Raw genomic sequence first — 115,343 nt, 5'->3', positions numbered from 1 at the left:
CCGAGGAGTTTTTACAGCTTTGCTATAAATATTGGGAAGGTTCCTGGGAAAATGATGCCTTAAAGAAAGATAAGCAGCAGCGCGTTTTTACTGACCCCAATAAAGTCCACACCATTCATCATCAAGGGCAATATTACCAAAGCCAAGGTGTGTTTCAGGTTGCGCCTTCGGTCCAACGTACGCCAACACTCTTCCAAGCTGGTGCTTCACCGAAAGGACTACAGTTTGCCACGCGTCATGCGGAATGTATTTTTATTGGTGGTGATCAGCCAGAAAAGATTCGTCAACAGGTCAATAAAATACGACTACAAGCACAGCAACAGGGTCGTGATGAAAATGCGATTAAAATCTTTGTCGGCATTACCGTGGTTGTGGCTGAAACACATGAACTTGCCCAGCAAAAACTGGCTGAATATCGTCAATATGCCAGTCCTGAAGCAGGTTTAGCGCATTATGCCAGTTCAGTCGGAATTGATCTTGCCAGGTTTGCAGATGATGAAGCGATTCCATATCAAAAGAGCAACAGCATTGCCTCAGTCAATGAGAAATTTAAAGAACAGCGCATCAGCAAAAATGATCTAAAAGCCCAACATGTGTTGGGTGGACGCTATCCGCTTATTGTTGGCAGTGGCGCGGAGGTTGCAGAATACCTGATTGATCTGCTTGATCAGACTGGTATTGATGGTTTTAACCTGACGCGTACGGTTGCACCTGAATCACACCATGACTTCATTCGACTGGTCATCCCTGAGTTACAGCAACGTGGACGTTATAAAACTAAATATGCCACAGGTTCACTACGTAACAAACTGTTTGCCCAAGGGGACCATTTGGCCGCAAGCCATCCTGCTGATCAGTTTCGATGTAGAACGCATAACAACACACATGACCTAAAAACAATCGAAGAAATTAGTGCTTAGCATTTAAACATTTAAGAATAGAATTGGAGAAATATATGGCTCAAACAGCCTCTAAAAAATGGTTGGGTATTGGCCTTGTCGTCGTCGTTGCAATTATTGCCTTATTGATTTGGAATAAACAAAGACAGCACCATAGCAGTGAACTGGTGATTGGGATTAGTCCTTCTTTTGCCCATCCACTGCAAGTTGCAGTGGATGAAGCCAAACAGCAAGGTTTGAATGTCAAACTGGTCGAGTTTTCCGACTGGAATACCCCGAATATCACCTTAAGTCATGGCGATATCGATGCCAACTTTTTCCAGCATCAGCCCTTTTTGGATAATGCCATTAAAGAAACCGGCTTTAAGTTAAAGTCATTTGCTGCGGGTGCGGCGTCGCATGTTGGACTGTATTCAAAAAGATATAAAAGCTTTGATGAACTGCCGAATGGTGCAACTGTTGCGATTCCGAATGATCCTGTCAATCAAGGACGTGCACTATTACTGTTACAACAAGCCAAGTTGATTGAACTGAAAGACAGCAATAATCACCTTTCTGCATTGAAAGACATTACCGCAAATCCGAAGAACTTGAAATTTACCGAAGTTGAAGGTCCTCAAACTGCGCGTGCCATTGATGATGTTGATCTGGCGTTTGGCTATCCGCATTACTTACGTTTGGCCAAAACGGCTGATCCTGAAAGTGCCTTACTGTTTGATGACAATACCAATAAGCGCTATGCGATTTTATTTGTGGTGCGTGATGACTATCAGGACAAGGACAACAAACTACAGAAGTTTGTCGAGATTTATCAAAACTCGCCAAAAGTGAAAGCGGCCTTAGATAGCGATTTCGGCCCGACACTCTGGTTCCCAGGTTGGAAATAAGGAGAACAATCATGGTGAGTTTTGGTTCACAGGTCAATTTTTCAGTCCCGCATCTGAAAATACGCGGTTTAAATAAGTTTTATGATGTACAGGGCCAACGCTTACATGCCTTAAAAGAGATTAATATCGATATTCCCAAAGCACAGATTGTTGGGATTATCGGAAAAAGCGGTGCAGGTAAATCCTCCCTACTGCGTACCTTAAATGGCTTAGAGTCGATTGATACAGGCAGTATTTTGATTCACCAACAAAATATTGCTGAACTCAGCCACGCCGAGTTGATCAAAACTCGGCAGAAAATTGGCATGATTTTTCAGCATTTTAATCTAATGTCAGCAAAAACCGTATGGGAAAATGTGGCGCTACCGCTACGTATTGCCGGTTATGACAAGGCTGAGATTGAGCAACGGGTCAGTGAGGTACTAACACTAGTTGGATTAGCAGCAAAGCGAAATGATTACCCTGCTCAATTGTCTGGTGGACAAAAACAACGTGTCGGTATCGCTCGGGCCTTGGTTTCTCAGCCTGAAATCCTGCTCTGTGATGAGGCGACCTCAGCTCTCGACCCAGAAAGCACGGCCAATATTTTGGCCTTATTAAAACAGATCAACCAAGACCTAGGTTTAACCATTGTCTTGATCACCCATGAAATGCAAGTCATTCAAGAGATTTGTGATCAGGTGATCGTGATTGATCATGGTGAGATTATCGAGTCTGGGCAAGTCTGGTCAGTATTTTCCAATCCACAACAGCAGATCACGCAGGAATTACTCAATTCTGAGCAGGTAAATTTACCTTTTGAACTGAGCCCAACTATTCTGCCTGAGAGTACGCATCAGATTTTAAAACTGAAATATGTCAGTGAATCGAAAACGGTGCCTGATTTATATGAACTATTGGATGGTTTTAATAGCCCCGTTCAGGTCTATCACAGTCAGATAGATAGCATTCAGCAGCGTACCATCGGCTCACTGATCATCGGGATTCGCAATCTCGACTTTGATCTCAACCACTCACAATTTGAAAAACATCCTGCAATAACACAACTTGAGGTGATCGGTTATGTACAATCAACTCATTGATCTATTACTGACAGGAACCACCGATACTTTAATCATGGTCGGTGTTTCTGCGATTCTCGCCTTTTTGATTGGTCTGCCAATTGCTTTAATTTTGGTGAGTACTGCTGATTTTGGGATTTATCCTTCTAAGAAAATCAATCAGTCATTGGGCTGGGTGATTAATATTACCCGTTCTGTACCCTTTCTGATTTTAATGGTGGCTTTGATTCCATTTACCCGCTGGATTGTCGGAACTAGCTATGGGGTCTTGGCTGCAATTGTGCCCTTAACCATTGCAGCTATTCCATTCTTTGCCCGTATTGCCGAAGTCAGTCTACGTGAGGTCGATCAAGGGTTAATTGAAGCAGCCCAAGCAATGGGTTGTAACCGCAAGCAAATTCTTTGGCATGTATTGCTTCCTGAAGCTTTGCCGGGGATTGTTGCAGGTTTTACCGTGACTATTGTCACCATGATCAGTTCCTCTGCCATTGCAGGTGCGATTGGCGCAGGTGGTTTGGGTGACATCGCCTATCGTTACGGCTATCAACGTTTTGATATGCAAATCATGCTGGCGGTGATTTTAGTCCTGATTGTTTTGGTCATGTTGGTACAAACCACAGGCGATAATATTGCCAAACAGCTCGATAAACGCAAAGTTTAAGCTCGAAATAAAAATCCACACTCGCCATGACCTGACTTTGTCATGGCTTTCATGTAAAATCAGCAGCAATTTTTAAATAACACATTTGTGAGTGGTTTCATGGGTTTTAATTGCGGTATTGTTGGTCTGCCAAACGTAGGTAAATCTACATTGTTCAATGCATTAACAAAGGCAGCGATTGCAGCTGAAAACTTTCCGTTCTGTACCATTGAGCCGAATACAGGTATTGTCCCTGTTCCAGATCCACGCCTAGACAAACTTACAGCGATTGTTAAACCGCAACGTGTTATCCCGACCACGATGGAATTTGTTGATATCGCAGGTTTGGTTGCCGGTGCATCAAAAGGTGAAGGCTTGGGTAACCAATTCCTTGCCAATATCCGTGAAACAGATGCAATTGCACACGTGGTTCGTTGTTTTGAAGATGAAAACGTGATTCACGTAAATGGTAAAATTGATCCATTAGATGACATCGCAACCATCAATACTGAACTTGCACTTGCTGACCTTGATACCGTTGCAAAAGCTTTATTACGTTTAACTAAAGCAGCAAAAGGTGGTGATAAAGAAGCCCTTGCAACTAAAGCTGTATTAGAAAAAATCCAGCCTTTGCTTGATGAAGGTAAACCAGCACGTGCGGCTGACCTTTCGGATGATGAACGTAAAGCTGTTCGCGGTTTCGGTTTAATGACGCTTAAACCAACCATGTACATTGCCAACGTGGCAGAAGACGGTTTTGAAAATAATCCGCACCTTGAAGCAGTAAAAAAACTTGCGGCTGAAGAAAATGCAATCGTTGTACCGCTTTGCAACCAGATCGAAGCTGAAATTTCATTATTAGAAGATGAAGATCGTGCTGAATTCTTGGAAGCGATGGGCATGGAAGAACCAGGCTTAAATGTCGTGATTCGCGCAGGTTATAGCTTACTTGGCTTACAGACTTACTTCACTGCGGGCGTACAAGAAGTTCGCGCGTGGACGGTTAAAGTCGGTGCGACTGCGCCACAAGCGGCTGGTGTGATTCATACTGACTTCGAAAAAGGCTTTATCCGTGCTGAATGTGTCGCATATGATGACTTCATTCAATATAACGGCGAAAGCGGTGCCAAAGAAGCAGGTAAATGGCGTTTAGAAGGTAAAACCTATGTTGTTCAAGATGGCGACGTATTGCACTTCCGTTTTAATGTATAAATCAGTGTTTTGATTTCCAAACCGCCAATGAGGACCTTATTGGCGGTTTTTTTTATTTGCACAATAATAACTAAAATTTTAATAGCCCATTAATTCAATAATTTTTGCAATTGCTGAGTCACATGCTGCCGTGCTTTTTTCTGCTTGAAGATTGTCGGAATATGCAATAAAAAGAATGAATAACGATATTTTTTATGGTCACGCAAAGCTTCACTCAAATAATGATAGAGCTCAATTGCGGCTTCACGGTGAAACGCCCATAAGGCCTGTTGCCGATACATCACCACATAATAGGCATCATTCGGCCAGTTCAATTCATGTTTCTGCCGATAACTACAAGATTCACATATTACCCCACCCTGACTTTGAATTGAGTAGCGTGTATTCCAAGCCTTTGAATCATAGCCTTCTGGCAAGTCTTGAATCTGCTCAATTCCGCTAGAAAGATTTGGATAATAAAATGCAGCATGCCAATAACTACCGCAATAGTCCTGAAAACGTGCGTATTCAAAATCGGGATGAGATTGAAAGTAGCCAACATCCTTTTTTCAGATGTATCTTTGCCAATCGTGCAAATTCAAAATTCGCCTTGGCCTGACATGCGGGACATTTAATGCTTAATTTGGAAGGTAATGACCAATATTCATAAATTGCTGTCATTGGCTTTTAAGATGCTCTATTCCAGAATCAACACAGCTCAGCATATCAAATACAGATTTATTTTTATATATTAGAAATGCTGATAATAAAAAAAGCCGAATCATCACGATATCGGCTTTTACATCAAACTGACGACTTAAGACACAGTCTGTGGCTTCATATCCATTTCAGCACGTTTCATTTGTGCCTCTTTTAAAATGCGCTGATGTAAGGGCTTCCGGAAACCAAGTAAGAAGATAAACTCTGCTAATACAAATAATGGCCCAATGGCGAGACCAATCACATCATCAACAAAGGCTGGTTTTTTCTTTTCAAAATAATGACCCACGAATTGAAATACCCAACCCACCACAAAAATACCGATACTCGCACCTAGCCAGCTCCACGTTGCTAAAGATGCAATTTTCACAGCCAATGGATATACCAAGACAAATAAAATCAGCATCAAAAGACCAAATAACTTATCCAATGAAATATAGTAAATACTGCTTAGAACGATGAGCAACATGGCTAAAGTGATTGAAAAGCCCGAAATTTCTACGCCAGCACGTGCAGTTAAACATAGAATAGAAAAAACAATTAAGGGAATTCCCACAAAATGGGTCACCACATTATTTCGATCTAAGTGATAAGCTGCGTACTGGCTGAGTAGACGTTCCAAATTTGTCATTTCTCATTCCTCATATAATTCGTTTATGCTGTTAATCTATAAGAAATATTGCAGCGAAGTTGTCATATAGCTGACAAATGGATTTATTTTTAAACAAGGAACGACCGTGTTAGACCGCATTTATATTCAACATTTGCAGCAAAATTCATGGTTTAGTCATCTGGCAGAACCTTTTCAGAATTTTATTATTGAACATGGCAAGAAGCATATCGTCGAAAAAAATGCAGCCGTTTTTAGTGCACAAGATCGTTTTGATGGGGTTTATGGGGTACTTGAAGGTTCAATTAGCTTGGGTTATATCGATGTCAATGGCAATGAAGCGATTGCTGCAATTGCGGAACCAATCATGTGGTTTGGTGAAATTTCCCTCATCGACCAGCAACCCCGCTCACATGATGCGATTGCATTGAAGAAAAGTGTGGTGCTGCAAATACCCGCACAACCACTTAATGATTTCTTGCTCCAAAATCCGTATTACTGGTACTACTTTGCCCTGCTGACCAGTCAAAAACTACGCTATGTGTTTTTAGAGCAAATTGCGATTCAAACCCAAAGCATTACTCAGCGCCTGGCTCAACGCTTACTGTTTATTTTAGAAGGTTATGGCAATCGTTCATTTATTCAGGATTTTAGTATTCAAATTTCACAAGACCAATTGGCCAATATGTTGACGGTATCTAGACAGACGGTAAATCAAGAGCTCAACCAGTTTGAGAAACAAGGCGTCATTCAATTAGGCTTTAAAAAAATCGAAGTGCTGGATTTAGAGCGACTCAGAAAATTGGCAACGGTGGGCTATTTGAAAGAGTGACCATCATTCTTGTATTTTAACTGCATAAGCACAGCATTTTTTGCAATATGCTTTTAAGCTTAAACATAAATTAAAAGACAAACTCTCACTATAAAATACTACGTATGCCCTAAAATATTTCACAAAATCAGTCTGCTTTCCTGTATTCAACAGGCCTACATTAAATCTAAGCACTATCGCTTAACCGATGCAGATGACAATCATGAGAAAAATTGCAACGATTCTAACAGCAGGCCTATTTACCGTACTCAGTGCTAGCGCATTTGCCTGCCCGAAAGGAACTCAAATTCAGGGTGGTACAGGACCAAATCACAAAGGCGGTAAATGTGTTGCAACAAGTGTGGTAAAAACCAAGAAAGAAGCAACCAAGACAACCGATACTGCAAAACATGACATGGCGAAAATGAAAGATACAGCGAAACACGACACAATGAAAGCCGCAACAGATACTAAAAAAGTAGCCAGCACCACAGCAAGCAAAGCCAAACAGGAAGCAGCAAAGACGGTAAAAACCTCATAGCCGTTTGATGACTTTAACCATAAAAAAGCGAGATCATTGATCTCGCTTTTTTATTTGCATCGCTTATTTAGGTGAAGTATTGCCTAACGCAGGATTATCAATTGCATCCTTGCATTGCGCTTTATCACGTTCATAATCTGCCTGTTTCTGAGTCGATGCATTCGCATTATCCTTTACATCACGTGCCCATGTATCCAAACTGGTGAGGGCTTTACGGCACAAGGCATATTTCCCTTCCGTCACTGAATCAGTCATTTTGACATTGATACGCCAATCGGTACTGAGCTGACGCAATGGTTTTCTGACTTTTTCTTCAATCTCAGTCACTTGTTTATGATAAACAATCGGATCGATGTCATTGATCAGCTTCCATGCCGCTTTGGCATAGGTGGTGGCATCATTATTGAGTTTCGGCGCAGGTTTGATTTCGACCTTTTCTTTTGGTTCATTGCCTGAATTTCCACAAGCAGCCAATAAAAAAGCACTGCATAACAGGATTGCAGCTACACGAGGGTTTAGATTAGACATAGCAAATCGCCGATGAAACATGTGGACATTATGCTAGTCAATTTGGGAATAATTCTCAATGCTTGTTACTTATTTACCCAGCAGAATACCTTTTATTCTAAGTAGTTGATTTTATGCTTTTGTTCAGCATAATCTCAGACTTGTCCATCTATAAGAAACTAAAACTTCAAGAAGGAAGACATCCACAATGTCACAAATCAAGATTTATGCCTTACAAACCACCATCGAGCAGTTTAGGAATCAACTTTCTCATGCCATCCATCAAGCGCTAGTTGAAAGTTTGAACTATCCTATCGAAAAGAAATTTCAGCGTTTTATTGCGCTAACGGAAGAAGACTTTATCTATCCCAATGATCGTAGCCAGCATTATCTAATTATCGAAATTTCGATGTTTGAAGGCAGAAGCAATGAAGCAAAAAAACGTTTGATTCAAAGTATTTTCACTTATATTCAGCAACAATGTGGGATTTCAACACAAGATATTGAAATCACAATTTTTGAAACACCGAAATGCAATTGGGGTATCCGTGGTCAACATGCAGATGAATTACAACTGAATTATCAAGTCAATGTCTAAGCAGGCAAATGAGCTTTCAAGTGCTACTTTCTGTCTAACAAAAACCATGTTTTTTGTGTCTGATAAGCTTAATTCAGTAAAAAGTTCTGCTATGCTTAAACGCAAACTACTCAGGATAGGATTATTCACATGAGCGTCACTCTAGGAACTCCACTTCAATCTTCTGCATTTAAGGTTTTACTGTTAGGTTCTGGGGAGCTAGGTAAAGAAGTTGTGATTTCTTTACAACGCTTAGGTGTCGAAGTTCATGCTGCAGATCGTTATAATCATGCGCCTGCCATGCAAGTGGCTCATTATGCCTATACCCTGAATATGGCTGATCCAGCCGAATTAAAACAACTGATTGAAAAGATCAAACCAAATTTAATTGTTCCTGAAATTGAAGCCATTGCCACAGAAGTTTTGGTTGAAATTGAACAAAGCCAAACTGCAACGGTGATTCCATCTGCAAAAGCAGTCAACCTCACCATGAACCGTGAAGGCATTCGTCGTTTAGCTGCTGAAGAACTCGGCCTACCAACCTCTGCTTATCGCTTTGCCAATACCTTAGACAGCTTCCGCGCTGCCTGTGATGACATTGGTTATCCAAACTTTGTAAAACCTGTGATGTCTTCTTCAGGTAAAGGTCAATCTCGTGTGAAGAGTTTTGATGAAGTGGATGCCGCTTGGGATTATGCAATGCAAGGCGGCCGAGTCAATCAAGGCACCGTGATTATTGAATCACAAATCGACTTTGATTTTGAAATCACCCTTCTTACTGTTCGTGCAAAAAATCCAGAAACAGGCGAAATCGAAACCCATTTCTGTGATCCGATTGGTCACCGTCAAGATGCAGGTGACTATGTGGAAAGCTGGCAGCCACAACCAATGACACCTGCTGCACTGGAAGAAGCAAAACGCATTGCCAATAAAGTCACTGTTGCTTTAGGCGGTTGTGGTATCTTCGGTGTAGAGCTGTTTATTAAAGGCGATAAAGTTTGGTTTAGTGAAGTTTCACCTCGCCCTCATGATACAGGTCTAGTCACTTTAGCTTCGCAATTCCAGAGTGAATTTGAATTACATGCCCGTGCAATTCTCGGTCTACCTGTCAATACAGCACGTCATAGTGTGGCTGCAAGTGCAGTGATTTATGCGGGTGTTGATGCTAAAAACTTGAGTTTCACTGGCTTGAATCTTGCTTTAGCAAATCCAAACACAGACTTACGTCTATTTGGCAAACCTGAGGGCTTTAAACGTCGCCGTATGGGCGTTGCGACTGCCCGTGCTGAAACAACTGATCTTGCACGTGAATTGGCACAGCAAGCCGCAGACCAAGTGAGTGTACAAACCAACGCTTAAGATGACCTTAGGTTATTATCATCACAACTTCCCCTCTTTTTAGAGGGGCTTTGATAGAAGATCCAGCTTTATGATCAAGACCTCTCCTTTGTTGAACTACGTCACCAGTCTTCATGATATTCAAGCCATCAACCAATGGCGTACGGATGTAGAAAAGCAATTACAGGAGAGCTATGAAAATGGTCAACCTATTCGTGAAGTGATTGGAGCGCGTTCAGACTCGATTGATGAAGCCCTGATCTTTCTTTGGAATCATGCAGGTTTAGATCAAACAGAATTGGGCTTATTTGCAGTAGGTGGTTATGGTCGCCATGAAATGCTGCCCTATTCAGATACTGATATCATGATTTTGTCTGAGGATGAAATCAGTGAAGAACAAGAAAAATTGATCTCGACCTTTATTTCATCTTTATGGGATGTCGGTAATTTCAAACCCGGGATCAGCGTCCGCACCATTCAAAACTGTGTCGAACAAGCCATTAATGACTTAACTGTTGCGACTACCTTGATTGAAGCGCGTCTCATAACAGGCAATCAGCAGCTGGCAAAATGGCCACGCCGTATCGTTGCGCAAACATGGACAGATCAAACCTTCTATGATGCTAAAATGGCAGAACAAGCCAAACGCTATGCACAACACAACAATACCGAGAGCAATTTAGAACCCGATATTAAAAATGCCCCAGGGGGTATTCGGGATATCAATCAGATCGGCTGGATTGCCAAACGTCACTTCCGTGTCAATCGTATTTATGATCTGGTGCATTTGGGTTTTATCACTGAATTTGAACTGGGTGTACTGGAAGAAGCCGAAAGCTTTTTATGGGAAATCCGCACCCATTTACACCGTTTAGCCAAACGCGATGAAAACCGTTTATTATTTGAATATCAACGTGATATCGCAGCAAAATTTGGCTATGTGCGTGAAGAAGGTCAGCCTGTTAATTTTGCTGTTGAACAGTTTATGAAGCGCTACTATCGTACCGCACAGCAAGTTTCAACGCTGAATGAAATGCTACTCGCCTATTTCAATGAATCAGTGATTACCCCACGTCTACCTGATTATGAACGCCACATTATTGAGATTAATGAACGTTTTAAAATTGTCGATGGGAAATTGGCTGTTCAACATCACAAAGTATTTTCAGAAGAACCGATTGCCATCTTAGAGTTATTCTACTTATTGGCAAATCGTCCTGAAATTACAGGTATTCGTGCCCGTACCTTGCGCCTGCTGGTGCTTGCTGCAAAACGGATTGATCAGCGTTTCCGCGACAATCCAGAACATCAAGCACTATTTATGTCGATCATTCGCTCACCGCATTTATATGACACGATGGTAGCGATGAAGCGTTATGGCGTATTGGGCAATTACATTCCTGCTTTTGGACAGATTACAGGCTTGATGCAATATGACCTATTCCATATTTATACCGTCGATGCACACACCCTATTATTACTGCGTAATTTAAGTCGCTTTAAAGAACCTGAATTTGCTAAAGAATTCCCTGTGGTCAGCTCTGTATTCCAACGTATTGCCCGTCATGACATCGTGTATATGGCTGCAATTTTCCATGATATTGCCAAAGGTCGTGGCGGTGATCATAGTGAGCTTGGCGCACTGGATGCGATTGAATTCTGCCGCACGCATGGTTTTACCGAGCGTGAATGTAAGTTGGTGGCATGGCTGATTAACAATCACTTATTGATGTCCCTTACTGCACAGAAAAAAGATATTTCTGACCCCGATGAAGTTAAAGACTTTGCTGAAAAAGTCGGTGATATGGAGCATCTCGATTATCTCTATACCCTGACAGTCGCAGATATTAACGCAACCAATCCTAAGCTGTGGAATACATGGCGTGCGTCCTTGATGCGTCAGCTATATACCTATGCACGTGATGTGATTCGCTCAGGCTTAGGCCGTCCAGTTGACTATCAAATGCTGATTGAAGATACCAAATTTGCTGCCAGCGAACTGTTGGTCAATGACTTCTCTCTGGCTGAAGTAGAAAAAGTCTGGCAAGAGCTGGGCGATGAATACTTTGTAAAAGAATCAGCCAATGAAATTGCTTGGCATACCCAAGCAATTTTACAACACGGCGATAATCCAGAACCGTTGGTTTTATTACGGGCGCATCGTAATGCCGCCGATGATGCAGTTCAGATCTTTATCTATACCCGTGATCAACCAAACTTGTTTGCCACCACGGTTGCGGTACTAGATCGTATGAATCTGGATGTTCAAGACGCGCGTATTATCACCGCCTCAACTTCATTCAGCTTAGACACTTATCTGGTTCTTGATCGTTTTGGTACATTGTTGACTGATCCAGATCGCGAGCGCAAAGTGAAAGCCGCTTTGGTTGATGCATTGAGCCATTCGGATCAATATCCGGGTATCATGCAACGCCGTATCCCACGCCATTTACGTCATTTTGATGTGCAAAATACTGTAGATATTGTCTTAAACCCGACGTTACAGCAACACATGGTTGAAATCTCAACTCTTGATCATCCAGGTCTATTGGCGCGGATTGGTGGTTTATTCATGTTGCAAGGTTTAGATATCCATTCTGCAAGAATTGCCACGCTGGGCGAACGTGCTGAAGATATTTTCTTCGTCACCAAGAAAAATGGTGTCTTGCTCACCGATGAAGAAGTGAAAACTTTTGCGGAAAGTTTAAAGTCCGCTTTAGATGAAGCATCGAATCAAATTTGTAATCCATCTTAAATTTTATTGTTTGGTAACTGTTTAAATGAACTCTAGCTTGTCGTTATTGCATCCCTATCCTTTTGAAAAGTTAAATCAACTTTTTAAAGATGTGCAACCTGCCAATTTACCGTTGATTCCTTTATCAATTGGTGAACCTAAACATCCTGCACCAGAGTTCGTTAAACAAGCGATTATTGATAATTTTGCCCATCTATCGACCTACCCGAACAGTAAAGGCCTGCCTGAATTGCGCCAAAGTATTGCACAATGGCTCAGCAATCGCTTCAAGTTGAATCATATTAGTGCAGAAGATCATATTCTGCCTGTTTCTGGTACGCGTGAAGGTATTTTCTCTTTTGTACAAGCTTTGATTAAGCGTGAAGATGCACCGTATGTGGTGATGCCAAATCCGTTTTATCAGATTTATGAAGGTGCAGCCCTACTTGCAGGCGCAAAACCCTATTTCATTAACTGTACCGAAGAAAATGGTTACCTAGGTGACTTTGATGCAGTCCCTGCGGAAGTCTGGGAAAAAACAGCATTACTGTTTGTGTGCACGCCAGGTAATCCAACAGGAACGGTTCTATCTAAAGAACAATTTAAAAAGCTGATCGCATTGTCTGATCAATATGGTTTCGTGATTGCATCGGATGAATGTTATTCGGAACTTTGGTTTGATCAAGCGCCAATCGGTCTGTTAGAAGTTTGTGCCGAAATGGGACGTGATGATTATAAAAATTGTATCGTGTTCCATTCACTTTCTAAACGCTCAAACTTACCGGGCATGCGTTCTGGTTTTGTTGCGGGTGATGCCGCTTTATTAAAACCTTATTTGCAATACCGTACCTATCACGGCGCTGCAATGCCAGTACAAAATCAATTGGCATCTATTGCAGCGTGGAATGATGAAGCACATGTTGAAGAAAACCGTCAGCAGTATCGTGCTAAGTTTGATTTATTCCAGTCTGAACTCGGTCATTTATTGCCTTTACAAAAACCAGATGCGGGCTTTTATTACTGGTTAAAAGTCGACAATGATGAGACTTTTGCCAAGATGTTGATGGAAAAAGCGCATATCAAGGTTTTACCAGGTCGATATCTGTCTCGTGACACTGCCCAAGGTAATCCAGGTGAAGGCCATGTCAGAATGGCTTTGGTTGCAGATTTGGCGCAATGTGAAGAAGTGGTCAAACGCCTGAAAGCCGTCTTATAAACACAAAAATCCTCGAATATTCGGGGATTTTTTATTTATGAAAAGACTTAAATTTTAAATTTGCCCAATAAATAAGATTGCTGCGATCAACATCATCAATCCGCCCGAAATACGACTGACTGCTTTTACGGCACGTGGTCTGCTTCTAAGCAATTTCTTGGCTGCAAGTCCCACAAACATATACACCACAGCACAACTGATCAAGTGAATTAATCCCAGCAAAATTATCTGTACGGTTGGCGAAAATGCCATTTGCGGATGAATAAACGGTGGCAATAAGGCAAAAAATAACAGCAAGACTTTGGGGTTTAAACCACTAATCCCCACCCCTTTAATCCACCACGAACCTGCTGAATCAAGCGATTGCATGGTATCTGTCTCAGTTGAAATCGTTGCTGGATGTATAAATAGATTGATCCCCATCCATAACAAATAACAGGCACCTATGATCGTCATCGCAGTGAGCAAAATTGGATAATGCTGAACCAATGCCCCCACACCTGCCGCGACACATAAAATCGCCATGAGGTGTCCAAACACCAAACCAGTGACGGCATTCAGTATAAATTTACCTTTGATGCCCGCAAGAATGACATAAGCCCAGTCCGCACCTGGCGTTAATACGAATAAAATCGAAACGCACCAAAATGCAAAAATCACACTAAGTTCCATAAGCAAAGCCCTTCTCACATCAACAAGGCTATCTTTGATAGCATTTTTCACCATTTGGTGAAGATTGTTGTGAAAGGATATGCTTTAATGGTGAAAATGTTATTCCAAATACTTCTATATCTTCAAAGCCTGAAGGGAGATTCTTCTAAATGGATCGTATTGATAAGAAAATTATTGCTGAACTTCAGGCAAATGGGCGATTATCTATCACAGAACTGGCAGAAAGAATTGGTTTGAGTCTGTCACCTTGTCACCGTCGTGTTAAGGCATTAGAAGAAAGTGGCGTCATCAAGGGCTACCATGCAGATCTAGAAGCCTCAAAAATTGGCCTTAATTTCTCGGCGATTATCTTTGTCACCTTAAAAGATGGAGATAAAAAAGCGCTTTCTAGCTTTGAAGAAAAAGTCATTGAAATTGGTAATGTCATTCAGGCACAACGCTTATTTGGAAATCCAGATTATTTACTGCATGTTGTTGCGAAAGACTTGGCCAGTTTCCAAAAACTCTATGATGACAGCCTCTCAGCTTTACCCAATGTCCAGCGTTTGACCTCAACTATTGTCATGAAAAATGTGGTCTCCAATCGCTTACTGCCACTCTAAAGCCGTAGTTCACCGTTTGGGCAAAAATAAAATGTGCGGAATTGAAGCAATTCACACTTTTATTAAGCTAAAAAGTAATAAACATAAGCGACTTTATTAATTTTTTTATCTGTCTGTGGGCTATTGACCAACTGTTGAAATCTTCGTCTATACTTAGCCATCAAAACTTGATGACTATGGAAAGATGACTTCTCAAACTCCCAAGAAAATAAAGAAAAAGGGTTGGCTCATTTTAGCAATCATTGCTGTGCTTTTAATTGCTGCAATCGGAATCTGGCGGACTGGAACTGCTCAAAAAACAACAGAGACTAAAAAGCAAAAAAGTACCGATGCAACTGCACAAAAAACAGCGCTGACCGTGACTGTGGTTTCGCCGCAACAGCAAAACTGGAAACAAACCTTTACTGCCAATGGCAACATTGCGGCATGGCAAGAAGTGGTGATTGGCAGCGAACTCTCAGGCCAACGTCTCACCCGTGTCAATGTCAATGTCGGTGATGAAGTACGTCGTGGTCAGGTCTTGGCTGAAATTAATAGCGAAACCATCCGTGCAGATCTCGCAGCAGCCAAAGCCAGTTATGCAGAAGCTCAAGCAGTACTGGCAGATGCGATTACCAACAATAAACGTATCCAGCAACTGAAAAATACAGGTGCAATTTCAGCACAAGAGTCTACTCAGTATCAAACCTCACAAGCGACAGCTCAAGCTCGTCTAGATGCAGCGAAAGCACAAATCGAAAGCAACCAATTACGCTTGGCGCAGACTCAAGTGGTTTCGCCTGACAATGGCGTGATTTCAGCTCGTACAGCAACAGTTGGTTCTCTTGCACAAACAGGACAAGAGCTGTTCCGCCTGATTCGAGACCATCGTCTAGAATGGCGTGCTGAAGTCACCACATCAGATTTGTACAAGCTTAAACAAGGGATGACAGCACATATCGTTTCACCAGACCCTGCGCAACCTGCTGTGACAGGTAAAGTTAGAATGATCGCACCTGTGATTGATCCACAAACCCGTTATGGCTTGGTCTATGTCGATATTCCAACCACACAAGCTGTACGGATGGGCATGTTCGTCAAAGGTGAATTTGATTTAGGCGAGAAACTTGCACTCACTGTTCCACAAACAGCACTTTTGTTACGTGACGGTTTCTCCTATGTCTTTATTGTGGGTGAAAACAATCGTGTTTCTCAGCAAAAAGTAACGCTTGGACGTCGTCTTGGAGATCGTGTTGAACTTTTAGATTTAGCTGCAAACGTGAAAGTAGTTTCCTCAGGTACGGGTTTCTTAGCAGATGGTGATCTGGTCACAATTGCCAAAGAAATTCCTGAAACACCACTGAGCAAACAGCTCGTGACCACACAGGAGAAATGATATGAATTTCTCCGCTTGGTCGATCCGTAATCCAATTCCCGGCATTCTGTTATTTATTATGCTGGGTTTGGCAGGATTGCTCTGTTTTAAATGGATGAAAATCCAGCAGTTCCCTGATATTGAACTACCCATGGTCACTGTCACAGCGGCACTACCAGGTGCTGCACCACCACAGCTTGAAACCGAAGTCGCACGTAAGATTGAAAACTCGATTGCAACTCTGCAAGGTTTGAGGAATCAGTACACCAACATTCAAGATGGTGTGGTGACCGTAACTGCGGAATTTCAACTGGAAAAACCATTACAAGAAGCAGTCGATGATGTGCGCAATGCGGTATCACAGGTTCGTTCTGATCTCCCTGCCGATCTGAGAGACCCGATTGTCAGTAAGATCAATCTTTCAGGTTCTCCAATCCTGACTTATACCATCCAATCGCCAAAAATGGATGAAGAAGCACTGTCATGGTTCGTGGACTATGATATTGCCCGCGCGATGTTACAGGTCAAAGGTGTTGGTGCGGTTGCTCGTGTTGGTGGTGTCACTCGCCAAGTTGAAGTCGAACTCGATCCCGAGAAACTGTTGGCGCTGAATGCAACTGCAACTGATATTACCCGTCAACTGCGATTGATTCAGCAAGACGCCTCAGGCGGTCAAACCAAAATCGGTGGCAGCGAACAATCCATCCGTACCATTGCGACAGTAAAAACGGCTGCTGAGATTGGTGCAATGGATATTGCGCTGAGTGATGGTCGACATATTCGTCTTGATCAAGTCGCCACCATTCGTGATGGTATGGCTGAACGGCGCTCTGCGGCCTTATTGAATGGTCAGCCTGTGATTGGCTTTGAAATCACGAGAAGTAAAGGCGCTAGTGAGGTTGATGTAGAAAAAGGGGTTGTGGTTGCATTAGATAAACTCAAGGCTGCACATCCCGATATCAAAATTACTGAAGCCTTTAACTTTGTAAAACCTGTTCAGGATAACTATGAAGGCTCGATGTCACTATTGTATGAAGGTGCAATATTAGCCATCTTGGTGGTGTGGTTGTTCTTACGTGACTGGCGTGCCACCATCATTGCTGCAACTGCCCTGCCATTATCGATTTTGCCTGCTTTAATTGGCATGTATTTTTTTGGTTTTACCCTCAATACGGTCACGCTATTGGCCATGTCCCTAGTGGTCGGTATTTTGGTCGATGATGCGATTGTCGAGATTGAAAATATCATCCGGCATTTGCGCATGGGTAAAACGCCCTATGAGGCGGCCATGGAAGCAGCCGATGAAATTGGTCTAGCCGTGATTGCCACCACGTTTACATTGATTGCCGTATTCTTACCTACTGCTTTTATGAGCGGTATTGCAGGTAAATTTTTCGTTCAGTTTGGTTGGACGGCGGCTCTTGCGATCTTTGCCTCACTGCTTGTTGCGCGTTTACTCACCCCAATGATGTCCGCCTATATCCTAAAACCGTGGATAGGCAAGGTCGAACCACAGGATGAATCTACAACCGCCCAAGCATTAAATGATCAAGGTAGTAGCAGTCTTGCCAAAGACCGCGCCAAAGATGGCAAAGTCATGCGTGGCTATATGCGTTTGGTGACATGGTGTCTCAATCATCGCTGGATCACTTTAGCTGGTGCAATTGCCTTCTTTATCTGTTCAGTCATGCTAATTCCATTGCTCCCTACAGGTTTTGTCCCACCACCCGATACAGGACAAACTCAGGTTCGTTTGGAACTCACTCCTGGTTCACAGTTTGCAGATACGCTTAAGACTGCCGAATATGCACGTACACTGATTAAAGATCACCCCGAGATTAAAAGCATCTATACCACCATTGGTGGTGGTGCTGCGGGAACAGATCCTTTTGCAGGTGGCGCATCAAGTGAACCGCGTAAAGCCACGCTCACGATTCAAACTACGGAACGTTCTGATCGCAGTGCTAGCCTACAAGATATTGAAGATCAACTACGCCAACGCCTTGCCCCACTTCCAGGTGCACGTATTCAAGTCGGTTTGGCTGGTAATAATAGCCAGTACCAACTGGCCTTATCAGGTGATGATCCAGAGGCCTTAATGGCAACTGCACGCAGCCTTGAACGCGAATTACGTACTATTCCAAATGTCGGTAGTATCACCTCCAGTGCGGCTTTGATTCGTCCAGAGTTGGTGATTCGTCCAGACTTTGCCAAAGCAGCGGATTTAGGCGTGACCACCTATGATATTGCAGAAACCTTACGCATCGCGACTGCGGGTGACTTCGATCAAAACTTGGCAAAACTCAATCTGTCTCAACGCCAAGTGCCTGTTGTGATTAAACTACCACTGGCTGCCCGTCAAGATCAGGAGCTCATGAAACGCTTGATGGTGAAAGGGAGTCGAGGTCCGGTGATGCTCGGTACTATTGCTGATGTCAATATCGAAAGTGGTCCTTCACAAATTGACCGCTTCAACCGTTTGCGTAATATCAACTTTAATATTGAATTGAATAATCAACCGTTGGGAGATATTGCTGCCAAAGTTGATCAACTACCAACCATGAAGAATTTACCACCTACGGTGAAACGCACCAATATTGGTGATGCTGAGGTGATGCAGGAACTGTTTGCTAGTTTTGGCCTAGCGATGTTGACGGGAGTACTGTGTATCTATGTGGTGCTAGTCTTGCTATTTAAAGATTTCTTACAGCCAATTACCATTCTGGTGGCTTTACCTTTATCTCTAGGCGGTGCATTTGTGATGCTGCTGTTAGCGAAAAGTAGTTTCTCAATGCCAAGTTTGATTGGTCTGATTATGCTGATGGGGATTGCCAGTAAGAACTCGATTCTATTGGTCGATTACGCCATCATTGCAAGGAATGAAAAACATTATTCTCGTTTCAATGCCCTCCTCGATGCCTGTCATAAGCGTGCACGTCCAATTATCATGACCACACTGGCCATGGGCGCTGGGATGTTACCAATTGCACTTGGGATTGGTACCGATCCAAGCTTCCGTGCACCAATGGCAATTTCAGTCATTGGTGGCTTGATTACCAGTACCTTCTTATCGTTATTGGTGATTCCTGTGGTATATACCTTTATCGATGATATCAATCGCAAGATACACAGCTTTAGAAAAACCGAAGTCCAAACGGTTAAACCCACTCAATAAGCTTGAATAAAAAGACGGTCAAATGACCGTCTTTTTATTCAATATATGATCAGTACCAGCATAAATAGCAGAAAACTGAATCCAGCTAAATAATATAAATGCCGCAGATGCCGATTTAACCATGACAGATAAATACTCGAACCGATCAATTGAACAATGGCGAGGTTCCAGATCAACACCAAACCCACCATCCAAAAACACAATAATGCATTTTGAACAAAGCTATATTGAGGATAAATCAAGATCACCAATACGCTATAAAACATCAGATTCTTCGGGTTGAATAAACTGGAAAACAGCCCGGATAGAAAAGCCTTCAAATAAGCATGTTTTTGCGGTTGATCAATGCGTTGTTCAGCAAGTTGATTAACTCTTTGTGCTGATTGAGCCAAACGGAAACATTGAAATGCCAGATAAGCGAAATAAACAACACCCAACCACTTCATGAGAATGAATAATTCGGTGTTCACCTGACCGATGATAAACAAACTCAAATAAATGCTGATCAATATGATGGCATTACCCAATGCAATACCTGCACAGGTAAATCTTGCAGCCCTTTTCTGACTCTGCATCAAGGTTTTTAAAATTAAAAAGAAATCTGCGCCGGGTGTCAGTAACGCAATAAAATGCGTGATCGCAATGCTCAGAAACAGCTCCATACCTACTCTCCAGATGAATCGGAGTCAGCTTAAAAAGCTATAGGGCTTAATTCTTGTATAAAATTGCGTGGGCTAAGATTTTTTATAATATTGCTTAGGCGTTATGCCGGTATGTTGCTTAAAAACGCGATGAAAATGGCTTTGATCAGTAAAATCCAGTTCGTATGCCAATTGCGCTAAATCACATCTTTTTCTCAGACGTTGACGGGCTTGATTCACCTTATCATTCAATTGATAGGCATGTGGGGTTAATCCAAAGCAATGTTTAAACAACCGAATTAATGCATAACGGCTAAGTTGCATCTTTTCGGAAAGATGCTGCAGTGACAATCCCTCAATATTACCCTCGAGACATTCAAGTAAATCAGGCAAATACTGCTGAAAATAACGAGAGGGTTCGATTTTTTCCCAGTTAAAATTGGGTAGTAAAATATGAGTCAAAACCTGAATTAAATCATGTTCTTTTTGCAAGAGTGAAATTTTCGGATCAAACAAAACGGCATTTAAGCCTGAAAATGCCTGATAAACACTCCACTGATTTATAATTTGGGGTTTTAATTTAGGTAAGTATGGCGTATCAAAATCAACTTTTAGATCAGTATAATGTTGAAGTTCCTCAATCAATACCGTCATCCATGCCGCGTCAAGATGCATCATCTGGTAACTCCACGCCTGATTTGGCAGCGGATTACAGGAATGTTCTACATACGCAGGAATAACTACTAGACAGCCCGCTTCAATCAATTGAATTGGAGCAAAAAAACTGGAAAAATGACTTTGTCCCGCATCGACTGCACCAATCGAAAATGTGGGGTGACTATGCGATTTATAGCAGATCCGACTTTGACATGCCCTACGCGTTTCGACATAGGGCATGTCTGGATCACTCCAGAATTCAACAGTTGAGTCCAAAAGAATTCAAACCTCAACCAAAAACGTTGTTCATTTATTTCTTCGCCAATGCTTTTTCGATATCAGCTTCCAAAGCTTCAGGCTTGGTGGTCGGCGCATAACGCTCCAAAACCTCACCATTACGGCCGACTAAGAACTTAGTGAAATTCCATTTGATATTACGGCTACCCAAAAGCCCCTTCGCTTCACGCGTTAAATAACGAAAAATCACATGTGCTTCTGGCCCTTTTACATCCACCTTGGCAAACATGGGAAAACTGACCCCATAATTGCGCTGGCAATATGCACCAATTTCTTTATTGGTTCCTGGATCTTGCCCTCCAAATTGATTGCAAGGAAAACCTAATACCTCAAGTCCCTGAGCGTTATATTTTTCATAAAGTTTTTCTAATCCAGCAAACTGGGGAGTAAAGCCACACTTGCTTGCAGTATTTACAATTAGCATGACCTTGCCTTTATAATCAGCGAGCGCTTTTGTTTCTCCCTCTAACAATTCAGCTTCAAACTGATAAATGTTACTCATGGATACGTTTCCTCGTCGTTCTTTTCTTCTGTTTTAAGTTGTAATGATGCCGAATTCACGCAATAACGCAGTCCTGTCGGCTGTGGACCATCCTCAAACACATGGCCCAAATGTGCATCGCAATCATGGCAGACAATTTCTGTTCTGACCATACCATGCGACAAATCTTCATGTTCTTCGATTGCAACACTGTCAATTGGTCGAAAAAAGCTCGGCCAACCGCAACCACTGTCATATTTTGTTTCTGAAGAAAATAATTCTGCACCACAACACCGACAGACATAAGTCCCGTGTTGTTTATTATTCCAATATTGTCCGGTGAATGCTGGTTCTGTGCCCTTTTGACGAGTGATGCGATATTCTTCAGGTGATAATTCTCTTTGCCATTCTCGGTCTGTTTTATTCACTTTTCCCATAACCTGCACCTTTTATTCTGATGTTAGAACTATCTTAATGATCAGGTTTTATATTTACGCCATTCAAAAAAAAAACTCTAGTCTCAGATCGTATAATTTAGTGAAATTTAAACACTTTAATTTTAAATAGCAAAAAGAAAGCAAATTAAAAATTCAAAGTAAGCAATTTTTAACAATATTGTCTTCTTCGTGAGCAAATTTAGTGTTATGCTGATTTCGCACGGTTGTATAGGACAAACAATGTCTCAGAAAAAAAGTGTGGTTTTTCAAAATCTATTACCAACCATCAGACAATACCAACAATCAGGTTTTACCCATGAAAAAATTGTTGAATTGCTGAGAGATCAACACGATCTGAATTTGGTAAGCGTTGAAACCTTTAAAAGTTATTTATACCGATATGCAAAAGTGAATCCAGCTATGTCAAAAAATACTGTTGTTCCTCAGTCTACCCCTTCAAGCCGAGAAATTAAAAAATCATCTAAGCTTGAGCATGTTTGTTACGACATCCGTGGACCAGTATTACGCGCCGCCAATGAAATGGAGGAGCAAGGACATAAGATCATCAAGCTGAATATCGGCAACCCTGCACCTTTTGGCTTTGAAGCACCTCAAGAAATTATTAATGATGTTGCATTAAACCTTCCGAATGCAATTGGCTATACCGATTCAAAAGGGATTTTCCCTGCACGTAAGGCCATCTGCCAGTATTACCAGCAGAAAGGTATCTTTGATATGCATGTCAATGATGTGTATGTCGGTAATGGTGTTTCTGAACTGATCGTGATGGCGATGCAAGGTCTGCTTGATGACGGCGATGAAATGCTAGTGCCTATGCCTGACTATCCACTATGGACAGCGGCAGTGAATCTTTCAGGGGGTACTGCAGTTCACTATAAATGTGATTCTGAAAACTATTGGTATCCCGACATTGCGGATATGGAAAGCAAAATCACACCAAATACCCGTGGTATTGTGATTATCAATCCGAACAACCCGACGGGTTCAGTCTATCCACGCCATGTGTTGGAGCAAATTGTTGCACTAGCGAAGAAACATGACTTGATTTTATTTGCCGATGAAATCTACGACAAAATCGTTTATGACGGGATTGAGCATGTGGCAGTTGCAGCTTTGGCTGGCGATCAACTGTGTATTTCATTCAATGGTTTGTCAAAAGCGTATCGCATTGCAGGTTATCGCGCGGGTTGGATGGCAATTACAGGCAACAAAGCACGTGCGGCAGATTATATTGAAGGTTTGGATATGTTGGCTTCAATGCGTCTATGTGCCAATCATCAAGCGCAATATGCGATTCAAACCGCTTTAGGCGGTTATCAGTCGATTAATGACTTGATTCGTCCAGGTGGGCGTTTATACGAACAGCGCAATATTGCGTGGGAAATGCTGAATGAAATCCCAGGTCTAAGTTGCGTAAAACCAGATGGCGCAATGTACTGCTTCCCTAAACTTGATCCAACAGTTTACCCAATTGAAGATGATGAAAAACTGATGTTGGATTTGCTAAAAGCAGAGAAAGTACTGTTGGTCCAAGGGACAGGTTTTAACTGGCCAACGCCAGATCATTTCCGCGTGGTGTTCTTGCCTGCTGAAAATGAACTTCGTGAAGCCATTAACCGTTTAGGCCGTTTCTTGGCAAAAATGCGTTAATTCATATTAGATATTAAAAATATCAAAATATGAGGTTTACCAACTTTATAGCTGTTAAACCTCATTTATTAATATCTATAATTTTCAAAAAACTAAAATCATATAGATTTCACACCACTTTTTATAATCCTTTGATTTTTTAAAATACATATAAATATTATCCAAGTTAATATCTTATTTGGACTCAATAAATTTCGGTTTTGTACAATTTGAATAATAAATTCTACAATCGGTAGCTCCTGCCTTACATTTATTCAGTGCTGTATTGAATGCAAAATCAATATCGCTGGCGCTCTCCATAATATTCTTTTGATTATTACCTGCTACAACCACTGCACATTCATCAAGGTAAGCAAACATCATACTGCCACAACTTCCTCCTTTTTGCCTACAATCTTCCCGAGCAATTTTTTTAGCATGTCTTAGTGAAGTAATTCCAGTAGAGTAGCCCAATATCCCTTTCTTGCGATCTTCTGCAATAGCTCCCCAAGTTTTCTTCCAATAACCTCTCGGCTGAGTCGTTAATGAATTTTGTTTCATTATTTCTTTACCCAATCGATAAGATTCTTCATCAATAGGCATACGAGGTTCATCCATATTACCTGTTGCTCCATTTACCCAATAGCAAAGAGGTGTTGGTGCAACACCTGCTCCTCCCGGATGCATGCCAGCCTGTACCTCATTAGGCCCAGGCCCTGCACCACAGACATGTGGAGTTTGAGCATAAATGATACCAGTACACCCAAATGAAAGAGATACTATAAAAAGATTAAAAACTTTACCTATCATCTGAATCTCCCCATCAACACACAGAGCTAAATTCCATTTATATTGTGCAAATTAAATCTTGATAGCATGCTTTAAATTAAGATTTAAAACTAATGTTCAACATTATAACAATATTAATTACCATTTTTTAAAATCAATATTAAATAAAAAGATTTCTTATTTCCAAAAATATTAGTAATCAACAATTTATCACACAAAAAATATTAACCACACTAAATCTCAAACTACAATTGACATAAAAAGAATAAAATAATGTCCTATTCAGATAAATGGTAAGATAAGAACTTTTACCGAAAAAATAAAAAACCATTCTAATTTTTAAATTAAAATGGTTTTATAAAAAATATTTATGATTTAGATTATTTTCAATCTTCAGTTGATTGATAAGTATCCCATAAATCTTCGTACTCTTTTGCTTTCTTTAAGTTTTTAGTCAAACCAAATCCACCTTTTTCATATAAACGAGATAAATCCAGCAACGCATCTATCTCATCTTGTGAAAAAGCCAACTCATAAAATTCTGCCGCTTTTTTATAATTCTTCGCGACGCCTTTGCCTTCTTCATACATATAAGCAATATTATTTGAACCTAAAGCTTCATCCGCTTTGGAAGCCAAAGTAAATAGACGCATCGCTTCTTTATAATCCTGCTTAATCACACTATTTCCTTCCAGATAGAAAATACCGAGATTATTCATCGCTCCAGGCTCATCTTGCTTAACAGCCAATTGATAATAATGCACTGCCTTATTCAGATCCTGGGCAACGCCTTTTTCTTCATCCCCCTCTTTGTAAAGATGACCAAGCTCAACTTGTGCCAGATCAAGACCAGCATCAGCTGATTTAGTCAACCATTCCAAGCCTTTCTTGGTATTGGCTTTAACACCGTCATCTCCATTCAGGTACATATAACCAAGATAATACTGCGCTCTTAACTGCCCTTTCTGCGCTGCTTGGGTATACCATTTTAAAGCGGTTGGGTTATCTTCCTCAGTGCCTTCACCATAGTTATACATATAGCCGACAGAGAAAATTGCATCTGCATTGCCCTTCGCCGCAGACTTCTTAAACCACTCCAATGCCTTACCAAAATCCTGTTCAACTTCAAGGCCATAATAATAAGCATCACCTAAATTATTCTGAGCAATCGCATCACCATTTTTAGCTTGTTGTACCAATTCTGGGCTATACGGCACATCGTCTGCATGGCTAATGCTAAATAAACTACTGGTTAATAATATTGAAAGTACGATATTTTTTAATTTCATTATTTGGCTCACATTGCTACATTTTTATGCGATTACATTCTAACGGGAAAACACTTTATGTAAACTAATTTTTATATTCACATTAAAATCAAAAACTAATTTTTAATATTTTATAAAAATAACAAAGCAAAAACACGGTTTGCCAAAATATTAGGCATGTCATTTTCCGTTTGCATGCTAAACTATGCGTTGCTTTGAAAAAGGATAGTCCTTCTATGCGGTTTGTTCATCTCGGTATCCACACAGAATTTTCGATCACAGAATCGATTGTTCGCATACCTGATTTGGTCAAGGCTGCCATAAAAGATGAGATGCCTGCATTAGCACTCACTGACTTATCCAACCTGCATGCTGCAGTCAAATTTTATGAGGCATGCTTAAAAAAAGGCATTAAACCTATATTAGGTAGCGTGATTCGACTCAACGATGCAGAACACCGTGCAACCTTATTGGCAATGAGTAGCAAAGGTTGGTTAAATCTGACTGAAATCGTGTCACGTGGCTTTATCGAGGGACAACAACTCAGTATCCCCTGTGTACAAAAAGAATGGGTACTTGAGCAATCGGATGATCTGATTGTTTTGCTTGGACAGCATAGCGATGTCGGTAAAATGCTCTGCTCTTCCAATCCACAAAAAGCTGAGCCCTTATTGGAAGCATGGATTGAGAAGTTTGGAAACCGTATCTATTTGGCCTTAACACGCACCGAGCGTACGGGCGAAGAGGATTTTATCCAACAAGCAGTAAAACTTGCTGCCAAATATCAAATTGGTGTAGTCGCACATAACGATGTCCACTTTGTTGAACAAGACGATTTTGAAGCCCATGAAGCACGAGTATGTATTGCTGATGGTTATGTCTTAGGTGATGATAAACGCCCCAAAAATTACAGTAATGAACAATATTTTAAAACGGGTAAGCAAATGTCTGAGCTGTTCTCAGACATTCCAAGCGCGATTGAAAATACTTATCAAATTGCAAAACGCTGTAATGTTGCCTTAAAACTCGGCACCTATTTCTTACCTGACTTCCCGATTCCTGATGGCTATACCATCGACACTTATTTCGAGCATTTATCTCGTACAGGCTTAGAAGAACGTTTAAACCATCTTTATCCGATTGAAGAACGTGATGAGGATTGGGCCGAAATTCGTAAACCTTATGATGAGCGGATTAAATACGAAGTCGATATTATCCTCAAGATGGGATTCCCCGGTTACTTCCTGATCGTCATGGACTTTATTCAATGGGCAAAAAACAATGGGGTGCCTGTCGGTCCAGGACGTGGTTCAGGTGCAGGTTCACTGGTCGCTTATAGTTTAAAAATTACCGACCTTGACCCTCTACGTTATGATCTACTATTTGAACGTTTCTTAAACCCAGAACGTGTTTCGATGCCCGACTTCGACGTCGATTTCTGTATTGCTGGTCGTGACCGTGTGATTGAATATGTGGCACAGAACTATGGCCGCCAAGCGGTATCACAGATCGCCACCTTCGGTACCATGGCGGCAAAAGGTGCGATTCGAGATGTGGCACGGGTCTTAGGTAAGTCTTATGGTCTTGCTGATCGTATTTCCAAAATGATTCCAACTAAACCGCTGGGTGTCGATTTGGTCACAGCGATTGACATGGAGCCTCAGCTTAAAGATATCGTCACCAACCCGTCGAACCCTGACAATGATGACGCGGCTGAAATCTGGGAAATGGCACTCAAACTCGAGGGAATTACCCGTAATACAGGGAAACATGCGGGTGGTGTGGTCATTGCACCAGGGAAAATTACGGATTATTCCGCAGTACTCTGTGATGCCGATGGTACCAACCGCGTTGCGCAATACGATAAAGATGATGTTGAAGCCGCTGGTCTGGTCAAGTTCGACTTCTTGGGCTTACGCAACTTAACCGTCATTGAAGATGCGATTCAAAATATTAACAAACGGATCAAATCTGAAATTCCACTGAATATCTCCAACGTCCCACTTGACGATAAAGATGCCTATTTAGTCTTTGCGGAAGCAAACACCACAGCGGTGTTTCAGTTTGAATCCGTCGGCATGAAAAAGATGTTGAAGGAAGCGAGACCAAGCAAGTTCGAAGAAATTATTGCCTTCGTTTCCTTGTATCGTCCCGGCCCGATGGATCTAATTCCAGACTTTATTCACCGTATGCATGGTGGTGAATTTGAATATCTGCATCCATTGCTTGAAGGCGTATTAGAACCAACATACGGAATTATGGTTTATCAGGAACAGGTGATGCAGGCTGCTCAATTCTGTGCCGGTTATACCCTTGGTGGTGCGGATTTACTTCGTCGTGCCATGGGTAAAAAGAAACCTGAAGAAATGGTCAAACAGCGCCAAATCTTTATTGAAGGTGCTGCTAAAAAAGATATTGATGAAGCAACTGCCAACCATATCTTCGACTATATGGAAAAGTTCGCTGGCTATGGTTTTAACAAATCCCATGCTGCTGCCTATGCCCTAGTTGCCTACCATACCGCTTGGTTAAAAGCACATTATCCTGCTGAGTTTATGGCGGCTGTTTTATCCTCGGAAATGCAGAATACCGACAGCATCGTCTTCTTGATTGATGACTGTCGTAATAACAAACTCGAAGTATTGCCACCTTCCGTGAATATGTCTTTGTATCATTTCCATGCCAGCGATGAAGCAACTATTGTGTATGGTCTAGGCGCAATCAAAGGTGTCGGTGAACAAGCGATGCAATCGGTGATCGATTCGCGTATCAATGAAGGCCCATATAAAGATTTATTTGACTTCTGCCATCGGATTGATCTGAAAAAAATCAATAAACGAACTTTAGAAGCCCTGATCCGTGCAGGTGCATTGGATTGTCTGGGGATTGAACGCTCTAGCCTGATGGCACAGTTACCTGAAGCAGTACAGGCGGCTGAACAAGCACGCAGTAACCGTGAAACAGGGATTATGGATTTGTTTGGTGAAGTTGAAGAAGTTCAGCGTAAACCCGCCAAGCCTGTCAAACCGTGGTCAGATGAAGTTCGCTTAAAAGGTGAAAAAGATACGCTTGGCTTGTACCTCACAGGCCATCCAATTGATGTATATCGTCCTGAATTAAAGTCGTTTATTCCTGCAAAACTGAATGAACTCACCCCAACCCGTCGAGGTGTCACTACTGTTTTTGCAGGTTTGGTTGTGGATATTGCAAACTTCCCGAATCGCATCATGATTACATTGGATGATGGTACGGCCCGTGTTGAGATCAGCTGCAATCATGAACGTTTCCAGCGCTATAAGGATATTGTTCGTCTAGAACAAGTTGTGGTGATTGAGGGTGAAATTTATGAGCGTGAAGGCTTTGACCGCCCAATGGCGCGTCTCAGCAAAGCGTTTAACTTAAATGAAATTCGCCAGAAGCGCGCACAAAGTATTCAGGTCCGCCTGCAGCAAGACCTCATGACCAAATCCCTAGCCAAAGATTTGCAAAACATTCTCTTGCCTTATTGTAATGTCGATATGTGCCAACATATTGGCTTACAAATCCTGCTTGAACAAAGCTTTGCCAATGCGGAACTCCATCTCGGCCCACAATGGAAAGTGGCTCCGATGGATGAACTGCTTGGTAAGCTCCGTGATTATTTTGGTAAAGAATCGATCTTCATCGAATACCAAGTGAAATCAAAAGCAGCCAAAGTCGCTGAAGCACCGAAAGTCGCGACAATTGCACCGCCACCGGACAATATGTCTATGGATGAAGCGCTTGATCTTTACCAAGCCGATGTCTCTCAATATTCTTAATTTTGGATAATATATGAACCTGTTTGACTCAAATAGCGTGTCCAAACATTTGGATCATGTGCGTATTGTTATGGTCAATACCACCCTGCCAGCTAATATTGGTAGCGCCTTACGCGCAATGAAAACCATGGGTTTATCAAAATTGGTCTTGGTTGCACCGAAAACCTATCCGCATCCGGATATTGATGCTTTGGCAGCAGGCGCACAAGATTTAATTGATCAGATTGAGATTGTTGAGACCTTAGAACAAGCCATTCAAGACTGCCATCTCGTTTTTGGAACCAGTGCCCGTAGCCGCACCATCCCATGGCCATTACTGGATGTTCGTCCAGCTGCACAGGAAGCACTGCAAGCTGCAACCAAAGCGCAGCATATTGCAATTGTATTTGGTCGTGAAGATCGTGGCCTCACCAATGAAGAATTGGCTTTAGCCAATTACCACTTAACCATTCCAGTGAATCCTGAATATGGTGTTTTGAACGTTGCCCAAGCCATTCAAGTGGTCTGTTATGAGCTCAGAATGGCTGCATTGGAACAAAATACTTCAGTGACAGAAATACCAAACGATCACATGCAACTCAAACAACAACAAAGCATGGAGTGGGATGAGCCTTTAGTCACGCAACAGCAAATGGAAGAGTTCTATCCGCATCTGGAGAAAATGCTGACAGAAATCGAGTTTCTCGATCCAAATAATCCCCGTTTACTGCCATTACGCTTGCGTCGTCTGTTTGGAAGGATACAATTAGATCGTATGGAGTACCATTTATTGCGTGGCATTTTCAGTCGCGTACAGGCACTTGCCAAAGGTTCATGGAAAAAAACAAATCCGGAGGATCATAGTCATGATTAAACAGCTGAAAGAAGATATCGAAGCTGTATTTGCGCGTGATCCCGCGGCCCGAAATACGCTCGAAGTCCTCACCACTTATCCTGGGATTCATGCCCTGATCATGCATCGTATGGCGCATGAACTCTGGAAAAAAGAATATAAAGGCAGTGCACGTCTGCTCTCTTCATTTAGCCGTTTTGTCACTGGAATCGAAATCCATCCTGGTGCAAAAATTGGCAAACGCTTTTTTATCGACCACGGCATGGGTGTGGTAATTGGTGAAACTGCTGAAATCGGTGATGATGTCACGTTGTATCATGGCGTGACCTTAGGTGGAACGACATGGAATAAAGGCAAACGCCACCCAACTCTCGAGGATGGTGTCGTCGTGGGTGCTGGTGCAAAAATCTTAGGCCCTTTTACAGTCCATAAAGGCGCTAAGGTTGGTTCAAATGCCGTCGTCACCAAAGAGGTTCCAGAAGGTGTAACCGCTGTCGGCAACCCTGCCCGTTATATTTTCAAAGACAAGAATCAAATTGAACAAGATGAAGCCAGCCGCCGTGACTATGCCGAAAGCATTGGTTTCCAACCTTATGCGACGACCCAAGACCAGTCCGATCCAATTTTGGAAGGTATGCGTGTTTTGTTAGATCGCATGCAGAAAAATGAAAAGCAAATGAATGTTCTATGCCAGCGATTGTCTGAACTTGATCCAAGTTTTAAACCGCAGAGCTCAAAAAATCAACCTTTGAGTAAAGAAGAACTTAAAATTATTGAAGAAGTTAGACGTGAGTGCGAAGCACAGAACAAAACTTCAGCAACATAGTCAAATATATAAGAAATGTAACAAGCTTCTCATTGCAAGTTGGTTTTGCTTTTCCTAGACTGGTAAAACCAACGATCTACTTCTCATTTAACTAAAATTAATGGATGTAAAGCATGAATTTTAAGCCTTTGGCATTACTTGTACTTTCAACTTCTTTTTTGACGGCCTGTGGCGTTGCCCCAGTTAAAAAAGAAAAGGTTGCTGAACCGTTTGTGTTTAAAGAGCCAGATCCAACTCCTCCATTCTATGCTTTAAATCCAACCAAGTATGATGCGCCACCAAGTTTTGAAGTCGCAATCAAAGATGCCGCTGCTCAACCCGTAACCAAAATGGTAGTATCTTTACAAAACGATCCAACCAAATCAACCACACTAGATATCAATAAGCTGATCGTCCCGACCATTGACAGCAAACAGCGCAGCATGAAATATGCGGTTCTTGCCGGTGACAATGAAGTTGATGTGACTGAAATTGATGACTTCTTACAACTGGTTGAAGGTAAAGCCCGTCACTACCCACCTCGTTTCACTGAACGTCAAGAACGTAAAGGTTATGAAGTCAAGTTAAAAGAAACTACACAAAAATTGGATGCTTTAGCTGAAAAGCCAAATGCTTCGCTAGACATATTGACTCGCGCATTCAAAGCAAGTGTGATGGCACGGAACCTAGACTTAGGTACCGCTTATACATCGAAGTCGCTCACCTATGCGCAACGCATTCTTGCCATCAACCCAAATGATCCTGAAACCAACTTCTGGTTCGGTTTCGGCTTATCTGAAGGTGGTGGTCAGCGTGAAGCAATTCCATATTTAGACAAAGCCATGAAAGGTGGTGTTCAAGAAGCTTATCTTTCTGCTGCGAACAACTATCTTTGGTTAGAGCAAAAGAAAAATGCGATTCAAACTTTGAAAAACTATAAAGTTAGCTATCCAGATGAAGCAGAAGTGACTGATCGCTTGATCAAAGAAGTGGAAACTGGCAAACGCTGGAATGTATGGCAAGTTCTTAACTAATTCGAACTGCCTAGGTTTGTAAAAATAGACTGTCGTGTACAGTCTATTTTTTTATCTATCATTGAAAAAACATTCGATTTTCGTATTATAGCAGGAATCTCCCAACGAACTTGCTGACATATCATGCTAGCATTTACTCCGAATAAACGTTTATTTTTTATCTCTCTATTCAGTACCATGCTGATCAGTGGTTGCCAAGTTGTCAGTCTTAAACAGCAGGCGGTTAATGTAACAATTGCCAATGAACGTAATAGTATTCTGACGCAAAAAAAACTCAGCGAAGCCAGCCTCAATGTCTTATCGATGTCTGGTAAAGAAGCTAAAATCTGTATGCAAACACCCAATGAATGCATTGCAGACCTACACAAAATTCCGCAAATTCAGGATGAGCAATTACTATCGACTGCCAGTGAATTATATCTTTCCAAGGCACTCACCCTTTCAGATTCGTCTGAATGCAAGATTAGCAAACTGACAAAACACAAACCTGAAGAAGAACAGAAAGCCACTCAAAAGACCTATGAGCAATGCTTGGATCAAGAATTGGAAGCTTTAGATCAAAGCATTCGCTATAGCTATGCCTATTTATTCAAAACGGCACGACAGCCGCAAGAACGTATTTTTGATAACCGTCAGGTCCAGATTCGAGACTTTTACAATCAAGCGTTAACTAAATTGGTCAATGTGCATAGTTTAAGAAATCCTTCTAAAACGATTAGCCCTACCATTAAGATTGGCAAAAGTACCTACACTATAGACATTCAATCCTATCAGCGCTTACAAAATATGAAGCTGGAGAAATTTATTTCCAGCTATAACATGAACTTTTCAGGATTAAGAGCGATTAACCGCCGTGATGGTTTTGGTTCAGATTTCGTGGCAGTGTTTCCTTCAACAGATGCAGCCCATGGCGAAAATAAATATATTCTTGACCCTTTAACTTTCAACTATCCTAATGGTATTAATCCCAATATCCATAAAGCGCGTTATCTAGCCGCAACTATTATTGCGCAACCCAAGAATGCAGCGGCAACCATTAAAGATGTATTAAACAATCCAAACTTTGAAGTTAAGGTTTATGACCCTTATAGTGTAGAAAAAGTCAGTATTGCGGGTAAAGAATATTCACTTGCAGCCAATTTTTCGGCACCTTATGGACTCTGGTTAGCTGAGAATAATTTAGGTGCAGCGGCTTATTTAACCTTAATTGATCGTGATCAGCATCTGACCATGCCACATCTCTATATGCTGGAACCCTATAATCCGAACAAGAAAGTGATTGTGTTGGTACATGGTCTTGCCAGCAGCCCAGAAGCATGGATTGCGGTGACCAACGACATCATGGGTGATCCAATACTGCGCGAACATTACCAAGTATGGCAAGTGTTTTACTCAACCAATATGCCGATTATAGAAAGTCGCTTCCAGATTTATGCACTTTTAAAACAAGCCTTTGGCTCTTTGAATAATAAGGATGCAGCAGCCCAAGATGCGGTTTTAATTGGTCATAGTATGGGAGGTATTATCAGCCGACTCTTGGTGAGCAATGCCGATATTTCCAAACAAGCCCTGACCATGATGAGTAGCCGCCAACAAACCCGTTTACGTAAACATCCTGTCATTGGTGAACGGCTTAAAATGGAACCAATCACTAATTTTGATCGTGCCATTTTCTTAGCTGCACCACATAAAGGAACTGACTTTGCCGATCGTTGGTTTACTTTGGCTGCACGTAAAATCATCAAACTCCCTGCAACCTTCTTGACCACTTTGGCAGATACACTCACCAGTGATGATATGGATTTAAAAGAATTCGTTAAAACACTGACCAATGATGTGATTCAAAATGGCCCAAGTGATCTCAGTAAAAAATCCAAGTTTATGGAATTAACTGCATCTATTCCGCCAGAAAATGGACTGGTTTTTCACTCGATTATGGGTAATATCACCAAAAGTGATGATCCAAATGTCATTACAGATGGGATTGTTCCTTATAAAAGTGCACATTTAGATGGCGCTGTTTCCGAGAAGATTTTCACGGGTGGCCATTCAATCCAAGAAACACCTGAAGCGGTACTAGAACTTCGTCGTATCTTACGCCAGCATTTAGTGGATCATGGTTTATATAAACCGAAGAACTAAACACAATAAAAAGCCCCAAATAATTGGGGCTTTTTTTAAGCGATTACTTACACACCAGAACGGATCATGTAATCAAAGGCAGACAGTGATGCTTTCGCGCCTTCACCTGTGGCAATGATAATTTGCTTGTATGGCACTGTAGTACAGTCACCTGCGGCAAAAACACCTTTGACATTGGTTTCGTTGCGATCATTAATTACAATCTCTCCACGGTTACTCAACTCAACCGCACTGTTCTTTAAGAAATCCGTGTTTGGCAATAAACCAATCTGTACAAAGATCCCTGCAAGTTCAACGGTGTGTTCAACCTCCGTGCCACGATCTTTATATTTCAATGCTGTCACTTGAGCACCATCACCGACCACTTCAGTACTTAAGGCATTCAAGATCACCGTCGTGTTCGGCAAGCTATTTAATTTGTCTTGCAACACTTGGTCAGCACGGAGTTTGGTATCAAATTCAACCAAAGTCACATGCTCAACAATGCCCGCAAGGTCAATCGCTGCTTCGACACCAGAGTTACCACCACCAATCACCGCAACACGTTTGCCTTTGAATAATGGACCATCACAGTGTGGGCAATATGCGACACCACGGGTACGGTATTCAGCTTCCCCCGGTACATTCATTTCTCTCCAACGTGCACCTGTAGACAGGATGATGGTTTTCGATTCAAGTTTGGCACCATTCTCCAGTTCAACCTCAACCAGACCATTGGCCGTTTGATCTGCACCAGTGATCTTGCTGACACGTTGCAAGTTCATGATATCGACACCGTATTCACGAACATGGGCTTCCATGTCTTGAGCGAACTGAGGACCTACAGTTTTTTGTACAGTGGTGAAGTTCTCAATGTCCATGGTATCCATCACTTGACCGCCAAAACGTTCAGCCACGATACCCGTTTTGATGCCTTTACGTGCCGCGTAAATCGCTGCTGTACCACCCGCAGGGCCACCACCAATCACCAACACATCAAATGCATCTTTGGCATTGATTGCGGCTGCATCTTTCTCAGCTGAATTGCTATCCAACTTGGCAACGATTTCTTCCAAAGTCATACGACCTTGACCAATGTGCTGATTGTCTTGGAACACCATTGGCACCGCCAAGATTTTGCGTTCTTCAACTTCATCTTGGAAGAAAGCACCATCAATCATGGTTGCTGTGGTATTTGGATTGTTGATCGCAATCAAGTTTAAAGCTTGAACCACATCTGGACAGTTATGACAGCTTAACGATACAAACACATCAAAATTTGCAGTTAAATTGAGGCCTTTGATCTGAGTGAGTACGTCATCAGACACTTTAGGCGCATAACCTGATACTTGTAATAATGCCAAGATCAAAGAAGTAAACTCATGTCCCATTGGTAAACCTGCAAAGAATACACGTGGTTGTTCACCTGCTTTGGCTACACCGAAACTAGGACGGCGAGCGTTTGAACCGTCAAAACGCGCCGTAACTTGGTCAGAAAGTTCAGCAATTTCAGTCACGAGTTCTTTGATTTTTGCAGCTTTGTCCGAGTCATCTAAAGCAGCAACCAACTCGATTGGACTTTCTAAACGTTCTAAGTAAGCTTTTAATTGAGTTTTAATATTTTGATCTAACATATATTTCTCCAAAGGCTAAGGCTTTTAAATCAGCTAAATTCATTCAATGAGGCTATAGTACGCAAAAGTACTGAATAGGTAAAACAGTATGTTTTTATGAGTTTGATCGGATAAACCGAACATTGATTTACAAGACATCAAGCTTTTGGGTAATTCGAACACGGCGATTTTTCAAATTTTTGGCAAGTACATATAAAATTGTGCTTAAAGCAACGGCCAATACAATCAGCCCCCATAAAATTACGTTCACAATCTGAGAAACACGCTCTGCTTGCTGAGCACGTTGATCTAAAGGTTGGGTGACTGAGGTAATACTTTTGCCATACAACTGCTGCTGCATGACCCATAATTGCTCAGGTTTGAAATCATAGCGCTTAAACAGATCAGGGTCAGTCTTCTCGGCACTAATTAACTGATTCACATAAACATTAGCAGTCTTTCGATCAATGGGTTGATGTAACAATGCAACCTGAGCTAAAACATAGGCTTTTTCAGTTGGGGCAATATCTGCTTGCTGTAAATCTTGCGCAATTTGGCTTTCTACAATATTGCTTTTATAACTCATCCATTGCTGATAAGCCTGTTCAGTCTCATCTTTCCAATCATATTGGAGATAACTGAGACCCGACCAAAGCAAAATAAATGCAATGACCCAAGCCAAAATCCGTTGTGACCACGCCTGAAAACGCTGCTGAAAAAACTTAAATTTCTTCACCCAACTGACCAATAAAAAGGCACCAATGAATGCAACAAAAATTTTTAGGAACAACCAACCAAACCATGACAACAAGCTAAAGAAGTAATCCACTGGTTGTTTAAATGGTACTAATTCTTGAACATGATACGGTAAATCTAAAGCCTGAACATGCGTGGAAAGATCAAAGAAACGATAGATAAATTCTTTTTGCAAAAATAACGATGCAACCGTAACTACGACTAAGCTACTGGCGATAACAAACCAGATCATTAAATGACGCTGACGCTTTTTTAAAAGCTGTAAACGCTGGTCAATCGGTTGTACGCTAAAATCTTCTATGGGTGACAATGATCTTTCCTTTAAAAAATTAGCAACATCAAGATTTAGGTGGTTGGCTATTCTCTAGCACCAAATGATTCAAACTCTCCTGCAAAGCACGCAAACGCGTAGTCGCTTCAGCACGCTTTTGCATCCCTTCTTTTTGGATTTGAATCACATCATTCACTGTTTTAATGAGGGTGTTTTGCACATGTTCAAGGGTTTCAACATCGATCACTGAACGTTGATTGGCTTTTGCGGTATCAACAGAATTCTGATGCAACAACTCAGCGTTACGACGCAATAATTCATTGGTGGTGTCATCAATCGCTTTTGCCAACTGCACGCTGTTCTTCTGCTCTTGTAATGAAATCGCCAGACTAATCTGATTTTTCCATGCAGGTAGCGTAATGTTCTTAATGGCATAGAACTTATCCACCAACATTAAATTATTCGACTGAATAATCCGAATCATCGGCAAAGTCTGCATCGCAGATTGTTGTAGAACCTGCAAATCACTCACTCGTTTTTCAAGGTTATTGGTCAAGTGATTAAGATCATAGATCTGTTGAGTGGTTTGCTGATCTTGCTCCTGTGTCGTGAGCGTCGAAATCTGCTGTTGAATATCTTGCTGTTTCAATTGCCCTGCAGCGATGTATACACCAAGTTGTTTATATTCATCCTGTACTGCATCGAACATTTTATCTAACGTTCCAACACGTGCTTTTAAACCTGACTGTGAACTTTCAATCTCTTTAACCAACACATCGATCTGTTCTTTGGTGGTATTAAAGTGCTGATCAAAACTTTGCTTGGCCCCCTTAAACTTGCTGATTAAACCACCGAAAAAACCCGAACTTTTAGACTTATTCAAAATACTGGAGGTATTGAGTTGCTGCGCAACCTGAACCACCTCATTCAACTTTTGTCCTGTGGCATCTAAGTCCTTATTTTGAACCAAACTCAGTAATTCATCGGTATAAGTCGATGTCTTATTGGCAATATTTTTGCCGTATTCTGCAACTGCTGTGGTACTGATATCGGCGAGTTCTTTATGCGCATCCATCACTTCAGCAAAATCTTGAGGTTGTAGACCTAAGTCTTTTAAGTTCAACTGCTCAAAACGCTGCTCTGGCTTAATTTCAAGCTCATGAGATGCTTTGCTAAGTTCTGAATCTGACATCCTATTTCCCTCTTATTTCTGTAATGATTTTTTCAAATTTTGAATGAGATCTTCTCGACTCTTATCAAGTTGATCCAATATTGCCGCCGAGTGAGATTCTCGACTTTGCTTTAAGTAATATTGCCATGCAGGAATCAAGACCTGTTGTGCCTCTTTGAAACGGTCCAGAAGGCTAAAAGACAAATGCTGTGACAATTGCATCTGCTTCATGGCAATATCATTACTGCTTTGCAATGTTTGTAAAGTATTGATCTTTTTAGATAGACGTTCGACAAAATGATCGAGTACTTGTTGTTTGGTAAATTGAGGATATTCTATTAAAAACTCATCTGCAGCCTGAATATAGGCAGCCATCTGTTCCCTTAAACCCAATGCCTGTTGCAAACGAGACTGTGATTTTTGAATTTCGATCTGTAAGCGTTGGCTTAAATGATTGGCCTCATGAATTAAACGGTCAAGATCTTTGACATACTTCACCTGCCCGGCATCGTACTCAATATCAATCCCGAGCCATTTTTGTAGTGCATTGAAACGTCGTGTGCCCAAATGTTTTTTGGATAAAGACAGCTGCTGAATAATCTGGGTAATCACTTCACTCAACTGTTGATTCAGCTTAGGATCAACCCCATTCAATAAGACACTTTGTGCTTGTACTAAATGATCCGCATAATGATTGAGGCGATGCGGGTCGTTGAGTAAAGGTAATAAGTCATTACGCTTAATCGCTAAAATATGTTCTTGATTTGACTCAATTTGCGATAAAGGTGTTAAGTCGTGCGGTAGTGTCATATCAGTCAAAAATCGTAAGAACAAATAAATTTGAACATTTTAGTTGTAGCATGTTCTTAAGCTTTCGCATACCTAAATGTTGTTATGATTTTTAACAATTTCTACTGATTTATCAATAAAAAACCCTCTCAATTACAATCAATAAAGAGGGTTCTTGAATCAAATCATGCGTTACTCATCATTGAGGGCACATTCAAAGTTGTTTGGATTTTGTTTGCAGCGCACTTTTTTCAAGAAGTTCATCATTTTGGGATCATAAATTCCTGCTTTAGTGAGTGAAATACGTGCTTCACGCATCATCTTCATATAGTTGACTTGTTCTTCAGGTGGGATAACCATCCAGTACTTGGTCGGAATTTCTTTTTCGTATTTTGAAATAATATTAAACGTTCGACCGAGTTGACCCGCCACCCATTCACGTGACTTCTGCCCAAACCCATCAGGAAATTTATCCTTTCGAATAATGAAATTTGCCGAAATTTGCGTCAGTGGAAATTTGACAATGCCGCCTTTATCGCCGAGTCCCTTATAAAGCTCAAAAGGTTTATAGGCAACGATTGGTGCAGGCACAATATCAATCTGATGATTATTAAATTTTGCCCCGGCATTGGTTACATCGACTGAAACAGCTTGTGCACCAATTTGAGCGACCAGTTTAGGTTGTGCTTCGTCATAGGCAAATACCCCCACCTTCTTACCTGCTGCTTTTGCCAGTGTATTGATACTTCGATCTGCAACAAATAGATAAGCTGGGCCAATGGTTCCCAGACCCGCAATTTCATAAGGGCCATTGATCATACTTTTTGCCGCTTGCGGTTTAGAAAGCAATTGATAAGCAAGAATTGCTGTTTTCAAATCAGTTAAAGCGCCAACTGCATCAAGTGAACCAACATATTTATTGAACTGACGTCCACGCAAGCCACTAATAATTGCGCCATCACATTGTCCAACTTTCAAATCTTCTGCGGCGACACGTTCATCAACATAGGCTCTTAAATCGATATCCGCGCCCCATTTTTTAGCTTCGAGTGCATAATCTTTTGCCAATGCGAATGCATCACCGGATTTACCGACTGGATCAAATACACAAACCGTTTGCTTCGCCTGCGTTGCTGCAGCGAATCCGAATAATGCTAAAGCGATTAAACCTTTTTTAATCATCATCTCGTTCTTCCCAGATAAGATTTGTTTTATCTCTTTTTCTCAACTGATTCGTTGACACGATACTATGACGAGATTTCTATTTTTAATGAATTTACAGTCAATACCTACCGAATCTAAAGCTCTATCGGTTCAGTAGACATTATTATTATACATGGCTAGGTAATGCTTGATTGGGTGGTAATGCATAAGTCCCGATCACATGTGCAACAGGTTCCTCATCATCGAGTGAATATAACCAGACTTCCCCTGTAACCAAGGTTTTACCCACCTTAATTAACTTACAAACTGCCCGTATATCCCGATTACCATTGGGTTTACGAAAGAAGTTAATGGTCATATTGGTGGTAACAGCCATGGCAACCAGTCCCAAATGCCCCAAGATAGCAATATAAAGCACATAATCTGCAATCAACATAAGCGTTGGACCAGAAACGGTTTGTCCTGGACGCAGGTCCCCTGCATCGACACGATAAAGTAACTGTGCCCCCTTAGCAGGAATCTCTTCGATGGTGCTTTTTTGCAGTGCCTGCGGAAATTCTTGTGCTAAAAATCCAATAATTTCTTGTTTATCCATTGCCATATGTTTTCCAAATGATGTGTCATGTTATGTAGAAAAAATCTAAAAACTCCAGCTTAATCTGCTTTATCTGAAAGCTCATTCAATACCTGCCAATAACTCGGCGGTGCAGATACATGCCCACGTTCACGTAACATCTGATGCATTCTTGGCAATTTAAAATAAGGTACAGCTGCCATTAAATGATGCTCTTTATGGTAGTTCACATTAATTGGTGCGACCAAAGCTCGGGCCAGATAGCCCGCCTTGGTGGTACGGGTATTGGTTAAAGCACTATTACTGGTCTCCATTCCAGCATGTTCTGCCATTGAACGAACACGTAAGAATAATGGAAATGGCGTTAAATAGGCCAATACCCATAATGCATAGAGTTTAGGATGACCCGTTGCCCATAATGCTGAAAATAAAGCCGCATTGGTTGCAATTGCACCGCCACTATTCTTTAAGAATGCTTTGGGATAATCGGTCCAATGTCGCCCTTCTTGAGAAATCCAACGACGATCATTTGATACCGTCCACTCCATTTTTTCAATATCCATCAACACTCGACCGACCGCAAACTTAAATCCAGTCACGCCAGATAAATCCCGCATGAATTTACGCATGAGTGATTTCTTAGTGGTTGGAAAGCCAGTAACAAGGGATAGATCGGGATCATCGACCGTTGAAGTTTTACTATGATGACGCATATGATGCGCACGATACTTATGTAGATCATTCCAAATCGGACGCGCGCATAACCAATCTGTAAAAGTGTCATTCAGCCATTTGGTTTTAAATAAACTTTGATGTGAGGCATCGTGCATGATAATTGCCAACGCCAATTGTCGACCAGCCAAAATAACCAAGGCAGCAATACACATCAGCAATTTACCCCATGTAGGTAAATATTCCCAAGAGCTTGCAACCGCAGCAAATGTGCCACCAATCACGGCCCATGTCGAGAAAACCGCCCAACCGCCATGTAAGTCTGATTTTGCTGTTAGCTCGGTAATTTCTTCCCTGCTAAATAAATCACTAATCGCCACACGTGTATTCATCATCCTTTCCTCTATGTGTTGTATTCTTATAAAACTACACAATTTATATTTTTATTTTAAATTAAGTAATATTTCTGTCAATCTATTAAAATTAAATTAGATGTAATATTTGTAATCAATATTTACTCTATTTGTCCCTCGTAAAATTTTCGCCAAGATGCCAAACCTGTTTGGTCTAGCTGCCGTACACTCTCCGCAAATTGTTCACGCAACTCAACATCAACAAAGTCTTTCGGCAATAATGGATCATTCATCAGTAAAGAAATCGTTTGACGCCCCAATAACAATGACTCTCTAGCGGCATCTTCCAAGCTTAATTGATGGACTGTAGCTAACCAGTTTTGGATCATTTGATTATATTTCTGATAGTTCTGATTTAAGGTCTGCACGGACCATAGTGCTGGAATTAGAGCTAAGGTTTTAGCATCAAAATGGCTGATTTGGCAGATTTTTGCACTACTTTCTAAACCTGAGGTTTTTAACTCCAACTCCAGTTGATCAAAGCTGATTGCTAAATTATCTGGACGGATAAAAATACCTTGTTCTAATTCTTTAAAACCCAAATGCTTAAGTGCCCTTTCTCGACGGTTCAAAGCAGTACGATCAACACGACCTAGCTCACCTGTGAAAACAGCCAAATATTGTTGATTCCACACTTTTGTTTGCTTAAGACCATGCTTACGATTGAGCATGACATTGGCCCATTCATGCGACTGAAGCGTAAATTGATATATCCCGCGTTCAAGGGCTTCAATAACCCCATCACTGGATAGACGCGTCACAGCAACCCGAATACTGTTTTCACTGATTTCAAAAAGCCGCGCTGCAATAATAATTTGCTTAATTGAAATCGCATTTCCCTGCAGCCCTAACAGTAAATCAATAATTAAGTCTCGAGCATTCATTTTCACTATTGTCATTGTGCTATTGAACCGAATCAGGAATTAAAAATAAAGAAAAGGAATCTTAACGGAGAATCTCCCTTTTTGCAGTTGCCAAAAGGGAGATGTTTTACTTTTTATAAGAACACAAACAATAAGATAATACCAAGAACAATACGGTACCATGCAAATACACGTAAGGTATGTCGTTCAACAAACTTAACCAATGCACTCACCACTAAAAGTGCTGAAATAAAAGCTGCCACAAAACCAACAGCAATATTCAACATATTGTCTTGCGTCAATACATCGGCATTACGTGCTAAATCGAAGACTGCCGCACCCAACATGGTTGGCATGGCCAAGAAGAACGAAAACTCTGTTGCCGCCTTACGAGATAAGCCAGCAAACATTCCCCCAACAATGGTTGCCCCTGAACGAGAGGTTCCTGGAATCATTGCAACACACTGTGCACAGCCCACCAAGAAAGCTTGTTTATAGGTAATCTTGGTTGCCTCTGTGGTTTTATGGTCAAAGTTCTTAGACTCAACCCAGAAAATGATGAAACCACCAATAATCAAAGCGAATGCCACTACAAGTGGACTAAACAAAACACTCTTAATAAAATCAACCGCAAAAATACCAATCACGACGGCTGGAATAAAAGCGAGTAAGACACTAAAAGCAAAATGCCGTGCTTCAGCATCACCACTAAAGAAGCCTTTAACCAAGTCAAAAATCTTTTGACGATATAACCAACATACAGCCAAAATTGCACCGAGTTGGATAACAACTTCAAATACACGACCATCATCAGAATGAAAGTCGATCATATGACCAAATAAAATCAAATGACCTGTGCTTGAAATGGGCAAGAATTCGGTAAGACCCTCAATAAAGCCTAAAAACAAGGCTTTTAAAATTTCAATATGTTCCATAACTTACTCAAAAGAACGTCATACAAGTATAAAATAAATGGCAAGCTTAACCTGAAAGCTAAGCACTTTATGTGATTGTCACGTAACGGTTTAGAAAAAAGATTTCAATAAATACATTGGTTTCTATTAAATAATCATCAGACTATTTTTCTTTTGCATTTGCTCAACCACTTCATGGGTATCAAAACCCAAACGCCAGTATAAAAGCTCTAAAACATCGAGTTCATCCTGAGTTATGATTCGGTCATTCCAAAGGCATCGTTCTGCAATCGACAAGATATTCAGGCGGTCTCGCAGCAATAAACCAGAAACATCATTTAAAATTTCTGCCAAGTCCAATGGTTCATCTGAAATGTCGGCATAAGTTTGCATTTCATCATCAGTGAGCAGCATTTGTAAAATGCGCTCACGAACTTCGAGCTGATTTGGGCTGTTAATCTGTTGGACATGTAACAGTGCATCAATCAAATGCACAATTTGGGATTTCACATCTTCAAATGCAGCAGGCAAATGTGCAGGCATTAAATTCAGTTCTTGCTTCACCCGTTCCAATAATAAGGCATCTAGCAAACCCACTTCGCCGTCTTCTTGAATAATACAAGCCAGCTTGGTCAGGAACTGACGCGCAATGCTGGTTGGCATGTGCCCAATATTTTTACAGGCATCATGAAAGATTTGCACATGAATACGGCCATCCAGATTTAATAATGCATCGACAATGGCATGGCTCACTGGCGCTTCTTGCGGAATAAATTCACGGTACTGACGAATCATCAAAATCGCGACCATTACTTCACGCGAACCCGTGGCTGTTTGCATCGCACGCTGAATTAATTCAGGGCGCTTCTTATTTTTACGTACTTCTGGATTGAGCGGTTTGATTGCATCATTGAGTGCAAAACTAATCGGAGATAAACGCAACAAAGGTAATGGCTGCGGTGAACTCCACGGCATTGTAATATCCGCACTTTCTTCTTCTAATGAGCGGAATAAACTAAATAAAGGACGATTACGAAGCTTTCTTAAATTTTCTAATTGTAAATCCTGTAATAAAGTTGGATTCAACTCATAAATTCGCTCTTTAATGCTCGGATGAATGTTCATCCAGCTTTGCGGGCTAAGTGAATTTGCAAAGCACATATGTGAAATCGATTCAGAATATGCACTATGAATCTGTGAACCCGAGTGATGCACATAAATCCGTAACAAGGTTTGAATATTGGCATTATTGTTCATCAAACGCATGGTTTTAAGATCATTACGAAAAGTACGACCGCTCAAGGTCAGATATTTAATACAGCGGGTAATAAGAATGCCTAAGCTTCCGATCAGCCAAATTACCCCACCAATCGCCACAAAAATCGTCTCGAACTTGTTTCGATAAGTGGTGGCGTAAGGATTATAGCCAGCCTGAGCCAATTTACTGCCCCACTGACTAAAAGTGGTTAAGCCACTATATAAAATTTTTAGCTTGGTATTTTCAACTGCTTCGCCCGATAAAATCTGGTTAAATTCATAACTGAGTAAGCCATAAAGTTCCAGTTCATCCAGATTTTGTAATGCACCCCAAGTCAGAATAATCACAATATCCTGTGATCTGAATCCTGCGGTTAAAGCATTTACCCCGACTTCATCGGGTAACACATACACTGCGGGCGTATCGATATCAAAGCTTTTTGCAACCTGTTCTACAACTTTTAAAGCAGTACTTTCTTCTGGCGTACTTTCATCGAACACCAAACGGCGCGCTTTGAGCTGTTTTGCCAGAGAATGTCCCCCTTCACGCAGCACATAAAGTTCCGCACCGACAGACCAGACTAAAACAAAAATCAGCAGGACTATGAAATATGGACTGAGGACATGCCACCAAATTGGTTGAGTATAATCAAAGAAATGAACAACTAAACCCAAGATTAAATTGAGAATAAAGACGGTCAGCAACATTGCGATAAGACAGAAACTGACTGACCAAGCAATGTTTTTATTTTCAATTAGATAATGGCTCATTTCTTTCAATGTAAGTTTTCCCGATTACATTGTTTCAGTTAAGGTTTCCGTACCGACTATCATAAAATAAAAAAGCGGGAAATTCCCGCTTTTCTAAAGATTAAGATGATTACTCTTCTTTAATCCCAGTTAAGTCAACTGATGCTGCATCAATATTCACATCAATATAGCCATCTGCTTTCTTTTTCGCTGAATCACTACGCTTTTGCTCAAGTGCATCGAGGTATACTTTGTCGATACCACCCGCAACATAGATACCATCAAAAACTGAACAATCAAATTCAGTAAGATCAGGTACTTTGCTGGTGCGTACTGCATTTTTCAAATCTTCCAAATCTTGGAAAATCAAACGGTCTGCACCAATATTTTCACGAATTTCTTCGACTGTACGTCCTGATGCAATCAACTCTGCCTTGGCTGGCATATCAATTCCATAGACGTTTGGATATTTCACCATCGGCGCAGCAGAAGCAAAGAATACCTTCTTCGCACCCGAATCACGTGCCATCTGAATGATTTCATTACAGGTGGTACCACGTACAATCGAGTCATCCACCAATAAAACATTCTTGTCTTTAAATTCAAGCTCAACAGGGTTTAGCTTTTGACGTACTGATTTTTTACGTTGTTGCTGACCAGGCATAATGAAGGTACGTCCGATATAACGGTTTTTCATAAAACCTTCACGGAATTTCACACCTAAAATATTCGCCAATTCTAAAGCAGAAGTACGGCTGGTATCTGGAATTGGAATCACCACATCAATATCGTGTTGCTCACCCCATTCTTTTAGAATCTTGTGCGCCAACTTCTCACCCATTTTTAAACGGGCTTTGTATACTGAAATGCCATCAATGGTTGCATCTGGACGCGCAAAGTAGACATATTCAAAAATACATGGACGATATTCAGGATTTGCAGCACATTGCTTTGTGAATAATTGACCATTGGCATCAATGAAAATGGCCTCACCTGGTGCGATATCACGTTCAACCTTAAAACCAAGTGCAGTAATCGCAACTGATTCAGACGCAATAATATATTCAACACCCTGTTCAGTTTCACGCGAACCGTAAACCAAAGGACGAATACCATTTGGATCACGGAAGCCCACTAAGCCATGACCAGTAATCATTGCCACGACGCCATAAGCCCCTTTGCAACGCTCATGCACGCGAGATACAGTGTGGAAAATATCTTCTGGTGTTGGGTTTAAAGTGCCGATCTTCTGTAACTCATGTGCAAACACATTGAGTAAAACTTCAGAATCAGAATCGGTGTTCATGTGACGTAAATCTGTTTTGAACAGGTCATCATGAATTTCAGCAGCATTGGTCAAATTACCATTGTGAGCAAGGGTAATACCATAGGGTGAGTTGACGTAGAAGGGTTGCGCTTCAGCACTGCTTGATGAACCTGCAGTTGGGTAGCGAACATGCCCAATCCCATAGTTTCCAAGCAATGCACGCATATGACGGGTATGGAATACATCGCGTACCATCCCGTTATCTTTGCGGAGGAATAAACGCCCTTGATGGCAAGTTACGATCCCTGCAGCATCCTGTCCTCGATGTTGCAGCATCGTTAAGGCATCAAATAACATTTGGTTCACTGGTGATTTACCGGCTATCCCAACAACTCCACACATAGCAACCTCGCGACAAGCTAGTGATTAATAAAAAGGATTTTTGGTCGAATGATCGGAACGCTCATTCACAGACGCACGTTCCGATTCGTCCATTTCTTGCGAAGGGCGATGTAATAACGCACCTTCAGATGTCATTTGATTTAAAGCTTGATTCGCCGCATCTTTGGACAATTCAGTCGCCAAAGGTGCGTAAGGTAATAAAATTTGTACGAATTTAGACTGTTTCCAATGTGGCGAACTTTCAACCCAAGGACCTAAACCCTGCATGGCTATCAATACAATAAGAAGTCCCTTGAGAGAACCAAACGCACCACCTGCTAAACGATTTAATGGGCCCAATTTTAAACTTTTCAAGAGCCCATTCAGTAATGCAGACACAATCCATGTACACACCACAATAATCAACACAATAAAGGCAAATGCTGCAATTTTTTGCACAACAGGGTCTTGGCTAAGACTGCTCATTGCAGGTGCCAACACCACAGCGTATTTTGCCCCAATGATCAATGCAAATATCCATCCGATCAAGTTCGCAAAGGCTTTTATAAATCCTTGACGCAAACCGTTCAGCCCTCCAATGAGCAAGATGACCAGAATAATGATATCAAGCGTGTTCATTTCACACAGTCATCGCATCAACACAGTCTTTGACCAGTGTTGGGCCTGTATAAATCAGACCGCTATACACTTGCACCAAGCTTGCACCTACTTGCTGTTTTGCAACTGCTTGCTCGCCTGCTAAAATACCGCCAACACCAATCAATGGAATTTGTCCCGCCAACACTTCAGCAAATTGGCGTAAGCATTCAGTACTCTTTTCAAATACTGGCGCACCAGACAAGCCACCCGCCTCATTTCCATTTGGCAAGTTTTCCACACCATCACGGCCCAAAGTCGTATTGGTCACAATCAAACCATCAATTTTGAATTGCAGTAATTGCGCTGCAATAAAATGGATATCTTCTGAGCTTAAATCTGGTGCGACTTTAAGCACCAATGGGACATAATGATTATATTGATCTGCCAGTTCGAGCTGACGATCTTTTAAGGTTTGCAACAACTCAGTTAGCGCATCGCCGCTCTGCAAACTACGCAAATTTTTCGTATTCGGTGATGAAATGTTAACCGTAATATAAGAAGCGTAATTATAAACTTTTTCTAGACAAATCAGATAATCAGATACTGCATCTTCAACAGGTGTATCCGCATTTTTGCCGATATTAATACCTAACACACCTTTAAATTTTGACGCTTTTACATTTTCAATCAGTTTATCCACACCGTCATTGTTAAACCCCATGCGGTTAATAATGGCTTTTGCTTGAGGAATACGGAATAAACGAGGTAGAGGATTACCAGCTTGTGGACGTGGTGTAATGGTTCCAATTTCGATAAAACCAAAGCCTAATGCCGCTAAAGCGTCAATGTGCGCACCATTTTTATCTAGACCGGCCGCAAGACCGACAGGGTTTGGAAACTCAATTCCCATACATGTCACAGGTTTTGCCGCAACTTTCTGATGCATAAAGCCAAGTTTGTGGGCCTTATCTAGCATAGAGAGTGTAAGTTCATGTGCACGCTCTGGCGCTAAAGTAAACAACAAAGGGCGAGCCAATGAATATAACATACCAATCACAGTCTACTGATTTTCAAGTAGACGTATTATAGGCATAGGCGTATCAAAACGCTATGCCTGACATAGGGTTTTTAATGGCTTACTGTACTGTTGCAGTTAATTTAATCTGATTATTGTTTGACACCATATCCATTTTTTGAATACTGATGCCTGCTTGAGACAGTTGCATCAAAAAGTTAGCCAATACCGCATAGTTCTGATGTTCAGCTACGAGCTGAATTTGTTCTCCATTTTGTTGAGAAGATACCGCTAAACCTTGTTGTTGCGCTGTGCGTTGGATTTTATCCGCTACAGTTAAACTTGAATCAGCCGCAGGTTTCATGGTCGCAGCATTACTCTGCATCCATACGGTAATATCCTTTAAATCATTTAAACGCTTCTGTTGCTTATCAGCCAAGGCATGCATTTGCCACAAAGAACAACCAATGGCAGCAACGATCACAAAAATAGTGGTAAAAATCACCATTACACGTTCACGGGCCGATAAACTTTGTAGATATTCATTCAATGCTTCAATTTTCTGATCGAAGCTATTTTGTAATCGAGTAAATGCTTTCATTATTTTACTTTCACCACCCCGATCGCTCCTACACTATCTGCCTGCACATTGCCGAGCTCAGCTTGGAAACCTTGTTGGTTTAATTGTTGTGTTAGTCCTTGTAAATCATCTGCAGATTTTGCTTTAAGCGACATTGCCAAAGTCGAGGCATCATAACTTACCTGTTGCGCAACAATTTGTTTTTGCATCAAGATTGGGCCGACACGACTTAATAATGAAAGTGCTTGCGTATCACCGAGCTGACTCATCCGCAGTTGCGCTTCAAACGAACTTTTCAGATTTTGCTCAGTCACTCGTATATTTTCACCAAACCAAGCTTTATATTGCTCAATCGCTTGGCTTGCAGTTTGGTCAGCTACTTTTTTCAGCTTTGACCAGCGCAGCGCATCATAACCCAGTTGTACAATAATCACAGCCAATAAGACGACTGCTGCCGCTTTCCAATAACCAGACCATTGCGTTTCTGCATTTTTTGCTTTGGGTAAAACATTAAAAGGATGCTGTTTCGGTCTTAATAACGGCTCGAATTGATAACTGAATTCAGTACGCTGATCTTTACTCGATGCCGTCGCCAAACTTTCCAAATGCCCAGCGTTCAAATTCGCAAATTTATACTGTGTTTCTGCAGTTTGAAACTCAAGATATAAGGCGAAGTCATCCACCGAGTTGCCTGACCAGGCACTTTCTCTCACCAATAAATGATCATAAAGATTGAGTAGTACTACTTGATTCTGTTCTGGTTCTGGAACAATCAAAAAGTCTGGCAAGAATGCTGTGATCTGGATCGGCAAAAGGCTGAGTGCATGTTGCCATGTTTCAATCGAATATTGCGCCACACCCAAGATATTGAGCTGATCATTTTGAAACTGATGAACCACTTTCATTTGATCAATCGGCAAAGTCACAAACTCTTCCAAGAGGTATTTAACCCCTTCCTGTCCCAATTGTTTGTAATGTGCTTTGGTCATTGGTTGTTGTAATAATTGAGCATTTCTGCTTGGAAAATAAACCACGGCCTCTTTTCCATGATGCTCTTGCAAGTCCTGAATTAACTGTTCAAGACTGTGTGCCTGCAACCAATTTTCCCCTGCCGACCAATACCATGTTCCATTGGTTTCGGGCATCCATATATACAGCATCGGTGTTCAGTACCCTTATCCTATTGCGGATATATAAAAATTATAATGTTGGTGTAAAACGATTCTTTTGTGTCGACAAACCATTCGCGATCACAGCTTGATCATAAATACGTGCTTCAGCCAATGCAAATGGATTAAAACCTTCATGTGTCAATTGTTCTTCAATATGTGCCACCACATTCATATGACACACCACTGCAATCGACTCATAGGGTAATTTGGATAACCATTCAATCGCATCTTTGGCATCATCATCTGGTTTAATCTTATCGCAAATTAAAACGGGAATACCGTGAAAATGTGCTTTGATGTGCGCCAAAGTTTCCTGTGCACGTAATAAAGGACTGACCACAAAGATTTCTGGTTGAATCACATCTTTTAAGAAATGACCTGTTTGCTCAGCTTGTTGATGCCCACGCGACGTGAGTGGACGCTGCATATCATTTCCATTGATGGCTGGAGAGGCTTCACCGTGACGAACTAAAGTTAACTGCATAAAACGACCTTATTTTTTATAGCTGTATCATAACGCGAATAGATGACAGTTTTTTGATTAAACTTCATGATGCGGTAAAACAAATTCCACATCACTACGATGACCATTTTTCATCAATGACAATGCAATGGTCATTGGCGGCGCCCCTTCAAAAATCACTTCATACAGTGCATTGGTAATCGGCATATACACATCCAGCTCTTCAGCTTTGGTTCGCACCTGAACGATGGTATTAATCCCTTCCGCAGTTTGACCCAACTCTTTAGTCGCTTGATCCAAGGTTTTCCCAGAGCCTAACGCAAAACCAATTTGATAGTTACGACTTAATGGACTATTACAGGTGGCAAATAAATCACCGACGCCAGACAAACCTAAGAAGGTCAATGGATTAGCACCTTGCTTTACTGCAAAACGACTCATTTCAGCCAAAGCACGGGTTAAAATCATGCTCTTGGTATTTTCACCAATCTTATAAGCCCCACCCATTCCCATGGCAACTGCATAAATATTTTTCAATGCGCCGCCCAGTTCTACACCGTGCACATCATCACTGCCAAATACGCGGAACAAGGCACTGTGCAGCGCATGTTGCACTGCATAACGCACCAGTTCTGATTCACTGGCGATGACCGTCCCAGATGGCATGCCTGCCATGATTTCTTTGGCAAGATTCGGTCCTGATAATACGCCATAAGGCACTTCAGGCAATTCAGCACGAATAATATCGCTCATAAAGCTAAAGGTTTTTGCTTCAATCCCTTTGGTCAATGAAACCACCGCTTGCGCTGTAATAAATGGCGCAATTTGCTTTAACACATCACGAAATGAATGGCTTGGAATCGCCACTAGAATGATATCACGATCTCGTACAGCCAATTCCAAGTCGGCAACGGCACGTAAAGCTGGCTCTAGTGGGTAGTCAGGTAAATAGCGTTTATTGATATGCGTTTGATTAATTTCTTCTGCGACGGACGCATCACGAATCCAAATCATGGTGTCGCAACCATTTCTAGTCGCTAAATTCGCCATCGCCGTACCAAAACTACCACCACCCAGTACCGTAATTCTCAATGCTGTTTTCTGATCTACAGCAACGGGTTCAACTAAATCGCTAAAATTTAACTCTGACATTTTTTATCCTGAAACGAATTTCTTTCTTTAATGAATGGCTCAAAATAAAGCTTAGTGAGCTTGCCATATTTTTACGAAATCTTGGCTGTCTATTTCTGCTCTTGGTGCAATCGCTTTCGCTGCTGTTCCGATATAAATAATTCCAGAAATAAGATCCTGTTGTTTTAATCCCAATTGCTGTTTCAACCAATTCGATTCAACCACCGCACCAGATCGCCACATGGTTGCAAAACCTTGCGCTTGTAAAGAGAGCAAGAAGTTTTGAATCGCAGCACCTGTACTTAAAATCTGTTCAAAGTGTGGCACTTTAGGATGATCTTGAATCGTCGTCAAAGCCAAAACCAACAAAGGTGCACGAAATGGATGCTGTTTTACTCGATCAAGTTGTGCTGGATCTGCCTCGCCCAAATCTGCTAAAGCACTCGCTAAATGCTCACCAAAAGCCGCGCGTAGCTCTGGGGTGACAATCACAAAACGAGTTGGTTTTAAACGATGATGATCAGGTGCGGTCAATGCAGCTTGCACTGCTTTTTCAAGTTGTTCTGTATTCGGCGCAGGCTCAATGAGTTGCCCAATAGATTGACGTTGATGAATATTTTGATGAATTGTCTCTATATTTGAGTCCGTCATTGAAATGAATCTAACTAACACAAGGATGGCGCTAGATTAGCATAGTCTGAATGATTTTCACTATGCTTAATTCATGCTTGTCATAGATGTCTATAATTGAATTTTGTTGGTAAATAACAAATATCATCAGCGCTAAACTCATCATTCATTTGAGAAAATTTACAGAGTGTCTGCATAAACTGTACAGAACCTGCAAAAGCGTTCGGAAATTCTATGTTCCAATGACACAATTATGTAACGACTTGAGAACAAGTAATGAAAAAAACCTTAATCATGAGTTTAGTTGGTGGCTTAGCACTTGGATTAACTGCATGCGCCTCTACCCCTACCAACACATTGGCGATTCAAAAAGAAAATAATCAATATGAAGTCACAGGCATTGGTAAAACCAACCTGATTGCAAAAAACAATGCGGTTACTGCTGCACAGAAAACCTGTACCCGCAACACAGCCCCAGTCGTTGTTGACGAAAAAACTGCGTACCAAGGTGTATTAAAAGGTGTTGTCGACGAGCAAACAGGTAAAATGGTCGAAGCTGCTGCAGGTGTACTCGGTACGATTACAGGTAAAAATGCTTCACTCGCACGTGATGATGATTATCAAACTACGCTTACCTTCTACTGCAAGGCTAATTCATAAATACAAAAAAGCCGATGTTTGAAACATCGGCTTTTATTTTCTAAATCACTTAGTGCGCTTCGCTCGCAGCGACTTCAGATGCTGCACCTTGTTCAGCAACATCAGTATTATTTTCATCTAAATTCGGTTTATCAATCGCATCAATTGCAGCTTGTTGCTCTGGGGTCGTCTGTGTTGTTACAGCAGAAGCTGCTTGATCTTGCTGTTCAGTATTTTTCGCTTCTTCTTTCTTTGCACACGCAGTCAGCATGATTGGAGCAATAATTAGAGCAGCAAGGGTTAATTTAAATTTCATCACGGCTTTCCACAGTTACTTGGTTAAGTTGTGACAAGCATATTTCAGATATATGACATTTTGATGACGACAACGTTGTACAAAAGTAAAAAGAGCCGATTGACATCGACTCTTTTTGAAGTATCTTCTGATTAATCAATAAATTGAAACCTGATTAGGCACGCTCAAGTAAAACGGCAACAGCTGGCAAAGTTTTGCCTTCAACAAACTCTAAGAATGCACCGCCACCTGTTGAGATATAACCAATTTGATCAGCAACTTGGTATTTATCAATCGCAGCCAATGTGTCACCACCACCCGCAATCGAGAAACCAGCAGATTCAGCAATCGCCAATGAAAGTGTTTTAGTTCCTTCACCGAATTGATCTACTTCAAAAACACCCACTGGACCATTCCAAAGAATTGTTTTAGAAGATTTTAAGATGTCCGCAAATGCTTTAGCCGTTTCAGGACCCACATCCAAAATCATATCAGTATCAGTGACATCAGCAACATTTTTCACTACGGCTTGTGCACTTGCCAATGAGCCAAGGAAATCTTCAAAGTTGATTTGGCTTGCATCTGCAACCACAACATCTGTAGGTAATGGAACACTGACTTTTGCAGCAATTTGTTTTGCAGTTTCAACTAAATCCGCTTCGTAAAGTGATTTACCAACATTGAAACCAGCTGCAGCCAAGAAGGTATTGGCAATACCACCACCCACAATCAATTGATCACAGATAGTAGACAATGAAGTCAACACATCAAGTTTAGTTGATACTTTAGAGCCTGCAACAATCGCAACCATTGGTTTTTCTGGTGTTTGCATTGCACGACCAAGCGCATCTAACTCAGCTGCCAATAAAGGACCTGCAGCAGCGATTGGTGCAAAACGTGCTGCACCTTCAGTTGATGCTTCTGCGCGGTGTGCTGTACCGAATGCATCCATCACGAATACATCACATAACGCAGCGTATTTCTTCGCAAGATCTTGGTTATTTTTCTTTTCGCCGTGATTGAAACGAACGTTTTCAAGTAATACCACTTGACCCGCTGCGACTTCAACACCATCTAAATAATCTGTGAATAATTTTACCTCTTGACCCAATGCTTTGCTTAAATAAGCAGCAACTGGTGCAAGTGATTGTTCTGGTTTTGGCTCACCTTCTACAGGACGACCAAGATGAGAAAATACCATCACTGCCGCGCCTTTTTCTAAAGCCGCTTTAATGGTTGGCAATGCAGCACGTAAACGTGCATCACTGGTAATTTCCCCATTTTTTACAGGAACGTTTAAGTCTTCACGAATAAGAACTCGTTTACCTGCTAAATCAAGATCAGTCATGCGCTGAAAATTCATGGATGGCTCTCTAGTTGATTTTAAAAACGGCGTAATTTTAAATGATTCTCTGAAATAAAGGTGAGTTTTTTTGCAGAAAAGCTGCCGAAAGCTTCAGTTTTGATTATGATAATCAGCGTCATTAAATCTTTCTATTATTATGTCAATTCATCCAGATCCAAAAATTAATCGTTTAAACGTGCTTGGCGAACCTTTAGCCAGTTGTTGTTATGACCCAATCACTGGGTATTTTCGTAATGGCTTTTGCCACACGGCGGTCACCGATTTAGGTCAGCATACGATGTGTGCCCAAATGACTTCAGAGTTTTTAAATTTCTCGCAAAAAGTTGGCAATGACCTCATTACACCGTTACCTGAAGTCGGCTTCCCTGGTCTCAAACCGGGTGACTTCTGGTGTATCTGTGTAACGCGTTGGGTTGAAGCTTATCAAGCAGGACAAGCACCGCCGATTAAGTTGAATGCTTGCCATAATGCCGTTCTGCATTATGTTCCGTTAAATATCCTTGTGGAATATGCAGTCTAATGCCTCAACATGAACTGATTTTGGCATCCAGCAGTCAAACCCGTAAAGATCTGCTGGATCGTTTAAGGTTGGATTATCACTGTATTTCCCCTGATATTGATGAATCAGCCGACGGTGAATTACATGCCGATGATCTGGCTAAACGACTGGCCTATGAAAAAGCCCGTGTCATTGCGGAACAACATCCAAATGCGATTGTGATTGGTTCAGATCAAGTAGCTTGGCGCGAACATGCACCTTATGATTTTATTGGCAAGCCGCTGAGTGTTGAAAATGCCATTCAACAATTACAAACCAATTCTGGTCAAACTGTATTTTTTAGTACTGCACTCAGTGTTCAACATCTGCAATCAGGTTTTGAACACACATTGGTCGAACATTACCAAGTCAAATTCCGTCAACTGACACTGGCTGAGATTGAACGTTACATCGAAATTGATCAACCTTTGCATTGTGCGGGTAGTTTTAAATGTGAAAGCTTGGGGGTTAGCTTATTTGAAAAAATGATGGGTGATGATCAAACTACGTTGATGGGTTTACCCATGATTCAATTGTGTAAGATCTTACGTCAATTTGGGATAAGTGCGCCTTAAAAACACCCTGACCTAAACTCATTTTAGATCAGGGTCAGTGATTACTCTTCGACTACAGTGACTCTTTTTGGCAATGCAAACCAAATAAAAATCGACAGAATCAAGAACAGCAGTGCAGCCACGTTCAGGACGGAACGATGCGATTGACTAAAGGCCTGTTTTGCAGATTGAATCAAATGTTCAGCAATTGTTGGCTGTAATTGTTTCGCCGCTTGAATCGCTTCTCCGATTGAACTACTCGCCTGCTGCAGCATGTTATTCGGTACATCGCTTGGAATCACAATCGAGTTGGCATAGAACCATGACAACATCAGACCGAAAAATGCGATGCCCAAACCTGCACCTAACTCGTATGCCATCCCTTCAATCGCACCTGCGGCAGTGGCCTTGCTCGGTGGAACAGAGGACATAATTGCTGAGGTTGAAGACAGCAATGCAATTTCCACACTCAAGCCTAATAACACCATCCATGCCCATGCGTGGATTTGTGCTTGCATCAAATTGGTATTGGCCAAGCCCCACAAACTCATCGCACTCACCAGCATACCAAGCGATGCGACAGAACGTAGACCAAAACGGTTCACCAACATACTGGCAATTGGACCACCTAAACTAATCGCAATCATAAACGGTAGAATAAATGCCCCTGCAGCCAATGGTGAAAGCTGATACACAAATTGCAGCTCTTGCGAAACCAACAGTTCGAATCCGACCAAGGCCATCATCGAGACAATCGCCATGACCACACCTGTTGCAATCACAGGATGTTTAAACAATTGGATATCAATCATTGGTGATTTTGATGTTAACTGCTGACGAATAAAGCCAACCAATAAACTAAAACCGACTGCAAAGATGAGAACTGACCACACAGTAAAGCCATGCATCACCGATTTCACGGCATAAATCATACTCAGGATGGCAACCACCAAGACCAAGGCTTGTAACAAATTCAGATTTTGCTTTGGCTGGCCTGTTTGCTTCGGAATCAAAAATGCAGCCAATACCACCACAGCGATCATAATGGGTACATTAATCAGGAACACTGAGCCCCAATGGAAATGCTCAAGCAAAAAGCCACCGAGTAATGGACCAAAAGCTGCACCACCACCACCGACTGTTGCCCAGATCCCTAAAGCAAAGTTCCGTTGTTTTTCATCAAGAAAAGTATTGCGCACTGCCGATAAGGTTGCAGGTAAAATCATTGCCCCCCCCACAGCCAATAAAGCACGTGAAGCAATCAATACCAATGCCGTTGGCGAAAATGCAGCAGCAAGTGAAGCAAGGCCAAATAACACCGCACCAATAATCATGAGGCGTTTATAACCGATACGATCCCCTAAGGCACCCATCGGTAAAATCAGCCCGGCCATAACCAATGAATAAATATCAATAATCCATAACAGCTCATTGGCTGAAGAAGAAAGCGACTCGCTTAAGGTAGGTGTCGCCACGTGTAAAATAGTTGCATCAATCGCGACAGGAATATAGATCAATACAACAATTGCAAGAATTAACCACTTGCGTGACATAAATGCCTCTAAATTGGACAATTGTTCAAGTTGGCGTTATTATAACCAAAATTGAACACCTGTCCAACTTTTGGATTTAAGTGAGTTTGTTTCTAATTTGTATGTGAATATAGGTACTAGACAAAGAATGGCTTATTTAAACCGTGAACAACGTCGTGAAATGATTTTGCAAGCTGCGATGCAGGTCGCATTAAACGAAGGTTTTTCCGCCATGACGGTTCGTCGTATCGCCAGCGAAGCTCAAACGTCGACTGGTCAAGTGCATCATCACTTTGCATCCAGCTCACAGCTTAAGGCAGAAGCATTTGTTAAATTAATGCAGCAATTGGACGAAATTGAAAATCAGGTGACGACGGTCAATTATCAACAACGTCTTTCCCTACTCCTTGGCTGTGAAAACATCGAACAAATTCAACCCTATTTACGATTATGGAATGAGGCTGAAGTTTTAATTAATCAAGATCAGGAAATCAAACGAGCCTACAACATTGCCATGCAAGACTGGCATCGTTCAATTGTACAAATGATTGATGAAGGTCAAACCCAAGGTGAATTTCATTTCGACACCGATAGTCACGATATTGCATGGCGTTTGATTGCTTTTGTCTGTGGATTGGAAGGGATTTATAAGTTAGGTTTAGTTGGTCTAGATGAAGTTGATTTTAAACGTCATACTGAAGCAATTATTCAAGCAGAACTATTTCAAAAATCAAAATGAGTAAACAATGAAACGAGCATTATTACAGACAGCAAGACTCGATTTATTTGTATTTCAAATGGATGACCTTGCAGATATTTACCCGTGTGTCACAACAACATTAACCCGTTATATGGCTTGGGAACCTGCTCAAAATTTCGCAGCCCAAGAAAAAATTGGGCAACAATGGCTGATCGCCGAAACAGACCATACCGATCGCCATTTTGTGTTACGTCTTAAACAAGATCAGGCGTTCATTGGTCTCATCGGTGTGCATCGAATGCAGACCGCAACACCCGAACTGGGACTATGGATTCGGGAAGATTGCCACAATCAAGGATTTGCCAAAGAAGCGATTTTAGAAGTATTCCGTTGGGCCTCTACTCATCTCGCAGCCCAATATTTCTTATATCCTGTTGCAGTGGAAAATCAGCCAAGTCGTAAACTAGCTGAATTTCTAGGTGGAACAGTGGCTGCGCATAAAACTGAAAAGAAGTATGAAGCGTTGATTTACCATATTCCCCCTTATCAAGCACAGTCCAATTAGAACCAGCCTTTTCGCCCTGTTCGTATTTCATCTGCACAGCGTAAGGTTTCTTGACTCAAACCCCATAGACGATAATCCCCTGTTGCCGAGGTCACATTAAAATTATGGGTATAAGCAAAACTAAGTTCACGATCAAAATCACACCAAGCACCTGAACCATTAAAACCCACGTGTCCAAAGCCATGTGGCGCACGTTTGCCCATCGTTAAAATACGGTGGTATCCCAAACGCCAATGCATTGGAATCGGCATTACTCGATCACGCGCTTTACTTTGTACCGTACTGAGTTGCTTAAATACTTCTGGGTGAATCAGCTGCTGCCCCTGCCATTGCCCTTGATTGGCGAGCATTGCATAGACTTTTGCCAAACTATCAGCAGTAAATACTCCATTAGCCGCAGGAATAACAGCTTGCAAACCTTCATCACTATAAAAGCTAAAATGACGCATGCCTTTTGGAATCATGGCATCCTGAAAGTCTTGTGGACTTTGTCCAGAAAGCTCTAACACTCGTTCTGATAAAGATGTTTTACGGGGCTGACTGTTTTTCTTGCTTTGCGGTTTAGCTTGAGCAGTGGTTTTCGGCTGTTCCAACAAACGCGCAACACGATTTAATTCCGATGTTGGTGTCCCAAAATATGCGCCATCCAGTTCAAGCGGTTGTACCAGATAACGTTGCATCAGCCAACTCAGAGGTTGTTTGGCGGCTTTCTCAAGCACACCACCCAAAATCCACCCATAGGTCAAAGGCTGATAGGCATAGCTTTGCCCTGCTGCAAAACGTGGTGTCGCTGCTGCCATAACATCCAGCATATGCGGCCAGTCCAGCATTTCTGTAGCTGTTTCAATGGTATTTCGAATATCGAATAAGCCACTTTGATGTGACAAAACATGACGTAAAGTAATATTGGCTTTGCCATTCTGAGCGAACTCAGGCCAATAATGTGCAATCGGTTGCTCATAATCCAGCACACCTTCACTCACCAAAATATGTGCAAGTGTTGCCAGAATGCCTTTCCCTGTTGAATAGCACATGGCTAAAGTATTGGATTGCCAATCTTCTTCTTGAGATTTTTTACCCGTATAAATATCAACAACTTTTTGACCTTGGAAATACACCACCAATGCTGCACCACCTTGCTGGGTTCGTGCATCTTGCAGACGGCTAAATTGGCTCGCCAAATCAATAAAGCGTTCATCAACACTGCCGTGATAATGATGTGTATCAGCAAATAAAAGTTCTTTAATCAAAGCTCAATTCCTTATGATATTTATGTTTTTTATAATCTCCCTGTTGCGAACAACAGGGATGATTTACACGACATGATCGTGATTAAAGTGCTTTCACGGTACCTGCAACATGTGGCTTTTTAGATTTCACATTACGAATTAAGAAATCTGTTTGTTTTGACTCAGCTGCAGTTAAAAACTCGACCGTAGATGGTAAAAACATCGGCAGTTTAAACCATACATCTGCTTCATAAGCCGCAGGTAATTCGATACTTGCCAAAGCTTTAGCTTTGCTCCACATCCCATGTGCAATCGCCTGTTTAAAGCCAAACGCTTTTGCAGTCACAGCATGGATATGAATCAAGTTAAAGTCACCCGAAATCACGGCATAACGGCGACCGGTATTTTCAGAAATATTCCATTCTGCCTGTGGTTGATAAGCAGGCTCTTGAGATTCTTTGGCTTTTTCAGTCGCTTTTTTCTCAGTTTTTTGGCGTGATAAATAAGTGGTTAAACTTTCCATCACCACTTCACCACCGACTTTTGCAGTGGTGATGAAATCAAACTGTAAACCTTTATCATGCGGTTTTAGCTCACCAAACTTGCACGACAAAGTGATTTGCTCATTCACAGCAATTTTGCGAGTTTGCTTAATCTGATTACGAATATGCACCAAACCCAAGATCGGGAATGGAAATGCCTCACTGGTCATCATGTGCATTTGCAAACTTTGCGATAAAACCGCCAAATAGATTGCTGGCACGAAACCATCATTTTTAAAACCACAAATCTCGTTATAGCTTTCTAAATGTTTGGCATCGATTTTCAGTGTATCTACCACATATTCAACTTGTGGCAGAACCTTTTCACCCTTTGGTTTTTTGAAAATAAGACCTTGAATGACTTTTGGATAAGCTAAATAAGGTTTTGGCAACTGACTAAAATGACGTGTATTCATAATAAACCTTTCAATATTTTTATAAAAAAGGGATGCACAAGCACCCCTCTTCAAAACCCTAATGCTTAGGCACCTAACAAGCTTTGACCGCAGACACGAACAACGTTACCTGTCACACCTGTTGAACCTGTTGATGCATACCAAGCAATTGCTTCAGCCACATCTACAGGCAAACCACCTTGGTTCATCGAGTTCATACGACGACCTGCTTCACGAATCGCGAATGGAATCGCAGCAGTCATTTGTGTTTCGATAAAACCAGGTGCAACCGCATTGATGGTAATACCATTTTTCAATGTCGGCGCAGTAAATTTAACCAAACCTATTACACCTGCTTTTGACACAGCATAGTTGGTTTGGCCAAGGTTACCTGCGATACCACTGATTGATGATACACAAACGATACGGCCATTGGCATTTAAACCATCATGAGATAGTAAGTAATCGTTAACACGCTCAATTGCAGATAAGTTAATGTTGATCACGAGATCCCAAAGCTCAGGCTTCATATTTGCCAGAGTTTTGTCACGGGTAATCCCTGCATTATGAACAATAACGTCTAAACCACCTTGTTTTGCAGCAGCAGTTTTGATTTTCTCACCTGCATCGGCAGCAGTAATGTCAATTGCCAAGACTGAACCACCAATTGAACCAGCAACACGCTCTAAATCAGCTTGTTGTTGTGGAACATCTAAGCAAATAACATGCGCACCATCACGAGCCAATACATGCGCAATCGCTTCACCAATACCACGACTCGCACCAGTCACCAATGCTGTTTTACCCGCAAGTGGCTTCGCCCAATCTAAATCAACCACATCTGCTTTAGACACACGAACCACTTGACCAGAAACATAAGCAGAACGTGGTGAAATCAAGAAACGTAAAGTTGATTCAAGGTTTGCTTCCGCACCCTGATCAACATAAACCACTTGTGCAGTAATCCCCTTTTTGAATTCTTTACCAACAGACTTGATAAAACCTTCAAGCGCACGTTGTGCAATCGCTTGTTTTACTGTTTTCGCAGTTTCTGGTGTGGTACCAATCACGATCACACGACCTGAACTTGAGATTTGACGTGCGATTGGATTGAAGAAGTCGTATAACGCTTTTAATTGTTCTGAATCTTGGATACCAGAAGCATCAAATACAACCGCTTTAAACTTAGATTCTTTATCATCTGCATTAAGAGGACGAAGATTTAAACCTACTTTTGCCGCAGTTTGTTGTAATTCAACATTATTACCAACATAGCTATCTGCATGAATATTACTCAAAACTTGAGCAATCGCAGCAGAAATCGTGCTTGATGGTGCTGCGCCAAGCAATACTGCACCATTTACAACTGGTTGAGCACTTTCAAAACGATCTAGCGCAACTGGTGATGGTAAACCTAAATTTTTTACGACAAACTTACCTAAAGGTGATTGTGTAAATGCTTGGTACTGATCAGTCATGGTTATTATCTCTCATACAAATGAATTTGTTACAAACACATGAATCATGTTGGGATATGGCATGAAATCAATGTCTGATTGACTCATAGCAAATCATACTTGAGTTCATGTCTGGATGTCTTGACCTGAATGTGGTCTCAAGCGTCATTCTAGTCAATACAGCAGTATTGGAAATATGGTATGTTTGTAGCAAGAATATCGCAATTATGCTTGGAAAAGCCTTATGAGCAAAACAACTCAAGAAAATCCAGCAGTCGAGACTTCCGCTCAAGAGACTGTGTCAAATACATCAAAAGCAGCTTCAACTCCACGTAAAACTGCAAGCACAACATCGAAAGCGGCAACGACGACACCAAAAACAACGCGTGCTCGCGCTACAACACGTAGTGCGGGTACGACAAAAAGTGCTGCTGCGTCTACAACGACCAAAGCAGCGACTGCTAAAACAACCAAACCTTCTGTTCAACAGGATAAAACCATGAGCCAAAACACTGTGCGCCGTGTTGCCATTATCGGCGGTAACCGTATTCCTTTCGCTCGCTCTAACGGCGCTTATTTCACAGCTTCTAACATCGACATGTTTACAGCTGCGTTAAACGGTTTGGTTGAGCGCTTCAACCTACAAGGTCAACGCCTAGGTGAAGTGGTTGCTGGTGCAGTATTAAAGCACAGCCGTGATTTCAACATGACACGTGAATGTGTTTTAAATACGCAACTTGCGCCAGAAACTCCTGCTTACGATATCCAACAAGCATGTGGTACAGGTTTACAAGCAGCATTTCTTGTAGCAAACAAAATTGCTTTAGGTCAAATCGAAGTGGGTATCGCAGGTGGTGTTGATACCACTTCTGATGCGCCAATCGCTTTCGGTGACGGCTTACGTAAAGCATTATTAGAGCTTAACATTGCTAAAACTGGTAAAGACCGCTTAAAAGCTTTAGCAAAAATCAATGTTAAAGATCTTATGGATGCACCTAAAAATGGTGAACCACGTACTGGTTTATCGATGGGTGACCATCAAGCAATCACTGCGCTTGAATGGGGTATTCCACGTGAAGAGCAAGATATTCTTGCTGCTTCTTCTCACCAAAAAATGGCAAAAGCATACGAAGAAGGTTTCTTCGATGACTTAATCACGCCATTCTTGGGTTTAAGCCGTGACAACAACTTACGTGCTGACTCTACTGCTGAGAAATTAGCAAAATTAAAACCTGCATTTGGTAAAGGCGAAGCTGCAACCATGACTGCAGGTAACTCTACGCCGTTGACTGATGGTGCATCATGTGTACTTTTAGCGTCTGAAGAATGGGCTAAAGCAAATGGTCACGAAGTCCTTGCTTACCTAACTTTCTCTGAAACTGCTGCTGTTGATTTCGTTGGCAAGAAAGAAGGCTTATTGATGGCACCTGCTTATGCAGTTCCACGTATGCTTGAGCGTGCTGGTCTTAAACTTCAAGATTTCGACTACTATGAAATCCACGAAGCATTTGCATCACAAGTTCTTTCTACATTGAAAGCATGGGAAGACGAGAAATTCTGTAAAGAGCGTTTAGGCTTAGATGCACCTTTAGGTTCAATTGATCGTAGCAAGCTAAACATCAAAGGTTCTTCTTTAGCTGCGGGTCACCCATTTGCTGCTACAGGTGGTCGTATCATCGCGACTGCTGCGAAAATCTTAAATGAAAAAGGTTCAGGTCGTATCCTCGTTTCGATCTGTGCTGCTGGTGGTCAAGGTGTAACAGCGATTATTGAAAAATAATTGTTCATCTGCCCATAAAAAGCTGAATCATTTGATTCAGCTTTTTTATTTCTTGAATTTCTATTTAACCGCATCCTGTTTAATCAGATGCAGACTCATCCAGCTGTATTTCATTACTTTCAATGTAATTTTTCCAATGTTTATATTTTGCAGGATTTTTAAACTGCTCTGACTCCCCATAATAAAAAAGTAGCTGCCTCAACACATAATGATAATCAGCATAATCTAAAGCTTTTTCAAAATATTGAATCGCCTTTTTAATATTCTGTTTAAACTGATGTCCTGCTTCATACATCAACCCATAATAGATTGCAGTATAAGCATCACTTTTATCCCGTTTGATCAATTTAGCCAATTGATCATAGGCCGCCTTTCTATAGTAAAGATCAGCGAGTTGCTCCCCACAGAAATACAATTGTTTCTCGGCACGTTGGTAATAGTCTTGCGCGGCTTCAAGATCTTGTTCAACCTCAATTCCATCATAATATAGCCCTGCCAGATTTTTGCAGGCTTGGCCATTTCCTAACTGTATACTCTGTTTAAAACAGTCAATGGCTTGTTGAATATTCTGATCTACACCATGCCCTTTCAGATACATGCAGCCTAAATTATTCCATCCCCACGCATTGCCCAGTTGCGCTGCTTGCTGATAATAGTTCAGCGCCCGTACATAATCTTGCTCTACGCTTTCACCGTTATCATAAATCAGGCCTAACGCCACCATACTCTCACTATCCCCCCGATCTGCAGCAGCCTGATAATATTGTATGGCTTGCGCAATATCATGATGTTCTTCAAAATATTGGGCAATTTTCAACAAGGTCTTAGCTTTCAGCTGGTCAAAATAAATATCGCCTTGGGCGGTCTTCCAGCGCGAGTAAAACTGCTCGAAAAACCTTAAATCTTTACCTTGGAAATTAAAACGCCGCAAATAAAATTGCCCAATTTGATCAGGATCAGCTTTTACCAGTTGACGTTGTAGATCGATAAAGAATAAGTCGAGATCTTTAAATAAAGTTAACAGCCCCTGTTCCGAGTCATAACGCTCAATCGCAGGTGCAATATAATCAAAACATACCGCTCCCAGAGTTTTCTGTTTTGCATCATAATAATAGCATCCCGCTGCTGTGGTACACAGGAAGAAGCCATGACTGATATGTTCGATACGCTCAAACTGGTCAGCAAGCGGAATAAGCCAATGTTGTTGTTTCGCATCGAACAGACCATATTGCCCAGCATGCTCAAAGGGATAAATATCCTTGAGTTCATGTAGATAATCGCCATCTACCAGCTTGTCCACACCTCCCGCTAACAGAAAGTGATGGGTTTCTGTCTGATAGATAAACCAGAGCTTTTGTTTGCGATAGGCAAAACTACGATAACCATAACCTGACCAATCTTTTAGCTGATCAATATCATCAATCAGCAACTCGCCATTCGGCTTTAATACACAAATCTTGCGCTGAAACTTATTTGGCTTAACCCATAAATAGCCATTACTGAGCGATTGCAATACTTCTTCAATATACTCTCCCAGATAAGTTCCATTACTCAGGAAATACCGTCTCTTTGCTGATCCTTTTTGTATACAGTAATAAAGCTTAGCCTCTTCATTTAAATAATCCAGATCAAAAGGATGATCTGCTGTTTCAGCAATAATAGTTTGGTGCTGCAGATTGACAAGCTGATATTGGCCATCTTTAAACACATTAAAAACATCAGAGTAAAGTAGCTGCTCTACTGCTTGATAGCAGGCGGGAATCATCCATTCTCCATTATCTAGGCAAATGACCCCCTGTTGCTCCGAATTTTCCAGTGGATGAACCACTGCATAATTTTTACCTTCGAACTGAAAGCTGTCATTGGCATCCGCAAATTGTGCTTCGAGCAGAATCTTCCCATAATGATTAAGATAGCCATATTGTTTATTGTGAACATATACCGCTATTCCCTCCTCATTGAATGCCCAAATCTGGCTCAACTGCGGCTCAAGCACAATTTCTCCCTTACGATTCTTGAGCCCCCACAAACCATTCACTTCAAAACTTTCGGTTGCATCTCTGTAAAGCCATGCTTCCCAATAACCAAGTCCCCACTGAATCCAATCTGTCTGTAAAATTTCAAGAAAGCTTTCATAACCACTTCTGGCCAATATTGGATTTAAAACAGATAAATCTCTTAATTCTATCGCTTGATCATACAAGAATTTTTTTTCTAATATTTCTTCAACCCAGTCCTGAGCTTGTACACGATGACTTTCCTCATTCATGTTAAAAACATCAGTTGCATCCATTTCAAACTGTTCATAAGGCAAGTTTTGCAACATATCAAACATAGTTTGCCGAGCCTTAACAAAATCCGCTTGATCGCCCAATTGATAGCTTTCACTCAACAAATCATAGAAACGTTGTAAATAGGCAACGCCTCTCACACGATCAAAGTAAAGTAAATGTCCTTTACGTGTCGGCTGTATAAAAAACAAGGGGAGTAACAGCTGTGGAATTTCATATTTCCACTCACCTAAATATCCCGAATAAGTATCTTGTTTATCGTGATCAACATTATATAAATAAATACGATGTGCCATTTATCGACCCTAAATCATTATCTTTATACATTGAAATATAGAATTTTAAGAGAAATGCGTAGCAGATATTTACTCGACGTTTTGAATTATAAGTTGAATTGCAATTATTCTCGTATTAACGTTCAATCAAATATTAAATAACAAACAATCGGATGATCTTTTAATATGATCCTTCCATTCTTAACGTCTAAAATTTAAGTCCTATCTCGCCCGTTTAAACTTCACATAATAGTCATTTAAAACTTTAATGATTTGCTTTAACTCTTTTAGATTTTCTTCAGTATTTCCTAAGCGCTCAACAAACCCCTGTGAGTGCAATTCCAAATCGATCTTTTCATTAATTTGTGGCGCAATCCGAAACAGCTTTTCTAAATCATCAAATCGGTCTAATTTTCGATTGGAAAAATATTCCAGACGAACGCTCAACCCATTCAACACCACACCATTGAGAATCGCACCCTGCTCTGCATCAAATGCTAAAGCATGTTCTTTTAAAAATAACTGTTCAGGTGTCTCTTTAGAACTTTTAAATAGGTTGCTCAGTTGGCTTAACATCGATCAATCACATCACTCTATTTTTCACTGGTATTAAACCGCTAAAACGACCAATCAAGCAACACTCACATCACAACCACCTAATAAAAAAGCATCTTCTACAAGATGCCTTCTCAACATTTATTTTCCATACTGCTTCTTGAGATACTCAACAATTTTAGCCGACTCAAACATTTTCACGCCTGTGTTCGGGTCAACTAAATACGGAACCTGAATATCTCGCCCCATCAGCTCAACAATCTTTTCGCGTTTGCCATTGGGCAATGGAATATATTTCCCAGGTTTTAAGCGTAAAGCTGCTGGCCCCATATCCTGCCAACGTTCTTTAGGGACATTATGCAGAATATATGGCAGTTCCAACTCGGTCAGCACCTCACGCACCAAACGGGTATACGGGCTCGCCTCAAAGCTCCATAACTCCAATAACTGCGCTGGCGCAGGACGATCAATAATCTGCTGATTGATCCATACACCACGGGCAGCATTGGCAACGGTAGCTAACGCAGAGACATAAGGAAGTTTTGGATAATGACTAAACTTTTTCGGTGTTTGACCTGTTTTCCCATAATGCTTAAACAGATGATGAATAATCTGCTGTGATTCATATAACTGATCACCCGTATTTTCATCAATCAAAAAAGGAAACTGTCTTCTGCCACCTTTTGCTTTTACGATTTGGCGGTATTTCTGACCACCTTTTGGACATGGGTAAATCTCTACATCCAGATTTAATAAAGTGATCACTTCACGGACACGGCGGCAAAATGGTGAACCTTCAAACTCATAGAGTTTTATTGCTTTTGTGGGTTGCTTTGGAAATGGCGTACCCGAGACACCTCTTCCACCTTCAATCACACTGGCAACAACAGATTGTAAAACCTTGAGTTGGTGATTCACCATGTTGAGCATATCGCTATCCTTTTAGCAGTCGACTAATTTTTCTTTTGCAATCACAATTCCGTTATTATCTGCATAGATATAATCGCCTGAATTGATGGTCACACCACCAAAATACAGTGCAATATCTACCTCACCAATGCCTTTACGATTACTTTTTTGTGGAATTGCAGCCAATGCATGAACACCTAAATCCAGTTCTGCAATCGCATCTACGTCACGCACACAGCCATAAATCACGACACCATTCCAGTGATGCTTCACCGCAGATTCCGCAATCAAATCTCCCATCAAAGCACAACGCATCGAAGCACCACCATCAACAACTAAAACTTTGCCTGTACCATCGGTTGCCAACAGCTCTTTTACACGAGAGTTATCTTCAAAACACTTTACAGTGACGACTTGCCCACCAAAGGTCTTACGCGCACCATAACTTTTAAAGAATTTACCATCTAATGAGGGTATTACCACTTGTAGGTCTTTTTCAGGATTATCATCTAACAAATCACAAGTTACGAAAGGGATCGTTGTCACTGAAATTCTCCATTATTTGCTTTGTTGTATGCTTAAATTGTCATAGAGTTTAAATGCGGCAGTTTGAGTTTGCGCTGCAACCCACATAGTATGCGCCAATTGCTCTGCCGTTACAGGTTTAAGTTTAAACGGTCTGGTCCACGCTTTTTCGACCAGCTTAAATGCCGTCTGTGCCAGATCCTCTAACAAGCGAACTTCACTGCGTTTTCCAATTAAAAGTGAAGGCTGAAAAATCGATAGCTTATAAATTGACAAACTTTTCAGGTAATTTTCCAGTTCACCTTTCACTTTATTATAGAAAACTGGTGAATTAGCGTTCGCTCCCAACGCACTGACCACCAATAAATGAATATTTTTATCCTGAACTAAATCTGCAAAATGAGCATTGATTTCATAATCAATTGCATAAAATGCTTCTTTTGATCCGGCTTGTTTTATGGTGCTTCCCAAACAACTAAATGCATGGGTATAGCTATTGACATCCTCGTCATTCAGCAGCAGGAAATCTTCTAAAACAAGCTGAGTTACTTTACTATAAGCTTTTAATGTATCAGAACTTTTCCTTACAACGACGGTAATTTCACTAAAATCACCAGAATGCTGTAACTCATCTACAAGAGCCTGACCGACCAACCCTGTTGCACCAATGATGATTGCTTTTTTTTCACCTATTTTCATTTTTATTCGCTCTATGCCATGAATAAACCTAATGTAACGTTTTCTTGCACGATTATCACCTGTAAAATGTACTTAAAAGTATCACAAGGCTTGACTTCGAGGCTTAGTTTCCTCAAAATATGGCACTTGTTTACGGGCTGGTGAATGTTGCCAATATTATTTTTGGTTTTAACTTCAGCCCGCCCAGACCAACTTATTTTCAAGGAGTGCACGAGTGGCAAACTCTGCTCAAGCTAAAAAACGTGCTCGTCAAAACGTTAAAGCACGCAAACACAACGCAAGCTTGCGTTCTATGGTTCGTACTTACATCAAACGTACTGTAAATGCGATCGCTGCTGGTGATTATGCTACTGCTACAGAAGCTTATAAAACTGCTGTTCCAGTTATCGACCGTATGGCTGATAAAGGCATCATCCACAAAAATAAAGCTGCTCGTCACAAGAGCCGCTTAAACGCTCAAGTTAAAGCATTAGCTAACTAATTTGAAGCATATAAAAAAGCCCGAATTTTTCGGGCTTTTTTATTGTCTTTAATTTTGTATATAGGGCTGTAAACCCGTCCCCGCATCCATCACGATCTTGTTCAACTTCTGACAGAACTTATAACTTTCTTCCAGTAAGCCCAAATCACTGGCCCGCGCGTTATTCTGCATCAATACTGCCTTATGGTATTGATAGCGTTCTTGTAAATATGGGAAATCCTGGCTTAATGCAATCATCATCAACTCAAAACGAAAATCCAGATCAATTTTAAGCTCTGCTGGCATATCGCCATAGGCCCATGCCTGCAACACCTCTAATCGACCTTGCCCTAGATTTGAAAAAATAAAATTGATATAAGCATCCAAATGAGTAAAGAAATTCTGAATATCTGTTTGCGTATCCCAACGTCCCGTCAATGCAAAACAGGGTTCGCTATTATTTTTCTGTCCTGTATTTTTATGAATATCCAATGATCGTAGACGAAAAATCAAACGTTCAGGCAACTGCTCCTGCAATTGATCAGGAATAAACCGATCGGTAAAATCCATAGCAAAAGAGAGCATTGGACTGACTGTTAATTTTCTAAGCACCATCTTGAGTTGATAAAAAACACCTAGCTGTTTTTGGGTCAATAAAAAGCAACGATAGCCTGTATCTAATGCCAACTCAGGCCGTCCGATATTACCCCAATTCGAAATAAAATCATGCGCGACATTAAAAACATCAAGCTTGAGATACTGAGTATCTTTTTGTTGTTCAAACCACTGACTAATCAATTGTTCTGCTTCAGGCATATTCTGCGGGGTTTGAAAGTCAGCCACCAACATCGCAGACTCGGGTTCAACAAAGCACTCAAGCGGCTTGACGCATAAAGGCTCCAGCAAATAAGGCTGTAGCATATTAGACACCGCATTTTCAGGAGATTGCAGCTCCCCTATGGCCCAGACATTATAATTCGGCTCATAGAAGCCAATTCCTGTTTCATGCGCAGCCTCGTAAAAGACCCGATAGACCGCATCATTTTGCGCCTCGTTCGCCAGAACATCCACCTGCACACTGGCATACAATCCTTGAGCAAACTTGCTCTTAATTTCCTGCACCCATTGTTGTGTCTGTTCAGAGAAATAAGCCTGATATTGCGGATCACAAATCTTGTTGCTAAATAAGTCCAACCATGCATGTAAAGTTCTGCCGTGACTAGAAATATGGCGATATTGTTGATGCAGCTCAAAGGCAACCTGCTGTGAATCATCTTCTGCGGGAACTTTACCTGTGAAAATTTCAGGCTCCCATAAATAAATCGTGTTTGATAACATCTTTTTATCCAATTATGTGTTAAGTTTCTCTTTTTATTTTCCTATCATGACGAAAAACGATATATTTTAAAAGTACACTTTTATTATTTTTTTAACTTTCTAAAAATATATTTTAGATAAAAAAATATGAAGCTCCGAAGAACTTCATATCATTGATTTATGACATTCAAATAAAATCTTGAACTGATTAAGGATTAACAGCCAACGCCTTGGTTGCAACAGGTAAATTCTTTGCAGACAATCCAGCGAGTATTAAGCTGTTATTGACTACAGGAATCGTCCATTTTTGATTCGCGCCATTGGTACAACGATAACGTATTAAGCGTGCCCGATTATTGGTTAAATAGCCGCCCTCCAGATCAAAGCACTGATTCGACTGCTTGATCGCTTGAGCAGTTACATCAATTTCCCACACCTGACTGGTTGCCTCATTACACGGCATCAGATTAATGACATTGCCTGCAGTCGTAGTTAAACATTGTTGTATATACAGCTTATTATGGATTTTACCCAAGGCATCATAGATCCACTTCTCAGAATCATCCCCCACACAACCCGTCGGGCCGCTAATAAATGCATTGAACTGGCCATTCGCAGACGTCTCAGCTTTTAGACAGTTGGTTCGGTTCATCAAACTTGTACTCGATGCAAAGTTCAAATCCCCTTTAAGCGCTAGTTTTTCGACAAAAGACTGAAATGCCGTTACTGCATCTGTATTTAAATTGCTTAAATCAGAACGATAGACATTGATCCAGCGATTGAGACGATAAAGTTTAATTTGCTGCTGGGTATAACGTACCATTTCATTTTGCGCATCAGGTGCTAACTGGTCCTTATAAGTTCGATAAGAATCAAATAGCAACTTAGTATCTGTTGAAAGATTCACGACTGCCTTATCTTTATTCTCCAGTAAAGCCTGCTCTAATTGAGGCAGTTCAATCGCTCTTAAAGCGGAGTATTCTGCTTCTTTACCAATCTCAACCGCAGGTGCTAGCAGAGTGGTATTGGCAGGAATCGACATACTCGACAATAATACCGCCGTTTGATTGGCCTTTTTACAGTACAAATTAACTTGCTGTGGTGTCTCACTTTGTGCAAGGTTGACATGGAATTTATTGGCATTGCTATTGCTGTTCATTCGCTGCGGTGCCAAAGCAATATTTTGACTCGCACTTGCAAACTGTACATTCAACCAGCAACTTGCAGTTACTGCATTCGGATTGGCTTGTGGCAAATCAAATACATTGCCCCAATTTCCTCTTGCAGCAGGATAAACCAAGCCAACCTGCGCCTCAGGATCATACCCCCCCAAGATGGTGTACACTGGCACCCCAAACATTCTTGGTTTCAAATAATTGCCATCAGCACGGTTATACCAAACATTGCTTGAATTCGGCGTCTTAGGTTGAGCAACCTCCATCATTCGGGTGGTCGTATTCCACTTTTTATAACCTGTTGGAGAAGTTGCATCCCAGACATAACGATCAAACGCAGGCTGAATTTTTAGATAGGTACTATAACCAGTGTAATGGGTATATTTAGAAATACTGCTTGCAGTTGCACCACCTGACATGGCATCCCAACCATAAGCATATTTGTTCAGGAAGTTCGGTACACCATTTGCACCATCACCTAAATTGGTGGTGGTCCAATTAAGGTTACCACGCATTTTGTTTCTAAACGCAATATAGCCCCAACCGCTATCTGCATGATGCGCCGCCCAGAACATATTCGTGCCAGCAGAACCCGGATAATGCCCTAACCCATAATGATGTCCAATCTCATGACTAAACTCATTGCCCACAGAATCAATTAAGGTCAACATACCATTGCCTCCACTCAGGCCATGTGTTACATCACCATTACTGTACTTACCTCGTGCATAGTGCGCTACAACACTTTGGGTAACTTGTGGTTGCTCTTGACTGGCCATTGAAGCACTGGTGATCCCCCAATTGGCTAAGTTAATACCAACACCAAAGGTTGATTTAGCTGTATTTTCACGCATATCACCACTATAGACATCGCCTGTGGTTGCACTGGCGGCATCATAAATGACCCCACTCGCCACCATCACTTTATTGAGCTTTAAATCCTCATATTTGCTCACAATCATGCGCGCCGCAGGAATAGTTTGAAAATAATCCGTTCCCGCTTTGGCAGGTTCAAGCAACATATAATGACCGGTCGATTTCGGTGGATCCGTTAATAAGCCTAAACGGATATTTTGTACCACCAGTTCACCTGGTGCTGCTAAATCAATATTATCGGCAGTAAGGTCACCACTACGATTATTCAGTGGATCAATAACGCGAAGATGCAGGCCTGCACGAATTTCATTCCATTTTAACGCAACCGTCCATGCTCGCTTTGAATAGCTGACTGGAGGACGACCATCACTATTGGATTGATCAGAAGCTGCTATTCTTGATGGTTCTTTCAATTTAACCGTTCTGAGTAGCTGATTGCCTTGATAAATTTCGACTTGAAGTTTTTGCAGATCGCCCATTTCTGCTAATGGAGTGACCAATAACAAGGCATCTTTTTCTGTGGTTAAACGTGGCATTGAATCTTTTTCATTATTTTTAGGATTCACCACATGGCTTTGTGCAAATTGCAGCATCGCAGCAAAACTGCCGTTTAGATCATTACGCAGTAGACGTGGCAGTCCAAGCTTATCGTAATCATAAAAACCAAGCACCGATTCATCTATTATATTTTTACGAGGTTCTGGATACTTTTCTACCACAGGTGGAATAGACGGTGTTTCGGTATTTCCGCCTCCACCTTGGTTTGGTATTTCTGGTGTCGTGTTATCCGAACCGTTATTACCATTATTCGGTGTTTCTGGTTTTGTATTTCCAGAGCCATTATTGCCAGTATTAGGCACTTCTGGTGTTACACCACCTGAACCAGTATTACCGCCATTTGGCGTTTCAGGTGTAGTCGTCCCTGAACTGTTATTACCATTATTCGGTGTTTCAGGTGTTGTCGTTCCTGAACCATTATTGCCAGTATTCGGAACTTCTGGTGTTACACCACCTGAACCAGTATTACCGCCGCCATTTGGTAGTTCTGGCTCAGTAGATCCTGAGCCATTATTTGGTGTCTCAGGTGTTCCATCACCTGGTAATTCATTGGTTCCATCACCCGGAACAAGATTACCATTTCCCGCAGTTTCATTATTATTTTTTGGCGGCTCAGTATTATTTGTTGCATTTGAATGATCTGCCCCACCACCACCGCAAGCGACTAGCATGGCCGATAACAAACAAACCGTTAAATGTTTAAGTTGTAATTGCATCACATTTCCCCAAGAAAAATTTGATAAATTATCGTTAATGATAAATTACGTTAAATAGTTAAAATTAATATAAATCATGTATTTATATATACTAACAACTTAATCAGCAGGAAGGGGAATTAATTTATCGTAAAAACAAGAAATACCGAATTTATTACACTTTTAATCTAATTCAATTTTATTTAGATTTCTAAATTAAACATAACTCCCCCATCAGTACTACATTTCCCTCACTTAAACCACCTATTTCAGGCATATAGAATTCATTTAAATTTAAGTTTTGAGCAACAATCAATCTACAAAAAACTGGAGAGCCAAATGAATAAGAATGGGAAGTTCATTATCGCAGTCGCACTTCTTTCATGCAGCAGTCTAAGTTTTGCTGCAAGCTGCACAAATACCATCGAGAACAACACAATCAGTAATCTCACTATTCCTGCAGGTGCAAATTGCACACTCAATAATTCGTCAATTGAAGGCGATGTCAATATCGGAAAAGGTGGCAGTTTGATTTTAAATAGCTCGTCTATCCAAGGCAGCATTCAAGCCAACCAAGCAAAAGCAATTAAATTAATCAACTCAAGTGTCAGTGGTGATATACATATTGCACAAGCTACGACAACATTGAGTTTAGATAAATCGATTATTTCAGGCAATATTCACTGTTCAGCTTCAACCAAGTTGCAAGCAAACCTGAGTAATATCGAAGGACAAAAAATTGGAAAATGTGGTTAATCAGACTTTAATCCAATCATATTGATATTTGAATCCAAATGATCGGTTTGGATTCACATCAACAGCAATTCCATTCTATTGATTAGCTGAGTCACTATCCGATTTTTATTTTAATATTTCAAAGCAACATTTCTATTCTAGATTAGAATTAGCGATTCAAAAACTGCTTTATTTCTAACGCTTGCCGCTCACCACGCCAAATCCATTTTAATTGACTTTCCGCAAAATCATCACCTTCAAACCATACAAATAAACCTTCCATCATCTCTGGCCAATCTGTTTGTTCAATTTGATTTTTACCTGAGATCACAGCAACGATTGCTGCAAGAATAGTGTCATGGCTCACCGCCAAACTTAAACCGCCTTGCTGGGTCGGATGGGTATGATAAAGCAGCTCCAATACATCAAATACACCCGTGATTGGATGCTTCATCCCAGGTAAGGCATTATTCACAAAACTATTGATAAATCCTAATGCACCTTGCTTGCGGAAATAAGGCGCTGCCTGCTGTATGTCCAAAACAAAGCTGCCCGGTTCAACCAATAGACGCTGCTCAACAATTTCAATTTGATGCGTATTGACGGCTTTACGCGTTTCATCGGCGCCTTCAATCATTAAAGCTGCCGTATCGACACAACGCTGAATCGGGCTAGAAATACAATGTTGAATCGCCCGATCTGTATTCTGGATTAAATATTGCCCCCAAGCATAGGCCAGCTCGCGACCTTGTTCAGTCAACTGAAGATCGTAGCCGGCCAAACCTTGTCCATTCACCAATTCGCGTAAAGAATGGCGCGTAAATAAAGTCACAGGTGTTGAAGCATCTGGAAGTAAATCAATGGCTTCAAACATGCTTTTAGGCAATAAATGCAGAGTCATATTCACATACAAGCTTTAATTTAACCCACTATACCATGAGCCAGATAACTCTCAATCTAAAATGCCAGAACGACTGAGCGCGTCATATGCAATATTTTTGCAATGCTGATCTCGATAAGCGATAAAGCCACCATTCAAAACCGTTTCACGTTGATTATAAAGGAAGGGTTTTTCATCCAAAGTCATCAACCCACCACCAATACTTTCAAGCAAAGCTTGGCCTGAACTGGTATCCCATTCCGAAGTTGGATGGAAACGTGGATAAATATCAATTTCCCCTTCCAGCATCATACAAAACTTATAGGCGCTGCCTGCCTCACGACGTTGCACTTCACGCTGCTGTAAAATCGGTTCAATAAAGTTCTTATATTTTGGATTCTTGCTGTTGTGGCTTAAACCAATTTGTAATGGAACTGCCGAGTCATGTTCTTCGAGTTGATATTGCAACCATTCTTGTCGGCTAAAACTATATTTATAAGGCAATTCTGAGGTATGACCAATGTACATGACCTGCTCACACGGCACAGCAATAATCGCGAACGTGGTTTGATGATCCTCGATCAAACTCAAATTAATCGTAAACTCGTCACGCTCATGAATAAACTCTTTAGTTCCATCCAATGGATCAAGCATCCAACAGCGCTGCCATCCCGCTCGCGCAGAATAATCACTCTCTTCTGACAACACAGGTAACTGTGGTGTAACTGTGGCTAAGTGCTTTAATAAAAAGTGATTTACCTTTAAATCCGCTTGTGTGACAGGTGAATCATCACTTTTTTCCTGAATATTAAACTCGCAACCCGCACAATAACTTTGGTATTCTTCCAACAATATTTGACTTGCCTGCGCCATGATTGGAACAAGTTGTGAAATTAACGGATCTTGCGGGGCAAGCGTTTTAATAAACATAGACCAACCTTATGTCATATTTAGATTTACAGCAGCAGCCGATTGCCATGTTTGACATGGATGGCACATTACTCGATTTAGCCTTTGATGATTTTATTTGGAATCATTGTTTGCCTGAACGACATGCACAAGTACATCAAAACACACTTGAGCAAAGCCAACAGACACTGTTTCAATTTTACCAACAACATAAGCATACACTATCTTGGTATTCTTCGGCGCACTGGACGGCTAAAGTAGGTGTTGATGTCTTACAACTGCAATACGAGCATCGTGAAAAAATACGTGCACGAGCTGGCTGCCATCAGCTATTGCAACAGTTGAATGCGCAAGGTTATCGGTGTTGGTTATTGACCAATGCCGATCTTGCGGGTCTACAGCTCAAACTTGAAAATGTTGAACTCAGCCCCTACTTTGAACTTATGATCAGTAGTGAAGAACTCGGGCACGCCAAAGAAGAAGTGGCATTCTGGCAAAAGCTCCAGCAACGCCATCCATTCGACCCCGCACAAGCAGTCTTTATTGATGATACAGTTGCTGTACTCAAAGGCGCAGAGGACTTTGGTATCCAACAGCTATTCAGCATATTACAACCTTCCAGCAGTAAAGCTGCAAGAGCTGCAACTGAGCTACCGTACCCTGCACTTGATCATTTAACCGAACTTTTTGATTATCTTGAAACCAACCAACAGGTAACAGATGCCAAAACAGCATGAACCAGACAGCATGGATGCCATGCGCATTGATAAATGGCTTTGGGCAGCACGCTTTTTTAAAACACGCTCAATTGCCAAAGCCGCGATTGAAGGTGGTAAAGTTCATCACAACAATGATCGGGTTAAAGTTTCTAGAGATGTCCGCATTGGGATGGAACTGACCATTCAACAAGGTTTTGAGAAAAAAACCGTGGTTGTGAAAGCACTTTCTGCTGTGCGTGGCGGTGCTCCGGCAGCTCAACTACTTTATGAAGAAACAACAGAAAGTATTGCGCGTAGAGAGTTGCATGCATCACAGCGAAAATTGCATAATCTAGCCCGACCTGATCATCGACCAAGTAAAAAAGATCGTCGTGATATCAATCGTTTTAAACAAGAAAATGTCCAATCTTGGTCTTATCATGATGAATAGATTGAATGGATATTTTCTCATTTTGGATGCGTCATCTTGTGTCGCATAGACACAGATCAGATGTAGAATAAACAATGAGAATCTGCCACTATACTCAAGTCCCAACAAGTTGAGATTCAATACATCCACTTGGGTTAGTCGTTAAGAAATAAAGTTTTGAGGTTTTGAGATGGATGATAATAAAAGTAAGGCGTTACAAGCTGCGTTGAGCCAGATTGAAAAACAATTTGGTAAAAATACAGTCATGCGCTTAGGTGACAACACCGTACAAGCAGTTGAAGCTGTTTCTACGGGTTCTTTAACACTCGATATCGCATTAGGGATTGGCGGATTACCTAAAGGCCGTATCATTGAAATTTACGGTCCTGAATCATCAGGTAAAACGACCATGACATTGCAGGCCATTGCTCAATGTCAAAAGAATGGCGGTACCTGTGCCTTTATCGATGCCGAACATGCATTAGATCCAGAATACGCACGTAAACTTGGTGTCGATATTGACAACCTTTTGGTTTCACAACCTGACCACGGTGAGCAAGCACTCGAAATTGCGGATATGTTGGTACGCTCAGGCGCAATCGATTTAATCGTTGTCGACTCTGTTGCAGCATTGACCCCGAAAGCCGAAATTGAAGGCGAAATGGGTGACTCACATATGGGCTTGCAAGCACGTTTAATGAGTCAGGCACTCCGTAAAATTACAGGTAATGCGAAACGCTCTAACTGTATGGTGATCTTCATTAACCAAATCCGTATGAAGATTGGGGTGATGTTTGGTAGCCCAGAAACCACAACGGGCGGTAACGCACTTAAATTCTATGCTTCTGTACGTTTAGATATCCGTCGTATCGGTCAAGTAAAAGAAGGCGACGAAATTACGGGTAATGAAACACGCGTTAAAGTTGTAAAAAACAAAATGGCGCCTCCGTTTAAAGAAGCGGTATTCCAGATCATGTATGGTAAAGGGACTAACCAACTCGGTGAATTGGTTGATCTTGCAGTTCAACAGGATATCGTACAAAAAGCGGGTGCTTGGTATTCATATCAAGGCAATAAAATTGGCCAAGGTAAAAATAACGTGATTCGTCATTTTGAAGAGAATGCACAAATGGCTCAAGAAATTGAAAAGCTGATTCGTGAACAACTTCTCACCAAGAACAAGCCAGCTGAAAATACAGATATTGAAGAAGAAGAACCAGATTTCTTAGAAAGCTAAACTGAAACGCCCTTCGGGGCGTTTTTCTTTAATGAGGAAAGCATGTTTAATTCCGAAAAAACCGAAAAAACCAAAACCCTCACAGGCTCAAGATTACGCTCTTATGCCTTTGCCCTGCTGACACGCCGAGATTACTCTCAAGCTGAGCTAATCAGCAAGCTTAATCAATATGCGGTCAATCCAGAAGAAGTCGTAAAGCTAGTCGAAGAATTAGCACAACAAAACTATCAAAGCGACCAACGTGTGGCCGAACTGACGCTGGCAAGTCAACTTAGAAAAGGCAAAGGCTTACAACGTATCAAACAAGCTTTGAAAGCGAAGCAGTTAGATACCGATCTCATTACTGAAGAGCTTCAAGACGTCGATTGGCTTAATCAAGCGTATCAACTCAAACTGAAAAAATTTGGACAAGAAGTCGCGACTGACCCCAAAATTAAAGCAAGGCAGATCCGATTTTTACAATATCGTGGTTTTGATATGGGGGTAATTATGAAAGCGATTGCTCGATCGAGCGAAGAAGAATAAATGGTGGCAACCCTACTAGCATGACTTCGGCACATCATAGTTCTACTACCGTTGCTACCTTCCGGTCCTGGCGGGGTTCGTAGAGTACAATTGCGAAGCTACCAGCAGGGCTACCATTGCCTGACAAAGTATAGAGATTTTTGCCTGAGTTGCAAGACTTGTTGCTGTTTTTCAGTGAGTTTTGCATTCAACTGCCTAATTCCTCATCAACTGCTATATATTTGTTATCTATTTATTTTCAAGATGAACAAACATTAAACAACAACCCAGTAATTTTCTGCAAAAGTGCTTGAAGATTGTAAATGCTTATTGCATTTAAATGAGTTGCTGTTTTAATGGCTAAATCAAAAATCTATATCTGGTGTGTTGCAAGTAAAAAGTGAAGACTTGTTCGACCACAGCTTTATTTTTCAACTTATGGATGAATTTTTATGCTAAAAAAGCATTCCGTACTTTTTATTGCCCTGCTTAGTAGTGCGCACTTATATGCCAATGTACCTATTGAATCGCGCTCTTTAAGTCAACAACAAGCCAATAATGTTGTTGCAGGTTCTCCAAGTTTAAACTGGGAAATCATGCAAAAAAACCAGAAGCTTGAAGAAGAAATTCGTAAGTTACGTGGTCAGCTAGAAGAACATGACAATGCAATTGAGCAGTTAAAAAAAGAACTGACCAATCGCTATACCGACCTTGATCAGCGCTTAGAGCTTTTATCTCAAAAAATTGATCCACCAGAAGATAACCCTGAAGTTCAAGACGGGACTGCAGCGGCAGGAACAACCAATACAGATACGGCTACACCTGTGATTGCACCGACAGCACCCGCAGCACAACAGCAAACACCTGTACAAGCACCTGCTGAGCAACCACAAGCCAATACGGCTACAACAAACAATACCACCAATCAAATTGAGCTAGAAAAAGCAGCCTATACCGTTGCGCTTGATGCTTATAAACAAGGTGGTGCAAAAAAAGCCATTCAACCGATGCAAAACTTCATTAAAAACCATCCCAATGGTATTTATGTCGGTAATGCATATTTTTGGTTAGCAGAATTTTATTTGGCTGTTGAACCGGTAGACTATAAAGCCGCCAAGCAGAACTATAATATCGTAGCAACTCGTTATCCAAATTCAGCCAAAGCCTCTCGTGCAGTATATCAGTTGTATAGTATTGCCAAAGAAGTCGATAAAAACACTGCACTTGCCAATCAATACAAAAGTAAATTAATCAGCCAATACCCACAATCTGAAGAAGCTAAATTCATTCAGAAAAAATAATTTACTGTTAGCAATAAAAAAGCCAGTTTTTACAAACTGGCTTTTTTATTGCTTAGAACAAACTTATTTGATCTTTGCTTGTGATTTCAAGTATTCAGTATAATCTTCCAAAACTTGCTGACCACGGAACTGTTGATATAACTTGTTCAACTCTTGCAACTGCTCAGCAGGTAATGTACTCGCAACGCTACTATTTACATTTGAAACAGCAACAATCACAAGCTCATTTGGTAGTTTCGCTGTGGTTGCAGACCACAACCCGTCTTTGCTTGGTGCAGGAATGCTGAACGCAGCACGTTCAATCGCACGTTTTAAACCTTGTGAACGTGCAAATGTTCCTGCATTTTCAAAAGTGACTTGAGATTTTGCAACCACCTGAGCAGCTGGCTGAGTTTTAAAATCAGCAAGGATTGTTGCAATTTTCGCTTGGGCAGCTTTATAAGCCTTAGCCTCGATAACTTTTGCTTTCACATCAGCAGTCGCTTGATCTAAAGGTTTAATGCCCGCTGCATGATAATTACGAACCTTAATCCAGATGCTATCGCCATTTGCCAACTGAATATTTGAAGATGCATTACGGTCACCGTTCTTCACATCATCGTTAAACAATTTCGCTTTAACACCTAAATCACTTAAATATGGATTATCAGTCGTCAGCGTTACACCATTTGCAGATTCAACACGTGCACCCTTCACTTCCTGAGCAACCACATCTAAAGAATCACCACCAACAACCATTTCATTTAGGTTATTCACTGTATCGCTAAATAAATTCGCTGCTTTCGATTTTTCAACCTCGGCTGTTAAACGTGCTTTTTCAGCTTCAAACGATGGGATATTCGCAACAGGCGCATTGGCTTCGATAATGTGATAGCCATATTGCGTTTTCACAGGTTTAGAAATCTGACCATTTTTCAATGCAGTGACTGCATTATCAAAATCAGCCGAGAACACACCTGGTGCATAAGCTTCAACTAAACCACCATTTGCTTTAGAGCTTGGGTCTTCTGAGTACTGAGCTGCCGCCTGAGCAAATGACTCACCTGCTTGAATTTTTGCATATACTTCATTTGCAAGTTTCTGAGCTGCCGCATCATCACGTGCATCCGTGGTAATCAAGATATGCTTCACTTCACGCTTAACATCTTTTTGTTGCTTGTCCACAAATGCCGTATAAGCTTGCTGTAAATCAGCCTCAGTCACTGCAAGATTTGCTTTAGGTAATAACGCTGGTGTTAACACCACATAATCAACATCGACACTGGCAACTTGCTTAAACTCATTTTTATGCTTGTTGTAGTAGTCTGTAATTTCTTGAGAAGATGCCGTCACACCTTTTTTGTAATCATCTAACTTGATACTCGCCAAATGCAAGGTACGCTGTTCTGTTTGTAGATTGGCTAACTGTTGCACATCCGACTTACTTACCAACGCATAGTCCATCAAAGATGTTGAAATCATCTTCAGTGCATGGTCTTGACGTAGGCTCGCGATTAAAGCTTGGTTGGTCATGCCGACAGAACGTAAATAGTTTTCATATAATTTTTGTGAAAACTGTCCATTTTCTTGAAAGTTAGGTTGTTGAGCCAACATTTGTTCAAGTTGCACATCACTTAAAGTCATACCCAGCTTTTCAGCTTGTTGCTGTAATAAGTTACGCGCAATCAGTGCATCTAATGCTTTTTCCTGAATAACAGGTAAATTTAAAAGAGACTCATCCCCTTTAACCAATGACAAATACTGGTCTTTATAGTTCTTGGTTGCACTTTCTAATTCTTTATTAGAAATATCTTGACCGTTTACCGATTTCGCAACGTCTGCTTTATTGCTACCACTAAAATATCCTTCAATACCTACAAGTGCTAAAGGGGTCAAAAACAAAACTAACAGGACTTTGCCAAGCCAACCCTTAATGAGAGTACGAAACGATTCCATAAGAATTCCAATATTTTATTTCGGGGCAATTTTAACTGAAAAACAAAGGCGAATGAATGCAGAATAAGGATCAAATTAACTTTTTCATTCAATAAATAAAAAACGCACCCTAAATGGTGCGTTTATTGATTTAAAAAGATTACGCAACCGAATCTTTTAAACCCTTACCAGCTTTGAAGCTAGGTACTTTACTTGCTTTAATTTGCAGTTCTTCACCAGTCTTAGGGTTACGACCTGTACGAGCAGCGCGTTCTTTAACGCTGAAAGTACCGAAACCAACTAAAGTAACCGTGTCACCTTTCTTAAGTGCTTCAGTGATTGATGCAATTGTCGCATCGAGTGCCTTACCAGCATCCGATTTAGACACTCCCCCTTTTTCAGCAATCGCATCAATTAATTCTGATTTATTCATGATAAAAAATATCCTCTTAATATCGTTTGTTAAGATCCAAGGCTATAGTTTAAAAGGCCATGACGCCTTTATAGCAATGCTTTGGGGGAGAACGCAATACTAGAAAGACCTTTTAATTAAAATAAATACTGAAATACGACATAAACAGACGAGTTACCTGCCTTTTTTTTACTTTTTATTCAATTTGGCCTTCAATTGCTTATTTTCTTCAATCAAAGCATCCACCTTAATATGCAGTTGTACAAGCAGTTGTTCGATGTGTTGAAGATCCTTTGGCGTGACCAAGCCGATACGGTTCAGCGAATGGTTTACGCCAGTATCCAGAATCTTTTCGACCTTATCCTTGGTATCGGTTACAGATTCTTTGGCTTTCTCTGTGACCTTGCCTACTGTGTTGTCTGCAAAATCGACTGTTTTCGACTCAAGTTCCTCACCGACCTTGACTAGTGAGTCAAACAATTTATTTCCTTCTTCTTCGGCACGAGAAAAAGCACCCAAACCAGCCAGCCAAATTTGTTGTGTATATTTTTTGAAATCAAGCGCAGATTTTTTAGAACTCTTTGATTTTGGCTTAGTTTTTACTTCAGCTTCTTCATTAGGATTTTCTACATTTGAGTTATCCATTGACCATTACTCCTAAGCACTTTACAAACAGTATGTCGTATTTAACCATAAAAATGTTTTTATAATATCAAAGTTAAGACTTGATCGTTTTAAAAAACTGTTCTACAAAGCAATAAAGTCATGTAAATTATTTTTAACAATTTGAGTAAGGATGCTCAAGTTTACAGATTTTATTGTTTCGCAACGTTATTTGGTAAGGAAAAAGAGATCTATGAGTGATACGCAACAAAGACATAAACATCCCCATTTGTTGCTAAACATTGTCATCATTGTTTTAGAAACTTTTTTCTCCTTCATGCTCACGCACGATGCAGGATTGCGCTTGCAAGCCAAAAAGTTGATCGACAAAAAAATCACCATTCGTATCAATAGCTACATTCCGTTCTTCGACTTTTATATCCAATTTACAGAAAAAGGTTTGTTATTTGATATGAAAGCATTGGATCGAAACATCGATTTGGAAATTAATAGCACACTCATCGATCTGATTAAGATTTTTGTGTTTAACAATCAGCGCAGCATTACCAATATGCGTATCCTTGGTGATGCCGTTCTTGCTGAAGAATTTTTAGATTTACTTCCGCATCTAACACTTTCGAGTATTCTGGCAAACTGGAAACAATGGCTCAATCTATTCAACGATGAAGCTGAAGCCGTTGCATCTCAACAACGTATCGCCCCACTCTTAGATAAAATTGATCAACAGCGCTCTGAAATCAATACTTTGCTGGTTGAAGTAAAGCAATATCAAAACCGTATTCACCGCCTGCAAAAACGTCAGCGCTTGATCAATATCAGCTTTGCGGTATTGAGCTTTATTTTCATCGCCTTTTTTGTTTATAATACGTGGATACACTAATTCCAATATATTTTACTTTTCACACTGATAATGACAATTTAAAACTTGACTATTTTAGTCGGAATTCATAAAATTTAGTCATCTAGTCTAACCATGTGTACCGAATCATGCGTCTTACAACTCGCGGTCGTTACGCAGTGACTGCTCTACTTGATTTAGCTTTGCAGCCAACTGAACAAACGATCACGCTTGCGGAAATAGCAGCACGCCAATCCATCTCAGTCGCTTATTTAGAACAGTTATTCGCAAAACTTAAACGTCATGGGTTAGTTTCAAGCGTTCGTGGTGCAAATGGTGGCTATCACCTTGCGCGCGGTGCAAGTGAAATCACTGTGCTAGAAATTATCGAAGCTGTAAATGAAACTGTTGATGCAACACGTTGCGACCACAAAGGCAACTGCCAGAATGGTGCGATGTGTTTAACGCACGACTTATGGCAAGAACTCTCCCACCATATTGCCGATTATCTCGCAAAAATCACCCTTGCTGATTTAATTGCGCGTGATAACGTTCAAACCGTTGCATTACGCCAAAATTCACCAAGTTTAGATTCAGCCCTTCTATCGGTTACAGGTATTTGACATGAAACGTCCAATTTATCTTGATTACGCAGCAACCACTCCTGTACTGCCTGAAGTTGCAGAACGTATGATGGAATGTTTAACGTTCGAGGGAACTTTTGGTAACCCTGCGTCACGTTCACATGCCTATGGTTGGCAAGCAGAAGAAAAAGCCGAATATGCGCGTGAACAAGTTGCAAACCTGATCAAAGCAGACCCACGTGAAATCGTGTGGACTTCAGGTGCAACAGAGTCTGATAACTTAGCATTAAAAGGTATTGCTCAGTTCTACGGTTCAAAAGGCAAACACATCATTACAAGTAAAATCGAACACAAAGCTGTGTTAGACCCTTGCCGTGAGCTTGAAGAACAAGGTTTTGAAATTACATATTTAGAGCCAGAACCACGTACTGGTTTAATTACGCCTGAAATGGTTCAAGCGGCTTTACGTCCAGATACGATTCTTGTTTCACTGATGATGGTGAACAACGAAATCGGTACCGTAACAGACGTTGCTGCGATTGGTGAGTTAACACGTGCCAACAAGACATTCTTCCATGTCGATGCGGCACAAGCAGCAGGTAAAGTTGAGATTGATCTTTCTACCATGAAAGTCGACTTGATGAGTTTTTCTGGTCATAAAGTTTATGGTCCTAAAGGCATTGGTGCCCTGTTCGTTCGCCGTAGCCCACGTGTTCGCTTAAAAGCACAAATGCACGGTGGTGGTCATGAACGTGGTATGCGTTCTGGTACTTTAGCGACACATCAAATTGTTGGTATGGGTGAGGCTTTTGAAATTGCGGGCAAAACCATGCAAGCAGAACAAGAGCGCATTCGTAAATTACGCGACAAACTTTGGAATGGTTTACAAGACCTTGAACAAGTGTTCTTGAATGGCCATCCAACGCAAAACGTTGCAAACTATCTAAATGTCAGCTTCAACTTTGTTGAAGGTGAATCACTGATGATGGCGCTGAAAGACGTTGCTGTTTCGAGTGGTTCAGCATGTACATCTGCAACTTTAGAACCTTCATACGTTTTACGTGCTTTAGGTTTATCTGATGAGTTGGCACACAGTTCAATTCGTTTCAGTTTTGGTAAATACACAACTGAAGCCGATATTGACCATGTGTTGACAATTACCAAAGCTGCGGTTGAGAAATTGCGTGAACTTTCTCCGCTTTGGGATATGTACAAAGAAGGTATCGACCTTTCAACAGTTGAATGGGCTGAACACTAATTCCTGAGTGCTCAATTGAGTAATTCATTGAAAAACGTGTTTTAACCCTCATATTAATATTAGGCTGACCCCGAGGTTTGGAGAAGCGACATGGCTTATAGCGAAAAAGTAATTGATCATTACGAAAACCCACGTAATGTTGGTGTTTTAGACAAAAATGCAGAAAACGTAGGTACAGGTATGGTCGGCGCACCAGCTTGTGGCGACGTGATGCGTTTGCAAATTCAAGTGGATGACAATGGCGTAATTGAAGAAGCTCGCTTCAAAACTTACGGCTGTGGTTCTGCAATTGCATCAAGCTCACTGGTAACCGAATGGTTAAAAGGTAAAACGCTTGATGAAGCTCAATCAATCAAGAATATTGATATTGCGACTGAGCTTGCACTTCCACCAGTGAAAGTACACTGCTCTGTCTTGGCTGAAGATGCAATTAAAGCTGCGATTGAAGATTATCGCGGTAAAAAAGCGAAAGCTTAATTGATGACCGAAATAACATTGGAGTTTTCATGATCCATTTAACTGAAAATGCTGCGACTCACATCAGCAATTACCTGCAAAACCGCGGTAAGGGTGAAGGCATTCGTATTGGTGTGAAAACTTCGGGTTGTTCTGGGTTGGCTTATGTACTTGAGTTTGTCGACGATGTCGATACACATGATCAAGTCTTTGAACAACTCGGTGTTAAAGTTTTTGTTGACCCTAAAAGCTTGGTTTATCTCGATGGTTTAGAGATGGACTATGTCAAAAATGGTTTAAACGAAGGTTTTGAATTTAGCAACCCAAATCAAAAAGGTGAATGTGGTTGTGGTGAATCATTTACCGTCTAAGCAAGCACCCTCTTTCTTTTCGTCAAAACAGTGTGTTCCGCACTGTTTTAACGTATTTATCAATAGCGGAATTCATCTCCCATGAATCATTTTGAGTTGTTCCAATTACCCGAAGCACTCGATATAGATTTAGCAGCTTTAAAAAAACAGTTTTTAAGTTTGCAACAGCAATATCACCCAGATAAAGCCACTGACAAAGATCAGGCATTGATCAAGTCAAGCGAAATCAACCAAGCGTATAAAGTACTCTCACAAGTTGATAGTCGTGCGGCATATCTACTTGCCTTAAAAAAACAAGATCACCATCTTGACCAATCCATTAGCGATTTTGAATTTTTGCAATCTGCACTCGAAATGCGTGAACAACTTGACGAAGCGACTTCAACTGAGCAACTTCACACTTTAAAAGTTGAAATTCAGCAATGGATCGATGGTCTCGTTCGCGAATTTAAAATTGATTTTGCTGACGAAGACTGGGCCGAAGCACGTGATACTGTTCGTAAGTTACGTTTTTTCCAACGTGTTATGAATGATATTGATAAAGCTGAAGATCGCATGTTGGACGAAGAAGAAAGCTTCGACCTCGATGATGATTTTTAAACCGCTCTTACCAATTATTTTCAAGGGATACCGCACGCATGGCACTTTTGCAAATTGCTGAACCTGGTCAATCTACTGCCCCGCATCAACATCTTATTGCGATCGGCATTGACTTGGGGACAACCCACTCTTTAGTGGCGACAGTGCTATCGGGAAAACCGAAAGTTCTACAAGATGACAAAGACCGAGTGTTACTCCCGTCTATTGTTCACTATGCAAAGGATGCAACCACGTTTGGCTATGAAGCTAAACCATTTATGCTGACTGATCCAAAAAATACAGTCGTTTCCGTAAAACGTTTTATGGGTCGCTCGCAAGCAGATATCAAATTCCAGCATCCATACACACTTGTTGGTGCGGAAAATGAAATGCCAGCATTTGAAACTGCTGCTGGTCGTAAAACACCTGTCGAAATTTCTGCAGAAATTTTAAAGCAGTTGAAAGACCGTGCCGAAGCCAGCCTCAACAATCCAGTCAATGGCGCTGTGATTACCGTTCCAGCATATTTCGATGAAGCACAACGCCAAGCCACACGTGATGCTGCCCAACTGGCAGGTCTGAATGTTTTACGTTTATTGAATGAACCTACAGCGGCGGCTGTAGCTTATGGCTTGGATCAAGACACCAATCTCAGCACCGATCGCAACTATGTGATTTACGATCTGGGTGGCGGTACATTTGACGTCTCGATCTTACGTTTTTCGCAAGGTGTATTTGAAGTTCTTGCGACTGGTGGACACACTGCCCTTGGTGGTGATGACCTTGATCGCTTAATTGTAAAATGGGCCAAAAAACAGCTCAGCATCGAAACTTTAACCGATGAAGAGTATGCCGTTTTTGTTGTGGCAGCACGTCAAGCCAAAGAACATTTAACCGATCATGAATCTACCGAATTAAAATTACTGGATGATCGTCTCACTTTAGATCGCCCGACCTTTGAATCGATTATTCAAGTCGCACTCGATAAAACCATGAGCGTGTGCAAGCGCGTATTACGTGACGCCAAGCTTGAACTTGATGAAATCGAACATGTGGTACTTGTGGGTGGTTCTACGCGTTCTTATGCAGTGCAGAAAGCTGTAGGTGAATTGTTTGAACGTGAGCCATTATGCACCATTAATCCAGATGAAGTGGTTGCCATTGGCGCATCAATTACAGCCAATCAGTTGATTGGTAATAGCCAAGATGGTTCATTATTGCTTGATGTCACGCCACTTTCTCTTGGTCTAGAAACCATGGGTGGATTGGTTGAACGTCTGATTTCACGTAATACAGCGATTCCTGTGGCACGCCGTCAAGAATTTACCACTTATCAAGATGGTCAAACCGCGATGTTGATTCATGTGCTGCAAGGTGAACGTGATCTGGTTGAGCATTGCCGTTCATTGGGCCGCTTTGTATTACATGGCATTCCTCCAATGACAGCAGGTCAAGCACGTATTGAAGTGACTTTCCAAGTTGACGCCGATGGTTTACTCACAGTATCTGCCAAAGAAACCACCTCTGGTGTTCAAGCACAAATTGACATCAAACCATCTTATGGTTTATCTGCAGCAGATACTGAACGTTTATTGGTTGAAGGCTTTCAATATGCCGAGGAAGATAAACATCTTCGTCATTTGCAAGAAACCAAAGTAGAAGCACAACGCGAGCTAGAAGCACTCGAACAAGCGTTAAAAGCAGATACTGATTTACTCTCACAGCAGCAGGCACGCGACTTAATTCTTGCCGCTGAAGCGTTAAAAGCCCGTCTGAAAACCGATGAGCTTGCAGCGATTGAACATGCTGTTAAGCAACTTAAAATTCATAGTGATGCTTTTGCTGCATTACGTATGAACCGACATATTGACCATGCCTTAAAAGGTACGAAACTTGAAGATTGGTCAAACTCAAACTAAAGGTATAGGTGATCAATATGCCACGTATTAAAGTTCTTCCTCATGCACAAATTTGCCCTGAAGGTGCAGAATTTGAAGTCGAGCATAACGCCAATTTATGCCAAAGTTTATTAAAAAATGGCATTAAAATTGAACATGCTTGTGACATGTCTGCAGCCTGCACTACGTGTCACGTGGTTGTTCGTAAAGGCTTTGACAGCCTAGAAGAAATGAATGACGTTGAAGCAGATTTGCTTGACCGTGCATGGGGCCTAGAACCAGACTCTCGCCTGTCTTGCCAAGTAGAGATCGTTGATGAAGATTTAGAAATTGAGATTCCTAAATACACCATCAACCATGCTTCAGAAAATCATTAAGACTCAATGATTGTTCAGGAAATAAAAATGCCAGAGTTTATCTCTGGCTTTTTTATTTCTCATTACATCATGCTGTAAAGATTAAAGATCGATGCGCAGCAGCACCTGCCATGGTGCCATCTCCAACAGCCAAAGGCACTGAGCTTCCCAAGCGTGCCACATCGCCACATGCAAAAATACCTGCAACTGTAGTTTCCTTCATCGCATTGGTTTTAATCGCCTCACCCATGGCATTCCGCTCTATCTCGCAACCCAGCTTAAAAATCCAGTCCTGAGCAATGCTGCATTGGGTGGTAGCAAAAATGCCCTCTAACTGAACAACAGAGCCATCTGCGAGTAACACATCACTATGTCCAATAATTTCTTGAATTAATCTTTTTTCTACACCAACACCTCGAGTGGTTAATTGATCAAGTAACTCCTCTTCTACCGGATAATCATTCAAGAACAGCGTGGTATCACCCCAATCTGGCAACATCATTGCCATATGCGCCGCGTGCGCAGAACTGGCAATAATCCCGATCTTACCTTGATTCAGCTCATAACCATGACAATAAGGACAATGAAAAATGCTTTTGCCCCAACGTTCAGCTAAACCCGGAATTTCAGGAAGTTGATCCGTGATGCCAGCTGCAATGATCAATCGTTTTGCTGTGATAGACCGAGTTGCATCAATACAGATGGCAAAGCCACCCTCAACTTTTTCTGCACACTTCACCCGACCATCCTCCCAATCGACAGTCTGGTAAGCTAAAAGCTGTTGCTTGGCAATCTGCACAATCTCACTGGCTTTACTTCCATCCTGCGTTAAAAAGCCATGTGAATGCACTGCAAAGCGATTCCGTCTTTGCCCCGCATCAATCACCACCACTTTCCTACGCGCTCTGACCAAGGGCATCGCTGCGGACAGACCAGCATAACTTCCACCAATAATGGCAACATCGTACTGCATAACTTTAACCCTTAATGTAACTTTAAAAGTTACATTAATACTTTTTATTTTAATTTGCAACTTTTGATGTTACATTTAATTTAATTCCTTTTTTGCTTATGGATTCAATGCGTACAGACAGTAAACTCTCTCGAATGCTGCATGTGTTACTTCACATGGCAAGACAAAATAAGACTTTTACCTCTGATGAAATCGCACAGATGCTTTCTACTAATCCAGTCGTGGTCAGACGAACCATGTCAGGCCTAAAAAAAGCTGGTTTTGTCCACTCAGAAAAAGGTGCAGGCGGTGGTTGGCAACTTACAGGCGATTTAGAAAAAATTACACTTTGGGATATTTATCAAGCCGTGGGAGAACCGACTATTTTTGCGATTGGCAATGAAAGAGAAAATCCAGAATGCTTAGTAGAACGTGTCGTAAATGCCGCTTTAGATCATGCAATACAAGATGCACACGAAATTCTGACACAACAACTTAAAGCCACGACATTGGCATCTTTAGCCGCTGAATTTGATCACTTATATGAGATTCACGCCCATAAATGATGAGCTTTAGAATGTGTACTCGTTTTGATTATCTAACTTCATCATCCAAACTCAGTTTTGGAATACCCTGAGCATTGGTGATTTTTTGCTGGGTCTTGATACGCTGAACCATATTTTCCAAGATCTCGACCAGTTCAGGATACTCATAGTTCTGCACTTCTTCCAAATTCAGAACCAAATGGAAACCTTTATAATCGAAATCAAACCATTTTTGCGTATCTGATTTCTTGCCTGTGAATTTCTCCATCACCTGCCAGGTTTTTACAGGACCTTGAATACCTTTTAAATAAATAGGTACTTTAGGCACACACAAAAACTCATTTTTAATCAACTGATGTGTATCATCGGCAATCAAAATTTCATCGACTTCAGCAGCAGACTGCAAACGTGCTGCCAAATTTACATCACGACCCACAATGGTATAAGCCATACGATGAGAAGCACCGTAGTTACCTACGTGGCAATAACCTGTACTGATGCCCATACGAATATGCAAAGCCGGATAACCCATTTTCTTCCAGCGTTCACGCAACAGTTTCATTTGTTGACGCATCGCAATGGCCATTTCGACACAAGATTTAGCATCCTGCTCGACACCCTGCGAGTTTGGATCCCCAAAGAAAATAAGAATCGCATCACCCATGAACTTATCAACAGTTGCCTCATACTGTTTGGCAATTTCAGTCATGTGACTCAAATAATCATTCAGTAAGAAGGCCAAATCATCAGGGATAAGGGTTTCTGACAGTTCAGTAAAACCTTGAATATCCGAGAAGAAAATGGTTAATTTTTTACGCTTATATTCTATTTTCGCCTCGGCTTCACCACGCATAATCGACTGCCATAATTGTAGTGGCGCATAACGACTTAACTGATTGGCGAACGCAATATAACGTGTCATTTGGTTATGGTAATGCTGGCGCTGTTGTCCCAAAATATTCAGACGACGATGCTGGTAATAGTTACCAATCACGATAAACATCATTAAGCCCAAAAGGCTCACAACCGTCAGTTCTGGGTTGGTTGGTTCAAAATATTCTTCAGCACCAAAAATGATGTAGGTACTAAAATAGAAAGTAATCACACCAATTAGCCCAATCAAACATGAAACAGGCAAAGATATGCGATTATTCAATCCGACATAGAGCAAAGCAAATAGAATCGTAAACGTTGGAACTAAGCTCAAATGGGTTGCTGCAAGCACCAGTGCAACAATGACCGCCTCATTGGCAAAAAGAACATTTTTTTCTATTTTTTTATCAAATTTATATTGCAGCCATTTTTCTAAACGAGGACAAAGCAGAAAATAAATCAGTAATAAAGGAAGAAGGTAGAGTTGATAGCTAGCACTGGTTGAGGTAAATGTATAAATTACCAAAATAAGTGACAGAATCGAATATCCCATCAAACGATGAAAATAAGCGAACTGTCTAGGTTCTTTATCTATCAACCTATCTAGTGGCACTCTATCCTCCTTTTCTTATTATAGAATACTGTATTTATTCTATTTTCTGGATCAGTCCATACGCCAATCAAATGGCATATCACCCTGTCCACGCAATGCCAGCATTAATGTTTGACGCATATGCGCAAGTACATCATTGCTATAAGGCACAGCTGGTGTTCCCCATACTGGTTTTGGCCATGCAACATCATTTTGATAACGTACTACATGATGAAAATGAAGCTGAGGAACCACGTTTCCTAAAGCAGCAACATTCATCTTGTCTGCACGGAATACACGTGACAATTGGCTTGATAACCAGCTTGATTCACGTAGGAACTGTTCTTGGTCTGCTTGGCTTAATTCATATAATTCTGTGACACCTGGAACGCGTGGAATCAGGATCAACCAAGGAAATTGCATATCATTCATTAAACGACATGTTGAAAGCGGGAAGTCGCCTACAAAAAATGTATCTTGAGCAAGTTGTGGATGCAAACTAAACATATCTTTATAAATGATGCAGAATAATGATGATCAATACTATCACATCAGTTTTGATGTGAATATTATTAGTAACCCGTTTGATTACAAATAACAATGATTTTCCTCATTTATTGCATGAACATCTGATCAAAAACAGGATCACATTTGCTAAAAAACAGAACTTGCTCAATTAACCATCAAATCAAGTGCTTAAAAGCCTCAATTTAACTCGCTCAAGAGCTTGTTTAGCAAGTCGACAATGAACTGAATCCGCTTATCGTACTCAGCCAATTGCACTGTGACTTTCAAGCGCTGCCCACCTTCCATTCGATAATAAGTCGGATTTTTCTGCATCAATTGAATGATACTGATCGCCTGTACAGGGGTATCCGGTGAAAACTCGATATATCCCCCATTACTATTGATATCAATTTTGGTAATTCCCAATTGTTCAGCACGTAGGCGTAGCTGATGCACACTAAACAATTGCTTCACAGGTTGTGGCGGAATACCAAAACGATCAATCAGCTCCATACGGATATTGTCGAGCTTCTCCTGACTATCGGTATTACTAATGCGCTTATAGAACAACAGGCGCTGATGTACGTCACCTAGATAATCATCTGGAATCAACGCAGGCATATGCAAGTTAATTTCAGCAGTTAATGACAACGGCGCATCAAAATTCGGTGTTTTGCCTTTTTGAATGGCTTTGGTTGCTTTTTCAAGCATCTCCATATACAGGCTATAACCAATCGCTTGCATCGAACCACTTTGCTGCTCACCGAGTAATTCACCCGCACCTCGAATCTCCAAGTCTTCAGTTGCAAGCATGAATCCTGCGCCAAGTGTTGAAGCACGTTGAATAGCATCAAGACGCTTTTCTGCATCGCCTTTGAGATGCTTGATCGACGGTACTAATAAATAGGCATAGGCTTGGTGATGCGAACGTCCAACACGACCACGCAATTGATGCAGTTGCGCCAGACCCAGTTTATCCGCGCGCTCGATAATGATGGTATTGGCGTTCGGCACATCAATACCCGTTTCGATAATGGTTGAACAAACCAACACGTTATATTCTTTATGGTAGAACTGCTGCATCACCTGCTCGAGTTCACGTTCTCGCATTTGCCCGTGCGCCACGGCGACGCGCGCTTCTGGCACTAAATTACGAATACTTTCAGCAGCACGTTCAATGGTATCCACCTCATTGTGTAACAAGTACACCTGACCACCACGTAATAACTCACGCAGAATCGCTTCTTTGACCGAATCATCAGTGTGTTCTTGCACAAAGGTTTTCACGGCTAAACGGCGGGCGGGCGGTGTTGCAATAATCGAGAGATCACGCATCCCAGAAAATGCCATATTCAAGGTACGTGGAATCGGTGTCGCCGTTAAGGTCAGCATGTCCACATCGGCACGTAAGGCTTTGATCCGTTCTTTGTCGCGAACACCAAAACGATGCTCTTCATCGACAATCATGAGTCCAAGATTCTTGAATTGGATGTTTTCTTGCAGGATTTTATGCGTTCCCACCACAATATCGACTTTGCCTTCAGCCAAATCTTCAATGGTTTTTAGGTGAGTCTTATTGCTGCCAAAACGCGACAATACTTCAATGCGTACCGCTGTATCGGCAAAACGATCTTTAAAAGATTCATAATGTTGCTGTGCTAACAAGGTCGTGGGTACCAGAACTGCAACTTGCTTATTATTTTGTACCGCAACGAATGCTGCACGCATCGCCACTTCGGTTTTACCAAAGCCCACATCCCCACATACCAAACGATCCATCGGTTTAGCCAGCTGCATATCATGAAGGGTTGCTTCAATTGCGTTAGCCTGATCTAAAGTCTCCTCATAGGCAAAGCCACTGGAGAATTGCATATATCCCGTATGATCGAGTTCAAAAGCAAAACCAGGTTTGGATTGACGACGCGCCTGAATATGTAATAGCTCTGCGGCAACATCATGGATTTGCTCCAAAGCTTTACGCTTCGCTTTGCTCCAAGTATCCGTCCCCAATTTATGCAATGGGGCTAAATCAGGATCACCCCCACTATAACGGCTAATCAGATGTAAATTGGTTACAGGCACATAGACTTTAGCGCCATCAGCATAATCAAGCTGCAAGAACTCATGATCCTGCTCATCGATTTCCAGAGTAATTAAACCTGCGTAACGCCCTACACCATGATCGATATGTACGACAGGTGCACCAATACTCAACTCGGTTAAACTACGGATCAAGAACTCTTCAGAAACTTCTTGCTGGCGCTTACGGCGGCGTTGTACCACACGGTGTTCATAAAGCTGATTTTCCGAAATTACAGACAGCTGAGTAGTCAGCAACAGCCCTCGATCCAGAGGTGCACTGGTAATCGCAACCTGCAACTTATCTTTTTGGAATTGAGCAAAAGTATCTACATTTTGAATTTCACCCAACACACCACGCAGCGCATCTTTTAGCGTTTCTCGACGGCCCGCACTCTCTGCTACCAATAAAACAGGATGCTTGGCTTGGTCGATATAATGCTTCACTGCTTGGAAAGGTTGTTCCTTTTTCGGATCAACTGCCAGTTTAGGCGGTTCCTCAGCGGCGATATTAAGTACACCCGCCTTGGTCTCTAAAGCTTCAGCTGAAGCCAAAATTCGAGGGAATTGATTTAGTGCCTGTAAAACATGGTTGGGCATTAAAAATAATTCTTCAGGCGGCAGAATGGGTTGATCAATGTTATGACGTCGATCTTCATAACGACGCATTACTTCTTTCCAGAAGTTGATTAAATCATCTTCAATTTCACTATTTGTAATGACAACACAATTACTAGGTAAGTATGTCGTCAACATACTTTGCGCTCCCATCACCTTCTTATCAAAGAATAATGGTAAATAAAACTCTAAACCTGGCGTTGCAATTCCCTCTAATACATCCTGATAAATTGGATTTTTCTTGGGGTTTGCGGTCGGAAAGCTTTCAGCATAGCGATCTCTAAAGGTAGAGCGTCCCTCTTTGAGTGGAAATTCTTTTGCAGGTAAAACAGTAAAGTTTTTTAAGGATTCCGTGGTTCTTTGTGTTTCTGGATCAAAGAATTTTAGACTTTCAATTTCATCATCAAATAAATCAATTCGAATCGGTTGATCTTGTCCAGATGCAAAAATATCCATGATGCTACCGCGAACTGCAAATTCACCATGATCATAAACCGTGTCAACTAAACGATAGCCTGCTTGAACCAATTGTTTCTTTTGTGCTTCGAGGTCTAGCTTCTGCCCGACTTTAATATCAAAGTGTTCGCCCACGACCCAGGAATAAGGTGCAACGCGTTGCGCTAAGGTACTGGCAGAAACCAGTAAAATACCCTTTTGTGGCATATTCGATAAAATTGCCAAACGCTCTGAAACAATATCTTGGTGTGGAGACAAGCGGTCATAAGGCAAAATTTCCCAATCAGGGAAAATAACAGGCGTTATGCCATAAAATTCAAGCTCACTTTCAAGCTGGGCAAGATGTTGATTATTCCTTGCAATAATCACATACAGATTCGAATTTTGAGTGGCAATTTCTTTAAATAATAATGCAGCTGATGATCCAAGTAAGGAACCGACCCAACGTTTTTCACCCGCTTTGAATTGTTGTAAGTTTAATTGAGAGATTTCTTGTTGAAACATAGAGAAAATCATGCAATCTAAAAAGATAAGTTCCCTATTTTAGCATGATGTTTTTTAGTTAAAGAAGAAATTCGCAGTTGAATTAAATGCATTCTAATTTACTTAGGCTATTTTATTTGATATTTTATTCACGTAATTTAAGTTTAATAAAGCTGAACTGCCAAAAAGATAAATTTAATTTTACATTTAAAATCAAATATTTAAACAAATAAAAGTGAGAAATTCTAACAAACTTATGTTAACTAACATTCCTGCATATCAAATTCGCGCCGTTTATAACCATAAAACCATACGTGTATATCAAGCTTATTCTGAAGTTATTGCTAACTCCGCTCTAAAAAATCAAACCTTTGTTTCGCCACCATTCAAGATGGAAAGAATGACGTGGATTAAACCCTCATTCCTTTGGATGATGTATCGCTCTAGCTGGGGATTTAAAGATAATGGACAAAGCCGAATCTTAGCTGTTGATATAACGCGTGAAGGTTTCGAATGGGCGTTGGCACATAGTTGCCTAAGTCACCGTAATCCATCAATGAATCAGGAACAGTGGCAACAACTCAAAGCGAGCTCTCCAGTCCGAATCCAATGGGATCCTGAACGAGACTTAAAATTAAGTCCTCTTGATCATAGAGCAATACAAATAGGCCTAAGTCATGAAGCTGTTCAGTTATATGTAAATGAATGGATCACATCAATTACAGATGTTACCCCTCTAGCTCATCAGATTCATGCATTAATAGAAGAAAATAAATTGGATGAAGCTACTCAACTATTACCTCAGGAAACAATTTATATCCCATAAATAAACCATGGCATATTTTTAAATCTCATGCCATGGCTAAATTCTTAACGGCTTAAAAATGTATGTTGGTTCTTAAAAGCAATTTCCTAGCAAAAATTTAATCTAAACATCAATTTTAAAACCTAAATTAACATCACAAGCCGCTTGTCCACCACGAACACCAAAATTCTCCGAGGGCAGTTCACGGAGCATAATTTTCACATGATCTTTGGGAATGCCTATCGGCTCAAGATTATGCACAATCAATTTATACAGCTGACGCTTCGCATCTAATGAGCGTCCAAGAAATGCATCAATACTAATCAAGGTATAACATTCTGGTTTTGCCTTTTCAGGCGGGCATTGAAAGCGATGTGCTTCATGTACAATTAAACGCACATTTCGATCACTGGCCATGATTTTAAAAGCATCTCTCAGCGCCGTATGCACTGCTTCCATGATCTCCAATTCAACGGCAACTGGATATTGTTGCCTAACTTCAATCAGTACACTTGGCATATTTTTATTCTCCTACGATCTAGCGTCATAAAATCTTGGTATTTGCACTTATATTTTTTCGGGCGCGCTCTCAAGATATTAAATAAACTTAAGCGATCTGACTTTATAGATACTGTAATTAAATGATGTTTATCTCTTAGCAATAAAAAAGCACTCTTCAGAAAATCCTGAAGAATGCTTTTCATCAATCATTATGATGATGCCAATTTTGCGTTTGGAAAGAAACGCCCCTCTACTAGGTCATAACACCATTGGAAGATGAATGTATAGACCAAGATACACATGGTCAAACCGAAATCTAAGATGATTGCTTCAATGATGGTCATCTTCATCAAATACGCAATAATTGGAATTGTTGCAAGCATCAAGCCGCCCTCAAATCCAATCGCATGCATAATACGCACTGGAATGGTTCTTTCCCACTGATATTTATGCTCTACTTTTTCAAAATAATGGTTAAAAATCATATTCCAGAATACGGAAATGACTGCCATAACCGTACCTAAAATACCGGTTACTTCTAATGGCATACTGAAAATAAAACTTAAAGCAATCGCGATGATGACCAATAAAATCACTTCATAGCTAATTGCATGAATGAGTCTTCTTTTGGAAATCAACATTTCATAACACTCTCTTGTTTGGATATCCGCCATTTTATTTTTATAATACTGATCAATCCAATCAGGTTCTTTCAGTTTTTTTGACAGATGAATATTAATCAAGAACAACTCATCATGTTTCAAACCGTCATTGAAACAGGCTCATTCTCGGCAGCAGCCCGTAAATTAGGTAAAGTCCCTTCTGCTGTGAGTATGTCGATTGCCAATTTAGAAATTGATCTCAATCTCAATTTATTTAATCGGGTCGGACGTGAACCTGTCCCAACGGCAGAAGCCACTGTGCTCTATGAGAAAACACAACAATTATTGATTGAAATGAATCAATGGAAGCAACATGCGCATGCACTGAGTACAGGCTTGGAGTCAACCTTAAATATTGTAGTAGTTTCAGAACTGCTTTATACCAACTGGACCGACTATATCACCCTATTGGAGCAGCGTTTTCCAAGTCTTGAAATTAATATTTTTTCAGCACCACAAGAAGATGCTTTACAGATGCTACTGGATCAATCTGCACAACTTGCATTGATGTTTGAGCGAGAACAATTGGATAGTCGTGAACAGTTTGTAGAACTTAAACGGGAAGCCCTTGTTCCTGTGATTGCAAAAAATCATCCATTGGCGCTCCTCGATAAAGTTTCTTTTGAGCAAGCAGTGCAAATACGTCAAATTGTAGTTGCAAGCCGTGATCATAGCATCAAGCCCGAATTGCTTTATTCAAAGGACTATTGGCGTACCGACAATCATCATTCAGCGTGTATGATGATTATTCGTAATTTAGGTTGGGGTGTGTTGCCCTTGCAAATGTTCAATGAAAATCCTGAGCTTAAAAAGAAACTGAAGATTTTGGATATGTATGATTTCACACCTAAATTTGAATACTATGTTGATCTGGTCTGGAGCCGTGAAAGCGAATTAGGGGTTGCTGCGAAATACTTAATCGATCATATCCGACAACAACGCAAACAAAATGAGGAATAAGTGTCAGCAAGATAAACAATTCTGCAAACAAATGCAGGGCTTTGCTTTCACGCAGATTGTGTTATAACAGAAGTTACCAATAATATTGTTTATGTAAGAACGCGATATCAATGACTCAGACCGCATTACACCAATTAAAAAATTTAACCACCGTTGTTGCTGATAGTAGTGATCTAGAAGCGATTGAAAAATTTCGCCCACTCGATGCAACAACCAATCCATCACTCATTACTGCTGCGGCTGAACAACCAGAAAGCCGCGAGCTGATAGAAGATGCTTATACTCAAGCCAAGCAAGAAGGCTATCAACGTGATGAACTGATTGAACGCACCATTGATATTTTGACTGTGAAGTTTGGTGTCGAAATTTTAAAATTGATCGATGGTCGTGTTTCTACCGAAGTCGATGCTTCTCTTTCTTACAACACGGAAGCAACCATTGCCAAAGCACGTGAGTTATCTCAGCTCTATCAAGGTTACGGCATTGAACAATCCCGTATCCTAATTAAGATCGCGTCAACATGGGAAGGTATTCAGGCTGCAAAAGTGCTTGAAGCTGAAGGTATTCCATGTAATCTGACTTTGTTATTCGGTTTGCATCAAGCTCAGGCTTGTGCTGATGCGAAAGTCACGCTGATCTCACCTTTCGTAGGTCGTATTTTAGATTGGTATAAAAAAGCTGAAGGTGTTGAGCAATATCCAATTGCCAAAGACCCAGGCGTGCTGTCTGTGAAGAAAATTTATAATTACTACAAACAACATGCCATTCCGACTCAAGTAATGGGTGCAAGCTTCCGTAGTACGGCACAAGTACTTGGTTTAGCAGGTTGTGACTTACTTACGATTGCCCCAAATCTGTTGGCACAGTTGGAACAAGACCAACAGCTTGTTGAACCTCAACTGAGTGCCGAATTTGCGCAACAAGCAGAAAAAATTGAACGTCCAGCACAAAGCAAAGAGAGTTTTAAAGCTGAACTTGAGCAAGATTTGATGGCTTTCCAATTACTGCAAGGTGGTATTGATGGCTTTATCAAGGCCCGTGATCAGCTTAGTTTATTGTTACGTCAGTCTTTTGGTATTGATGCTGAAATCAAACCATAATTAGTCGATTTTTCACCAATAAAAACCGATTTTTGTTATATTAGCGAAAATCGGTTTTTTAATGAGTTCATTGTGTTCGGTATAACAGATTTAACCACTTATATTATTGGTACAATCTTAATTGTGTTATTACCTGGCCCTAACTCTCTCTATGTCATGTCCGTAGCTTCTCGTTATGGCATTCGTACTGGTTACGCCGCAGCTTGTGGTGTATTTACAGGAGATTCTATTTTAATCCTCTGTACAGTATTAGGTGCAGCATCCTTACTCAAAGCCTTCCCGATCCTGTTCATTATTCTTAAATTAACAGGGGCTTGTTATCTCGCATACTTAGGTTTTAAATTATTACAAGGTGCTTATCAAACTTGGAATAAACCGTCTCATCATGCCGAGCTTGCTGATTTACCTAAACTTGATCAAGTTCATCCTTATCGAACAGCACTCAGTATCAGCTTACTGAATCCCAAAGCAATTCTATTTTTCCTGTCTTTCTTTGTACAGTTTGTAGAACCTGACTATGCCTATCCTGCATTAAGCTTTTTAGTTTTGGCATTGATTGTCCAAATTGTAAGTTTTAGCTATTTAACCGCCTTGATTTTCTCTGGAATTAAACTGGCCAGTTTTTTCAAACATAATTATAAATTGGCAGCCGCGGGTATTTGTTTGGTCGGCATCTTATTCTTTGGTTTCGGTTTAAGATTGGCAACTTCGACGCTCACCTAAGCATAAATTTGATTGAATGATCAATTTATTCAATCATTTTAGAACTACGATTGAAGACGCATTAACGATATACTTTTCAACAAATTTTAAACAAGTATAGATGCATAGATGCAACGTCTCCTCCAAGATTTTTCAATTCCAGCAGTTTTTGCTGGCTTTATTACGTTCTTAATCGGGATTAGTGTTTCCGCAATCCTCGTCATCCAAGGTGCACAGTCTTTAGGTGCCAATACTGCTCAAATCAGTTCTTGGTTTTGGGCATTGGGACTTGCGATTGGTCTCTCGGGCTTGATTCTATCTTGGAAATATAAATATCCCGTTGCCACCGCATGGTCGACACCTGGGATTGCATTGATCATTGCATCGACTGGACATTATGATTTGTATGAGGCGATTGGTGCCTTCCTGATCTGTGGTATCGCCATTGCAATTGTTGGTTTTTCAGGAATCTTCCAAAAACTATTGGCCCATATTCCACAAAGTCTGACCTGCGCCATGCTGGCAGGAATCTTATTAAAATTTGGTATTCAGATTTTTAGCAGCTTAGAAAGTCATCTTGGCTTTATTCTCAGTATGCTTGTGATCTATTTGGTTTCAAAACGCTTATTCCCACGTTATAGCATTGTACTGACGGTGATTTTAGGTGCAGCGATCTGCCCACTCTTTATTGACTTTAAACTCCAGTCGATTACGTGGTCACTGACCCAACCGGTATGGATGCAGCCCTCTTTTTCTTGGTCTGCTATCTTAGGCCTAGCTTTGCCACTGTTTGTCATCAATATGACTTCACAAAACTTGCCAGGGATTGCCATGATTAAAAGCTATGGCTATCACCCGCATGTGAATCAGTTGGTCGGTTGGACTGGGATTGCACATACTGTTTTTGCGCCTTTCGGCTGTTTCTCAATAAACTTAGCGGCAATTAGTGCAGCGGTAAGTTTAGATGATCAAGTCCATCCAGATCCAAGCAAACGTTATATCGCAGGCATTAGCTGCGGTCTGTTCTATATCTTAATGGGACTCTTTGCAGCGACACTGGTCAGCCTACTAATGTCATTCCCACAAATCTTTATTGTGGCGCTTGCAGGGATTGCGCTTTTTGCGACGATTAGCCATAACATTGCAGTCGCTTTTTCAAATGTAGAAGAACGTGAAGCTGCGCTACTCACCTTTTTATGTAGTGCTTCTGGTGTCCAATTCTGGGGCATTGGCTCAGCGTTTTGGGGGTTATTATTGGGTATCTTCGTATTGATACTATTTAGATTTAAAGCAAAAAATAAGCCTTAGATTGACTAAGGCTTATTGGGGAATAGAATCAGTTCTTACTTTTCCTCTAAATCCTTTTGTGCTTCCTCATCATTTAAAATACGTGCTGCTTTTTTAGGACGAATTAATGGCGCTGTTGGACGCGGATGTGAATGTGTATATTGTAAGCCTACACCTGCATAGACATCATCCGCAGCAATTTCAGTTTCAAAACGCTCATCATCACGATCACGAATTTCATCAGTGATACGTTGTACTTCGTCTTCATCAACGCCTAATTCTTGCAAGATCACGCCGCCAAATTTGATCGCAGACTCGAAGGTTTCTCGAATCATATAATCCACTTGATGTTTCACTAAATAGAGCGAATGTTCACGATCATAAGAACGAACCAGTAGCTTAGCCAATGGAAATTCATGTGTGACCAATTCCACGATACGATTGGTGGTTTCTTTACTATCCACACAAACCACAATGGCTTGAGCAGTAGATGCACCCGAAGCATGCAGAATATCTAAACGGCAGCCATCGCCATAATAGATTTTAAAACCAAACTTTTCTGCGTTTTGAATCATGTCGATGTCATTGTCAATAATGGTGACATCTACTCCTCTTGCCAATAAGAGTTGACTGGTCACCTGACCAAAACGTCCAAAACCAATCATTAGCACGCTGCCACTCAAGCCTTCAGCAATACTCACGTTGTCTAAATTGATCTGATCTTTAGTTTCGGTAAAGCGTTTAAAAATGATACCCAGAATTGGGGTTAACACCATTGATAACACTACAATCGCGGTCAAGTTCGACTTAATTGAATTATCAATCACTTGGGCACTGACTGCAGCTGCAAACAGGACAAATGCGAACTCTCCACCCTGTGCCATCAACAATGCTCGATCTAAAGCTTCGGTATGTGAGCTTTTGGTGACGCGTGCAACGACATAAATCATCAAAGCCTTGGCAAACATCATAGCTAAAACACCACTGATGATGAGCTTCCAGTTCTGCGCAACGACGGATAAATCCAGTGACATCCCGACACCGAGGAAGAACAACCCCAGTAATAAACCACGGAAGGGTTCAATATCCGCTTCAATTTGATGTCTAAAGGTTGATTCAGACAGCAACACCCCTGCCAAGAAAGCACCCATCGCCATGGATAAACCGCTGACTTGCATCAACAATGCTGCACCTAAAACCACCAGAAGTGCTGCCGCCGTCATCACTTCTCGGGCTTTTGCCGCAGCAAGCAATCTGAATAACGGATTTAGCAACCAATACCCTGCTGCAATGAGACCTGCAATCGCAATCAGGCCAATTCCGATGCTTTCTAAACGGGTCGAAGTACTTTCCACCACATGGTTCGGCGCCATAAAAGCAACAATTGCCAGTAAAGGTACAATCAACAAATCTTCAAATAATAAAATGGCTACAATTTTTTGCCCTTGTGGCTGAGCGATATCACCGCGATCTCCCAACAGCTGCATCACAATAGCTGTAGAGGTCAGGACAAAACCCGCCGCACCGATAAAGGCAACTTGCCAAGTAAAACCAAACAATAAACCTACGCCAGTCAATGCCAAAGCACAGGCAACAATTTGCAAGGTGCCTAGTCCAAAGATTTCACGCCTTAAACTCCATAAATGTGAGGGCTGCATCTCCAGACCAATCACAAATAAGTACATCACAATCCCGAGTTCTGCAATGTGTAAGATCGAAGCCGAATCATGAAAAAATGCAAAACCAAATGGGCCAATAATCAGGCCTGCAATTAAATAACCAAGGACGGAACCCAAGCCAATACGTTTAAAAATTGGAACGGCAATTACAGCAGCGGCAAGCAAGACCACTGGCGCAATTAAACTGATTGAATGTGCTTCTGAACTCATACTGTTCTCATTGTTATCAAGCTGGCGTCATTTTATGTGAAACAATAGACATTTTATATATCATTATTGAGACAATGTATCCCAATGCCATGATATAGAAACAATTTCTAAAGGCTTAATTAAAGGTATTTTTATCCCAAAATGCCTGTCGAATTTGCGGCATGGCATTCAGATGATTGGTAATATGCTGTGCTTCTTCTGCATCAATTGAAGTGGCAATTAAAGTAACTTCAATCTCTACCTCTTTTTCACCAAAGGGTGTTACTTCAATATCTTTGGCAGGATAATTATGGTGTTGCAAGGTCAAATTCAATTCATCCATCACCACCTTACTCTGACTGCGGTCACAAATAATATAGATGACATGTAAAACCTCGGTATCGTCATCAATTGGACGACGATCAATAGCATGAACAATCGGTCTTAACAGCGTATTGGCTGCCAAGATAAAAGCCGTTGCCAGTATTGCTTCAATAATGAGATCTGAACCCGCAGAAGCCCCCACGGCGGCTGAGCACCAGAGGGTCGCGGCCGTGTTTAAACCATGAATATTACCTTCTTGACGCATAATCACACCCGCACCCAAGAAACCAATACCCGAAACCACATAGGCAATCACGCGGACTGCACCTTCTGCACCCGTTAAATTGGTCGCAATATCGACAAAAATTGCAGCACCGACAGCCACCAAAACATTGGTTCTGAGTCCTGCCGTGCGTTGTCGATACTGACGTTCAAAGCCAATTAATGCACCGAGAATAAAAGCAACGGACAGGCTGACCAAAGTGTCCGCAATATTCGATAAATCAATATTATGTAAAAATTTTAATTGCATCTTATACCTATATTCTTATCAATGATTTAATGATGGATCAACTGAATTTAAGTGCATTATGATGATGGCGTATAACTCAAGCCAAGTCCAAACCAATGTTGTTTTAAACAATGTAGACGATCGCCAAACGAGGCTTCTAAAGTGAGTACATTGGGAATCAAACTGTATTGCAATGCCGTCTGGAAGAATGGCGCTTGGCGATCTTGATTATACGTTTCAACTGTTACACCGACATGCTCGGTCAGCGTATAGGTTGAAGCAATTCCCCAACGAACGAGGCGCTCATCGGCCTGTTGATAACCGAGGTTGGTATCCAATGCTAAACGTTGATCTAAGAGTTGAAAACTGACAGGAACATTCAAAAACCAGTTTAAATCCCCATGATGAGCAACATCATCACGTGATAGCTGCAAACTACTGGCAACACCCCAATCATTCTCCATTGGCTTTAAAATGCTTTTCGCTTGAACCGAAAAACCATGAATCTGATCTTGATCTTTACTGGAGTGATAACCCAACGATACTTCTAAATTTTGATTGAGATTACAAGCAGGTACGACTTGATAAGACCAAGTTCCGTCTTTGTTATAGCTATAAGTGCTTTCTAGCTGACACTGCTGTGCTGCTGTAATAGAGACATCATCGGTGTTGATGAGTGGACCCGCCTTACTCTTTTGAATCAGCAAGAATCCACATAAAATAAATACGTTAACAATAGCAAGCCATTGAATGGAAGCATGAAAAAACATAGGCTTCTCCCCATTTTAGGTGAGAAACTAAACAGGATGCAGTCAATACAATAAATTTTGTGGATACAGCAAAATTTTATAGGAGGGTTTAGATAATTTTTAACAAAGCTATCTCATTGCAAGATAGCCGACCTAAATAGCTCACTTGCTCAGTATTCGCTTTGGCTTAATCCTTTATTAAACCCGAACCTCGAACAACTTCCCATTTAGGATCTCCGTGAATAAACTCAACGGCATTATAGGACATGCGAATTGATTCACAAGCCCTATCTTATGAATTTTTTATTACATGATAAAATTTCGCTCTAAATTAAAGCTCTCTTACCACTACAGTTTTTGCCATTTTGTCGTGCCAGCCCTGCTTTTTAGAATCAAAAGCCACCCAGATTAAACCAATAAAAAATACTAATGTTGCTGGGATATAACCAATGTAGCGAATGATAGCCTGCCCGACAGTCACATTTTCACCCGTTTTTTCATCCAGCACTTTTAATCGAAGCAAGCGTTTACCCGGTGTACCTGCAAATTTAATCCAGCAGAAAATATAAAAAACTGCGGCGAGAATTTGCCAAATCCAATCTGCCGTAGACATAAATTGGAATGATGAAAAACCATCAGAGGCAACTGTGGTGTTGCCTCCTCCAAAAATCATGGTTAATGGAATCATGGCAACGATTACAATGATTGAGTCAATAATCGCGGCACCGAAACGTATCCAGAAGCCCGCGTATGCGTATTGTTGAGACATATATTCCCCTCGCTTTTTTATTTCTATAAATGAATCTCAGTAAATAATACCCTGTTGTTCCAATGATTTATATTGTGTTTTGTTTTAATTCTCGCTCAAAGAAATCAAGCGTACGTTGCCACACCACTTGAGCTTCTGGCAAACCTCGACTCACACTACGGAAGCCATGTGGCATATTATAAGTATAAGCTTCAACCCGATCACCCAATTGCTGGATCAATTTATTACGTTTGGTTGCTGGACAAAATGGATCTACGGTAGACCAATGTCCTTGTAGAATACGAACTTCCTCCAGAGACTCTTTGTTTGGAACGCCAGCACCTTGAATCCCCAGAGAATGATGATAAACCACAGGTGCTAACATATCTTCGCGCTTGGCCATCTGAATCACATAGCCACCGGTTAAGCACTGCCCTAACATGCCTAAACGACCATTGGATCGAGGATCTGCCTTTAAGGCATCTAACAATACATGAATTTCTTGATTAACTTCACTATCCGCAGCATTGATGCGTCCCGCTTTGCTCACCATGGCACGAATACAATATTTGACTGCACCACCACTAAATAAATTAGGCACATAAACCAAATAACCACGATCAGCCAAGTCTTGGGCATCTTCACGGTAAACATCGAGAATGCCGAATAACTCATGCAGCAATAATATTGCTGGTGCTTTTTCCGAGCTTGATGCAGGTGCATACACTTCAACTTCAATTTGACGTGTCGGTAATGTGATTGTTTTTATTTCCATTGCAGTCATCCGTTAGATTCGAATGATTTCCATACTATTTCTGACAATACTAATTGTCAAATAGAAAAGGATGTCTGACGACATCCTTTTCTATTCATTCAATCAGTAAATTAAATACTGAGTAAACTGTTCAATGTTTCAGCTACATTTTTCGATTTTACTTTCGGTTGTAATGCCTTAAGCGCTTGTTGCACCTGACTACGTTGTGGTTCAGCCAAGGTGTACCAGCGTGACAGGACTTGTAATAAACGCGAACCTAAAATTGGGTTTTTCTCATCTAGATAAGCAGCAAGCTCAATGAAATGATCAACACCAAAGCTCCACGTATTCACTGGATTTGCTGCCAAACCACCACTTACGGCACGGATACGGTTCGGCGTTCCCAAATCATAATCCGCATGTTTGGTCAGATACTCAATCGTTTCCGCTGTCGCACATGGATTAGAAGCTTGGATGCTAAACCACTGATCTAATGACAAGGCTTCCTCTTTAAAACGGTTATAAAAATCTGCAAGTGCTGCCTGCGCTTGCGGTGCATCATTCCAGACTAAAACACGTAATGCGCCTAAACGCTCAGACATGTTGCCTGTTTGTTGGTATTGTGCATAAGCTAAATCAAACACAGACTCATCGCCTTGGCGCGCCAACATATTCAGAGTGATATTCTTTAATGAACGTACCCCCATCGCCAAAGAAAACTCTTTTTGCTGGTCTGGATCTAAGGCCAAATAAGTCTCTTTCCAAAATGAACCTAAATCACGTGCTAAACGATCCAGCACCGCTTCCCGTTTTTCACGAATCAGTTCAGGCTCATAGTCTTGATCAACACGACTGCCTAAATAGTTTTCACTTGGTACATCAAATAAACGTGATGCCAATAACGGATCTTTATTTACTAAGTCAGGCAAGGTATTTTTAATTGCCTGAATATAGGTATCCACCTTATGGTCTTCTAAAAGAATACGTTCCAATAAGGTTTGTGTCGCTTGCCATTGGTTAAAGCCATTGGTCTCATGCTGAATCAAGAAGGCAAGATCATCATTGGAATAATCAAAGACTAAATTCACAGGGGCAGAAAAATTACGTAATAACGAGGCAACAGGTTGCTCAGTCACCCCTGTAAATTCAATTGTTGCTTCATCTTGATCAAATAAGTACACGCCATCTTTGACCTCATTCACAAACAGATCAGTGCTGTGTAAGGTATATTGTTCACCTGTATTGGCATTAAATAATGCCAGCGCCACAGGAATTGGGACTGCTTTGAGGTTTGGATATTTTGGATGTGCTTTCAAGCTTTGTTTGAAGCTTAAACGATAAGTCTGTGCAGCAGCATCATATTCACCTTGAGCTTCTAACTTCGGTGTCCCCGGTTGGTTATACCATGTGAGGAAGTTAGATAGATCCACACCCGAACCTGCACTCAATGCCGCAACCCAATCTTCAACCGTAACTGCTTGCCCATCATGACGCAGGAAATATTCATCTGTGCCTTTACGGTATTTTTCTTTCCCCAATAACGTTGCCATCATGCGGTTGATTTCAGCACCCTTCTCATACACCGTCGCGGTATAGAAGTTGTTGATTTCGACAAAATGGTCTGGACGTGGTGGATGTGATAAAGGACCAGCATCTTCAGGGAATTGATGCGATTTTAATACCGCCACATCATCAATTCGTTGTACGGCTGCCGATTGTAAATCTTCGGAGAACGACTGATCACGGAAAACCGTTAAGCCTTCTTTTAAACACAATTGGAACCAGTCACGACAGGTAATTCGGTTACCTGTCCAGTTATGGAAATATTCATGAGCAATGACTGACTGAACTCGCATAATCGCAGCATCCGTGGTGTATTCCTCATCGGCAAGCACACATGAGGTATTAAAGATATTTAAACCTTTATTCTCCATTGCACCCATGTTGAATTGACTGACGGCGACAATCATGTAGTTATCGAGATCGTAAGGACGACCATAGTGTTCTTCGTCCCAACGCATAGAATGCTTTAATGCTTCCATGGCGATATGACATTTCGGAATATCTTTCTCGATTGCATAAATTTCTAGCGCAACATCTCGGCCTTCAGAAGTCGTATAACGATCTTTCAATACCGCCAAATCACCAATCACACAGGCAAATAAATAGCTTGGCTTTTTGGTTGGGTCTTGCCAAATTGCAAAATGACGACCTTCCCCAGCCTCACCCGTTTCCAATAAGTTCCCATTTGCAAGCAATACCGGATACTTCTTGTCAGCTTCTACCCGTGTGGTAAATTCAGCCAATACATCTGGACGGTCAGGATAGAAGGTAATTTTACGGAAACCCTCTGGTTCATTTTGAGTGACAAATAAATCCCCCGCCTTGTATAAACCTTCAAGCTGCGTGTTCGATTCGGGATGAATGATCACTTGGGTTTGTAGAATGACCTGATCTGGTGCATCAGTGATCAGCAATTGCTCACTGTCTAAGTCATATTGCTCGGCACTCAGCGTCTGACCATTGAGTTGAATCGATTTCAGTTCCAGATCACGGCCTAACAGAACCAATGCACCTGCTGTCTGACGTTTCATCACCAATGTTGAATCTACAAGCGTATGATCATCATAAACTTGGATATCGAGATTGATGGATTCAACCAAGAAAGATGGCTTTTGATAGTCTTTTAAATAAATCGTTTGATCTGCTTGTACAGGAGGCTGCGCCGCTATATTCATCAGTATTCCTTATCTTTCATCATGTCGGATGGTCTTGTAGGCAAGACTCTTAATCAGTCGATCATACGCCAACTTATAAAAGCTGTCTTTAGAGCCACATCGCAATATTAAGAATTTTATTGGGTTTAGATTTCAGGTTTTCAAATTTATTGAGCAAATCACATGCCGTTTAGACAAAATTACAACACAGTTTGCCATTCTTAAATAAATGCTACATAACCAAATGGGTTATATCGCTCAACTTACATTTTTTTCCGGTGTTTTACATTTTGTGCACGGTTATTGCTTAACCTAATATGCCAATGTAGTTCATACAATAAAACATGCGAGGGTTACGACGATGGAATTAAAAGCACACCTATATCGTTTAGAAAATATCAAGGCGATCCATGATCTGGCTAAAGCCGGTGTGGATCATCATGTGATCTCAGTTTTTTTAACAGCAGAAGGAATTGAACTGACAACTTTAGAAGTGACCAATATCGTGAACACCTATGACGCACTTGGTAAAGAAAAGCTACCAAGTAAAAAAGTACAAGCGCTTATTGCAGCTAAAAAAATCGGTCAGGAGGACGAAAACTTACCATGCCCTGTTTAACCAACCACTTTAACCCAAAAAACCTCGAAGCCAATTCGAGGTTTTTTATAAATATCCGATTATGGCGTTGCGTTATCGGTACGTAACCAAACGACAGTGCGACCCAGTGCAGAAACGCCCATATAACCACGCATACGTAAACGTTTTCCTTCTCCTGTTACCACACCTTTACCTTTATAGATACGACCAGACGTCGGTTCTAATACTCGACCATCAATATATGAATCAGGTTTGTTTGGATCTTCTTTAAAGCCCGATAAAATTTCTAAGCCTAAAATCGGTTTATTGGTATTTGGGGCTGCACATTTTGTGCAATTGGTAAGGGCAATACCATGTGAGTTTGGATAACGATAAACAATCTTCCCATGATAACGGCCGTCATTTCCTTTACGGATTTCTACGATAGAAAGTTGTTCACCTGTACGTTCTTCAATGCTTTTCCAGTAGCCTTCAATAGAAGCCGCAAAAGTCGTTGCACTTGCACAAGCAAGAGTAAGCCCCATGATTCCGTTCATGAGTATACGATTTAGCATATTAACCCCGTCTAAAAAAGTAACCTATTCATCTTTATAGGTTTAATGCACGGAAATTATCACACTTTTACCCAAGTTACACTGTACGCTAGCGTTCATTTGTATAAGAAATAACTGATCTAACCGCTCAATCTAACACCAATGCATATATTCTTTAGTACAAATAAAAAAGCCCAAACGGTTCGTTTAGGCTTTCTAAAAAACGGTTTATAACCTTAAGGATTAGCGCTATCGGTACGAATCCAGACTTGAGTACGTCCGAGTGCCGAAATTCCCATATAACCACGCATACGTAAACGCTTTCCATCGGCACTGAGCTGTGCTTTACCTTTATAAATATTACCTGTCTTTGGCTCAAGTACCCGACCATCAATATATTGATTTGGATTCTTCGGATCTTCTTTCAATCCCCATGCAATTTGTAGTCCTTGAATCGGTTTATTTTTAAAAGGTTCTGGACATTTTACACAATTGGTGAGTACCGTCCCACCACCTGGAACTGGATAACGATAAACAATGGTTCCCGTATAGGTATTATCAGGTTTTTTCTTAATTTCTACGATTGACAGTTGCTCGCCTGTACGATCATCAATACTTTTCCAAAACCCTTCAGGTGTAGAAGCAAAACTGAGTGACGTGATTACAGTCAAAGAAATGCCCATGACTCCTTTCATGAGTGTGTGTTTTTGCATAATAAGCTCCGTAATGCAAAATCGATCCATCTATGACTTCATTTTTATGCGAATGTTCAGAAACAGTCAACCTTACTAAAGGATATTTAATTACTTAAAATCAAAAGAAATCTTAAGCAATTCACACAATTAAAAATAAATGATTAGGGATTGGCACTGTCCGTACGAATCCATACCACAGTACGGCCCAAAGCAGAAATTCCAACATAGCCTCGCATATGCAAACGCTTACCATCGGCGGTTAAACGGGCTTTGCCCTTATATACCTTGCCTGTTTTGCTTTCAACAATACGCCCATTGATAAAATTATTTGGCTTGAGGGGATCTTCAATCAATCCCGTTAATACATCCAATCCCATTCGCGGCTTACCTGTATACGGTGCTGGGCAGTTGGTACAATGGGTCACTACAACACCTTGTGCATTGGGGTAGATATAAACAATTTTGCCGCGATAGGTATTGTCTGGCGCTTTTCTAATTTCAATAATCGTGAGCTGTTCCCCAGTACGATCATCAATACTGCGCCAATAACCTTCGATTGAGCTTGCATAGGTTAAAATACAACTGAAACAAGCTATTAGGCCAATGATACATTGCATCCATATCCGATTATTCATGTTTTCCCCTTTACTTTTGCTTTGTTCAATTAAGATGAAGTTATGATTCTAATTGGCGCAAGAATTTACCATAGTTTAAAAAACTACAAAGCTATAGGCTTATCTTTTATATACAATTCAGTAGATTAGATCTCATTTTAATCATAATTTTTATCTCTCTCTAAACTTTGCATCACTCCTTGGATTGAGCATGTATAATCCTCTATTTAATGGTTATAGGTTTAATATCAATGGATTTACAGATTCTACAAAAACAGTTAGATGAAAGTAGCCATTGCCCTCTGTGCCACGCATCCATGTTCTGGGTCGAGGCTGAACAATACAGCCAAGAATTTCAATTTCACGAATGTAGCCATTGCCAGCACCGCGTTTTTAGAAGTGACAGCAAACTAAATTGTCATTGTGCTCAGTGTACGGCACAACGGAAAAAGCAGACCCAGCAGACCATTTTACAAGAACAACGTAAATATAAAGTCAAAGATGAAGTGATTTACAGCCTGAATCAACTCAGCTTTTTACATAAATTATTCTTGCTTAGCTTGTTGGACAGCTATGCACGGGAAGATGTACAGCATGATGAGCTGATTCATTGGCAGAATATTAAATATCGAGAATTTACACCTAACTATTTATTTCAGAACCACTTAGTTCAAGAGTTATTGAAATTAGGGGTGTTTAAATCGCAAGATGCAGGTTTGGAAACAGAACACTATTATCTTAATGTCCGACTGGATGGTTATTCAGATCCAAGCTTATTTAGTGTGGCGCAACAATTACGCCACTGGTTCTATGAAAATCTGAGCCAAGGGATTCCCTTTAAAAGCACAGATGAAGTCAAAGACACACTCTACCTCGTGCTCTATCAGGAAATTGTGCAGTTCATGCAGTTCTATTGTCGAACTTGGGGTATTCAGATTGCTGGTAATCGACCATTCCAAGCTTTTTGCTACCGTTTAATGGAAGGTCTGGCTGTCGGGCAGATTTTCTATTTGATCCAAACCGCTTTAGAATATCTGCATAAACAAAACGTGTTACAACCCAGAAATGATAAATTTATCAACACCAATTTGCTCAAAAAGACTTTAGAACAGTATCGTGAGCGTGCTTTGACCGAGCGCTGGGAAACCACGACTTTACCAAGACCTTATACCATTCCATTTAGTAAAATGAGTGAAGTTTTGCTGTTTAAGTTTTTGGGTTATGACGAGAGTATTTTTATTCAGCCTGTCTGGAAATCTTGGCGAAAAATCGAACCTCGTTTAAATTTCTATTCGGTTAAACGTTGCATGTATTGCGGTTCAAATGACTTAATCGTGGATTATGATGCGACAGATTATGTGTCGCTCATTTGTCGTCAATGTAAGCATCAAGATCATTATTTCACT

The 115,343-nt window shown here is 41.0% G+C and carries 109 protein-coding genes, 1 other RNA gene and 1 pseudogene (2 of these 111 cut by a window edge); 49 read left to right on the top strand and 62 right to left on the bottom strand.

All coding sequences use genetic code 11. The annotated features are described in order from the left end of the window. The 5 genes from F993_RS14620 to ychF all read left to right on the top strand — a co-directional run. Nucleotides 1-920 carry the 3' portion of an LLM class flavin-dependent oxidoreductase gene (locus tag F993_RS14620; protein ID WP_004653073.1) on the top strand. Its footprint begins 493 nt before the window's first position, so only the last 920 of its 1,413 coding nucleotides appear in the window; its start codon lies beyond the left edge, outside the window; it ends in the stop codon at nt 918-920. 35 nt (nt 921-955) lie between these two features. Beyond that, the gene (locus tag F993_RS14625) at nt 956-1,786 is read left to right on the top strand and encodes a MetQ/NlpA family ABC transporter substrate-binding protein (RefSeq protein WP_004653072.1); all 831 of its coding nucleotides are present in this window, start codon (nt 956-958) and stop codon (nt 1,784-1,786) included. A gap of 11 nt (nt 1,787-1,797) precedes the next feature. Further along, the gene (locus F993_RS14630) at nt 1,798-2,868 is read left to right on the top strand and encodes a methionine ABC transporter ATP-binding protein (RefSeq protein ID WP_004653071.1); all 1,071 of its coding nucleotides are present in this window, start codon (nt 1,798-1,800) and stop codon (nt 2,866-2,868) included. Beyond that, nucleotides 2,849-3,508, top strand: a complete 660-nt coding sequence (locus tag F993_RS14635; RefSeq protein WP_004653070.1) for a methionine ABC transporter permease — start codon at nt 2,849-2,851, stop codon at nt 3,506-3,508. The genes F993_RS14630 and F993_RS14635 overlap by 20 nt, the downstream gene beginning before the upstream one ends. Nucleotides 3,509-3,607: 99 nt before the next feature. Next, nucleotides 3,608-4,699: a redox-regulated ATPase YchF gene (ychF, locus tag F993_RS14640; RefSeq protein WP_004653068.1), complete on the top strand. Its 1,092-nt coding sequence runs from the start codon at nt 3,608-3,610 to the stop codon at nt 4,697-4,699. Nucleotides 4,700-4,788: 89 nt separating this feature from the next. Here the strand turns inward: ychF and F993_RS20375 are convergent. Next, nucleotides 4,789-5,359 (bottom strand): annotated as a pseudogene (locus tag F993_RS20375) (hypothetical protein). Between the two features lie 136 nt (nt 5,360-5,495). After that, on the bottom strand, nt 5,496-6,029 hold the full coding sequence (locus F993_RS14645; protein ID WP_004653065.1) for an Mpo1 family 2-hydroxy fatty acid dioxygenase: 534 nt from the start codon (nt 6,027-6,029) through the stop codon (nt 5,496-5,498). A gap of 106 nt (nt 6,030-6,135) precedes the next feature. Here F993_RS14645 and F993_RS14650 point away from each other — a divergent pair, with 106 nt between their 5' ends. Both F993_RS14650 and F993_RS14655 read left to right on the top strand, forming a co-directional pair. Beyond that, complete coding sequence (locus tag F993_RS14650; RefSeq protein ID WP_004653063.1) at nt 6,136-6,840, top strand: Crp/Fnr family transcriptional regulator; 705 nt, start codon at nt 6,136-6,138, stop codon at nt 6,838-6,840. A 202-nt stretch (nt 6,841-7,042) separates the two neighbouring features. Beyond that, nucleotides 7,043-7,360: a hypothetical protein gene (locus F993_RS14655; protein WP_004653062.1), complete on the top strand. Its 318-nt coding sequence runs from the start codon at nt 7,043-7,045 to the stop codon at nt 7,358-7,360. A gap of 63 nt (nt 7,361-7,423) precedes the next feature. Here F993_RS14655 and F993_RS14660 read toward each other — a convergent pair whose 3' ends face one another. Then, nucleotides 7,424-7,888, bottom strand: a complete 465-nt coding sequence (locus F993_RS14660; RefSeq protein ID WP_004653061.1) for a hypothetical protein — start codon at nt 7,886-7,888, stop codon at nt 7,424-7,426. A 187-nt stretch (nt 7,889-8,075) separates the two neighbouring features. On the opposite strand from F993_RS14660, the gene F993_RS14665 reads away from it, so the two are divergent. The 4 genes from F993_RS14665 to dapC all read left to right on the top strand — a co-directional run bounded on the left by F993_RS14665 (nt 8,076) and on the right by dapC (nt 13,732). After that, nucleotides 8,076-8,465, top strand: coding sequence for a tautomerase family protein (locus tag F993_RS14665; RefSeq protein WP_004653060.1), 390 nt, complete (start codon nt 8,076-8,078; stop codon nt 8,463-8,465). Between the two features lie 120 nt (nt 8,466-8,585). Then, a complete protein-coding gene (gene purT / locus F993_RS14670) occupies nt 8,586-9,803 on the top strand; it encodes a formate-dependent phosphoribosylglycinamide formyltransferase (RefSeq protein ID WP_171066027.1) in 1,218 nt (405 codons plus the stop codon). A 70-nt stretch (nt 9,804-9,873) separates the two neighbouring features. Continuing rightward, the gene (glnD, locus tag F993_RS14675; RefSeq protein WP_004653058.1) at nt 9,874-12,537 is read left to right on the top strand and encodes a [protein-PII] uridylyltransferase; all 2,664 of its coding nucleotides are present in this window, start codon (nt 9,874-9,876) and stop codon (nt 12,535-12,537) included. Nucleotides 12,538-12,562: 25 nt separating this feature from the next. Beyond that, a complete protein-coding gene (dapC, locus tag F993_RS14680) occupies nt 12,563-13,732 on the top strand; it encodes a succinyldiaminopimelate transaminase (protein ID WP_004653057.1) in 1,170 nt (389 codons plus the stop codon). Between the two features lie 54 nt (nt 13,733-13,786). Here dapC and F993_RS14685 read toward each other — a convergent pair whose 3' ends face one another. Next, nucleotides 13,787-14,404: a LysE family translocator gene (locus tag F993_RS14685; RefSeq protein ID WP_004653056.1), complete on the bottom strand. Its 618-nt coding sequence runs from the start codon at nt 14,402-14,404 to the stop codon at nt 13,787-13,789. Between the two features lie 149 nt (nt 14,405-14,553). Between F993_RS14685 and F993_RS14690 the strand changes: the two genes are divergently transcribed. From F993_RS14690 to F993_RS14700, 3 genes are all read left to right on the top strand, one after another. Continuing rightward, nucleotides 14,554-15,006: an Lrp/AsnC family transcriptional regulator gene (locus tag F993_RS14690; protein WP_004653055.1), complete on the top strand. Its 453-nt coding sequence runs from the start codon at nt 14,554-14,556 to the stop codon at nt 15,004-15,006. Between the two features lie 184 nt (nt 15,007-15,190). After that, nucleotides 15,191-16,381, top strand: a complete 1,191-nt coding sequence (locus tag F993_RS14695) for an efflux RND transporter periplasmic adaptor subunit (protein WP_004653054.1) — start codon at nt 15,191-15,193, stop codon at nt 16,379-16,381. A gap of 1 nt (nt 16,382) precedes the next feature. Next, nucleotides 16,383-19,535, top strand: a complete 3,153-nt coding sequence (locus F993_RS14700; RefSeq protein ID WP_004653052.1) for an efflux RND transporter permease subunit — start codon at nt 16,383-16,385, stop codon at nt 19,533-19,535. Nucleotides 19,536-19,573: 38 nt separating this feature from the next. Here F993_RS14700 and F993_RS14705 read toward each other — a convergent pair whose 3' ends face one another. The 4 genes from F993_RS14705 to msrB form a co-directional block, all read right to left on the bottom strand. After that, entirely contained in the window at nt 19,574-20,197 is a 624-nt protein-coding gene (locus F993_RS14705) for a LysE family translocator (protein WP_004653051.1), read from the bottom strand. A gap of 72 nt (nt 20,198-20,269) precedes the next feature. Then, on the bottom strand, nt 20,270-21,115 hold the full coding sequence (locus tag F993_RS14710; protein WP_212749789.1) for an AraC family transcriptional regulator: 846 nt from the start codon (nt 21,113-21,115) through the stop codon (nt 20,270-20,272). 28 nt (nt 21,116-21,143) lie between these two features. Then, nucleotides 21,144-21,632, bottom strand: coding sequence for a glutathione peroxidase (locus tag F993_RS14715; RefSeq protein WP_004653049.1), 489 nt, complete (start codon nt 21,630-21,632; stop codon nt 21,144-21,146). Beyond that, nucleotides 21,629-22,048 carry a peptide-methionine (R)-S-oxide reductase MsrB gene (msrB, locus tag F993_RS14720; RefSeq protein WP_004653048.1) on the bottom strand — a complete coding sequence of 140 codons (420 nt, stop codon included), beginning with the start codon at nt 22,046-22,048 and terminating at the stop codon, nt 21,629-21,631. Before msrB ends, F993_RS14715 begins: the two co-directional genes overlap by 4 nt. A gap of 240 nt (nt 22,049-22,288) precedes the next feature. On the opposite strand from msrB, the gene F993_RS14725 reads away from it, so the two are divergent. After that, the gene (locus tag F993_RS14725) at nt 22,289-23,719 is read left to right on the top strand and encodes a pyridoxal phosphate-dependent aminotransferase (RefSeq protein ID WP_004653047.1); all 1,431 of its coding nucleotides are present in this window, start codon (nt 22,289-22,291) and stop codon (nt 23,717-23,719) included. A gap of 174 nt (nt 23,720-23,893) precedes the next feature. Here F993_RS14725 and F993_RS19850 read toward each other — a convergent pair whose 3' ends face one another. After that, a complete protein-coding gene (locus F993_RS19850; protein WP_004653045.1) occupies nt 23,894-24,508 on the bottom strand; it encodes a DUF4189 domain-containing protein in 615 nt (204 codons plus the stop codon). A 365-nt stretch (nt 24,509-24,873) separates the two neighbouring features. Next, nucleotides 24,874-25,776, bottom strand: a complete 903-nt coding sequence (locus tag F993_RS14730; protein ID WP_004653044.1) for an SEL1-like repeat protein — start codon at nt 25,774-25,776, stop codon at nt 24,874-24,876. A 215-nt stretch (nt 25,777-25,991) separates the two neighbouring features. Here F993_RS14730 and dnaE point away from each other — a divergent pair, with 215 nt between their 5' ends. From dnaE to F993_RS14755, 5 genes are all read left to right on the top strand, one after another. Continuing rightward, a complete protein-coding gene (dnaE, locus tag F993_RS14735) occupies nt 25,992-29,555 on the top strand; it encodes a DNA polymerase III subunit alpha (RefSeq protein WP_004653043.1) in 3,564 nt (1,187 codons plus the stop codon). A gap of 13 nt (nt 29,556-29,568) precedes the next feature. Next, a complete protein-coding gene (locus F993_RS14740) occupies nt 29,569-30,408 on the top strand; it encodes an RNA methyltransferase (protein WP_004653042.1) in 840 nt (279 codons plus the stop codon). Continuing rightward, nucleotides 30,401-31,213 (top strand): serine O-acetyltransferase, encoded by an 813-nt coding sequence (cysE, locus tag F993_RS14745; protein ID WP_004653040.1) that lies wholly within the window; start codon nt 30,401-30,403, stop codon nt 31,211-31,213. Before F993_RS14740 ends, cysE begins: the two co-directional genes overlap by 8 nt. Nucleotides 31,214-31,326: 113 nt before the next feature. Then, complete coding sequence (locus tag F993_RS14750) at nt 31,327-32,226, top strand: ABUW_2363 family tetratricopeptide repeat lipoprotein (protein ID WP_004653039.1); 900 nt, start codon at nt 31,327-31,329, stop codon at nt 32,224-32,226. Nucleotides 32,227-32,349: 123 nt separating this feature from the next. Beyond that, entirely contained in the window at nt 32,350-34,368 is a 2,019-nt protein-coding gene (locus F993_RS14755) for an alpha/beta fold hydrolase (RefSeq protein WP_004653038.1), read from the top strand. 47 nt (nt 34,369-34,415) lie between these two features. On the opposite strand, the gene ahpF is transcribed toward F993_RS14755, so the two are convergent. From ahpF to F993_RS14845, 18 genes are all read right to left on the bottom strand, one after another. Continuing rightward, nucleotides 34,416-35,981 carry an alkyl hydroperoxide reductase subunit F gene (ahpF, locus tag F993_RS14760; protein WP_004653037.1) on the bottom strand — a complete coding sequence of 522 codons (1,566 nt, stop codon included), beginning with the start codon at nt 35,979-35,981 and terminating at the stop codon, nt 34,416-34,418. Between the two features lie 127 nt (nt 35,982-36,108). Then, the gene (locus tag F993_RS14765; protein ID WP_004653036.1) at nt 36,109-37,026 is read right to left on the bottom strand and encodes a hypothetical protein; all 918 of its coding nucleotides are present in this window, start codon (nt 37,024-37,026) and stop codon (nt 36,109-36,111) included. A 28-nt stretch (nt 37,027-37,054) separates the two neighbouring features. After that, entirely contained in the window at nt 37,055-38,179 is a 1,125-nt protein-coding gene (locus tag F993_RS14770; RefSeq protein ID WP_004653035.1) for a toxic anion resistance protein, read from the bottom strand. A gap of 12 nt (nt 38,180-38,191) precedes the next feature. After that, nucleotides 38,192-38,968 carry a hypothetical protein gene (locus tag F993_RS14775; RefSeq protein ID WP_004653034.1) on the bottom strand — a complete coding sequence of 259 codons (777 nt, stop codon included), beginning with the start codon at nt 38,966-38,968 and terminating at the stop codon, nt 38,192-38,194. A gap of 171 nt (nt 38,969-39,139) precedes the next feature. Then, nucleotides 39,140-40,129, bottom strand: a complete 990-nt coding sequence (locus F993_RS14780) for a putative solute-binding protein (RefSeq protein ID WP_407637366.1) — start codon at nt 40,127-40,129, stop codon at nt 39,140-39,142. A 148-nt stretch (nt 40,130-40,277) separates the two neighbouring features. Continuing rightward, nucleotides 40,278-40,712: a PaaI family thioesterase gene (locus F993_RS14785; protein ID WP_004653032.1), complete on the bottom strand. Its 435-nt coding sequence runs from the start codon at nt 40,710-40,712 to the stop codon at nt 40,278-40,280. Between the two features lie 53 nt (nt 40,713-40,765). Beyond that, a complete protein-coding gene (locus tag F993_RS14790) occupies nt 40,766-41,749 on the bottom strand; it encodes a fatty acid desaturase family protein (protein ID WP_004653030.1) in 984 nt (327 codons plus the stop codon). Nucleotides 41,750-41,871: 122 nt separating this feature from the next. Beyond that, entirely contained in the window at nt 41,872-42,669 is a 798-nt protein-coding gene (locus F993_RS14795) for a PaaX family transcriptional regulator C-terminal domain-containing protein (protein WP_032812413.1), read from the bottom strand. Between the two features lie 98 nt (nt 42,670-42,767). Further along, nucleotides 42,768-43,568, bottom strand: coding sequence for an undecaprenyl-diphosphate phosphatase (locus F993_RS14800; protein WP_004653028.1), 801 nt, complete (start codon nt 43,566-43,568; stop codon nt 42,768-42,770). 126 nt (nt 43,569-43,694) lie between these two features. Next, the gene (locus tag F993_RS14805; RefSeq protein ID WP_171065998.1) at nt 43,695-45,584 is read right to left on the bottom strand and encodes a M48 family metalloprotease; all 1,890 of its coding nucleotides are present in this window, start codon (nt 45,582-45,584) and stop codon (nt 43,695-43,697) included. Nucleotides 45,585-45,684: 100 nt separating this feature from the next. Then, nucleotides 45,685-47,223, bottom strand: a complete 1,539-nt coding sequence (gene purF / locus F993_RS14810) for an amidophosphoribosyltransferase (protein WP_004653026.1) — start codon at nt 47,221-47,223, stop codon at nt 45,685-45,687. Between the two features lie 24 nt (nt 47,224-47,247). Then, a complete protein-coding gene (locus F993_RS14815) occupies nt 47,248-47,841 on the bottom strand; it encodes a CvpA family protein (RefSeq protein WP_004653025.1) in 594 nt (197 codons plus the stop codon). 1 nt (nt 47,842) lies between these two features. Next, nucleotides 47,843-48,850, bottom strand: coding sequence for a quinone-dependent dihydroorotate dehydrogenase (locus tag F993_RS14820; RefSeq protein ID WP_004653024.1), 1,008 nt, complete (start codon nt 48,848-48,850; stop codon nt 47,843-47,845). An 88-nt stretch (nt 48,851-48,938) separates the two neighbouring features. Then, on the bottom strand, nt 48,939-49,418 hold the full coding sequence (gene gspM, locus F993_RS14825; RefSeq protein WP_004653023.1) for a type II secretion system protein GspM: 480 nt from the start codon (nt 49,416-49,418) through the stop codon (nt 48,939-48,941). Next, nucleotides 49,418-50,557: a type II secretion system protein GspL gene (gene gspL, locus F993_RS14830; protein ID WP_004653022.1), complete on the bottom strand. Its 1,140-nt coding sequence runs from the start codon at nt 50,555-50,557 to the stop codon at nt 49,418-49,420. The genes gspM and gspL overlap by 1 nt, the downstream gene beginning before the upstream one ends. Before the next feature lie 40 nt (nt 50,558-50,597). Next, nucleotides 50,598-51,053, bottom strand: coding sequence for a SixA phosphatase family protein (locus F993_RS14835; protein ID WP_004653020.1), 456 nt, complete (start codon nt 51,051-51,053; stop codon nt 50,598-50,600). A gap of 57 nt (nt 51,054-51,110) precedes the next feature. Next, a complete protein-coding gene (locus tag F993_RS14840) occupies nt 51,111-52,184 on the bottom strand; it encodes an NAD(P)H-dependent glycerol-3-phosphate dehydrogenase (RefSeq protein WP_004653019.1) in 1,074 nt (357 codons plus the stop codon). Between the two features lie 51 nt (nt 52,185-52,235). Continuing rightward, complete coding sequence (locus F993_RS14845) at nt 52,236-52,814, bottom strand: nitroreductase family protein (protein WP_004653018.1); 579 nt, start codon at nt 52,812-52,814, stop codon at nt 52,236-52,238. Between the two features lie 255 nt (nt 52,815-53,069). On the opposite strand from F993_RS14845, the gene F993_RS14850 reads away from it, so the two are divergent. Next, complete coding sequence (locus F993_RS14850) at nt 53,070-53,453, top strand: hypothetical protein (protein WP_004653017.1); 384 nt, start codon at nt 53,070-53,072, stop codon at nt 53,451-53,453. Between the two features lie 49 nt (nt 53,454-53,502). Here F993_RS14850 and F993_RS14855 read toward each other — a convergent pair whose 3' ends face one another. Further along, nucleotides 53,503-53,748 carry a hypothetical protein gene (locus F993_RS14855; RefSeq protein WP_004653016.1) on the bottom strand — a complete coding sequence of 82 codons (246 nt, stop codon included), beginning with the start codon at nt 53,746-53,748 and terminating at the stop codon, nt 53,503-53,505. A gap of 154 nt (nt 53,749-53,902) precedes the next feature. Beyond that, nucleotides 53,903-55,090 carry a phosphoglycerate kinase gene (locus F993_RS14860; RefSeq protein WP_004653015.1) on the bottom strand — a complete coding sequence of 396 codons (1,188 nt, stop codon included), beginning with the start codon at nt 55,088-55,090 and terminating at the stop codon, nt 53,903-53,905. A gap of 139 nt (nt 55,091-55,229) precedes the next feature. On the opposite strand from F993_RS14860, the gene F993_RS14865 reads away from it, so the two are divergent. Beyond that, nucleotides 55,230-55,613, top strand: coding sequence for a DUF2237 family protein (locus tag F993_RS14865; protein ID WP_004653014.1), 384 nt, complete (start codon nt 55,230-55,232; stop codon nt 55,611-55,613). After that, nucleotides 55,613-56,206: a Maf family protein gene (locus tag F993_RS14870; RefSeq protein ID WP_004653013.1), complete on the top strand. Its 594-nt coding sequence runs from the start codon at nt 55,613-55,615 to the stop codon at nt 56,204-56,206. The genes F993_RS14865 and F993_RS14870 overlap by 1 nt, the downstream gene beginning before the upstream one ends. A 41-nt stretch (nt 56,207-56,247) precedes the next feature. Here F993_RS14870 and F993_RS14875 read toward each other — a convergent pair whose 3' ends face one another. Then, a complete protein-coding gene (locus tag F993_RS14875; protein WP_004653012.1) occupies nt 56,248-57,738 on the bottom strand; it encodes an MFS transporter in 1,491 nt (496 codons plus the stop codon). A 127-nt stretch (nt 57,739-57,865) separates the two neighbouring features. Between F993_RS14875 and F993_RS14880 the strand changes: the two genes are divergently transcribed. After that, nucleotides 57,866-58,456: a TetR family transcriptional regulator gene (locus tag F993_RS14880; protein WP_004653010.1), complete on the top strand. Its 591-nt coding sequence runs from the start codon at nt 57,866-57,868 to the stop codon at nt 58,454-58,456. Nucleotides 58,457-58,463: 7 nt separating this feature from the next. Then, nucleotides 58,464-58,982, top strand: a complete 519-nt coding sequence (locus F993_RS14885; protein WP_004653009.1) for a GNAT family N-acetyltransferase — start codon at nt 58,464-58,466, stop codon at nt 58,980-58,982. Here F993_RS14885 and F993_RS14890 read toward each other — a convergent pair. The 3 genes from F993_RS14890 to F993_RS14900 all read right to left on the bottom strand — a co-directional run bounded on the left by F993_RS14890 (nt 58,979) and on the right by F993_RS14900 (nt 62,626). Beyond that, nucleotides 58,979-60,232, bottom strand: a complete 1,254-nt coding sequence (locus F993_RS14890) for a serine hydrolase domain-containing protein (RefSeq protein ID WP_004653008.1) — start codon at nt 60,230-60,232, stop codon at nt 58,979-58,981. The two genes, F993_RS14885 and F993_RS14890, sit on opposite strands and share 4 nt — an antisense overlap. 82 nt (nt 60,233-60,314) lie before the next feature. Next, nucleotides 60,315-61,169 (bottom strand): MaoC family dehydratase, encoded by an 855-nt coding sequence (locus F993_RS14895; protein WP_004653007.1) that lies wholly within the window; start codon nt 61,167-61,169, stop codon nt 60,315-60,317. 65 nt (nt 61,170-61,234) lie between these two features. Further along, complete coding sequence (locus F993_RS14900; RefSeq protein ID WP_004653005.1) at nt 61,235-62,626, bottom strand: 3-oxoacyl-ACP reductase; 1,392 nt, start codon at nt 62,624-62,626, stop codon at nt 61,235-61,237. Between the two features lie 223 nt (nt 62,627-62,849). Between F993_RS14900 and F993_RS14905 the strand changes: the two genes are divergently transcribed. Beyond that, a complete protein-coding gene (locus F993_RS14905) occupies nt 62,850-64,385 on the top strand; it encodes an acetyl-CoA C-acetyltransferase (protein ID WP_004653004.1) in 1,536 nt (511 codons plus the stop codon). Nucleotides 64,386-64,464: 79 nt separating this feature from the next. On the opposite strand, the gene F993_RS14910 is transcribed toward F993_RS14905, so the two are convergent. The 5 genes from F993_RS14910 to F993_RS14930 all read right to left on the bottom strand — a co-directional run bounded on the left by F993_RS14910 (nt 64,465) and on the right by F993_RS14930 (nt 69,639). Continuing rightward, a complete protein-coding gene (locus tag F993_RS14910) occupies nt 64,465-66,972 on the bottom strand; it encodes an SEL1-like repeat protein (protein ID WP_004653003.1) in 2,508 nt (835 codons plus the stop codon). Nucleotides 66,973-67,173: 201 nt separating this feature from the next. Beyond that, on the bottom strand, nt 67,174-67,527 hold the full coding sequence (locus F993_RS14915) for a hypothetical protein (protein ID WP_004653002.1): 354 nt from the start codon (nt 67,525-67,527) through the stop codon (nt 67,174-67,176). A 120-nt stretch (nt 67,528-67,647) separates the two neighbouring features. Continuing rightward, a complete protein-coding gene (locus tag F993_RS14920) occupies nt 67,648-68,436 on the bottom strand; it encodes a glutathione S-transferase N-terminal domain-containing protein (protein ID WP_004653001.1) in 789 nt (262 codons plus the stop codon). Nucleotides 68,437-68,448: 12 nt separating this feature from the next. Next, nucleotides 68,449-68,961: a ribonuclease E activity regulator RraA gene (rraA, locus tag F993_RS14925; RefSeq protein WP_004653000.1), complete on the bottom strand. Its 513-nt coding sequence runs from the start codon at nt 68,959-68,961 to the stop codon at nt 68,449-68,451. 12 nt (nt 68,962-68,973) lie between these two features. Then, complete coding sequence (locus tag F993_RS14930; RefSeq protein WP_004652999.1) at nt 68,974-69,639, bottom strand: NAD(P)H-binding protein; 666 nt, start codon at nt 69,637-69,639, stop codon at nt 68,974-68,976. A gap of 214 nt (nt 69,640-69,853) precedes the next feature. Between F993_RS14930 and rpsT the strand changes: the two genes are divergently transcribed. After that, nucleotides 69,854-70,120, top strand: coding sequence for a 30S ribosomal protein S20 (gene rpsT, locus F993_RS14935; protein WP_004652997.1), 267 nt, complete (start codon nt 69,854-69,856; stop codon nt 70,118-70,120). A gap of 48 nt (nt 70,121-70,168) precedes the next feature. Here rpsT and F993_RS14940 read toward each other — a convergent pair whose 3' ends face one another. Continuing rightward, a complete protein-coding gene (locus F993_RS14940; RefSeq protein ID WP_004652996.1) occupies nt 70,169-71,437 on the bottom strand; it encodes a hypothetical protein in 1,269 nt (422 codons plus the stop codon). 187 nt (nt 71,438-71,624) lie between these two features. Further along, on the bottom strand, nt 71,625-74,741 hold the full coding sequence (locus F993_RS14945) for a M66 family metalloprotease (RefSeq protein ID WP_004652995.1): 3,117 nt from the start codon (nt 74,739-74,741) through the stop codon (nt 71,625-71,627). 318 nt (nt 74,742-75,059) lie between these two features. Between F993_RS14945 and F993_RS14950 the strand changes: the two genes are divergently transcribed. Next, nucleotides 75,060-75,476, top strand: a complete 417-nt coding sequence (locus F993_RS14950) for a hypothetical protein (RefSeq protein ID WP_004652994.1) — start codon at nt 75,060-75,062, stop codon at nt 75,474-75,476. A gap of 148 nt (nt 75,477-75,624) precedes the next feature. On the opposite strand, the gene F993_RS14955 is transcribed toward F993_RS14950, so the two are convergent. Continuing rightward, the gene (locus F993_RS14955; RefSeq protein ID WP_004652993.1) at nt 75,625-76,356 is read right to left on the bottom strand and encodes a histidine phosphatase family protein; all 732 of its coding nucleotides are present in this window, start codon (nt 76,354-76,356) and stop codon (nt 75,625-75,627) included. A 51-nt stretch (nt 76,357-76,407) separates the two neighbouring features. Then, nucleotides 76,408-77,265: a 3'(2'),5'-bisphosphate nucleotidase CysQ family protein gene (locus tag F993_RS14960; protein WP_004652992.1), complete on the bottom strand. Its 858-nt coding sequence runs from the start codon at nt 77,263-77,265 to the stop codon at nt 76,408-76,410. 11 nt (nt 77,266-77,276) lie between these two features. Here F993_RS14960 and F993_RS14965 point away from each other — a divergent pair, with 11 nt between their 5' ends. The 4 genes from F993_RS14965 to F993_RS14980 all read left to right on the top strand — a co-directional run bounded on the left by F993_RS14965 (nt 77,277) and on the right by F993_RS14980 (nt 80,134). Continuing rightward, nucleotides 77,277-77,981: an HAD-IA family hydrolase gene (locus F993_RS14965; protein WP_004652991.1), complete on the top strand. Its 705-nt coding sequence runs from the start codon at nt 77,277-77,279 to the stop codon at nt 77,979-77,981. Further along, a complete protein-coding gene (locus F993_RS14970; RefSeq protein WP_004652990.1) occupies nt 77,965-78,393 on the top strand; it encodes an RNA-binding S4 domain-containing protein in 429 nt (142 codons plus the stop codon). The genes F993_RS14965 and F993_RS14970 overlap by 17 nt, the downstream gene beginning before the upstream one ends. A 169-nt stretch (nt 78,394-78,562) precedes the next feature. Then, nucleotides 78,563-79,609, top strand: coding sequence for a recombinase RecA (gene recA / locus F993_RS14975; RefSeq protein ID WP_004652989.1), 1,047 nt, complete (start codon nt 78,563-78,565; stop codon nt 79,607-79,609). Between the two features lie 42 nt (nt 79,610-79,651). After that, complete coding sequence (locus F993_RS14980; RefSeq protein WP_004652988.1) at nt 79,652-80,134, top strand: regulatory protein RecX; 483 nt, start codon at nt 79,652-79,654, stop codon at nt 80,132-80,134. Nucleotides 80,135-80,144: 10 nt separating this feature from the next. Here the strand turns inward: F993_RS14980 and ffs are convergent. Continuing rightward, an RNA gene (gene ffs, locus F993_RS19995) (signal recognition particle sRNA small type) lies at nt 80,145-80,241 on the bottom strand. Nucleotides 80,242-80,565: 324 nt separating this feature from the next. On the opposite strand from ffs, the gene F993_RS14985 reads away from it, so the two are divergent. Further along, on the top strand, nt 80,566-81,414 hold the full coding sequence (locus tag F993_RS14985) for a YbgF trimerization domain-containing protein (RefSeq protein ID WP_004652987.1): 849 nt from the start codon (nt 80,566-80,568) through the stop codon (nt 81,412-81,414). Nucleotides 81,415-81,477: 63 nt separating this feature from the next. Here F993_RS14985 and F993_RS14990 read toward each other — a convergent pair whose 3' ends face one another. From F993_RS14990 to F993_RS15000, 3 genes are all read right to left on the bottom strand, one after another. Continuing rightward, nucleotides 81,478-83,349: a SurA N-terminal domain-containing protein gene (locus tag F993_RS14990; protein WP_004652986.1), complete on the bottom strand. Its 1,872-nt coding sequence runs from the start codon at nt 83,347-83,349 to the stop codon at nt 81,478-81,480. A 139-nt stretch (nt 83,350-83,488) separates the two neighbouring features. Next, complete coding sequence (locus tag F993_RS14995) at nt 83,489-83,761, bottom strand: HU family DNA-binding protein (protein ID WP_004639426.1); 273 nt, start codon at nt 83,759-83,761, stop codon at nt 83,489-83,491. Between the two features lie 168 nt (nt 83,762-83,929). After that, complete coding sequence (locus tag F993_RS15000) at nt 83,930-84,385, bottom strand: phasin family protein (RefSeq protein WP_004652985.1); 456 nt, start codon at nt 84,383-84,385, stop codon at nt 83,930-83,932. Nucleotides 84,386-84,596: 211 nt separating this feature from the next. Here F993_RS15000 and F993_RS15005 point away from each other — a divergent pair, with 211 nt between their 5' ends. The 8 genes from F993_RS15005 to fdx all read left to right on the top strand — a co-directional run bounded on the left by F993_RS15005 (nt 84,597) and on the right by fdx (nt 90,725). Then, on the top strand, nt 84,597-85,244 hold the full coding sequence (locus F993_RS15005) for a hypothetical protein (protein ID WP_032812409.1): 648 nt from the start codon (nt 84,597-84,599) through the stop codon (nt 85,242-85,244). Between the two features lie 107 nt (nt 85,245-85,351). Next, nucleotides 85,352-85,825 (top strand): Rrf2 family transcriptional regulator, encoded by a 474-nt coding sequence (locus F993_RS15010; protein WP_004652983.1) that lies wholly within the window; start codon nt 85,352-85,354, stop codon nt 85,823-85,825. 1 nt (nt 85,826) lies between these two features. Further along, nucleotides 85,827-87,044: an IscS subfamily cysteine desulfurase gene (locus F993_RS15015; RefSeq protein WP_004652982.1), complete on the top strand. Its 1,218-nt coding sequence runs from the start codon at nt 85,827-85,829 to the stop codon at nt 87,042-87,044. A 90-nt stretch (nt 87,045-87,134) separates the two neighbouring features. Further along, entirely contained in the window at nt 87,135-87,521 is a 387-nt protein-coding gene (iscU, locus tag F993_RS15020; RefSeq protein ID WP_004652980.1) for a Fe-S cluster assembly scaffold IscU, read from the top strand. A 29-nt stretch (nt 87,522-87,550) separates the two neighbouring features. Continuing rightward, nucleotides 87,551-87,871: an iron-sulfur cluster assembly protein IscA gene (gene iscA / locus F993_RS15025; RefSeq protein WP_004652979.1), complete on the top strand. Its 321-nt coding sequence runs from the start codon at nt 87,551-87,553 to the stop codon at nt 87,869-87,871. 81 nt (nt 87,872-87,952) lie between these two features. Further along, a complete protein-coding gene (gene hscB / locus F993_RS15030) occupies nt 87,953-88,471 on the top strand; it encodes a Fe-S protein assembly co-chaperone HscB (protein WP_004652978.1) in 519 nt (172 codons plus the stop codon). A gap of 38 nt (nt 88,472-88,509) precedes the next feature. Further along, the gene (hscA, locus tag F993_RS15035) at nt 88,510-90,369 is read left to right on the top strand and encodes a Fe-S protein assembly chaperone HscA (protein WP_004652977.1); all 1,860 of its coding nucleotides are present in this window, start codon (nt 88,510-88,512) and stop codon (nt 90,367-90,369) included. 17 nt (nt 90,370-90,386) lie between these two features. Continuing rightward, nucleotides 90,387-90,725, top strand: a complete 339-nt coding sequence (fdx, locus tag F993_RS15040) for an ISC system 2Fe-2S type ferredoxin (RefSeq protein ID WP_004652975.1) — start codon at nt 90,387-90,389, stop codon at nt 90,723-90,725. Nucleotides 90,726-90,792: 67 nt separating this feature from the next. Here the strand turns inward: fdx and F993_RS15045 are convergent, their stop codons facing one another. After that, a complete protein-coding gene (locus F993_RS15045; protein WP_004652974.1) occupies nt 90,793-91,677 on the bottom strand; it encodes an NAD(P)/FAD-dependent oxidoreductase in 885 nt (294 codons plus the stop codon). A gap of 107 nt (nt 91,678-91,784) precedes the next feature. Between F993_RS15045 and F993_RS15050 the strand changes: the two genes are divergently transcribed. Beyond that, on the top strand, nt 91,785-92,222 hold the full coding sequence (locus tag F993_RS15050; RefSeq protein ID WP_032812408.1) for an Rrf2 family transcriptional regulator: 438 nt from the start codon (nt 91,785-91,787) through the stop codon (nt 92,220-92,222). Between the two features lie 28 nt (nt 92,223-92,250). Here the strand turns inward: F993_RS15050 and F993_RS15055 are convergent, their stop codons facing one another. From F993_RS15055 to mfd, 3 genes are all read right to left on the bottom strand, one after another. Next, nucleotides 92,251-93,687: an adenylate/guanylate cyclase domain-containing protein gene (locus F993_RS15055; RefSeq protein WP_004652972.1), complete on the bottom strand. Its 1,437-nt coding sequence runs from the start codon at nt 93,685-93,687 to the stop codon at nt 92,251-92,253. 51 nt (nt 93,688-93,738) lie between these two features. Then, nucleotides 93,739-94,173, bottom strand: coding sequence for an HIT domain-containing protein (locus F993_RS15060; protein ID WP_004652971.1), 435 nt, complete (start codon nt 94,171-94,173; stop codon nt 93,739-93,741). Between the two features lie 198 nt (nt 94,174-94,371). Next, on the bottom strand, nt 94,372-97,830 hold the full coding sequence (gene mfd, locus F993_RS15065) for a transcription-repair coupling factor (protein ID WP_004652969.1): 3,459 nt from the start codon (nt 97,828-97,830) through the stop codon (nt 94,372-94,374). 235 nt (nt 97,831-98,065) lie between these two features. On the opposite strand from mfd, the gene F993_RS15070 reads away from it, so the two are divergent. Further along, nucleotides 98,066-98,635, top strand: a complete 570-nt coding sequence (locus tag F993_RS15070; protein WP_004652968.1) for a DUF4291 domain-containing protein — start codon at nt 98,066-98,068, stop codon at nt 98,633-98,635. Nucleotides 98,636-98,737: 102 nt separating this feature from the next. Here the strand turns inward: F993_RS15070 and F993_RS15075 are convergent, their stop codons facing one another. Next, the gene (locus F993_RS15075) at nt 98,738-99,133 is read right to left on the bottom strand and encodes a tautomerase family protein (protein ID WP_004652967.1); all 396 of its coding nucleotides are present in this window, start codon (nt 99,131-99,133) and stop codon (nt 98,738-98,740) included. A 191-nt stretch (nt 99,134-99,324) separates the two neighbouring features. Next, complete coding sequence (gene aceI, locus F993_RS15080; protein ID WP_004652966.1) at nt 99,325-99,756, bottom strand: chlorhexidine efflux PACE transporter AceI; 432 nt, start codon at nt 99,754-99,756, stop codon at nt 99,325-99,327. A gap of 87 nt (nt 99,757-99,843) precedes the next feature. On the opposite strand from aceI, the gene aceR reads away from it, so the two are divergent. The 4 genes from aceR (at nt 99,844) to F993_RS15100 (ending at nt 103,847) form a co-directional block, all read left to right on the top strand. Then, complete coding sequence (aceR, locus tag F993_RS15085) at nt 99,844-100,737, top strand: HTH-type transcriptional regulator AceR (RefSeq protein ID WP_004652965.1); 894 nt, start codon at nt 99,844-99,846, stop codon at nt 100,735-100,737. 110 nt (nt 100,738-100,847) lie between these two features. Beyond that, nucleotides 100,848-101,837, top strand: coding sequence for a transaldolase (tal, locus tag F993_RS15090; RefSeq protein ID WP_004652964.1), 990 nt, complete (start codon nt 100,848-100,850; stop codon nt 101,835-101,837). 72 nt (nt 101,838-101,909) lie between these two features. Then, on the top strand, nt 101,910-102,560 hold the full coding sequence (gene leuE, locus F993_RS15095; RefSeq protein WP_004652962.1) for a leucine efflux protein LeuE: 651 nt from the start codon (nt 101,910-101,912) through the stop codon (nt 102,558-102,560). Nucleotides 102,561-102,668: 108 nt separating this feature from the next. Continuing rightward, a complete protein-coding gene (locus F993_RS15100; protein ID WP_004652961.1) occupies nt 102,669-103,847 on the top strand; it encodes a benzoate/H(+) symporter BenE family transporter in 1,179 nt (392 codons plus the stop codon). Nucleotides 103,848-103,882: 35 nt separating this feature from the next. On the opposite strand, the gene F993_RS15105 is transcribed toward F993_RS15100, so the two are convergent. The 6 genes from F993_RS15105 to pepN all read right to left on the bottom strand — a co-directional run bounded on the left by F993_RS15105 (nt 103,883) and on the right by pepN (nt 111,518). Then, nucleotides 103,883-105,715: a monovalent cation:proton antiporter-2 (CPA2) family protein gene (locus tag F993_RS15105; protein ID WP_004652960.1), complete on the bottom strand. Its 1,833-nt coding sequence runs from the start codon at nt 105,713-105,715 to the stop codon at nt 103,883-103,885. A gap of 115 nt (nt 105,716-105,830) precedes the next feature. Next, a complete protein-coding gene (locus F993_RS15110) occupies nt 105,831-106,550 on the bottom strand; it encodes an MgtC/SapB family protein (RefSeq protein WP_004652959.1) in 720 nt (239 codons plus the stop codon). 56 nt (nt 106,551-106,606) lie between these two features. After that, on the bottom strand, nt 106,607-107,299 hold the full coding sequence (locus tag F993_RS15115) for a hypothetical protein (protein ID WP_004652958.1): 693 nt from the start codon (nt 107,297-107,299) through the stop codon (nt 106,607-106,609). A 310-nt stretch (nt 107,300-107,609) separates the two neighbouring features. Next, nucleotides 107,610-108,047, bottom strand: a complete 438-nt coding sequence (locus tag F993_RS15120; RefSeq protein ID WP_004652957.1) for an RDD family protein — start codon at nt 108,045-108,047, stop codon at nt 107,610-107,612. 67 nt (nt 108,048-108,114) lie between these two features. After that, nucleotides 108,115-108,801, bottom strand: coding sequence for a dienelactone hydrolase family protein (locus F993_RS15125; RefSeq protein ID WP_004652956.1), 687 nt, complete (start codon nt 108,799-108,801; stop codon nt 108,115-108,117). A 110-nt stretch (nt 108,802-108,911) separates the two neighbouring features. Further along, a complete protein-coding gene (pepN, locus tag F993_RS15130; protein ID WP_004652955.1) occupies nt 108,912-111,518 on the bottom strand; it encodes an aminopeptidase N in 2,607 nt (868 codons plus the stop codon). A 340-nt stretch (nt 111,519-111,858) separates the two neighbouring features. Here pepN and F993_RS15135 point away from each other — a divergent pair, with 340 nt between their 5' ends. Continuing rightward, nucleotides 111,859-112,116: a hypothetical protein gene (locus tag F993_RS15135; RefSeq protein WP_004652954.1), complete on the top strand. Its 258-nt coding sequence runs from the start codon at nt 111,859-111,861 to the stop codon at nt 112,114-112,116. A 59-nt stretch (nt 112,117-112,175) separates the two neighbouring features. Here F993_RS15135 and F993_RS15140 read toward each other — a convergent pair whose 3' ends face one another. From F993_RS15140 to F993_RS15150, 3 genes are all read right to left on the bottom strand, one after another. Next, nucleotides 112,176-112,649, bottom strand: a complete 474-nt coding sequence (locus F993_RS15140; RefSeq protein ID WP_004652953.1) for a DUF2147 domain-containing protein — start codon at nt 112,647-112,649, stop codon at nt 112,176-112,178. A 215-nt stretch (nt 112,650-112,864) separates the two neighbouring features. After that, nucleotides 112,865-113,341 carry a DUF2147 domain-containing protein gene (locus F993_RS15145; protein ID WP_004652952.1) on the bottom strand — a complete coding sequence of 159 codons (477 nt, stop codon included), beginning with the start codon at nt 113,339-113,341 and terminating at the stop codon, nt 112,865-112,867. Nucleotides 113,342-113,484: 143 nt separating this feature from the next. Continuing rightward, nucleotides 113,485-113,958 (bottom strand): DUF2147 domain-containing protein, encoded by a 474-nt coding sequence (locus tag F993_RS15150; protein ID WP_004652951.1) that lies wholly within the window; start codon nt 113,956-113,958, stop codon nt 113,485-113,487. A 230-nt stretch (nt 113,959-114,188) separates the two neighbouring features. Here F993_RS15150 and F993_RS15155 point away from each other — a divergent pair, with 230 nt between their 5' ends. Then, nucleotides 114,189-115,343 carry the 5' portion of a hypothetical protein gene (locus F993_RS15155; protein ID WP_004652950.1) on the top strand. It continues 6 nt past the right edge of the window, so only the first 1,155 of its 1,161 coding nucleotides appear in the window; it begins with the start codon at nt 114,189-114,191; the stop codon falls past the right edge of the window.

It is taken from the genome of Acinetobacter proteolyticus (genome assembly GCF_000367945.1).
In the GTDB taxonomy this organism is placed as follows: domain Bacteria; phylum Pseudomonadota; class Gammaproteobacteria; order Pseudomonadales; family Moraxellaceae; genus Acinetobacter; species Acinetobacter proteolyticus.
Note: the sequence above shows the minus strand (reverse complement) of the source record. Positions and strands in the feature narration are given on the sequence as shown.

Bases quoted from the DNA above. Each gene is read 5' to 3' on its own strand.
- F993_RS14920 (WP_004653001.1), bottom strand. From the start codon at position 68,436: ATGCTCAACATGGTGAATCACCAACTCAAGGTTTTACAATCTGTTGTT.
- dapC (WP_004653057.1), top strand. From the start codon at position 12,563: ATGAACTCTAGCTTGTCGTTATTGCATCCCTATCCTTTTGAAAAGTTA.
- F993_RS14700 (WP_004653052.1), top strand. From the start codon at position 16,383: ATGAATTTCTCCGCTTGGTCGATCCGTAATCCAATTCCCGGCATTCTG.
- F993_RS15125 (WP_004652956.1), bottom strand. From the start codon at position 108,801: ATGGAAATAAAAACAATCACATTACCGACACGTCAAATTGAAGTTGAA.
- F993_RS14870 (WP_004653013.1), top strand. From the start codon at position 55,613: ATGCCTCAACATGAACTGATTTTGGCATCCAGCAGTCAAACCCGTAAA.
- F993_RS14865 (WP_004653014.1), top strand. From the start codon at position 55,230: ATGTCAATTCATCCAGATCCAAAAATTAATCGTTTAAACGTGCTTGGC.
- gspM (WP_004653023.1), bottom strand. From the start codon at position 49,418: ATGAAAGCATTTACTCGATTACAAAATAGCTTCGATCAGAAAATTGAA.
- F993_RS14645 (WP_004653065.1), bottom strand. From the start codon at position 6,029: ATGACAAATTTGGAACGTCTACTCAGCCAGTACGCAGCTTATCACTTA.
- F993_RS15005 (WP_032812409.1), top strand. From the start codon at position 84,597: ATGAGTGATACGCAACAAAGACATAAACATCCCCATTTGTTGCTAAAC.
- F993_RS14815 (WP_004653025.1), bottom strand. From the start codon at position 47,841: ATGAACACGCTTGATATCATTATTCTGGTCATCTTGCTCATTGGAGGG.
- F993_RS15045 (WP_004652974.1), bottom strand. From the start codon at position 91,677: ATGCAGTACGATGTTGCCATTATTGGTGGAAGTTATGCTGGTCTGTCC.
- F993_RS14660 (WP_004653061.1), bottom strand. From the start codon at position 7,888: ATGTCTAATCTAAACCCTCGTGTAGCTGCAATCCTGTTATGCAGTGCT.
- gspL (WP_004653022.1), bottom strand. From the start codon at position 50,557: ATGCTGTATATATGGATGCCCGAAACCAATGGAACATGGTATTGGTCG.
- F993_RS14845 (WP_004653018.1), bottom strand. From the start codon at position 52,814: ATGACGGACTCAAATATAGAGACAATTCATCAAAATATTCATCAACGT.
- F993_RS14780 (WP_407637366.1), bottom strand. From the start codon at position 40,129: ATGATTAAAAAAGGTTTAATCGCTTTAGCATTATTCGGATTCGCTGCA.
- F993_RS14950 (WP_004652994.1), top strand. From the start codon at position 75,060: ATGAATAAGAATGGGAAGTTCATTATCGCAGTCGCACTTCTTTCATGC.
- dnaE (WP_004653043.1), top strand. From the start codon at position 25,992: ATGCGGTTTGTTCATCTCGGTATCCACACAGAATTTTCGATCACAGAA.
- F993_RS14755 (WP_004653038.1), top strand. From the start codon at position 32,350: ATGCTAGCATTTACTCCGAATAAACGTTTATTTTTTATCTCTCTATTC.
- F993_RS14915 (WP_004653002.1), bottom strand. From the start codon at position 67,527: ATGTTAAGCCAACTGAGCAACCTATTTAAAAGTTCTAAAGAGACACCT.
- F993_RS14730 (WP_004653044.1), bottom strand. From the start codon at position 25,776: ATGAAATTAAAAAATATCGTACTTTCAATATTATTAACCAGTAGTTTA.
- F993_RS14835 (WP_004653020.1), bottom strand. From the start codon at position 51,053: ATGCAGTTAACTTTAGTTCGTCACGGTGAAGCCTCTCCAGCCATCAAT.
- F993_RS14895 (WP_004653007.1), bottom strand. From the start codon at position 61,169: ATGAATACACGTCATTTTAGTCAGTTGCCAAAACCTTATTTAGCTTAT.
- F993_RS14795 (WP_032812413.1), bottom strand. From the start codon at position 42,669: ATGACAATAGTGAAAATGAATGCTCGAGACTTAATTATTGATTTACTG.
- F993_RS14930 (WP_004652999.1), bottom strand. From the start codon at position 69,639: ATGAAAATAGGTGAAAAAAAAGCAATCATCATTGGTGCAACAGGGTTG.
- F993_RS14750 (WP_004653039.1), top strand. From the start codon at position 31,327: ATGAATTTTAAGCCTTTGGCATTACTTGTACTTTCAACTTCTTTTTTG.
- F993_RS14705 (WP_004653051.1), bottom strand. From the start codon at position 20,197: ATGGAGCTGTTTCTGAGCATTGCGATCACGCATTTTATTGCGTTACTG.
- F993_RS14725 (WP_004653047.1), top strand. From the start codon at position 22,289: ATGTCTCAGAAAAAAAGTGTGGTTTTTCAAAATCTATTACCAACCATC.
- tal (WP_004652964.1), top strand. From the start codon at position 100,848: ATGACTCAGACCGCATTACACCAATTAAAAAATTTAACCACCGTTGTT.
- hscA (WP_004652977.1), top strand. From the start codon at position 88,510: ATGGCACTTTTGCAAATTGCTGAACCTGGTCAATCTACTGCCCCGCAT.
- F993_RS14655 (WP_004653062.1), top strand. From the start codon at position 7,043: ATGAGAAAAATTGCAACGATTCTAACAGCAGGCCTATTTACCGTACTC.
- F993_RS14625 (WP_004653072.1), top strand. From the start codon at position 956: ATGGCTCAAACAGCCTCTAAAAAATGGTTGGGTATTGGCCTTGTCGTC.
- F993_RS15000 (WP_004652985.1), bottom strand. From the start codon at position 84,385: ATGGATAACTCAAATGTAGAAAATCCTAATGAAGAAGCTGAAGTAAAA.
- F993_RS14910 (WP_004653003.1), bottom strand. From the start codon at position 66,972: ATGGCACATCGTATTTATTTATATAATGTTGATCACGATAAACAAGAT.
- ahpF (WP_004653037.1), bottom strand. From the start codon at position 35,981: ATGTTAGATCAAAATATTAAAACTCAATTAAAAGCTTACTTAGAACGT.
- F993_RS15115 (WP_004652958.1), bottom strand. From the start codon at position 107,299: ATGTTTTTTCATGCTTCCATTCAATGGCTTGCTATTGTTAACGTATTT.
- F993_RS14785 (WP_004653032.1), bottom strand. From the start codon at position 40,712: ATGGCAATGGATAAACAAGAAATTATTGGATTTTTAGCACAAGAATTT.
- F993_RS15145 (WP_004652952.1), bottom strand. From the start codon at position 113,341: ATGCAAAAACACACACTCATGAAAGGAGTCATGGGCATTTCTTTGACT.
- F993_RS14775 (WP_004653034.1), bottom strand. From the start codon at position 38,968: ATGACACTACCGCACGACTTAACACCTTTATCGCAAATTGAGTCAAAT.
- F993_RS15100 (WP_004652961.1), top strand. From the start codon at position 102,669: ATGCAACGTCTCCTCCAAGATTTTTCAATTCCAGCAGTTTTTGCTGGC.
- F993_RS14970 (WP_004652990.1), top strand. From the start codon at position 77,965: ATGCCAAAACAGCATGAACCAGACAGCATGGATGCCATGCGCATTGAT.
- F993_RS14955 (WP_004652993.1), bottom strand. From the start codon at position 76,356: ATGACTCTGCATTTATTGCCTAAAAGCATGTTTGAAGCCATTGATTTA.
- F993_RS15070 (WP_004652968.1), top strand. From the start codon at position 98,066: ATGTTAACTAACATTCCTGCATATCAAATTCGCGCCGTTTATAACCAT.
- F993_RS15140 (WP_004652953.1), bottom strand. From the start codon at position 112,649: ATGCTAAATCGTATACTCATGAACGGAATCATGGGGCTTACTCTTGCT.
- F993_RS14880 (WP_004653010.1), top strand. From the start codon at position 57,866: ATGGCTTATTTAAACCGTGAACAACGTCGTGAAATGATTTTGCAAGCT.
- F993_RS14980 (WP_004652988.1), top strand. From the start codon at position 79,652: ATGTTTAATTCCGAAAAAACCGAAAAAACCAAAACCCTCACAGGCTCA.
- F993_RS14965 (WP_004652991.1), top strand. From the start codon at position 77,277: ATGTCATATTTAGATTTACAGCAGCAGCCGATTGCCATGTTTGACATG.
- F993_RS14860 (WP_004653015.1), bottom strand. From the start codon at position 55,090: ATGAATTTTCAGCGCATGACTGATCTTGATTTAGCAGGTAAACGAGTT.
- cysE (WP_004653040.1), top strand. From the start codon at position 30,401: ATGATTAAACAGCTGAAAGAAGATATCGAAGCTGTATTTGCGCGTGAT.
- iscA (WP_004652979.1), top strand. From the start codon at position 87,551: ATGATCCATTTAACTGAAAATGCTGCGACTCACATCAGCAATTACCTG.
- F993_RS14850 (WP_004653017.1), top strand. From the start codon at position 53,070: ATGAAAAAAACCTTAATCATGAGTTTAGTTGGTGGCTTAGCACTTGGA.
- mfd (WP_004652969.1), bottom strand. From the start codon at position 97,830: ATGTTTCAACAAGAAATCTCTCAATTAAACTTACAACAATTCAAAGCG.
- F993_RS15060 (WP_004652971.1), bottom strand. From the start codon at position 94,173: ATGTTTAGTTTGCATCCACAACTTGCTCAAGATACATTTTTTGTAGGC.
- hscB (WP_004652978.1), top strand. From the start codon at position 87,953: ATGAATCATTTTGAGTTGTTCCAATTACCCGAAGCACTCGATATAGAT.
- F993_RS14985 (WP_004652987.1), top strand. From the start codon at position 80,566: ATGCTAAAAAAGCATTCCGTACTTTTTATTGCCCTGCTTAGTAGTGCG.
- F993_RS15110 (WP_004652959.1), bottom strand. From the start codon at position 106,550: ATGCAATTAAAATTTTTACATAATATTGATTTATCGAATATTGCGGAC.
- F993_RS14740 (WP_004653042.1), top strand. From the start codon at position 29,569: ATGAACCTGTTTGACTCAAATAGCGTGTCCAAACATTTGGATCATGTG.
- F993_RS14990 (WP_004652986.1), bottom strand. From the start codon at position 83,349: ATGGAATCGTTTCGTACTCTCATTAAGGGTTGGCTTGGCAAAGTCCTG.
- iscU (WP_004652980.1), top strand. From the start codon at position 87,135: ATGGCTTATAGCGAAAAAGTAATTGATCATTACGAAAACCCACGTAAT.
- F993_RS14960 (WP_004652992.1), bottom strand. From the start codon at position 77,265: ATGTTTATTAAAACGCTTGCCCCGCAAGATCCGTTAATTTCACAACTT.
- F993_RS14905 (WP_004653004.1), top strand. From the start codon at position 62,850: ATGAGCAAAACAACTCAAGAAAATCCAGCAGTCGAGACTTCCGCTCAA.
- F993_RS14685 (WP_004653056.1), bottom strand. From the start codon at position 14,404: ATGGAACTTAGTGTGATTTTTGCATTTTGGTGCGTTTCGATTTTATTC.
- F993_RS15075 (WP_004652967.1), bottom strand. From the start codon at position 99,133: ATGCCAAGTGTACTGATTGAAGTTAGGCAACAATATCCAGTTGCCGTT.
- F993_RS14900 (WP_004653005.1), bottom strand. From the start codon at position 62,626: ATGACTGATCAGTACCAAGCATTTACACAATCACCTTTAGGTAAGTTT.
- F993_RS15050 (WP_032812408.1), top strand. From the start codon at position 91,785: ATGCGTACAGACAGTAAACTCTCTCGAATGCTGCATGTGTTACTTCAC.
- F993_RS15120 (WP_004652957.1), bottom strand. From the start codon at position 108,047: ATGTCTCAACAATACGCATACGCGGGCTTCTGGATACGTTTCGGTGCC.
- F993_RS14630 (WP_004653071.1), top strand. From the start codon at position 1,798: ATGGTGAGTTTTGGTTCACAGGTCAATTTTTCAGTCCCGCATCTGAAA.
- F993_RS15135 (WP_004652954.1), top strand. From the start codon at position 111,859: ATGGAATTAAAAGCACACCTATATCGTTTAGAAAATATCAAGGCGATC.
- F993_RS14945 (WP_004652995.1), bottom strand. From the start codon at position 74,741: ATGCAATTACAACTTAAACATTTAACGGTTTGTTTGTTATCGGCCATG.
- F993_RS14800 (WP_004653028.1), bottom strand. From the start codon at position 43,568: ATGGAACATATTGAAATTTTAAAAGCCTTGTTTTTAGGCTTTATTGAG.
- F993_RS14820 (WP_004653024.1), bottom strand. From the start codon at position 48,850: ATGTTATATTCATTGGCTCGCCCTTTGTTGTTTACTTTAGCGCCAGAG.
- F993_RS15105 (WP_004652960.1), bottom strand. From the start codon at position 105,715: ATGAGTTCAGAAGCACATTCAATCAGTTTAATTGCGCCAGTGGTCTTG.
- F993_RS14695 (WP_004653054.1), top strand. From the start codon at position 15,191: ATGACTTCTCAAACTCCCAAGAAAATAAAGAAAAAGGGTTGGCTCATT.
- aceR (WP_004652965.1), top strand. From the start codon at position 99,844: ATGAATATTAATCAAGAACAACTCATCATGTTTCAAACCGTCATTGAA.
- F993_RS15150 (WP_004652951.1), bottom strand. From the start codon at position 113,958: ATGAATAATCGGATATGGATGCAATGTATCATTGGCCTAATAGCTTGT.
- F993_RS14855 (WP_004653016.1), bottom strand. From the start codon at position 53,748: ATGAAATTTAAATTAACCCTTGCTGCTCTAATTATTGCTCCAATCATG.
- F993_RS15010 (WP_004652983.1), top strand. From the start codon at position 85,352: ATGCGTCTTACAACTCGCGGTCGTTACGCAGTGACTGCTCTACTTGAT.
- pepN (WP_004652955.1), bottom strand. From the start codon at position 111,518: ATGAATATAGCGGCGCAGCCTCCTGTACAAGCAGATCAAACGATTTAT.
- aceI (WP_004652966.1), bottom strand. From the start codon at position 99,756: ATGTTGATTTCCAAAAGAAGACTCATTCATGCAATTAGCTATGAAGTG.
- F993_RS14665 (WP_004653060.1), top strand. From the start codon at position 8,076: ATGTCACAAATCAAGATTTATGCCTTACAAACCACCATCGAGCAGTTT.
- F993_RS14715 (WP_004653049.1), bottom strand. From the start codon at position 21,632: ATGAGTAACATTTATCAGTTTGAAGCTGAATTGTTAGAGGGAGAAACA.
- glnD (WP_004653058.1), top strand. From the start codon at position 9,874: ATGATCAAGACCTCTCCTTTGTTGAACTACGTCACCAGTCTTCATGAT.
- F993_RS19850 (WP_004653045.1), bottom strand. From the start codon at position 24,508: ATGATAGGTAAAGTTTTTAATCTTTTTATAGTATCTCTTTCATTTGGG.
- F993_RS14875 (WP_004653012.1), bottom strand. From the start codon at position 57,738: ATGTCACGCAAGTGGTTAATTCTTGCAATTGTTGTATTGATCTATATT.
- F993_RS14940 (WP_004652996.1), bottom strand. From the start codon at position 71,437: ATGTTATCAAACACGATTTATTTATGGGAGCCTGAAATTTTCACAGGT.
- ychF (WP_004653068.1), top strand. From the start codon at position 3,608: ATGGGTTTTAATTGCGGTATTGTTGGTCTGCCAAACGTAGGTAAATCT.
- F993_RS14770 (WP_004653035.1), bottom strand. From the start codon at position 38,179: ATGTCAGATTCAGAACTTAGCAAAGCATCTCATGAGCTTGAAATTAAG.
- purF (WP_004653026.1), bottom strand. From the start codon at position 47,223: ATGTGTGGAGTTGTTGGGATAGCCGGTAAATCACCAGTGAACCAAATG.
- recA (WP_004652989.1), top strand. From the start codon at position 78,563: ATGGATGATAATAAAAGTAAGGCGTTACAAGCTGCGTTGAGCCAGATT.
- fdx (WP_004652975.1), top strand. From the start codon at position 90,387: ATGCCACGTATTAAAGTTCTTCCTCATGCACAAATTTGCCCTGAAGGT.
- F993_RS14840 (WP_004653019.1), bottom strand. From the start codon at position 52,184: ATGTCAGAGTTAAATTTTAGCGATTTAGTTGAACCCGTTGCTGTAGAT.
- F993_RS14995 (WP_004639426.1), bottom strand. From the start codon at position 83,761: ATGAATAAATCAGAATTAATTGATGCGATTGCTGAAAAAGGGGGAGTG.
- F993_RS14635 (WP_004653070.1), top strand. From the start codon at position 2,849: ATGTACAATCAACTCATTGATCTATTACTGACAGGAACCACCGATACT.
- msrB (WP_004653048.1), bottom strand. From the start codon at position 22,048: ATGGGAAAAGTGAATAAAACAGACCGAGAATGGCAAAGAGAATTATCA.
- F993_RS15015 (WP_004652982.1), top strand. From the start codon at position 85,827: ATGAAACGTCCAATTTATCTTGATTACGCAGCAACCACTCCTGTACTG.
- F993_RS14885 (WP_004653009.1), top strand. From the start codon at position 58,464: ATGAAACGAGCATTATTACAGACAGCAAGACTCGATTTATTTGTATTT.
- F993_RS14690 (WP_004653055.1), top strand. From the start codon at position 14,554: ATGGATCGTATTGATAAGAAAATTATTGCTGAACTTCAGGCAAATGGG.
- F993_RS14790 (WP_004653030.1), bottom strand. From the start codon at position 41,749: ATGAATACACGTGTGGCGATTAGTGATTTATTTAGCAGGGAAGAAATT.